This window comes from Photobacterium lutimaris (assembly GCF_003025555.1).
In the GTDB taxonomy this organism is placed as follows: domain Bacteria; phylum Pseudomonadota; class Gammaproteobacteria; order Enterobacterales; family Vibrionaceae; genus Photobacterium; species Photobacterium lutimaris.
In genome coordinates this window covers 173,014-288,356 of sequence record NZ_PYMH01000006.1, presented here as the reverse complement: position 1 = coordinate 288,356, position 115,343 = coordinate 173,014, and the positions used below count along the sequence as shown (strand labels likewise).

General features: G+C 49.2%; 102 protein-coding genes (1 of these 102 running past the window's edge). 40 read left to right on the top strand and 62 right to left on the bottom strand.

All coding sequences use genetic code 11. The annotated features are described in order from the left end of the window. The 6 genes in view from C9I99_RS14545 to C9I99_RS14520 are tightly spaced (at most 59 nt apart) and all read right to left on the bottom strand, a layout consistent with a single transcriptional unit that may run on beyond the window. On the bottom strand, positions 1-832 hold the 5' portion of the coding sequence (locus C9I99_RS14545; RefSeq protein WP_107349645.1) for a hypothetical protein. 344 nt of this gene lie to the left of the window's left edge; the window shows 832 of its 1,176 coding nt (coding positions 1-832); the start codon lies at positions 830-832; the stop codon falls past the left edge of the window. A gap of 59 nt (positions 833-891) precedes the next feature. Further along, complete coding sequence (locus C9I99_RS14540) at positions 892-1,575, bottom strand: ABC transporter ATP-binding protein (RefSeq protein ID WP_107349601.1); 684 nt, start codon at positions 1,573-1,575, stop codon at positions 892-894. A gap of 41 nt (positions 1,576-1,616) precedes the next feature. Further along, positions 1,617-2,873: an ABC transporter permease gene (locus tag C9I99_RS14535; protein WP_107349644.1), complete on the bottom strand. Its 1,257-nt coding sequence runs from the start codon at positions 2,871-2,873 to the stop codon at positions 1,617-1,619. A gap of 1 nt (position 2,874) precedes the next feature. Further along, positions 2,875-4,104, bottom strand: coding sequence for an ABC transporter permease (locus C9I99_RS14530; RefSeq protein WP_107349600.1), 1,230 nt, complete (start codon positions 4,102-4,104; stop codon positions 2,875-2,877). A gap of 23 nt (positions 4,105-4,127) precedes the next feature. Next, on the bottom strand, positions 4,128-4,877 hold the full coding sequence (locus C9I99_RS14525; protein WP_107349599.1) for an outer membrane lipoprotein-sorting protein: 750 nt from the start codon (positions 4,875-4,877) through the stop codon (positions 4,128-4,130). 26 nt (positions 4,878-4,903) lie between these two features. Beyond that, complete coding sequence (locus C9I99_RS14520; RefSeq protein ID WP_107349598.1) at positions 4,904-5,584, bottom strand: TetR/AcrR family transcriptional regulator; 681 nt, start codon at positions 5,582-5,584, stop codon at positions 4,904-4,906. A gap of 215 nt (positions 5,585-5,799) precedes the next feature. Between C9I99_RS14520 and C9I99_RS27020 the strand changes: the two genes are divergently transcribed. After that, positions 5,800-6,117, top strand: a complete 318-nt coding sequence (locus C9I99_RS27020) for a hypothetical protein (RefSeq protein WP_146151178.1) — start codon at positions 5,800-5,802, stop codon at positions 6,115-6,117. Between the two features lie 18 nt (positions 6,118-6,135). Next, positions 6,136-6,447 (top strand): hypothetical protein, encoded by a 312-nt coding sequence (locus tag C9I99_RS14510; RefSeq protein ID WP_107349596.1) that lies wholly within the window; start codon positions 6,136-6,138, stop codon positions 6,445-6,447. Positions 6,448-6,517: 70 nt separating this feature from the next. Here C9I99_RS14510 and ygjK read toward each other — a convergent pair whose 3' ends face one another. Both ygjK and udp read right to left on the bottom strand, forming a co-directional pair. Next, positions 6,518-9,091, bottom strand: coding sequence for an alpha-glucosidase (ygjK, locus tag C9I99_RS14505; protein ID WP_107349595.1), 2,574 nt, complete (start codon positions 9,089-9,091; stop codon positions 6,518-6,520). Positions 9,092-9,753: 662 nt separating this feature from the next. Beyond that, positions 9,754-10,521, bottom strand: a complete 768-nt coding sequence (gene udp, locus C9I99_RS14500) for a uridine phosphorylase (protein WP_107349594.1) — start codon at positions 10,519-10,521, stop codon at positions 9,754-9,756. A gap of 399 nt (positions 10,522-10,920) precedes the next feature. On the opposite strand from udp, the gene C9I99_RS14495 reads away from it, so the two are divergent. Next, the gene (locus tag C9I99_RS14495) at positions 10,921-11,544 is read left to right on the top strand and encodes a LysE family translocator (protein ID WP_107349593.1); all 624 of its coding nucleotides are present in this window, start codon (positions 10,921-10,923) and stop codon (positions 11,542-11,544) included. A 6-nt stretch (positions 11,545-11,550) separates the two neighbouring features. Here C9I99_RS14495 and C9I99_RS14490 read toward each other — a convergent pair whose 3' ends face one another. Beyond that, positions 11,551-12,318 carry a GNAT family N-acetyltransferase gene (locus C9I99_RS14490; RefSeq protein ID WP_338069663.1) on the bottom strand — a complete coding sequence of 256 codons (768 nt, stop codon included), beginning with the start codon at positions 12,316-12,318 and terminating at the stop codon, positions 11,551-11,553. Positions 12,319-12,379: 61 nt separating this feature from the next. After that, a complete protein-coding gene (locus C9I99_RS14485) occupies positions 12,380-12,823 on the bottom strand; it encodes a CopD family protein (RefSeq protein ID WP_107349592.1) in 444 nt (147 codons plus the stop codon). A 107-nt stretch (positions 12,824-12,930) separates the two neighbouring features. Between C9I99_RS14485 and C9I99_RS14480 the strand changes: the two genes are divergently transcribed. Next, positions 12,931-13,092, top strand: a complete 162-nt coding sequence (locus C9I99_RS14480; protein ID WP_107349591.1) for a CCGSCS motif protein — start codon at positions 12,931-12,933, stop codon at positions 13,090-13,092. A 61-nt stretch (positions 13,093-13,153) separates the two neighbouring features. Here C9I99_RS14480 and C9I99_RS14475 read toward each other — a convergent pair whose 3' ends face one another. The 6 genes from C9I99_RS14475 to C9I99_RS14450 all read right to left on the bottom strand — a co-directional run bounded on the left by C9I99_RS14475 (position 13,154) and on the right by C9I99_RS14450 (position 19,849). Then, positions 13,154-13,414 (bottom strand): hypothetical protein, encoded by a 261-nt coding sequence (locus tag C9I99_RS14475; RefSeq protein ID WP_107349590.1) that lies wholly within the window; start codon positions 13,412-13,414, stop codon positions 13,154-13,156. A 104-nt stretch (positions 13,415-13,518) separates the two neighbouring features. After that, positions 13,519-13,677 (bottom strand): hypothetical protein, encoded by a 159-nt coding sequence (locus C9I99_RS14470; protein WP_243734510.1) that lies wholly within the window; start codon positions 13,675-13,677, stop codon positions 13,519-13,521. A gap of 46 nt (positions 13,678-13,723) precedes the next feature. Then, positions 13,724-14,173, bottom strand: coding sequence for a methyltransferase family protein (locus C9I99_RS14465; RefSeq protein ID WP_107349589.1), 450 nt, complete (start codon positions 14,171-14,173; stop codon positions 13,724-13,726). A 41-nt stretch (positions 14,174-14,214) separates the two neighbouring features. Next, positions 14,215-14,907 carry an SDR family oxidoreductase gene (locus tag C9I99_RS14460; RefSeq protein WP_107349588.1) on the bottom strand — a complete coding sequence of 231 codons (693 nt, stop codon included), beginning with the start codon at positions 14,905-14,907 and terminating at the stop codon, positions 14,215-14,217. A 163-nt stretch (positions 14,908-15,070) separates the two neighbouring features. Continuing rightward, entirely contained in the window at positions 15,071-15,691 is a 621-nt protein-coding gene (locus tag C9I99_RS27705; RefSeq protein WP_425320612.1) for a methyl-accepting chemotaxis protein, read from the bottom strand. Between the two features lie 1,719 nt (positions 15,692-17,410). After that, positions 17,411-19,849: a zinc/cadmium/mercury/lead-transporting ATPase gene (locus tag C9I99_RS14450; protein WP_107349586.1), complete on the bottom strand. Its 2,439-nt coding sequence runs from the start codon at positions 19,847-19,849 to the stop codon at positions 17,411-17,413. 196 nt (positions 19,850-20,045) lie between these two features. On the opposite strand from C9I99_RS14450, the gene C9I99_RS14445 reads away from it, so the two are divergent. Further along, positions 20,046-20,327 (top strand): hypothetical protein, encoded by a 282-nt coding sequence (locus C9I99_RS14445; protein WP_107349585.1) that lies wholly within the window; start codon positions 20,046-20,048, stop codon positions 20,325-20,327. A 59-nt stretch (positions 20,328-20,386) separates the two neighbouring features. Here C9I99_RS14445 and C9I99_RS14440 read toward each other — a convergent pair whose 3' ends face one another. The 6 genes from C9I99_RS14440 to C9I99_RS14415 form a co-directional block, all read right to left on the bottom strand. Beyond that, the gene (locus C9I99_RS14440) at positions 20,387-20,860 is read right to left on the bottom strand and encodes a response regulator (RefSeq protein WP_107349584.1); all 474 of its coding nucleotides are present in this window, start codon (positions 20,858-20,860) and stop codon (positions 20,387-20,389) included. A 10-nt stretch (positions 20,861-20,870) separates the two neighbouring features. Continuing rightward, entirely contained in the window at positions 20,871-22,193 is a 1,323-nt protein-coding gene (locus tag C9I99_RS14435) for an ATP-binding protein (protein WP_107349583.1), read from the bottom strand. A gap of 10 nt (positions 22,194-22,203) precedes the next feature. After that, positions 22,204-23,619: an SLC13 family permease gene (locus C9I99_RS14430; protein WP_107349582.1), complete on the bottom strand. Its 1,416-nt coding sequence runs from the start codon at positions 23,617-23,619 to the stop codon at positions 22,204-22,206. 229 nt (positions 23,620-23,848) lie between these two features. Beyond that, positions 23,849-25,270, bottom strand: a complete 1,422-nt coding sequence (locus C9I99_RS14425; protein ID WP_420849241.1) for an MATE family efflux transporter — start codon at positions 25,268-25,270, stop codon at positions 23,849-23,851. Positions 25,271-25,477: 207 nt separating this feature from the next. Then, complete coding sequence (locus C9I99_RS14420; RefSeq protein ID WP_107349580.1) at positions 25,478-25,894, bottom strand: CBS domain-containing protein; 417 nt, start codon at positions 25,892-25,894, stop codon at positions 25,478-25,480. Between the two features lie 279 nt (positions 25,895-26,173). After that, positions 26,174-27,487, bottom strand: coding sequence for a DUF945 family protein (locus C9I99_RS14415; RefSeq protein WP_107349579.1), 1,314 nt, complete (start codon positions 27,485-27,487; stop codon positions 26,174-26,176). Positions 27,488-27,756: 269 nt separating this feature from the next. On the opposite strand from C9I99_RS14415, the gene C9I99_RS14410 reads away from it, so the two are divergent. From C9I99_RS14410 to C9I99_RS14395, 4 genes are all read left to right on the top strand, one after another. Next, positions 27,757-29,709, top strand: a complete 1,953-nt coding sequence (locus C9I99_RS14410; RefSeq protein ID WP_107349578.1) for an ATP-binding protein — start codon at positions 27,757-27,759, stop codon at positions 29,707-29,709. Beyond that, entirely contained in the window at positions 29,706-30,212 is a 507-nt protein-coding gene (locus C9I99_RS14405; protein WP_107349577.1) for a response regulator, read from the top strand. Before C9I99_RS14410 ends, C9I99_RS14405 begins: the two co-directional genes overlap by 4 nt. A 132-nt stretch (positions 30,213-30,344) precedes the next feature. Next, positions 30,345-31,334: a 2-hydroxyacid dehydrogenase gene (locus tag C9I99_RS14400; protein ID WP_107349576.1), complete on the top strand. Its 990-nt coding sequence runs from the start codon at positions 30,345-30,347 to the stop codon at positions 31,332-31,334. Between the two features lie 203 nt (positions 31,335-31,537). Next, positions 31,538-32,086 (top strand): hypothetical protein, encoded by a 549-nt coding sequence (locus tag C9I99_RS14395; RefSeq protein WP_107349575.1) that lies wholly within the window; start codon positions 31,538-31,540, stop codon positions 32,084-32,086. A gap of 83 nt (positions 32,087-32,169) precedes the next feature. Here C9I99_RS14395 and dsdC read toward each other — a convergent pair whose 3' ends face one another. Beyond that, complete coding sequence (gene dsdC, locus C9I99_RS14390; protein ID WP_107349574.1) at positions 32,170-33,072, bottom strand: DNA-binding transcriptional regulator DsdC; 903 nt, start codon at positions 33,070-33,072, stop codon at positions 32,170-32,172. Between the two features lie 145 nt (positions 33,073-33,217). Beyond that, positions 33,218-33,820, bottom strand: a complete 603-nt coding sequence (locus C9I99_RS14385) for a TfoX/Sxy family DNA transformation protein (protein WP_208113401.1) — start codon at positions 33,818-33,820, stop codon at positions 33,218-33,220. A gap of 277 nt (positions 33,821-34,097) precedes the next feature. Here C9I99_RS14385 and C9I99_RS14380 point away from each other — a divergent pair, with 277 nt between their 5' ends. The 3 genes from C9I99_RS14380 to C9I99_RS14370 all read left to right on the top strand — a co-directional run bounded on the left by C9I99_RS14380 (position 34,098) and on the right by C9I99_RS14370 (position 36,769). Next, the gene (locus C9I99_RS14380) at positions 34,098-34,679 is read left to right on the top strand and encodes an LON peptidase substrate-binding domain-containing protein (RefSeq protein WP_107349573.1); all 582 of its coding nucleotides are present in this window, start codon (positions 34,098-34,100) and stop codon (positions 34,677-34,679) included. 98 nt (positions 34,680-34,777) lie between these two features. After that, positions 34,778-35,701, top strand: a complete 924-nt coding sequence (locus C9I99_RS14375) for an HDOD domain-containing protein (RefSeq protein WP_107349572.1) — start codon at positions 34,778-34,780, stop codon at positions 35,699-35,701. A gap of 168 nt (positions 35,702-35,869) precedes the next feature. Then, positions 35,870-36,769 (top strand): LysO family transporter, encoded by a 900-nt coding sequence (locus C9I99_RS14370; RefSeq protein ID WP_107349571.1) that lies wholly within the window; start codon positions 35,870-35,872, stop codon positions 36,767-36,769. Between the two features lie 411 nt (positions 36,770-37,180). Here the strand turns inward: C9I99_RS14370 and ptsG are convergent, their stop codons facing one another. The 14 genes from ptsG to yceD form a co-directional block, all read right to left on the bottom strand. Continuing rightward, positions 37,181-38,611 carry a PTS glucose transporter subunit IIBC gene (ptsG, locus tag C9I99_RS14365; RefSeq protein WP_107349570.1) on the bottom strand — a complete coding sequence of 477 codons (1,431 nt, stop codon included), beginning with the start codon at positions 38,609-38,611 and terminating at the stop codon, positions 37,181-37,183. A gap of 454 nt (positions 38,612-39,065) precedes the next feature. Continuing rightward, a complete protein-coding gene (locus tag C9I99_RS14360) occupies positions 39,066-39,845 on the bottom strand; it encodes a TatD family hydrolase (protein ID WP_107349569.1) in 780 nt (259 codons plus the stop codon). Between the two features lie 51 nt (positions 39,846-39,896). Next, positions 39,897-40,874, bottom strand: a complete 978-nt coding sequence (holB, locus tag C9I99_RS14355; protein ID WP_107349568.1) for a DNA polymerase III subunit delta' — start codon at positions 40,872-40,874, stop codon at positions 39,897-39,899. A 1-nt stretch (position 40,875) separates the two neighbouring features. Then, positions 40,876-41,505, bottom strand: coding sequence for a dTMP kinase (tmk, locus tag C9I99_RS14350; RefSeq protein WP_107349567.1), 630 nt, complete (start codon positions 41,503-41,505; stop codon positions 40,876-40,878). Next, positions 41,505-42,518, bottom strand: a complete 1,014-nt coding sequence (gene mltG / locus C9I99_RS14345) for an endolytic transglycosylase MltG (protein WP_107349566.1) — start codon at positions 42,516-42,518, stop codon at positions 41,505-41,507. Before mltG ends, tmk begins: the two co-directional genes overlap by 1 nt. Next, entirely contained in the window at positions 42,512-43,321 is an 810-nt protein-coding gene (gene pabC, locus C9I99_RS14340) for an aminodeoxychorismate lyase (protein WP_107349565.1), read from the bottom strand. Before pabC ends, mltG begins: the two co-directional genes overlap by 7 nt. An 87-nt stretch (positions 43,322-43,408) precedes the next feature. Further along, the gene (gene fabF / locus C9I99_RS14335) at positions 43,409-44,647 is read right to left on the bottom strand and encodes a beta-ketoacyl-ACP synthase II (RefSeq protein ID WP_107349564.1); all 1,239 of its coding nucleotides are present in this window, start codon (positions 44,645-44,647) and stop codon (positions 43,409-43,411) included. Between the two features lie 88 nt (positions 44,648-44,735). Then, positions 44,736-44,972, bottom strand: a complete 237-nt coding sequence (gene acpP / locus C9I99_RS14330; RefSeq protein ID WP_016961388.1) for an acyl carrier protein — start codon at positions 44,970-44,972, stop codon at positions 44,736-44,738. A gap of 157 nt (positions 44,973-45,129) precedes the next feature. Then, entirely contained in the window at positions 45,130-45,864 is a 735-nt protein-coding gene (gene fabG, locus C9I99_RS14325) for a 3-oxoacyl-ACP reductase FabG (protein ID WP_107349563.1), read from the bottom strand. 25 nt (positions 45,865-45,889) lie between these two features. Then, positions 45,890-46,813: an ACP S-malonyltransferase gene (gene fabD, locus C9I99_RS14320; RefSeq protein WP_107349562.1), complete on the bottom strand. Its 924-nt coding sequence runs from the start codon at positions 46,811-46,813 to the stop codon at positions 45,890-45,892. Between the two features lie 96 nt (positions 46,814-46,909). Next, positions 46,910-47,866, bottom strand: coding sequence for a beta-ketoacyl-ACP synthase III (locus C9I99_RS14315; protein ID WP_107349561.1), 957 nt, complete (start codon positions 47,864-47,866; stop codon positions 46,910-46,912). A gap of 5 nt (positions 47,867-47,871) precedes the next feature. After that, positions 47,872-48,897, bottom strand: a complete 1,026-nt coding sequence (plsX, locus tag C9I99_RS14310) for a phosphate acyltransferase PlsX (RefSeq protein ID WP_107349560.1) — start codon at positions 48,895-48,897, stop codon at positions 47,872-47,874. Between the two features lie 9 nt (positions 48,898-48,906). Next, positions 48,907-49,077 (bottom strand): 50S ribosomal protein L32, encoded by a 171-nt coding sequence (gene rpmF / locus C9I99_RS14305; protein ID WP_107349559.1) that lies wholly within the window; start codon positions 49,075-49,077, stop codon positions 48,907-48,909. A 19-nt stretch (positions 49,078-49,096) separates the two neighbouring features. After that, positions 49,097-49,612 carry a 23S rRNA accumulation protein YceD gene (gene yceD / locus C9I99_RS14300; RefSeq protein WP_107349558.1) on the bottom strand — a complete coding sequence of 172 codons (516 nt, stop codon included), beginning with the start codon at positions 49,610-49,612 and terminating at the stop codon, positions 49,097-49,099. A 302-nt stretch (positions 49,613-49,914) separates the two neighbouring features. On the opposite strand from yceD, the gene C9I99_RS14295 reads away from it, so the two are divergent. Beyond that, the gene (locus C9I99_RS14295; protein WP_107349557.1) at positions 49,915-50,496 is read left to right on the top strand and encodes a Maf family protein; all 582 of its coding nucleotides are present in this window, start codon (positions 49,915-49,917) and stop codon (positions 50,494-50,496) included. Between the two features lie 71 nt (positions 50,497-50,567). On the opposite strand, the gene rluC is transcribed toward C9I99_RS14295, so the two are convergent. Beyond that, positions 50,568-51,518, bottom strand: coding sequence for a 23S rRNA pseudouridine(955/2504/2580) synthase RluC (gene rluC, locus C9I99_RS14290; RefSeq protein WP_107349556.1), 951 nt, complete (start codon positions 51,516-51,518; stop codon positions 50,568-50,570). Between the two features lie 438 nt (positions 51,519-51,956). Between rluC and rne the strand changes: the two genes are divergently transcribed. Beyond that, the gene (gene rne, locus C9I99_RS14285) at positions 51,957-55,370 is read left to right on the top strand and encodes a ribonuclease E (protein ID WP_107349641.1); all 3,414 of its coding nucleotides are present in this window, start codon (positions 51,957-51,959) and stop codon (positions 55,368-55,370) included. A gap of 279 nt (positions 55,371-55,649) precedes the next feature. Further along, positions 55,650-57,206 carry a SulP family inorganic anion transporter gene (locus C9I99_RS14280; protein WP_107349555.1) on the top strand — a complete coding sequence of 519 codons (1,557 nt, stop codon included), beginning with the start codon at positions 55,650-55,652 and terminating at the stop codon, positions 57,204-57,206. A gap of 98 nt (positions 57,207-57,304) precedes the next feature. On the opposite strand, the gene C9I99_RS14275 is transcribed toward C9I99_RS14280, so the two are convergent. Beyond that, complete coding sequence (locus C9I99_RS14275) at positions 57,305-57,757, bottom strand: low molecular weight protein-tyrosine-phosphatase (RefSeq protein ID WP_107349554.1); 453 nt, start codon at positions 57,755-57,757, stop codon at positions 57,305-57,307. Between the two features lie 216 nt (positions 57,758-57,973). On the opposite strand from C9I99_RS14275, the gene C9I99_RS14270 reads away from it, so the two are divergent. The 3 genes from C9I99_RS14270 to C9I99_RS14260 all read left to right on the top strand — a co-directional run bounded on the left by C9I99_RS14270 (position 57,974) and on the right by C9I99_RS14260 (position 59,994). Further along, a complete protein-coding gene (locus tag C9I99_RS14270) occupies positions 57,974-58,765 on the top strand; it encodes an adenosylcobinamide-GDP ribazoletransferase (RefSeq protein WP_107349553.1) in 792 nt (263 codons plus the stop codon). Between the two features lie 15 nt (positions 58,766-58,780). After that, complete coding sequence (gene cobO / locus C9I99_RS14265) at positions 58,781-59,386, top strand: cob(I)yrinic acid a,c-diamide adenosyltransferase (protein ID WP_107349552.1); 606 nt, start codon at positions 58,781-58,783, stop codon at positions 59,384-59,386. A 173-nt stretch (positions 59,387-59,559) separates the two neighbouring features. Further along, positions 59,560-59,994, top strand: coding sequence for a phosphate-starvation-inducible protein PsiE (locus tag C9I99_RS14260; protein WP_107349551.1), 435 nt, complete (start codon positions 59,560-59,562; stop codon positions 59,992-59,994). Between the two features lie 442 nt (positions 59,995-60,436). Here the strand turns inward: C9I99_RS14260 and C9I99_RS14250 are convergent, their stop codons facing one another. Both C9I99_RS14250 and C9I99_RS14245 read right to left on the bottom strand, forming a co-directional pair. Further along, positions 60,437-61,762: an anaerobic C4-dicarboxylate transporter gene (locus tag C9I99_RS14250; protein WP_107349549.1), complete on the bottom strand. Its 1,326-nt coding sequence runs from the start codon at positions 61,760-61,762 to the stop codon at positions 60,437-60,439. Between the two features lie 321 nt (positions 61,763-62,083). After that, positions 62,084-63,124, bottom strand: a complete 1,041-nt coding sequence (locus C9I99_RS14245) for a metal-dependent hydrolase (protein WP_107349640.1) — start codon at positions 63,122-63,124, stop codon at positions 62,084-62,086. A gap of 188 nt (positions 63,125-63,312) precedes the next feature. Between C9I99_RS14245 and C9I99_RS14240 the strand changes: the two genes are divergently transcribed. Beyond that, positions 63,313-63,765: a CBS domain-containing protein gene (locus C9I99_RS14240; RefSeq protein ID WP_107349548.1), complete on the top strand. Its 453-nt coding sequence runs from the start codon at positions 63,313-63,315 to the stop codon at positions 63,763-63,765. Positions 63,766-64,143: 378 nt separating this feature from the next. Here the strand turns inward: C9I99_RS14240 and C9I99_RS14235 are convergent, their stop codons facing one another. From C9I99_RS14235 to apbC, 3 genes are all read right to left on the bottom strand, one after another. Beyond that, complete coding sequence (locus C9I99_RS14235) at positions 64,144-66,291, bottom strand: AsmA family protein (RefSeq protein ID WP_107349639.1); 2,148 nt, start codon at positions 66,289-66,291, stop codon at positions 64,144-64,146. 193 nt (positions 66,292-66,484) lie between these two features. Beyond that, positions 66,485-67,129, bottom strand: a complete 645-nt coding sequence (udk, locus tag C9I99_RS14230; RefSeq protein ID WP_107349547.1) for a uridine kinase — start codon at positions 67,127-67,129, stop codon at positions 66,485-66,487. A gap of 206 nt (positions 67,130-67,335) precedes the next feature. Continuing rightward, positions 67,336-68,427, bottom strand: a complete 1,092-nt coding sequence (apbC, locus tag C9I99_RS14225) for an iron-sulfur cluster carrier protein ApbC (RefSeq protein ID WP_107349546.1) — start codon at positions 68,425-68,427, stop codon at positions 67,336-67,338. Between the two features lie 168 nt (positions 68,428-68,595). On the opposite strand from apbC, the gene metG reads away from it, so the two are divergent. From metG to C9I99_RS14175, 10 genes are all read left to right on the top strand, one after another. Continuing rightward, complete coding sequence (metG, locus tag C9I99_RS14220; protein WP_107349545.1) at positions 68,596-70,647, top strand: methionine--tRNA ligase; 2,052 nt, start codon at positions 68,596-68,598, stop codon at positions 70,645-70,647. Positions 70,648-71,224: 577 nt separating this feature from the next. Continuing rightward, positions 71,225-72,598: a V-type ATP synthase subunit B gene (locus tag C9I99_RS14215; RefSeq protein ID WP_107349638.1), complete on the top strand. Its 1,374-nt coding sequence runs from the start codon at positions 71,225-71,227 to the stop codon at positions 72,596-72,598. Positions 72,599-72,601: 3 nt separating this feature from the next. Next, entirely contained in the window at positions 72,602-73,225 is a 624-nt protein-coding gene (locus C9I99_RS14210) for a V-type ATP synthase subunit D (RefSeq protein WP_107349544.1), read from the top strand. After that, on the top strand, positions 73,222-75,027 hold the full coding sequence (locus C9I99_RS14205) for a V-type ATP synthase subunit I (RefSeq protein ID WP_107349543.1): 1,806 nt from the start codon (positions 73,222-73,224) through the stop codon (positions 75,025-75,027). The genes C9I99_RS14210 and C9I99_RS14205 overlap by 4 nt, the downstream gene beginning before the upstream one ends. Positions 75,028-75,030: 3 nt before the next feature. Next, entirely contained in the window at positions 75,031-75,480 is a 450-nt protein-coding gene (locus tag C9I99_RS14200) for an ATP synthase subunit C (protein WP_107349542.1), read from the top strand. A gap of 10 nt (positions 75,481-75,490) precedes the next feature. After that, positions 75,491-76,174, top strand: a complete 684-nt coding sequence (locus tag C9I99_RS14195; protein WP_107349541.1) for a hypothetical protein — start codon at positions 75,491-75,493, stop codon at positions 76,172-76,174. A gap of 46 nt (positions 76,175-76,220) precedes the next feature. Continuing rightward, positions 76,221-76,901 (top strand): DUF2764 family protein, encoded by a 681-nt coding sequence (locus C9I99_RS14190; protein WP_107349540.1) that lies wholly within the window; start codon positions 76,221-76,223, stop codon positions 76,899-76,901. A 20-nt stretch (positions 76,902-76,921) separates the two neighbouring features. Next, entirely contained in the window at positions 76,922-78,760 is a 1,839-nt protein-coding gene (locus C9I99_RS14185) for a V-type ATP synthase subunit A (RefSeq protein WP_107349539.1), read from the top strand. Between the two features lie 563 nt (positions 78,761-79,323). After that, the gene (locus C9I99_RS14180; protein ID WP_107349538.1) at positions 79,324-80,634 is read left to right on the top strand and encodes a dicarboxylate/amino acid:cation symporter; all 1,311 of its coding nucleotides are present in this window, start codon (positions 79,324-79,326) and stop codon (positions 80,632-80,634) included. A 241-nt stretch (positions 80,635-80,875) separates the two neighbouring features. Further along, the gene (locus C9I99_RS14175) at positions 80,876-81,727 is read left to right on the top strand and encodes a hypothetical protein (protein WP_107349537.1); all 852 of its coding nucleotides are present in this window, start codon (positions 80,876-80,878) and stop codon (positions 81,725-81,727) included. Between the two features lie 47 nt (positions 81,728-81,774). Here C9I99_RS14175 and C9I99_RS14170 read toward each other — a convergent pair whose 3' ends face one another. The 6 genes from C9I99_RS14170 to lrp all read right to left on the bottom strand — a co-directional run bounded on the left by C9I99_RS14170 (position 81,775) and on the right by lrp (position 91,264). After that, positions 81,775-83,148, bottom strand: coding sequence for a YjiH family protein (locus tag C9I99_RS14170; RefSeq protein ID WP_107349536.1), 1,374 nt, complete (start codon positions 83,146-83,148; stop codon positions 81,775-81,777). A 245-nt stretch (positions 83,149-83,393) separates the two neighbouring features. Further along, on the bottom strand, positions 83,394-84,701 hold the full coding sequence (serS, locus tag C9I99_RS14165; protein ID WP_107349535.1) for a serine--tRNA ligase: 1,308 nt from the start codon (positions 84,699-84,701) through the stop codon (positions 83,394-83,396). Positions 84,702-84,828: 127 nt separating this feature from the next. Beyond that, complete coding sequence (locus C9I99_RS14160; RefSeq protein ID WP_107349637.1) at positions 84,829-86,169, bottom strand: replication-associated recombination protein A; 1,341 nt, start codon at positions 86,167-86,169, stop codon at positions 84,829-84,831. Positions 86,170-86,277: 108 nt separating this feature from the next. After that, positions 86,278-86,892 carry an outer membrane lipoprotein periplasmic chaperone LolA gene (gene lolA / locus C9I99_RS14155; protein ID WP_420849242.1) on the bottom strand — a complete coding sequence of 205 codons (615 nt, stop codon included), beginning with the start codon at positions 86,890-86,892 and terminating at the stop codon, positions 86,278-86,280. 83 nt (positions 86,893-86,975) lie between these two features. After that, on the bottom strand, positions 86,976-90,368 hold the full coding sequence (locus C9I99_RS14150; protein WP_275937922.1) for a DNA translocase FtsK 4TM domain-containing protein: 3,393 nt from the start codon (positions 90,366-90,368) through the stop codon (positions 86,976-86,978). 401 nt (positions 90,369-90,769) lie between these two features. After that, the gene (gene lrp, locus C9I99_RS14140) at positions 90,770-91,264 is read right to left on the bottom strand and encodes a leucine-responsive transcriptional regulator Lrp (protein ID WP_036832575.1); all 495 of its coding nucleotides are present in this window, start codon (positions 91,262-91,264) and stop codon (positions 90,770-90,772) included. 156 nt (positions 91,265-91,420) lie between these two features. Here lrp and ald point away from each other — a divergent pair, with 156 nt between their 5' ends. The 4 genes from ald to cydC all read left to right on the top strand — a co-directional run bounded on the left by ald (position 91,421) and on the right by cydC (position 97,268). Next, positions 91,421-92,542 (top strand): alanine dehydrogenase, encoded by a 1,122-nt coding sequence (gene ald, locus C9I99_RS14135; RefSeq protein WP_107349531.1) that lies wholly within the window; start codon positions 91,421-91,423, stop codon positions 92,540-92,542. 197 nt (positions 92,543-92,739) lie between these two features. Beyond that, entirely contained in the window at positions 92,740-93,702 is a 963-nt protein-coding gene (gene trxB, locus C9I99_RS14130) for a thioredoxin-disulfide reductase (RefSeq protein WP_107349530.1), read from the top strand. A 79-nt stretch (positions 93,703-93,781) separates the two neighbouring features. After that, positions 93,782-95,554 (top strand): heme ABC transporter permease/ATP-binding protein CydD, encoded by a 1,773-nt coding sequence (gene cydD / locus C9I99_RS14125; protein ID WP_107349529.1) that lies wholly within the window; start codon positions 93,782-93,784, stop codon positions 95,552-95,554. Then, positions 95,547-97,268, top strand: a complete 1,722-nt coding sequence (gene cydC, locus C9I99_RS14120; protein ID WP_107349528.1) for a heme ABC transporter ATP-binding protein/permease CydC — start codon at positions 95,547-95,549, stop codon at positions 97,266-97,268. The genes cydD and cydC overlap by 8 nt, the downstream gene beginning before the upstream one ends. Before the next feature lie 71 nt (positions 97,269-97,339). On the opposite strand, the gene rimJ is transcribed toward cydC, so the two are convergent. Next, positions 97,340-97,921, bottom strand: coding sequence for a ribosomal protein S5-alanine N-acetyltransferase (rimJ, locus tag C9I99_RS14115; RefSeq protein ID WP_107349527.1), 582 nt, complete (start codon positions 97,919-97,921; stop codon positions 97,340-97,342). A 168-nt stretch (positions 97,922-98,089) separates the two neighbouring features. On the opposite strand from rimJ, the gene C9I99_RS14110 reads away from it, so the two are divergent. Continuing rightward, positions 98,090-98,569: a methylated-DNA--[protein]-cysteine S-methyltransferase gene (locus tag C9I99_RS14110; RefSeq protein WP_107349526.1), complete on the top strand. Its 480-nt coding sequence runs from the start codon at positions 98,090-98,092 to the stop codon at positions 98,567-98,569. Between the two features lie 180 nt (positions 98,570-98,749). On the opposite strand, the gene tyrR is transcribed toward C9I99_RS14110, so the two are convergent. The 6 genes from tyrR to pspA form a co-directional block, all read right to left on the bottom strand. Further along, positions 98,750-100,285, bottom strand: a complete 1,536-nt coding sequence (gene tyrR, locus C9I99_RS14105) for a transcriptional regulator TyrR (RefSeq protein WP_107349525.1) — start codon at positions 100,283-100,285, stop codon at positions 98,750-98,752. Between the two features lie 223 nt (positions 100,286-100,508). Next, positions 100,509-101,543 carry a YcjF family protein gene (locus tag C9I99_RS14100; RefSeq protein ID WP_107349524.1) on the bottom strand — a complete coding sequence of 345 codons (1,035 nt, stop codon included), beginning with the start codon at positions 101,541-101,543 and terminating at the stop codon, positions 100,509-100,511. Next, positions 101,540-102,937: a YcjX family GTP-binding protein gene (locus C9I99_RS14095; RefSeq protein ID WP_107349523.1), complete on the bottom strand. Its 1,398-nt coding sequence runs from the start codon at positions 102,935-102,937 to the stop codon at positions 101,540-101,542. Before C9I99_RS14095 ends, C9I99_RS14100 begins: the two co-directional genes overlap by 4 nt. 226 nt (positions 102,938-103,163) lie before the next feature. Beyond that, entirely contained in the window at positions 103,164-103,550 is a 387-nt protein-coding gene (gene pspC / locus C9I99_RS14090; RefSeq protein ID WP_107349522.1) for an envelope stress response membrane protein PspC, read from the bottom strand. Next, positions 103,547-103,777 carry an envelope stress response membrane protein PspB gene (gene pspB, locus C9I99_RS14085; RefSeq protein ID WP_107349521.1) on the bottom strand — a complete coding sequence of 77 codons (231 nt, stop codon included), beginning with the start codon at positions 103,775-103,777 and terminating at the stop codon, positions 103,547-103,549. The genes pspC and pspB overlap by 4 nt, the downstream gene beginning before the upstream one ends. Positions 103,778-103,867: 90 nt before the next feature. After that, positions 103,868-104,533, bottom strand: a complete 666-nt coding sequence (gene pspA / locus C9I99_RS14080; RefSeq protein ID WP_107349520.1) for a phage shock protein PspA — start codon at positions 104,531-104,533, stop codon at positions 103,868-103,870. Between the two features lie 281 nt (positions 104,534-104,814). Here pspA and pspF point away from each other — a divergent pair, with 281 nt between their 5' ends. The 6 genes from pspF (at position 104,815) to C9I99_RS14050 (ending at position 111,268) form a co-directional block, all read left to right on the top strand. After that, entirely contained in the window at positions 104,815-105,855 is a 1,041-nt protein-coding gene (gene pspF, locus C9I99_RS14075; RefSeq protein ID WP_107349519.1) for a phage shock protein operon transcriptional activator, read from the top strand. A gap of 127 nt (positions 105,856-105,982) precedes the next feature. Next, the gene (gene sapA, locus C9I99_RS14070; protein WP_107349636.1) at positions 105,983-107,608 is read left to right on the top strand and encodes an ABC transporter substrate-binding protein SapA; all 1,626 of its coding nucleotides are present in this window, start codon (positions 105,983-105,985) and stop codon (positions 107,606-107,608) included. A gap of 1 nt (position 107,609) precedes the next feature. After that, positions 107,610-108,572, top strand: coding sequence for an ABC transporter permease (locus tag C9I99_RS14065; RefSeq protein WP_107349518.1), 963 nt, complete (start codon positions 107,610-107,612; stop codon positions 108,570-108,572). Continuing rightward, the gene (sapC, locus tag C9I99_RS14060) at positions 108,559-109,446 is read left to right on the top strand and encodes a putrescine export ABC transporter permease SapC (protein ID WP_107349517.1); all 888 of its coding nucleotides are present in this window, start codon (positions 108,559-108,561) and stop codon (positions 109,444-109,446) included. Before C9I99_RS14065 ends, sapC begins: the two co-directional genes overlap by 14 nt. Then, positions 109,446-110,447: a peptide ABC transporter ATP-binding protein gene (locus C9I99_RS14055; protein ID WP_107349516.1), complete on the top strand. Its 1,002-nt coding sequence runs from the start codon at positions 109,446-109,448 to the stop codon at positions 110,445-110,447. Before sapC ends, C9I99_RS14055 begins: the two co-directional genes overlap by 1 nt. Then, positions 110,444-111,268 (top strand): peptide ABC transporter ATP-binding protein, encoded by an 825-nt coding sequence (locus C9I99_RS14050; RefSeq protein WP_107349515.1) that lies wholly within the window; start codon positions 110,444-110,446, stop codon positions 111,266-111,268. Before C9I99_RS14055 ends, C9I99_RS14050 begins: the two co-directional genes overlap by 4 nt. Before the next feature lie 89 nt (positions 111,269-111,357). Here C9I99_RS14050 and C9I99_RS14045 read toward each other — a convergent pair whose 3' ends face one another. The 4 genes from C9I99_RS14045 to C9I99_RS14030 all read right to left on the bottom strand — a co-directional run bounded on the left by C9I99_RS14045 (position 111,358) and on the right by C9I99_RS14030 (position 115,234). After that, positions 111,358-112,623, bottom strand: a complete 1,266-nt coding sequence (locus C9I99_RS14045; RefSeq protein WP_107349514.1) for an MgtC/SapB family protein — start codon at positions 112,621-112,623, stop codon at positions 111,358-111,360. A gap of 143 nt (positions 112,624-112,766) precedes the next feature. After that, entirely contained in the window at positions 112,767-113,462 is a 696-nt protein-coding gene (gene pyrF / locus C9I99_RS14040; RefSeq protein ID WP_107349513.1) for an orotidine-5'-phosphate decarboxylase, read from the bottom strand. Between the two features lie 311 nt (positions 113,463-113,773). Next, on the bottom strand, positions 113,774-114,943 hold the full coding sequence (lapB, locus tag C9I99_RS14035) for a lipopolysaccharide assembly protein LapB (protein ID WP_107349512.1): 1,170 nt from the start codon (positions 114,941-114,943) through the stop codon (positions 113,774-113,776). A 6-nt stretch (positions 114,944-114,949) separates the two neighbouring features. Beyond that, entirely contained in the window at positions 114,950-115,234 is a 285-nt protein-coding gene (locus C9I99_RS14030; protein ID WP_107349511.1) for a LapA family protein, read from the bottom strand. Between the last annotated feature and the right edge of the window lie 109 nt (positions 115,235-115,343).

Sequence of the window (115,343 nt, the reverse complement as noted above, 5' to 3'; positions counted from 1 at the left end):
GCTCGCCGCCAAAACTGTAATCGGTTTCAAGGGTTGCGACAGCAGTATGGACAAGCGACTGTCCCTGCCATTCATCCTTGTCAGGTTCGAACCAGCTAAACTCCCCCCTTACCCCTGCGCCTTCGATATCACCGGCAAAGCCTGCACCGACCACATTATCCAACAACGATTTTCCGACCAGCAGCTGATAGTCCCAACCGTTGTGATTAAACAAATAGCGCCCGGCATAACTGTTCAGATCGCTATCCGAGCGAGGGTTGACGACCACATCGACAGAACTGGCAAATCCTAGCTTACGGCTGACCATTACCGCATCGGACCCCGAACGCTCTTCATAGTCAAAATCGTAAATAGAGTAGGAGTTGAAAATATCATTCGGGTTCCACAGTGTCGCCATGGCCCAGTTGATCCGGAACCGCCCGCCACGTACCAGCCAATCATCATGCTGCCAATTGACATACAAACGGTCAAACTGGCTATTACCCACCACCCCTTTGTTGTCCAACCAATTTTTCGACAAATCCACATAACCGGTATCTATCGCAATCAAATCACCATAGCCGGGCAATTCAGCGGTATCACCAAACAATAAGCGGTTTCGCATACCTGCGTTAAACCGCAGCTGCTCATTGAAACGATATTCGAAATTAAAACGCTGATGGATTAAGTGATCGAGGCCATTGGAGCCAGTATCCGGCAATGTACCGGTTGCCATGTATTTCACGTATCCGTTGAGATCCCAGTCTTTTTCCGGCTCTAGCCCGGGGATCTGCGAATTTGCTGTGGAGGGGGCCAGCCCAGCCAGCACGAGAGCCGATGCGACGAGCAAAATTCTGGCATCTATAAACACGACCTCGCTCCTTTTGCAGAATCTTTGTTGTGTCCAACTCTTCACTGGCGGCGATCCTCTTTCAGCTGCCCGTCTTCAAAAACAATAACCCGCTTGGCTCGTTTAATTACCCTAGGATCATGGGTGGAGAAAATAAAGGTTGTCCCTTCTTTTTCATTGAGCTGCTGCATGATATCAAGCAGCTCTGCAGTACTTTTAGCATCAAGGTTGGCGGTCGGCTCATCGGCCATGACAAAACGCGGGCGAGGAGCCAGCGCCCTTGCCACCGCGACGCGCTGCTGCTGGCCACCGGAGAGTTTGCCCGGCCGTTTGTGCTGCTGAGTCGCCAACCCCACCTGCGCGAGAAGCTCGCCTGCCCGTTGGCGACATGTCGCTTCATCATGCCCTTGCAGTTGCATCACAAACTCAACATTCTCCAGAGCCGTAAGCACAGGCAGCAAGCTATAGTCTTGGAAAATAAACCCGATGTGATCACGACGAAACGCAATGAGCGTCTTTTCATCCAACTGGCAGATATCACAATCGTCGATATGCACACTCCCTGAACTTGGGCTATCAATCCCACCGATCATATTGAGCAATGTGGTCTTGCCCGAGCCCGACGGCCCCATGATTGCCACAAACTCTCCCTGCTCTACCGTCAAGTCCACGTTTTTCACCGCATGAACCGGAAAATCACTGTCGGGGTTGTAGGTTTTACATAACTGGCTTATTGAAATAGTCATCCGTTTCTCTCTATCCGCGCTGCTCTGTCAGAGCGTTTCTATTAATGCTTGTCCGACATCGCATCTACCGGGCGTTGCTTGAGAATTTGCCGTGCCGGGTAAAGCGCGGCAAGCAGGCTTGCCGCTACGACGGTGAAAAAGATCATCTGGTACTCGGTGAAGCTAACGTAAGGGTATAACAAGGTATCAACACCAAATGCCCCCAACCCTTCCGCCATGGCCCCGAGCGGGATCCCGGTGTACTGCAGCAAACTAATCAACAGAATACTGGCCAGCAAACCCAGTCCTGCCCCGGCAATCCCCAGCCACGCGGTTTCCAGCATGATCAATATAAAGACCCGGTGTTTTTGCATGCCTACCGCCATCAATACGCCAAACTCACGGGTGCGCTCAAATACCGACATCAGCATGATATTGACGATACCAAAGCCCATAGCAACAACGAATATGCCAAGCATAATGGCATTGCTCAGCCCTTGCTGATTGATAATCGAGGCCAGCATCGGCTGTACCTGCTGCCAGTCCCTGATGCGGTTTCCAATATCATTACTCGGGTTCTGATATATCGGGTTAGTCGTTGTCAATAGCGCTTCTTTCAGCCGTTTAGCTTGCACCATCGCCGCGTCGTCGCTATCGAGCAAAATAGCAACCTCGTGGGCACCTTCAATCCCCGCAAGGTCGGTTAAATCGGCCCGACGAACAAACACATTGCCATCATCGAAGCTGGTCGAGGGAGTCTTGAACATCCCCCTTACCCTGAACGCCGCCCCACTTACCTCGCCGGCCGCATCGGTAAAAGTCAGCACCACTTTGGATCCAATACGCAGCTTGAGACGAGACGCTATTTTCTCTGACACTAAGACAGGATTTCTCCCCTCTTCGCTTAGCCACTCACCTTGGGTGATATTCTCGGCCAGCGGGGTGACGGTTGATTCGGCCTCAAAATCGATGCCATTGATTCGGACACCACGATTACTGCGTGCCGACGCCACCATGCCATCGGCCACAAACCTTGCTGACCAGCCCTTTAGTCCAGGTAAAGTTACTATGGCTTTTTCCACATTGGTCAAATCAACAACCGTATTTTTGATATCGGGATCATCGAGATAACGCTGATTTTGGATTTGGATATGGCTGGTTTGCCAGGCAATGGCATTGTGGATCATGCTGCTGTACATACCAGAAAGGAAACCCATCATGGCGACCACACCCATCAGGCCAAATACCATGGCCCCCAGCATGATCCCGGTACGTAATTTATTACGCCAAAGGTTACGCCACGCCAGTTTGAACAACATATCAGTTCGCATGACTGCCCCCTTTCAATGCACTGACCACATCCAATCGGCGGATCCGCCACATCGGGTAAAGCAGGCAAATTGCCAATAACACCAACACAATGAAGATTTGGTCAAGCATCAACCAAGGATCCAGTGCCATCGGTAAAATGGGCTCCCAGCCCATTTCTAACACCAACTCCGCCGTTTCCCCCGTGAGCTCAATCGGGTTGAAATAGAACCACACCAAGATCGGCAGCGTGATCACCATACCGGCCACTATGCCCAAAATACCTATCATTACCGACTCGAGGCCAATCAACGCAACGATCTTGCGTTTGAGCATCCCGGTCGCCAACATGACGCCAAACTCACGCTGTCGCTCTAGGGTCATCATTAGCAAGGTCGCGAATAAGCCAAAGCCCACCACCCCGTAGAGCAAATACATAATGAAGATGCCGCCGGCCTTATCCATCAATATCTGCTGGGCCATCTCCGGCGCCAGATCCTGCCAATCCCTGACATTCACCTCACCTTTATAGTCATCATTTAACTGGTTGACTGTCATGGGTAATTGCGCCAGTGGTTTAACATCCATCACCCACGCCGTTACTTGCTCTCCTGTGCTGTACAGGGTTTGAGCCAACGCTATCGGCATATACACCAATTGGTTGTCGAGTTGAACCATAGGAAAGTCGAGGATCCCTTTGATCCGATACAAGCCTGCCGCAGTTTGCCCCCGGTATCCCTGCCCATACAAAATCAATTCATCACCGACACCCAACCCAAAGTAGCGAGCAACGCCTTCGCCAATCAGTACTTGCTGATCATCCGGTACCAGAAACTCGCCCTTCGTCAAACGGTTGGAAATACCGGAATAACGATCTTCTGCTATTGTGTCGACCCCAAGTACCATGACCCCTTTAGACTTATCCTCTGACGCGGCCAAGGCAAACGACTCGATACGCGGCAAGATACGACCGATAGTCGGATGAGACGACGCCGTATGGAGAAAAGCCTCATCCATCGGCAACAAGTCATCAATGCTGTGACTCTCTGCAAACGCAGGGTGCTGGAGCTGAATAAGGCCGGTGTAGAACCTTGCCGCATTTTCGATATTATTGGCGTAAGTACCTTCTTGCAGGCTGCGCATGAACAGCGACAATGCCAACGTCAGCGCCAAAGCGGATGCGGTTAAAATGGTCCGCCGCTTCTGCCGCCAGATATTACGCCAAGCCAATTTCTGTAACATGGTCCTTCCTTGTGATAATCACATTAGTCACGCAGGGCTTTCATTTGGCTTTGGGAGAAAAACTGCTCTTTGATTGGAAAATTAAACTGGGCCTGATGGGTAAGGATCTCAGTTTTGTTTCCCGGTTTATCCGCAGGGAGCATTTCCATTCGTGCGGCAACCTGACGCCCGCCCATCATCTTCACATCGTAGGTATTCATGGTATTGATAAGTTCATCGAACTCATCGTAAAACTCTACCTTACGTTGCAGGTAAGTCTTTTGTGAAACCCATAATCTCACCTTACTCCAAACGACAGGTGCGTTGGGCTTTGCTGTGGCATCAATTACCCAGCTCGGATCGTTATCGAACACTTCATTACCGACCATTCTATGGGTGTAGTCGACCACGATGGATGACTGGTTGATCAAATCATCGTTGGTGAAATCCGAGCCCATCCATGACTGGCCCAGCATCGAAGGGGCGATTTTAACAACTCGCTCAATACTCGGTAGCCAGTTCCACATCTCGCGATACCGCTTGAGAGAAGCACTGCCTTTGTCTTTGGCTGGAGCGGTGATCAACACCAGAGACAAGTCCTGTCCTTTTGTCCAGCTTTTCATGCTCATGGTGCGGGTCCAATCCGGACGGACGATTCTCATCGTTGCCTCGGAATAGCTTGAATCACCACGCATCTGTTGATCGGACTTAGTAATAATGGATGTCGCCGTCTCAGCCGCAACCCAAGCCGGGAAGTTCAGCAAGATAACCAGTAAAGCGGTAAGTAATCGCATCTCTAATCCTTTTATCAAACTGAATATTAATCGGTGAACCACGCATGTAGCAGTTCGCCATCAATTAAAGGCATACAGCCGGCTTCTGCACCAACCATTCGCTCTAGAACTAATTGTGTCGCTTCCACCTCTTCAACTACACCATCAAACAAATCTTGCATCTGCTCGGCTTGAAGCATTTTCCGGGTGAGCTCTTCAGAAAAGCCGTTAAGAACAGTTACCATTAATCTTGCCGTCACCGCAGGCGAAGGCACATCGAAGACATTTTCTTGATTGCCCTGAGTTAAAATCGTTTCATAATAACCGGCCAACAAGACACTGACTTTTTGCATGAAGTTATGCTTTAGCTGAAGGTTTTCATCCATATTGATGATTCTGACAAACCCCAACATGATCTCTTTCTGGCCAATTTCCCACTGGTTGGTTCGGCGCAACAAAAGAGTCCATTTGGTCAAAGCACTTAAACTGGGATCATCCACCAGCCCTCCAATCACCTGCCGATATTGCACCAGCATGTCATCGCTCCAGGCTTCCAGCACGGCTTGTTTGGAGTCGAAATGATGATAGAAAGCCCCTTTAGACACCCCTACATATTGGATAAGATCGTTAACCGAGGTGCTCGTATACCCCTTGGAGAAAAACAATTCATTGGCGGCCGAAATAAACTCGGCCCGCCGCTCTTGCGGCGATTTTACCACTCTGGCCATTGCGTACTCTCTACAGACCGACCGACGGTCGGTATGTATAAACTTTATGCCTTATCCAGAGATATCTCAAGTATTCAGGTCAAAGCTTGATACGGTGTTTTGTTACATCGTATTGACTCAACATCGTTTGCTTTATCTCACTTTGACCGCTGTACATTTCAGCCTTTAAACCGCTTCCTTTACATAGCTTTGCACTTCAACGGATCACGTTGACCTTGGCTGATTTACACTGCTGCAATGGCCTAACTTTTCTTATCACGATGAAACCGATCAGACCTAATTTAACCAACTATGATGTTACTCGCCTGCTTGAACGGCATCTTGCTGAAATAGAACAAAGAATGTGGCGCCGGATGATCATGATGTTCGTTCTCGTGGTGAGTATATTTTCTGGTGTGAATTATCACATCTATACTGATCTGAAGCAGCTATCTACCGACGCGATTCGCTACTCCATTGAAACCAAGCATCACCTTCTTTTGATTGAAAGTGTGATCAGCGAAGAGGGTGATAACGCAACAATGTCAGGGTAAGTTGTCTGAGAGGTTTACATGACATTCAAACAAGCAAGTATCGCAGCACTGATGCTGTCTGCCAGTTCGTTAGCCTTTGCCGATATCCGTATCATAGATACCCAAGCAGGCAGCTGGGTGAAAGTCACAGAAAATGGCAAACCTGCCGCTAACGCAAGGGTCAGTGTTAGCAATCCTGCCAACCGCGGTAAGGTGTATAAAACCAATGAGCACGGCGAAGTATTTATCCCCCTTCATACTCACAATTCAAGTGCACTGACTTATTCAGTGCTGACGGAAGAGTGGAATGAATACACCAGGCTAAGCCTGCATACGGACAGCTTCGATTGATGCCAATCAAGATAAATAAAAAGCCAGCTCGATTGAGCTGGCTTAATGTTAACCATCAAAAGGTTGATGATCAGTTTTTAAAGAATTCACGATATAGCATATACATATGGGCAGCACTCCATGAGAAGTTCGTTGCCCCCTGTACCGCGCCAGTTTCCGGGTTGTAGTTCTCACGAATCGCGCCGTCTTCAGTCATCCCTTCGGCATTGGCGAATAGTTCATTGGCCATATGCACAGCCTCGCTGCCATACCCATATTGCTCCATGGCACGTACACCGAAGTAGAATTGGTCTAGCCATACGCGACCACGCCAGTAGATATCAGCATGATAAGCAGGGTTGGTTTGCGATGCCGTCGGCAGCGAAATCCCCTCGCCGATATACTTTTCAGAGGTATTGAACTCATCTGGATTCATCATGGTTTGCACCACTTTATCGGCCAACTCCTGAGTCGCAGCACCATTGAATAACGGCCCCCAGCCTTCTGGGCCACGTCCACGCTCAACAATTGGCTCACCAGCACAGGCAATACCATTTTTCATCACAGGTACTGGCTTACCAGTTTGGTCCACATTCATGTGAATATCGTAGAAAAATTCAGTATCAGCATCGAACATACAGGTATTGATGTATTGCTTGATATCAGCGGCACCATCCAGGAATTCCTGACCACGCTGTTTGCCGGGAACATTGGCTGACACCAGGGTCGCCATTTGTGCCAAGTACTTGTTGTCAGAATACATGTACGACGCTTGGTCGACTGACTCCTGCAGCATCGAGAAACCAAGCAGTTCATCATTGCTGCCACGGTTTTCGGCAAAGCGGACTTCCCAATCTTTCTTCGCAATTTCGACATCGCCACCGTGTTCGGCATCAGCATAATCTTGAAGTTGCTCTGGCGAAATAAACCCAAAGCGAGCAGCATTATCCATGCCGGATTCCCAACCTGCCGCCTCTTGTGCACCAACGTGGAGCTCATCATAAATGACGTCATCAAGAATGGTATTGTAATTGTCCATTCCTTGAACTTTGTAGCTGTTACCGTCTTGCTCTATTACATCATCTTTAAATCTGATATTGAGATCTTCAGTCGTTGTCACCCACACATACATGTGGCCATCATCGGTATTATGCGCCGGATCCACTGCCGCACCATATTCCGGCACGCCATTGCCGTTATGGTCACGGTTCGTTAGCCACCAGTCATGGTAGGCCACCAGCTTAGGGTACATCTCATCAATCCACGCTTGGGCATCTGCAGGACGGTCGAATTCATGCTTCAGCGCGTTATAAACTTCCATCACCGACCAGGCCGCCAACGATGGTTTGGTGTTGCGCTCATTCCAGTTCTCAGAGCCCGCACCATCACGGCTTTCCGGTAAGGTATAGGTCACCACATCGAGCAAATAACCTTTATCCTGCGGTCTGATCGGATCGTCTTCCTGAACTTGGTATTCGAAAACTGTACGGATATTGTCCATCGCGACATCAGGGTTAAAGTGCGCCATGGCATAAGCTTGTTTCCACGTATCCCAAGGCCACGTCAGGTTACCGGAGAACCAACGAGCCGTTACCGATGGTGTGACCGTTGCTTGATGAACATCCCCGGCAGCTGATCGCCAGTTACCGTTCAAGGTCATAATGGCTTTTACGCCTACCCGTGCTTGCGCATCCGTGGCTTGGTCGTTCACCATGCCAGAAGACAAGTAACCTGCCCAACGCTCATCCGCCGCAATCATATAAGGCTGAGGGTTAGCGAGGATATCCGAAATTTTGGCTTTTTCTTTGCTGACTTCGTTGCTGTTATGCAAATGGGAATAAGTAGTGTAAATGCTGGCTGTGCCCTTTGCTGCTAGGGGCTGTTGCGCGACCGAGGCGAAGGAAATCTCATTAGGCATCACATGTGTTTGAGTACTGACAGAACGGGCAATGCGGAACTCGCTGTCATCGTCATTACGGATTGCCCAATTGCCTTTCATGTCACCAAAGGTGATGGTTAAGCCGTTATCTGTCGTGTGGATCTGACGGTTGTAGTCTGGGTACATCTGATCAACCGTTTGTGTTTCATAACCTTCGGTCGAGCGAGCTTTTTGCAACAGCTCACCATCCCACAACAGCTGCAGATCCATTTCTTGCGCTGTTAGGTTGGTCAATGTGGTTTCAACTAACGAGGTACGATCGGTGACAAACCGCAGCACCATTTGCACTTCAAGCTTGTCAGTCTTGAGGATCTGTACCAGCGCACCCGGTGTGCTATACACTTTGGCGTCCGCAGAAGATAAGTCAATGACCTCACCGCTGATGGTGTCTGTAATATGAAGTTTGTCGAAAGACTGACCTGACATGAAGTGAGCATATTCTTGAGTCACTTGCATGATACCGCCAAACGAGCCATAGCCTTGTTCATCGGCTGGCAACAAATGACCATGCCAAGCACCGTTGTCGACAAACGCGTTAAACTTCAAGTTACTGTATTGATCATAATCACGCAGGTATTCAGGTGAGCCACTGCGGTCAATCACATCAACGAAATCACTGGTTGGTAACCCTGCTACCTTTTCGGTCGTACTATTGCTGCTATTACACCCTGCCAATGCGAAGACAGAGCCCATCAACACGGCTAAACACGTTTTACGAAAAATCATTAAAAAATCCCCTAATGCCACCCGCCGCCGTGATCTGTTTGATTCTTGTGTTGGCTGACAGGCGCTATTTATTATTAAGACATAACAAGCTTGTTTATTTTCAACGGGGATAATAAAGAGTAAAAGTTTAAGTAAAACAGATCGCCGTCACAGGAAAATTTTTCAGTAAAATAATTAATCGAATCACGTTGAATAGCCATTCGTAATTCATTGAAAAACAATTCACAAACTCGTAAAAACTCGGGATCTGCATCACAGTTAAAATTTTACTAACTTTTCATTTTTTGAAAGCAAATCACTGTTAGCAATACAGTTTATTTGTTACTTAAATAAATGGATACTTAGGAAGGAATGTCGGCAAAGCTGGACTCAACATCACACAATACTGCTTGCTCGTTTTCATAAATAGTCGAAGCACCCTTTATTCGGGTAACAACCTCAACAACACTTCATTGCAAATGTAACTTGAACCTTGCTTATGTAACAGCGAAAGGCACAAGTCCAGCATTCAACATGAGCAAAATACAGACTGTATATTTATGCAGTCATCAATAGATGACAATCTGCACATCAGTCCTCGCCCTCCCGTAAAAAGGACATAAAAAAAAGCCAGCTCGATTGAGCTGGCTTCTCTATGATATTCGATTGAGTAATTTATACCATTACTCAGCAAGCATGCGGCGAGCAGCTTCAACTACAACCTTGATTGAGCGCGCTTCTGTTTCTTTCAACGTCGCGTGATCTGGTGTTTCTTTCTGAGTACGGTTGATAATAACGCCAGCAACACAACCCGCACGTAGACCAGAACTTGCACACATCGTTAGCAAGGTTGCTGATTCCATTTCGAAGTTCAGCACGCCCATTTCCTGCCACTCTTTCATTGAGCCTTGGAAACGACGAACAACGCGACCAGAGAATGTGTCGTAACGTTCTTGACCTGGGTAGAAAGTATCGCTTGATGCGGTCACGCCAGTGTGAACTTTAGCGCCATCGGCAACACACGCCGCTTTCATTGCAGTTGCTACATCGAAGTCAGCAACTGCAGGGAATTCCATTGGTGCAAAGTGCAGACTCGCGCCATCTAAGCGAACAGAGCCTGTAGATACGATCATATCACCTACGTTGATATGTGGCTGGATTGCACCAGTCGTACCGACACGAAGGAAAGTTCTAACACCTAGCTGTGCCAATTCTTCAACAGCGATAGACGTTGATGGACCACCGATACCAGTAGAACAAACAACAACAGATTTGCCATCCAGCTTCGCGCGGTACACCGTGTATTCACGAGAGCTTGCAAGAAACTCAGGGTTGTCCATTAGGTTAGCGATTTTTTCCACACGAGCAGGGTCACCTGGAATAATCGCTAGCTCTGCACCGTTAAGATCCGCTTTGTTTACACCCAAATGGAATACTGCGTTGTCAGACATAATCATATCCTTTCTATTCTATCGTTGCCGCCTGATAGGGAGTTTGAGGCCAGCGGCTGGTTAGTTTTGTTTATACCTAAATGATTTCAACAAGCCGTTTTTAACCGCTTAATCAATATATTGAAGTCACTTGGGTATAAACACATACTCATGAGAGAGTTCGTAAAGCACTTAGTTACGATAGCCGATAAAAAAAAGCTTTTGAGTGATCACAATCACACTAAAGGAAATTGCACCAATTTCACGTTGCACAAATAGGTGACTCAGATCACCAAAAAACGTTTGCTCGTGCGGTTTATCACACTATTTTTTCTTACTGAGTTATCCGATAATACCCGCTTATTTTCCTATTTCACCACACTGCCCCGTCAGTATAGTTAACTGCAAGGACGTTAATTAATGATCGACTTCGCCATATTGGCTGTTTTTATCCCTACTTTCTTTTTCGTCTCTGTGACACCAGGCATGTGCATGACCTTATCCATGACACTTGGCATGACTATAGGGGTTCGCAGGAGCTTGCCAATGATGTGGGGAGAGCTTATAGGAGTGGCGCTGGTTTCTATTGCTTCGGTGATTGGTGTTGCTGCCATTATGCTCAACTATCCTGCTGTGTTCTTATTCCTGAAATATGTCGGTGGCGGCTATCTATTCTGGCTGGGTATTCAGATGTGGTGCTCTCGGGGGAAATTGGCTATTCCAGATAACCTCGATAATGAGGTAGATACTTCACCAATCGGATTGGCTATTCAGGGCTTTGTTACTGCTATCGCTAATCCGAAAGGCTGGGCGTTTATGATTTCGTTACTGCCCCCTTTCATCAATACCGATAACGCCTTAGTACCGCAGCTATCGGTACTGATCACTATTATTTTGATCACTGAGTTCAGCTGCCTGCTACTCTATGCCAGTGGTGGCCGAACCTTGCGCCGGTTCCTACAACAACGCGGCAATGTACAGATGCTAAATCGTATTGCTGGCTCACTGATGATGGGCGTCGGGATCTGGTTGGCGGCAGGGTAACCCCGTTTAGGGCTGGAAAATGTAAGGCGTGGTTTTGGAAATAAGCACAAAGCCATGCTTTTCAACAATAGGTCGGCTCATCTCCGATGCATCGATAATGAGGTATTGTTTGCCTCGTGCCTTTGCTTCATTGATACGCTTATTGAGCAATAGCGAATAATGTCCTCTTCCTCTATATGCTGCTACGGTACTACCGCCCCAAATCCCAGCAAAAGGGCTATTGCCATTGAATACAATCCAAGCGGAAGTCACCGGCTTGCCGTTGTCATATACCACGTAGATTGATATATCATCGGGCGATTGGGTTTTCATGTTCAACAGGTGGGTATATTGCCAGTCATAGCTTCCGCCCCATACCTGCTCCTGCACGCTGACAGCATCCCTGATCCCTTTGGCGTCAAAGACCTCAACAAACAGGCTTTCATCAATCTTATTTTCAGATACCGTTGAGAGGTCTAATGCCATAAATGACTCGGTTTCTTGTTCTATAAAGCCACTTTGTATCAATAGCTCACCGATATTATGCGGTGAATCGGTACAATAGGTTTTCCACTCGAACGATTGGCCGTGTTCAATAAAATAAGCCTTCTCCCGCTCAATGACAGGTTTTGCATTTTCTTCTGTCACAGAGAAAAAGGAGACATAGCTGCCCTCAGGATTATCTGCGACAAATTTAACGATGTCGTCAGTCGCAATCACCGTACCGTCTATCGGCTTTATGATTTTTCTTTCATGCTCGTTATAAGCATGCATTACATCCATTGTATTCATCATGTCCTAACCTTAACTAACCCACTGAAATTATGTATTTCTATCTACCCTTCGTATTTGCTTATCATGCCAACCATCCAACACGGAAGGAGACACCGACCAGTACAAACAATACCGAGATCACTGTCACGGGAATAATATGCCAAGCCATATCCCATAAGTTAGCAGGGGACAGTTTTGGGATCACCCTGAACCTTGCATCCAGCGCAAAGAGTACGGTCGCTGCCAGCAAGAGTAACTTAGCCATGATTCCATGGGCTAGTGGAATACTGGTATCAAACCACAGCGTGATATCTGGCAACATGCGATAAGCCAGCATTAACCCCGTTACAACCTGAACGATTAACGCAGGCATACCGATTTTTTCATATACCTGCTCAAAATCCGTTAATTGCTGTGGGTTACGATTTTTTAACACCGACGGAAGGATCACCAGCGAAAGCACAATATGCCCACCAGTCCAAATAGTTGCAGAAATAATGTGTAATGAAAGTAACAAGCCAAACATGCTTTATCCCCAAATGATCATTGACAGTCATGATAAACCCATCATAACATGCATCCAAAATACAACTTAGTAAAGTTATCACCCAACAGCATCAGGAGAGAAGTCGAATGGCTATTTCATTTACCAAGATTTTTAAGAAAGACAACGAGAAAGCTGAAGATAAAAAACTTGTTGAACAACCTGCTTCAAGTGAAGCTCAGCAGGCTGAAGAGACTAAAACAGCGAAGAAGCACGGTGAACCCGGTTTTTGTTGCGGCTCTTGCTCGTAACCTTGCAATGTGAACAGGGGGTATTTCCTGCGATGCTCACATCAACAAAATGATACTCTGTTCACTTATCGGTTTTTCGTTTAAAGCCTGAATATAGCGCCGTCGCCTTGATTTTAGCGCCATCCTGGTAGGCGCTGAAAACATCGGTACTGTTATACCCGGAAAGATACAACCAACCGTGTATCAGTGACGTAAAAAAGGAAATAACAATAATAAAAATCGGAAGTATACCCAGCATATCTATCTGAAAAATCACCAAGCCGATAAGAAAAAACAGGCCTGAAATAATGGCAATCGATTTATTTCTGGAAGATGCTTTCATCTATGTTCACCTCAATTTAAATATACAATAGAAGCGTACACTTTTCCTTTTACACAGTTTAAGACGTCGTCAACAATTACCGCTAAAAAGCGTTCGGCTATTGTTTACCAGTATGACATCGCGATTTCCTGCTCACCTTCAGTAACGGCAATAAAATCCAAGCAACCGTATTTTTCGAAGGCCAATTCGCGCATTACAGCAACCATTTCGGCGTACTGGGAGTCCTGATTACCGGTTTTCGCCCTGAAAATAACTGCAAACATTCACATCTCATTGGATGTAAGTGTCTGTAAATCAATGTATATCCCGCTAAATCCAGCGCCGAACCTTCTGACAATACTGGCGATACTCTGTACCGAACAAATCTGCAAGCAAGCGCTCCTCCGGTAATATCTGAAATTTGGTCAGGTAACTGACAAACCCCAACACCACCAGCACAGCTAAAATAGCGGAGTCTACGATCAGCCCGATACCGAGTAGCGCAACAGACATAGCTAGGTACATCGGGTTTCTTGAGTAACCAAACACACCTGATGTCACCAAAGTATTCACATTATCAAAGCTGTAGGGGTTAACTGTCGTTTTGGCACGCTTGAACGTCATGGTGGCTAACAAAGCTATCGTCAATGCTGCAGCTACGAGTATGCTGCCAGCTAAGAAGCCTTCATTATCCAACCTGATCGGATACTCTGCCGGCAATAAAATGACCGCAGCGAAAATATTGAACAGCAATAAAGGGGGGACCTTTAACTCGAGCATGGCACTCTCCTTTTCCAATCATGAAATAACTTGGGTATATATTATATTTTGTGCCCTTTAGGCAACAACATGACTTTAGGCACCCTAACGTGACTAGGCTTTTCTAGCACGTCAATAATAGCATCTGCAATATCTTCGGGTTGAAGGGTATCAGATATATTGAGCAAATGTTTTGGGTGGACTTCCCATTCTGCATGCAAATTTGTCTGTACCAGGCCAGGCTCTATACAGGTAATTTGGACATTAGTACCCGCCAGTTCCATCCGCAAAGATTCAGCCAATGCCTCAAGGGCAAAATTACAGCCGGCATAAGCTCCGGAGTTTTCTCTGGTCTTGGTACCCAGCACACTGGAAGTAATGAATATATGGCCCTTGTTTTTCTCTTTAAAGTACTTAGCAAACGTATAGATAAGACGGAAACTGGACTCGACTTTCAATCGCGTCATTTCACAGACTTTATCTATATTTATGGTTTCAATCGGGCCAGACTCTATCACTCCCGCATTGACGAAAAGCAGATCGACATTGCCGTACTCAGCCATTGTTTGCTGAAATAACCGCTCCACCGCATCATCTTCAAGCAGATCGCAATTAACAGGGAGTAACTCTGGCCTTGCAAGATAGCTTTGACGGGCAGTTCGACCTGCCGCTACCACACACTCACCTCGCGCCAGCAGTCTGTGGGTAATTGCCTTGCCAATCCCGCTTGTTGCTCCTGTTACCACTGCGATCATGAATCCCTCTTTACAGTCACAATATCCACACTTTTAAAGCTAAGATAATTTCATCTGATTATAAGTCGGGCTATGAATATGCTAAAAGGTTTCGCGTCACTTCACAGTTTCCGGCAATAAGCCTTAAAAAAGGCACCCGTAGGTGCCTATTGTTCACTGTTATCTAGCTTGCCGAAGAGACTTCAAACCGATCAACGAGCTGGTGCAATCGAATAATCGAGTTTTTTACCAAGGTTGTTCGGCGCGTTAATTGCTGTGAGGACAGTTCCAGCGATGACATACTGCTCTGTGCTTTTTCTGCTGTGTCGTTGTGACGCTCACTGGTAGAGGCAATGACATTAATGGTTTGGAACATGGATTCCACCGCTTGCTGTAGCTTGTCACTGCGCTGGCTTGAGTCCAATATCATCGAGCTTTGCTCGACATTTTGCACGCCCTGCTCCATATAGCTGACCGCCGTTTTGGATTGGCCACGCAATTTACTTACCGTTTCACCAATATGGTTGGCTGCGGTTGATGTTTTGGTGGCAAGGTTTCTCACTTCATCAGCCACCACAGAGAACCCACGACCATGTTCGCCGGCTCTAGCCGCTTCGATAGCCGCATTCAAAGCCAACAAATTAGTTTGCTCGGTAATTTCAGAAATAAGCCGAACAACCCCTTCAATATGTTTCATCTCGTCGTTAATTTCATTCACGCTATTTGCGGATGCTTTAACGATATCTTTGATCTCTTGAGTATTGCTTACCGCTTGCTGATACTCTTCCTGTGCGGAATCGACCATATTTTGCATCAATTCTTGTAACTGCTGCGCTGATTGCTCTGCTTTATGGATTTCAGCTTGCTGATGGCGGGTCAATGTTAACAATGAATCAATAGAACCTGAGGTTTGAACGGTACAATCATCCACCACACTACAGCGGCGCAGCATTGAATTACTCACCTGTTCAACTTCACTGGAGGCAAAGATAATGCCGCCGACCACTCCCTCGAGGTTATCAATGAAGCTGTTGATCCATCGACCTAAATCACCCGTCTCGTCGGGATGAAATTGCAGGCTATCAAGCCTGCGCTTTAGATCCCCATCACCTTCCGCAATGGTTTTTATCACCCCTGTCATTTGCTCAAGCTGCCTTACCATAGGCATTGCGACCATATACTTGAACACGCCGTAGCCAATCAGCAGTGACATGACCATCATCAGGCCGAGAGCTGGGATCCCCAATGACATAAAGTGCGCGAGAAACAAAGGAGGCACAACGGTAAACAGCCAAATCAGTAAGTACTTATTACTCAATTTCTTGGCAAGGGAACGGTGACGGTAGACCTCTTCGAGATCGGCCTCGCACATCATCCCCCAGCGATCGGGAGAGCCACGAAGCTGGAATGTCACCCCTTTCCCTATCACCGGAATATGGCGATAGTCGGAATAACCTGGATATTCCACATACAGGTTTGCGCCCTTGGCAATTGTCTCCCTGACGCCTGGATGCAGCTTCTTGGTCGCCGGGTCGGTGAATACAATTTCAAACTCGGTATGTTTATCTATCTTGACCGCCCCCCAATCAGTCCCAATACCTGATTTCAGGTTCTCGCCATGAGAAAACGTACTGTCTTCAAAACGGGAACGAGAAAGGGCAATGCCCGGCTGAATTGACGGTTCGAACTTCGAATCAACCATGAAGATGTAGTTATCACCCGACTCACTATAGATATGCCCCGCTTCTCGCTGGATCAAATCTCCCAGCACGTCATTCGGAACGCGGCCACACAGGCAACCGATGAAAGTGCCAGACACTTCTATCGGCTGATAGAACATCAATGTGACTTCATCGTGGAAACTTGAACTTGAAGGGCCCGGATCCAACGTTTGCTTATCGATATAAGGCCCATGCAGAAATTGCTTTTCACGCCCTTGGGCCAAGGCGTCTTGTTGGCGATGAACTTGACCTGCATGAGAGGGAAAACTGCTTGCCGTGATCATGCCGTCGGCATTAACAATAAATAGTTCTGAAAAGTCATTATTTCGTTTTAGCAATTGTGCCAAAACACTAGGCTGCTCTTGTGTTGGTTTTGTCGCGAGGTAGAACATCGCATCTTGTAGGAAGTCCCACTGTGTTTCTGTCCAAGTATGGAGCAGCCTTACCCGCGTATTCGAAATACTGTCGAATGTATCTTCAAGGTAAGTGATCTTATCTCGGTTTAGCCAGCACGCTTTGCGCATCGCCAGCTTACCATTAGGGCCAAAGATTGGGAGCCAGTTCTTTTCTTGCTGTGAGAGCTGCATTGTATCCATCCATAAACATCATCCTATTGTTTTAAATGCAAAAAAAATACCAAACTCAACAGTTTGGTATTTTATGGTTTGATAGTGGATGATAGGGACAACACACTGAAATAAATGATAAAAAACTTATCACAACCACTCACAATCCAAATTGGTGCATCACATAGGGCTGATGCACCAATTTGGAGCTAATCGACTTAGACAAGCAAAGCGAGTCTATTCTTTATACTTGAACTTAAGCAGACGCAGTGCATTCAAGGTAACCAAGGCCGTTGCCCCACTGTCGGCCAGCACGGCAACCCAAAGCCCCGTCATGCCCAGCAAGGTGGTGACCAAGAAAACCCCTTTCAATCCCAGCGCCAGGAACACATTCTGCTTAATATTCGCCAGGGTTGCTTTCGACAGGGCGATCATCATTGGCAGCTCTGCGACACGGTTATGGGTCAACGCCGCATCGGCAGTTTCCAACGCCACGTCTGTCCCTCCGCCCATCGCAATACCAATCGAGGCCGTTTTCATTGCCGGTGCATCGTTGATACCGTCACCGACCATGGCGACATTGCTACGCTGGTTGGCCAACTCGACATGCTGTACCTTGTCTTCCGGAAGCAAACCCGCTTCGAACGCAATCCCAATTTCGCCAGCAATTGCGGCCGCAGCTCGCGGGTTATCACCGGTCAGCATCACAGAGTGAATCCCCATCTCCTTGAGCTTCTGTACCGCTTTGGCACTGTCTGCACGCAAGTTATCACGCCAAGCAATGAGCCCTACCGGTTGCAAGTTCCGAAGAGCAACGACTAAGGTTTTCCCCTCACCTTCAAGCGCAAAGGCTTGTTCAGCTTGTTGAACCGACAACGTCACATTTTCAGGTAGACGATCTGCCGCCAACAGCATCAGGATATCGCCATCAGTATTGCCCTGAATACCTCGGCCCGGTAACGCTTGGCGCTCTTGCGCTTCTTCGACCTGCAAGCCACGATCTTTGGCGGCATTGACCACAGCCTGTGCCAGTGGGTGGGCGGAGCCCATCTCTACCGCCGCTGACTGTCGAAGCAAGCGCGCTTCATCGTCATCCCAGCTGACAATATCTGTCATCACAGGTTTACCTTCGGTTAGGGTGCCGGTTTTATCAAAAGCAACGGTTTCAATTCTGCCCAGTTGCTCAAGTGCAGCCCCACCTTTAATCAGGGCACCACGACGTGTTGCCGCTGCCAAACCTGATGTAATTGCCGCCGGAATCGAAATCACCAACGCACATGGACAGGCAATCAAGAGTAACGTTAGGCCTTTGTACAGCCATTCATCCCAGTTTTGCCCGAATAACATCGGTGGCACAACAACCACCAAAGCAGCCAACACGATCATCGCTGGGGTATACCAGCGGCTAAACCGATCAACAAAGCGCTCAAGCGGTGCCTTGCGCGATTCCGCATCCTCAATCAGGTGTAAAATACGATCGATGGCATTCTCGCCTTGCGCTGAAGTAATACGCAGGCGTACCACTTTATCCGCCACCAATGCCCCCGCCATTACCTGCTCACCAGGCAAACGTTCTACCGGTACGGACTCACCGGTTAACGCACTTTCATCAAAACTCGCCGCCGCATCCAATAGCTCGACATCAGCGGGCAAACGGCCGCCCGGTGCCACTTCGATAATATCACCCTGCTGGAGCTCACTGGCCGACACTTGCTCTTTGCTCCCATCAGGCAAAATACGACTGGCTTTTTCCGGCACCAAAGCCATCAGCGACTTCACCCCACTGCGCGCTTTTGCTGAGGCATAGCCTTCAAGCTGCTCACCGATGAGGAACAACAGCAGTACCATGGCGGCTTCTGCCGTTTCACCCAAATACAGAGCACCAATGGCAGCCACGCTCATTAGGGTCTCGATGGAAAATGGTGACCCACTTTTTGCCAGCCTGATGGCCTTGCGAGCGATGGGCAGTAGCCCTACTAAGGTGGTCGCCGTAAATGCAGCTAACCCCATGGTTTCAGACTGCCGACTGATCAAAAATGAGATCAGCATCATCGCCGCAATCATCACTACAGGCAGATTATCCTTCAAGAAGCTTGCGGGTTTGTCTTGTTCTGATGCGCCACCTACACTGAAGAGAACAAAGCCTGTTTCACGGCTTTTCGCCACAACGTCATCAGATATCGTGGCAGATTGACAATTAACGACTAGCTTTTCAGTGGCAAACATCACTTTCGCGGAAGCAACACCATCAAGGCCGTTAATGGCCTTCTCTAATTTTTTGGCGCAACTTGGACAGTCCATACCGCCGATTTTCCAACTTAAGGTTGTACGGTGAGGGGCTGGAGAAACATCGTCGTTCGGAGTATCACAGCTCTGACTCTCTTCGCTCGCTGTACTGCAACAGCCACTAGAACGACAGCATGACGATTCGGCCGCTGCCTCTGCGGGAGTGATTTTATTAACTGAAGACCCAAGGGAGGCACCGGAAGCAGGGTCGTCATCGCCCGGCGATAATTCCGATTCTTGCGAGATTGATGTCGTTTGGCTTGTTTGGCAGCTGCTTGATGTGCAGCACGAATCGGGGCTGCTGTTTTCAACCACAACCGAAGGCTGACCTACACCGGCCGCTTTCACTGAATGAACATGTAACTTCTTATTATTGCATTGGGCACACATGGCCTTCTCCTTGTCTTTGTTATCTATGGTTTGCTCACCATGTCTATAACTATAAACCTTGGAGCTAAGTCTAAGGTCAAGAGACAACGCTCAGAAAATGGTTTCCAGGCACAGATTAAACCATCAATCGGCTATAGACATATCACCGTTATTTTTTATACCCTCCCCCCCTGTTTTCCCTATCCCCTGCACGACTATGGCCAAAAAACCCGATCGCCGCACGGCAATGCTTCAGATCATCGAACAAGTTAAGTTCGAGCTGCCACTTTATGACTCTGATACGTTCATCTGTGGCCCTGATAACAGCTGTATCGGTTGCCCAAAAAAATTGATGGAAATGTTGGAATCGGAGGTATCTTACTGGGAGTGCGCATTAGAACGAGGCGATTCGCCAGATTTCGACGATATTTCACGCTTTGGCAAAATGTGCCGGAACATCAAGCGCGGTTTGGTTAGAAACAATATTGTGGCGGCCTAGAAGGCTGTTTCAGATACAAAAAAAGCAGGCGATGCCTGCTTTTTGTTTCAATAACGTCCTTAGCTCAAACGCCTGAACACTACGCCATTATCAAGGATCTCCATCCATGGCTGATAATCTATCCCCATATCAAAGATATACTCGGTGATAAGGCTACGTGCTGTCGTCAACAAGCTATCAGCTTTCCACGGTTTTTCGAAATAGCTTTCGATACGGGCACGGTTAATCGCTACGATGGTGTCTTGATGTGTGGCCTGACCGGTCAGTAAGACTTTTTTGGTCTTGTGAAAACGGGCATCCTGCGAGATCTCTGTCAATAGCTCAACCCCAGTTTTACCTGGCATCACATGATCTGAGATCACTAGCGCAATGAACTCGCCTTCGGCATCCAACTCATCCATCAATTCAAGCGCTTCATCCGCCGACTCACAATCTTCGACATGAAAGAAGTCATTCAGTGGTGACAAATCTTTCAATACAGCGCTGAGTACTTCCCTCTGATCATCAACGCAGATGATATTTAGTTTTTCCATAACCATTCCCTTACGCGATTGGCAGTTTGATACGAAATTTTGTTTTTCCTGGGTCACTCTTCAGTGCAATGGTACCGCCATAACTGTTGACGATCCGTTGTACTATCGATAAGCCCAGCCCTAATCCGAATGACAACCCACCTTTTTTAGTTGTGAAGTTGGGTTGAAATACTTTGCGCCGTGTCGTTTCATCGATCATCGGCCCATTGTTGCTGATGGTGATCAACAAGCGATTTTTTGAATGCCGCGTAATGATCTCGATCTGCGGTTCGGCGGTATGCTCCATGGCATCACACGCATTCTTGATAATATTGACCCATACCTGCACCAGCTCAGTGGTACTGGCGGTAATGGTCGGCAGCACTGCCGGGCGCAATACCACATTGACCCGCCTTAAGTTGCTTTGCAGCAAAGCCAGTGACTTGTGGATGGTATCGTTAACATCAACCTCAGGCTGGCGTGCATTGTCTGTCCCGCCGAGCTGCTTCACCGAACGGACAATACTGGCAGCATGTTTCGAGGCCAACCGCATATCATGCAGATCCCGGCCGATATCCCAATATTGCAAAGCCTCATCGAGATTATCAAGCCAGTAAGCAGGCACCTCGCCCTCTGGCACCGCGCGGGCAAGCTGTCTGGCCTGCTCCCTTTCGAGACCAAGATCTTGCTGTAGCTGCTTGGCGCGTTTGCGGGCCTGAGCCGAGGTCGCGGCCTGACCCTCGCAAATACCGAGATCAAGAAACGGACTCACTTCCGGTTTGTTCTCTTCCAAAAAGCGGCAAATTCCCTGCTGCAGCCCTTCAGTTTTACTGCTCAAGACCCCGACCGCATTATTGAGCTCGTGAGCAATACCGGCAGCGAGCTGACCCAAGGTCGTCATCTGCTCGGCCGCATAAAGCTTTTGCAATGCTTTCTCTTTTTCGATCGCCTGCAATCCAGTCATCATCTGCCGCTGGGCCAATTCATGAACCATAACCGGCATAAACTGCTCAGCCAGAGAGCCGAACGTTTCCGGTTCAACTGCCTGGGTTTTGAGATCAATCCACGCGATTTCGCTGTCTTTTTCCGCGACCACCGTGGTCGAGGCCATCAATGTTTGGGCGAAGAAGCTATGAACACCAAAGAACATCCCTTGCTCGACCCTGAATACTTTCGCCGTCACATCAGCGTCGTTCTTGAGGTAACCGGACAACTCGCCTTTCTTCACCCAATACAGTTTATCGTTGTACCCATCTTGTACCAGTACCTGTGTCCCAGACTTGATCGCATCGGTCCGAGCTGGGTCACAGAAGTACACATCGATGATCCGCTGCATGGCTTTTGGTTGATGCATGGTGGCTCTCTTAAATATGGTCAATCAGGTGCAAAAGCCAGATCATGGCAAAGCTGAGCACCACACCGACAACCCCGATGATCACCCCGACACGGGCCATCTGGCTACTTTGCACATGGCCGGTTGCATGAGCAAGGGCATTGGGTGGAGTACTGATAGGCAGAGACATACCCAACGAAGCAGCAAACGTTACCACCAGAATCAAGGTAATTTCGCCACCCAACGGAACCAACGACACCATAGACGTACCCAACGCGGCCATAATTGGCATTAACAAGTTCGCCGTCGCGGTATGAGACATAAAGTTGGCCATTACCAGGCATAGCAACGCCGCTCCGCCCAGCACGATGTATGGCGAGAAACTATCGAACGGAATACTGTGCACCATTAGCCTAGCCAGCCCGGTTTGATCCAAAGCCAACCCAAGTGCAATACCCCCCGACACCAACCAAAGTACATCCCAAGATATCTTTTTGAGATCTTCTTTGTTGATAATGCCGGTCAGTGAGAACACAGCAACGGGGATCAGGGCAACCGTATAAGAATTCATGCCGTGGGACGAGCCCATTAACCAAAGAATGATTGTCAGGGCGAAAGTGACATAGACGGTGATCGCTTTCGGCGTCATCAAGAATTTACCCTTGATGGTCAACTCAATTTTTTCCTGCTTGGCAGGGTAAAGCGCATTGATCAGCACCCATGCAAAAACCAGCATCACTGCCACAAACGGTACCCCGAAGAACATCCACTCACCGAAAGTGATCAGGTTGTCGCCGGTCAGATATTTCAGTGCGATGGCATTCGGCGGAGTACCGATAGGGGTACCGATACCGCCAATGTTTGCTGCCACCGGAATACACAGAGCAAACGCAATTTTGCCTGGGTCCTTAGCGCCAAATAATGCAATAACTGGAGCCAGAATCGACAGCATCATTGCCGTCGTCGCCGTGTTCGACATGAACATGGAGAAAATCGCGGTGATCAACATCAAGCCGAACATAACGTATTTAGGCTGGGTACCAAAAGGCTTCAGCAGCACACGTGCCAAGTTGACATCAAGGCGGAATTTGGTTGCTGCCATGGCAAGAAAGAATCCCCCCAGGAACAGCATGATGATAGGACTGGCAAAGGTCGCCATAATATCGCTATAGCTTAGCAACTCACCAAAATGCGGCTGCCCTTCTGCCGAGCGGAACAGGTACAGCCCTTTATCGGAGAGCAGCATGAGTTCCAAAACGATGATAACGACGGAAGTTGCATAAATCGGTATCGGCTCCAACACCCAGCACAGGGCCGCCAGCAAAAAGATCGCGATGACACGCTGCTGGACGACGGTTAAGCCTTCAACAGGAAATGCTGATGCCGGCAGCATCAGGATGATGAGTGGGATAAGAACGGGTATGATCACCCTAAGATATTGACGCATGTTTAGATTATTCCCTTAAAAACACAAAATCTGGCGTCTGTCGCTGCCATTAAAGCAAGTCCATGGGTAGATAAAGCAGCAGAGACAGAATCACCGGTAACGCTTTCGCTACCAGTAAAAATATAGGATGGGTAATTGTGCGTCTAAAAGTGGGAAGTTTCACCGAAACAGATCAATAAACCAGTGAAATACAAACCTTTTTAAGGATTGACATTCACCAAAACCAACATCAACTCTTCGTTTCTGCCGCAAGCGTCTCTTCAATCACCTCTTCACGCCCCATGTAAGTCCGTGACGAGCAAAACGGAGTCAATGGCACACTTGGCTCGAGGATTTCTGGCTCTTCCCGTTTTTGTTCATGTTCAGCGGCCATTTTCCTGACCTGAATGACTACCAATATGCCGCTGATAATACCAAACACAATGGTGCCGGCGGCCTGACCGATCAAGACCCCCTCAGCGCCTCCAAGCTTACCTCCCAGCCAGACAAAAGGAATTGTCCCCAAGGTTGCCTTACCCATATTGAGTACTGTCGACCATGTCGGCCGATTGAGGTTATTGAAAGCCGCATTGGCGACAAACATGGCGCCGTTGAAAATGAAGGTAATCGCAATAAAGCTGCAAAATACCGACAGTATGCTGGCAGCGTCACCCTGCAAACTGAATGCGGCTATCAACCAATCTTGCGAAGACCACAGAATGATGGATACCAACACGCAGTAACCACTGACAAACAACAGAGCATCTGACAGTGAACGCAAAATACGATCCCAGCGCTCGGCACCAAAATTTTGGCCGATGATCGGGCCTATTGCGCCAGAGAGCGAAAAGACCAACGCAAAGCTCACCGGCATAATGCGTCCAATCACAGCGTACCCAGCGACAAAACTCTCGCCAAACTGAGCGATATTGCTGGTCACAATGGCATTACCTATCGGCGTCGCGGTATTGGTCAGGATCGCCGGTAAGGCAATCGCCGAGATCGGTAACAAAGAGGAAAAAAACGCAGAAAACGTGGGGCGGGAAATCAAGTCATGATGGACAATAATGGCGTGGAGGGAGAATAGCATCACCGCCAAGCGGGCAAATACTGATGCTATCGCCGCCCCTTCGACGCCCATCGAGAAACCAAAGATAAGCAAGGGGTCAAGCACGGCATTCACGCCGCCGCCAATTAATGTGGCGTACATCGACCGGCGGGCATCACCAATACCACGCAGCGCTGCGCCGGCCGACATGGAAATGGCGATCATCGGCGCGCTTGGCAGGAGAATGGTCAAATAATCCGTGGCAACGTCTGCCACCTTGCCCTGTGCCCCTATCATCGCTAGCAAAGCTTGAAGATTGGACAGCATACCGTAGACAAGGGCAGCACTGACCATGACGGCAAATATCATTACGTTGACCGTAACCAGGCGGGCTTTATCCCGTTGATTGGCCCCCAAGGCTCGGGATACCAAGGCGCCCATGGCAATAGAGGTGCCGATTGAAGCTGAGGTCGAGAAAAATATCAACGTGCCGGCAAAACCAATCGCTGCAGCTAACTCAACCTCGCCCAAGAGGCTGATAAAGAACATATCAAGCAAGTCGACCAAAAACAGTGCCATCAAGCCAACGGCACCGGTCCCAGACATCACTACGATATGTTTCATTGGGGTACCGGTAACGAACTTGGCCGCTTGCGGTTGTGGTTTGTGATCTTCTGTGGAGGAGCGAGGCGGCTTGGGCACTGGCTTTCCTTGCGCGTTATCAGGGATACCCCAACGATAGGCCATTAAGAAAGGCGCACATGGCGCCTTTCATTGAGTGGGCTGACAGCCCTCTGAACCCTGCATCTTGAGGTAACTTGGGTATAGCGATTAAACGGGGTGTTTAAAACAATCAACAATTTGGTTGCTGATCGCGGTCAATACATCGCGACGGGTAATAACCCCCGCCAAGCGGCCATTATCCACCACCGGATAGATTTTTGGCTTTTGCCCAGCCATCGTATCAGCCAGTTCAATAATCGAATCTTCAGGTGATACCGTCAACACTTCAGAACGCATACATTCTTCAACCGTATGGGTGTCCTGACAGTAATAGCCCACTTTAAGCAGTTTATGAATCATGTCCTGCTCGGACAAAAAGCCAACCACTTTGCGGGATTCATCAATAACCGGCCCACCGATCTGCTTGGATGAAAGTAACTTGTCCAAAGCCTTAGAAAGAGACATCTTTGGCTCGAATGTCACCGGACGTACATTCATATAATCCTTAACCTTCAACGATTCCATACATCCCCCTAATTCAGGCTAGTCCGGCAATCCACGACTCTGCTGACTGACCAGACCATCAATTTTTAGATTGGCCTCCCGCGCCGGGAGCACCTCCTTTTGATCTAAGTGTCGTCTATTTCCTTGAAATTACTAAATTGAAATAAGCAATTTTATCAATAGACAGAACCTATCATTACCCCAAACCGTATTGATACCGCCGTGCGCTGGGCACATAGAGCAAAAAAAAACCGCCGTAGGAAACGGCGGTTTTCTCGTGAGTGAGATAAGCTCGATAAATTACATGAACAGCATGAATAACATAGCAAAAGGCAGCTGATCACCATTTGAGAGGATCACCTTGTCGCCCATTATCTTCATATCTAGCAGATAATGGGTGGCATTGCGTTCCACTATCAAGCTCTGCTCCAACATATCAACACGCTCGCTCAGCAGCGGATCGGCTTCAACTAAGTCTACAGGCAAGCTAAGGTGAATATCCCCGCCGAGTTTCTCGGCAATCTGACCAATATTCTGGGAAATATTGCTGATACCCGGCTCGACAGCCATGTTCAAACGGCTAGTTACCTGCCCTTCCGGGGCCAAAACACTTAAATCACCAATAGAGAAGGTAAGCCCTTTGGCTACCAACGAGTCCAATGCTGCAGACACTTCCATTGCTTGCTGTTCAGTCAATGGCTCTTCCAAGTCATCGGTCATATCACCCAAAAGACTCAACGACGGATAATTAAGCTCAGAGAAAGCCATTTGGAAGTTGAAGTTTTGATATTCGCTGCCGTCCAACATGACCAGCTTACCCACCTGAATATGGTTTGAATTAGAAAGCTGGAGTTCCGGTTTTTCTTCTCCCGTAGGAGTGTCAGGCTGAATAAGCACATTCTCCATACCGACGGCAAGCTGCGCCACACTCAAGCTCTGGTCGGAATTTAAGTCGCTAAAGCGCACTTCATCAAGGGTCAGAGACTGTTCACCAATCCAGAACTGACCGTCGAGATAGCCTTTACCACCACCTATCAAGCCCTCAAGCACCATCTTTTCATGGGCTGTTGTGATGAGGTTCGCTGATGGAAGTTGATACTGAAATTCCCCTGCGCCTTTGGCATTCACCGTTCCTTGCATAACAAACGATGACAAAGCAACATGGGTTCCGTTAATTTCTTTCTCTTCGATAGGATTGATCTGGAACGTAAAATCAGTTTTACGCGTCATCGCAGTGTTGGTCGTAAACGTCATTGGCGCAATCCCCTCACCCCACAACGTTTTGACCATTGGCTTGAGCTCATCATCCACCAGCAACTCACTGCTTGAAGAAACGTTCATGAAGCCGTGACTAACGTGGTGCTTAATAAACCAAACGGTCGGTAAGCCTTCATCTTCAAAAAGAAATTTCAGCTCATCCTTTAGCTCAATTTTTGATACCGCCTCGGATGTTAAGTATCCGCGCGTATAGGTGTCATTGGACACGGCAAGATACGGATTTTCATACTGACCAAGCGTATCAAGGTAAATACGCTCGCCAATTTGCCCCGTGGCAAAAGGCCAGCACAGCGCCACAGCCACTGCACCGCCAACCGCACCGATTTTTCCTAGCATTATTTTTAGGTCCCAGATCTGAAGATGGAAAACTCAGTCTATCATAGCTTGCTGAACATTAAATTTATCAATATTCATTGATTTAAAGGGTCTTTTTATCAGAGCCCCAGCAAATTAGCCCACAATCACACCCTGAACAATCGGTCACAGCATTCTCACACGATTGCTAGATGGCTCTCAGTCAAGAGTGTTTGATTCTTATACACTTAAAAACAAAGTAGCTAATAATAACGACCACACAGCAGTATTTTGACGTGAAGGGTATAACGGTGAATAGTTTTGCGATTGTCTGTTTAGACGACGATCCGCTCGTCGTGGAAAAACTCAATCAGGATTTAGCGGCTTTTGCCGACCTGTTCGACATTTATAATGCCTATAGCATTAACGATGCCAATGAGGTGCTTACTGATATTGCAGCCAAAAATCAGCGAGTAGCGATGGTGATTTGTGACAACGAACTCGGCAATGACAGAGGTGTCAATTTTCTGGTTTCGCTCGACCAGTACCCAGCCAGCAAGCAGGCCCGCTCAGTGCTTCTCAACGATATGCCTCAGCTTGATGTTATCATGCAGGCGGTCAATGAAGGGCGTCTGCACTATTGCCTGACCAAACCCTGGAAGCCGCAAGAGCTCAAACAAGTACTAATAAAAGAGCTCACACATTTCGTCTTGAAGCATCCGGATGAAGACTGGCTCAAGTACAGCCAGCTGCTCGATCACCGCCGGATCCTCAATGCCCATATAGAACGACAGATGTCGCGTTTCCGCTCGGGGTTTATCCAGCATAGCCACACCCTCGACGATACCACCTTGGCCACCCAAGTCATCGATGCCCTGCACGATTTCTTTGCCAGCAACGATGAAACCCGCGCTTGCCGCAGCTATCGGGCCAACCATATCCTGACCCAGGAAGGCGAAGCCAATAACTTCCTCTGGTTCATCACCAGTGGTGAGGTCGCGCTCTATAAGAAAGATGAGCACGGGTGTCGCCATGAGGTGGTCAGGGCAGGCCCCGGCCACCTCGTCGGCGGCATGTCCTTCATCTCAGGGGAAACATCGTTTTCAACCGGCGTAACCCTGTGCGGTACCGATGTCATCAAGCTCGACAGGGAGCTGTTCAACAAAGTCATGAACTCACGAAGTGAGTTGCTCCCGCTGTTTACCAACCTGCTCATGCGCAACTTCAACCGCCGCCTGAAAGGAAGCATCCAAACTGAAATGCGGTTGCAACAAACTCTAAAATCATTAGATGAAGCCTATCACCAACTGATCGACAAAGAAAAAATGGCGATGCTCGGACAGTTAGTCGCAGGTGTGGCCCATGAACTGAACAACCCTGTTTCTGCCATCCTGCGCGGCAGCGACACCCTGAAGCAGACGATCGGTAGTATAACCAAAACCACACTCAGTCCTGAGAACCAAGATCGTGGTAATGACATCATGCAGCAGGCGATGCTATCAAGGCCACTGTCGACCTCAGAAGCGCGGCAACGTGCCAAGCAATTAACCGAGGTGCTCGGTAACAGGCAACTTGCTCGCAAGGCGGTACAGATGGGAATTGATGACAATGACCATATTCGTGACTGGCTACTCCCTCAAAAAGGCAAACTGCCAGAAGTGCTAGCTGAGTGGGAGAATTACTACCAGATGGGTAACTTCCTGCGCTCAATCAATGTCTGCGCCCAGCGGATTGCGGATCTGGTCAAGAGTCTGAAAAGCTATGCGCGGCAAGATGATGAGTCGGTACATTCGATCGACATCCATGAAGGGCTGGAAGATACCTTGGTGATCTTCGAAAACAAACTCAAACGCCACAAGCTGATTAAAGATTACAGCCCGCTTCCGCCATTGCATTGCCAACCTATCGCACTGCAGCAAGTCTGGACTAATCTGATCTCTAATGCTCTGGATGCCGTTGATGAACCAGGGCAAATACAAGTCACCACCCGGCAAGTTACCGTCGATGGGCCGACCAACCAAGCAATTGAAGTCGTGGTGGAGGACAATGGCAAAGGGATCCCACAAGAACAGCAAGACAAAATTTTCGAGCTTAATTTCACCACCAAGCGAGAAGGCAACTTCGGCCTTGGGATTGGATTGTCTGTCTGCCAGCAGATCATCCATCAACATAATGGCAGTATCAGGGTCGAATCCAAACCCGGCCTGTTTACCAGAATGATAGTTACTTTGCCTTTGGGCGAGGCACTTAAGGAGAGCCTATGAACAAATATCTAATCCTTTGCGTAGATGATGAGCGGGAAGTACTGGATAGCGTCATCAATGATCTGCGCTCGCTGGAAGAGCATTTCGTTATCGAAGCGGCAGAATCAGTCGACGAAGCAAAAGAAGTCCTCGCCGACACCATTGCCGATCATGTTCCGCTTGCGCTGATCCTGTGTGACCACATTATGCCCGGTGAAACAGGTATCGACTTCCTCATTGAGCTCAAGCACCAAGAGGAGTCTTCCAATGCCCGCAAGGTCCTGCTGACCGGACAAGCCGGCCTCGAGGAAACCGTGCAAGCGGTGAACAACGCCAGCCTGGATTACTACATCGCCAAGCCTTGGAACGGTGACCAACTCAAGCAGATCGTGATTGATCAGTTGACCACGTTTGTGATCGACAATGAATCGGACAATGCGCTGATGGCATGGATCCAGATCTTGGATGCCAATCGGATCATGGAAGCCCTAAGTCATCGCCGGCTATCGCTTTCCGACGTATAACCCTACAAACTCAATTGTCATACAAACCTTTTCGGGACAGGGCGAAAGTGTTATCTTTGTCACAAAACGACAAGATCAATTACACTACTCCAAAGCTTATGCCTAGGTAGAGTCAACCCGAAAAGGTGATCCATGAAAGTTGCAGTCTTCAGCACCAAAAAGTATGACCAAAATGCCTTCGAACTGATTAATCAGCACTATCAGCATCAGCTCGACTTCTATGATTTTCGCCTGACGCCGCAGACCGTCAAAATTGTCCAGGGCTATGATGCAGTCTGTGCGTTCGTCAACGACGATTTGAGCCGTCCGGTACTAGAGGCTCTGGCGCAAAACCAAGTCACATTGATCGCAATGCGCTGTGCCGGTTATGACAAGATCGACCTCGAAGCGGCAAAGTCACTGGGCATTCAAGTTGTTCGTGTTCCTGCCTACTCCCCGGAAGCCATTGCCGAACATACCCTCGGCCTGATGTTGAGCCTCAACCGCCGGATCCATCGCGCCTACCAGCGCACCCGCGATGCCAACTTTTCTCTAGAAGGCCTGACTGGTTTCAACTTCCATGGCAAGACCGTCGGGGTGATCGGCACGGGGAAAATCGGTATTGCAACAATCCGTATCCTCAAGGGGCTTGGTATGAATATTCTGGCCTATGACCCATACGAAAACCCGATTGCCATCGAATTGGGAGTGGAATACACCAGCTTGGAAGCGATATACCAACAAGCGGATGTCATCACTTTGCATTGCCCGATGACCGAAGAGAATTACCACATGCTCAATGCCGACGCGTTCGCCAAAATGCGTGATGGGGTGATGATCATCAACACCAGCCGCGGAGAGTTACTCAACTCAAAAGATGCCATAGAGGCACTGAAAAACAGTAAAATTGGCTCTTTAGGTATTGATGTCTACGAGAATGAAAAAGATCTGTTCTTTGAGGACAAATCTAACGATGTGATAAAAGATGATGTCTTCCGCCGCTTATCGGCTTGCCACAATGTTCTCTTCACCGGACACCAGGCCTTCCTGACCGAAGAAGCCTTGGGCAACATTGCGGATACCACGTTGAATAACATCAAGCAGTTCGAGCTAGAGCAACGTTCAGGCAATGAGCTATTTTAATGCGGCCATGGCAGGCTACGGCCTGCCTTTGATAGCCATAAAGAACGAATGAAAGTCGGCGGTCACAAAATATTACTAATTTTGTCGATTTTTACGCCTATTACCTCAATAACAAAGCTACGAACCGCCATAAACTTCTATGAACACTCGCTTTTGTCTATTAAAATAGTTCAATTATTTTTAGCCTATTGGACAAATTTGTCATGCGTAAAATTCTAATTGCTTCAGGTCTTGTCCTGGCATCAGTGACAGCAGCTCAGGCGAGTGCCCAACCGACTATGAGCAATTTCAGCTACGACTATGCTGAAGCGCGTATTGGTGTTAGCCCGCTGACTTACGGTGCTGGCTTCAGCACATCAATCCACCCAAATGCTCACGTCACGGGTACTATTGATACTGAGTTCGAAAGTGACTGGGATTCTTCTTTTGGTGTTGGTTTTCACGCTCCTGTGAATAACTGGGCAGATATCACGGGTGAATTGAAAGCGCGCTATGCTAAAAACAAAAGCTCTCTAAAAAGCTCTAGTGGTCAGTTTGGCGTAGAAGTGAACTTGGGTGTTCGCCAATGGTTGGGTCCACAGCTAGAAGTTGGCGGTACTATCGGTCACCTTAACATTGACGAGTACGAAGAAGTCATCGGCAGTGTCTACGGCCGCTTCCACGCAACAGAACTATTCTCTGTTGGCGTTACCGGTCGCTTCAACGAGCTTTACGGCGATCAAGTCATGCTGTCGACGCGATTCAAGTTCTAACCTTCTCAGGTAGAAACATGCAGATAACAAACGCCCTGCTCACGCAGGGCGTTTGTTATTGTAAGTGTTAGCGGTATACACGACTACTGCACTTCACCCAACCAATCAATAAACGCTTTTACCCGCGGTGACGTCGCCATCTCATTACGGCACACCAAGAAATAGTTTTGTGGAGAAGGTACCGGAAGCGTAAAAGGTGTCACCAAACGTCCGGATTCTAGTTGCTCGGCAATAAATGATGCCCGCCCAATAGCCACACCAATCCCCCGCTCTGCCGCCTGCAGCGCCAAGTCAGCCCGATCAAAGGTACAACCGGCCTCCGGTAGAACAACGCCATTCTGCTGCGCCCAGTATTGCCACTCATCATTTTTTCCTGCCCTTGCCCATGGTGCGGCATCATGCAGCAGCATACAGGACATTAATTTGGCGGGGTTACCGTATAAGCCGTGCTGCTCAGCATAGTCATGACTACAAACGGGTACCATGCTTTCGTCCATCAGCTTGACCACATGCAGCCCGGTGTATTTGCCGTTTCCAAAATAGATGGCACAATCAAAAGACTCCGTATGGAAGTCCACCAGCTCATTTCGGGTCCGTAAATGGAAACGGAGTGCCGGGTATTTTTCCAAGAAGCTACTAAGGCGTGGTAACAGCCAACGCTGGGCAAAGGTTGGTGGCACCGATACGTTGAGGTCACCACTGAGCTCAAGAGTACGCAAGTCTCTCAGTTCATTCGCTATATCACCAAAATTGAGTGCCAGAACTTCCTTTAATCGCTTGCCCTCATCGGTCAATGTAAGCTTTCTTGGCTGGCGGATAAACAGCTTAACGCCTAGAGACTCTTCCAGGTTTTTGATCTTATGACTGACCGCACTTTGCGTCAGGCATAATATCTCCGCCGCACGAGTAAAGCTCATCTGATCGGCTGCAATAAGAAAGCAGTGGAGCCCGGACAACACCGGTCCAGTCAAACGTGGTAGTCGCATATATCTTTAAACAACATGGAGTTATCTGGACATGATATACCTAAATGTAGTGAGATTCCTCCTCCAGAGCCTCTTATTGGTATATGGACAAAAGCCACTACTGTTTGAAGTGGCTTTTTTATCAAATCAAATTAACAGTTACCACTTATTCAACATCGCGTAATAAGCGCTGCTTCTGCTCCTCTTTCAGCAATGTCCAGTGGCAGCCATCAATAGCTCCGGCAAACATCCATAGCAGCTTTAGATCAAGATCCTTACCATGGCTCTGTCGGACTTTACGAAAAACCTCCACGGCTCCCAGCGAAACGAAACTACTAACATCTGGGACACCGGCTTTTTTCACCATCCGCTCCAACGTCAAGCGCATATTTGGTAGGTCCCTAATTCTCTTGCTTTTATCTGACATTTTATAACTTTTATCAGACGCCGAGATGGTAATTGATTCCTTGACCAGGCTCGAACAAGTCTCTGCATTTGTTTGGTAGATATGAGTAATGTCGTAATAGTTTACAACCGCAGTGGTGCTGCGTTTAATGTGCCTGAATTTTTCGCAACCGAGTAACGTAAAATGTTGGTCGAGATTACTCCCCCCCCGAAGGAATATAGCCTTATCGGTGATGATGGCGTACATCGCATTCTTGATGAAGATGCCTGTACCACCGAACATGGAACGTTTCTCAAACCCGCCAAATTCGCGTAAATAATTAAATATCTCTTCCTTGAACCCTAGCAAAATTTTATCTCCCATTAATCGTTAATGGCTTATTTTTCCTGAATCGCCGCACTATATAGCGTCATTAAATTGACTTTGACACAGCACAAAAATAATCTCCACATATGAAACAATGAACACTTAAAAGTGAGAAATCAAACATATTACGGAGCGAAAAATAAGCACATTGGGGCAAATTCGACCGTATTTTTTTATAGTGAAAGTTGAACGTACATCCCAAAATATACAGTAGACACTATCTTTATTCTTATCGTAGTCATGCACGCCTCGAGTATCCTTATTAGGCAACATCATGAATGAAATCGCCCTTTATCCATCAAGTGTCCATATACTGCCAGGTGGCAGGGCCTCATTGACTCTGATAGAAAATCGATTTATGAGAATGCTAAAGGAGGCGTTGGCTCAAGATCCTCCTTTTGCGGTGTGTATGATCAACGAATCAGAAGTCGATAACGAGCTAAAACACATTCCAGCCATTGCAACCCAATGCAACATCATCAACTTTGATCAGCTGGAATCCGGCTTATTATCTATAGTGGTAGAAGGGACTCAGAAAATACGTATCCATGATATTCACCTCGAGCATGACGGCTTGATGAAAGGGGACTGTACCCGATACCCAAACTGGGACAGTGAGCCGCTAAGGATCAAAGATAACGAACTGGTTGAAAAACTAAAATTCTTCTTTCACTCCATGCCGGAGATCGCAGCCCTATACCCATCGCCACACTGGGACGATATATCCTGGGTATGCCAACGCTGGATTGAAGTGCTTCCGCTTGAGGTGCACTACAAGCAGCTACTGATCACGCAGGATAATGCTAAGTTGACCATCCGCTTTCTGCATAAGCTTTTCAACTCGCCTGAAATTTAGCCAGATAAACATCCTGCAATGTATTTATGCCATCGCTACTATCTATCCCTTCCCAGTCCCGATAGAATAGTCGCGTCTAAACTTTTCGTAATGCAGTAATGACTCACGTATCTTTTTTTTGGCTAAGACCTGAAAACAACAAGATAATCAAGGGATTGGAGTCAGAGTTTTGCACTCTAGTTAAATCAGCCGTTCAAAAAAACCGGCTTATCCTTCCCCCTATCCCGTCTGTTCTTAGCAAGCTTCAACAGCTGTGCAATAACGATGAAACAACTGTTCGGGATGTTGCCGATCTGCTCATCGATGATCCCGGTATCACCGCTTATATTGTCAAAATATCAAACACTATGATGTTCAACCGTCGCAATGTGATTTGTCATGATATCTATAACGCAGTCAGTCGGTTAGGCATTTTTAGAGTCCGGGATATTATTACCGCGAAGGCCATCGAGGAGCTAAAGTTACGCTCTCGCTTCAGCAAGGAGTGTAACCAACTTCTCAAGCAGAGTGCCATACGCTCACGGCAACTGGCAGCCACCATGGCGTTGATCAGCCATGATCTTGCCAATCACGAAGAGTTTCCCAAGCAACTTGAGCCAGAAAAAGCATTACTGGCAGGGCTATTTGCCGATATAGGCCTATTTAGCCTGATCCATGAATACCAGTCCTACCTAGATAGCGGCAACTACCTCGATATCGATATCGCCAAATATGTCTTCCAGCACAGCTGCCAAGAAGCCAGCAAGGTTATCCTTAAGCACTGGGGCTTTGACGATGATTACCTTGAAGTTGCAACCAACCAATCTCTTTGTTACCCGGCAAGCAGCGACGATACCGGCTATCTTGATGTTGCACGCATGGCCCACCACCTTCTGATGTACAAAAGCAATGATGATGCGATTGGCGAACATCACGTAGAACTTGATCTTGCAGGTGCCGAAGTCATGTATGAACTAACAAATCTACCAGCTCAAGAATTCAACCTTCGCCTCAAGACCGTTATCACCAACAGCGGCCTGTAATTCCTCTACAACATGCTATACCAACACTAATTGGCTGAGAATGGATATTGACCCATTCTCAGCCAACCTGATAAGCTGCTGAAAAGAGTGATATTGATCACTTCTAACAACATAATAACGGGATTATGGATAATTCCGTCTGATGCTCCTCGACCAAAAAGGACCAATATGTTCTCTGGCATGCTTTATATTTTCCTGCCGCTGATTATCGGCTACTTAATCACAGTCAATAAGCCTGCAGTACTGGACTTTATCAATACCCAAACCAGCAGGTTAGTTCTGGTTATCCTAACCCTTATGGGACTCAGCTTAGCCGGCCTTGACAATATTGGACAAAATCTAAACCAGATCCTCACTTATACCCTGGTGTTCTTCTCGGTGATCAGTGCCTGCAATCTGCTCGCCCTGCCGCTACTAGACAAGCTGATGCCAACGGAAACAGAACATGGTCACCAAACATTACCCTTACGCGAAATGATTTTAGAATCAATGAAGCTCATCGTGGTGGTTGCTGGCGGATTAATTGTCGGCTTAGTCGCAGGTATTGAGTTGGGCTGGGTCGATCAAGCCAGCGAAGTGATTTTGTTGCTATTGCTATTCTTGATCGGTATCCAGCTCAGAAATAGCGGCATGACGCTGAAACAGATCCTGCTCAACAAGAAAGGGATCATTATCGCGCTAACAATTATTGCAACCTCCTTACTTGGAGGCTTGATTGCCGCGTGGCTGCTTGAGCTACCCTACAACCAAGGCTTGGCAATGGCTTCAGGCTTTGGCTGGTACTCACTGGCGGGTATCTTGATAGGTGACAACCTTGGCCCGGTCATGGGGGGCGCAGCCTTCCTCAATGAGCTACTGCGCGAACTGGTTGCCTTAAGTTTGATCCCGATGATGATCAACCGTTATCCGAGTACTGCTATTGGCTATGCCGGGGCAACCGCCATGGACTTCACCCTGCCGGTGATCCAGAACTGCGGCGGCATACGCTGTGTGCCAATCGCCATAGTAAGCGGGTTTATCCTCAGCCTATTGGTACCCATATTGATGCTGTTCTTTTTATCGTTGTAAGAGCGGCTATTGGCTATTGGCTATTGGCTATTGGCTATTGGCTATTGGCTATTGGCTATTGGCTATTGGCTATTGGCTATTGGCTATTGGCTAAAAGAGTTTAAGCAAAGCTATTTTTGCGTCAACTCATTCGGCTCCTTGATTAGCAAAATGAGGGTACCCTAATTTTAAGGTATCCTCTTTTACTCTTATCAATGCTTCATATAACACAGCCTATCCTTGCTCACCTATCTCCTAAACACTAGCCAATAACGATGTGCTTTAGGCTAAGCCCCTTCACTGCAAGCCTGTAGTTTAACGTCATCGCCGATCTCTTTACCACTAGCCCATAGCCTAGCGCCTCTCGCCAAGCTCTTAAAAACAAAAAGGGAGCCGAAGCTCCCTTTTGGATTGTTGAATCAGTAATTCGTATTAGTTGTTACGAATCCACTCATCCATGTCTGATTTCAGGTTGTCAGACTTAGTACCGAAGATAGCCTGAACACCGCCACCAGCTACAACCACACCGGCTGCGCCTAGCTTCTTCAAACGATCTTGGTCAACATTGTCAACGCTTGCTACAGCAACACGTAGACGAGTGATACATGCGTCAAGACCTGTGATGTTATCTTTACCACCGAAAGCCGTTACTAGGTCTTTCGCAAGCTCAGAACCTTCAGCAGCAGCACTATCGCCAGCTTCTTCTTCTTCACGACCAGGTGTTTTCAGGTCAAGCTTGGTGATTACAGTGCGGAATACTACGTAGTAGATTGCAGCGTAAATTAGACCAACACCAATCATTAGACCCATCTTCTGCGCGTTACCAGACAGAACTAGGAAGTCGATTAGACCGTGTGAGAAAGACGTGCCGTGTACAAAACCAAGAGTGTTTGCAACAACGTATGCAGAACCTGCTAGTAGAGCGTGGATTCCGTACAGTACTGGAGCAACGAATAGGAAAGCGAATTCGATTGGTTCAGTAATACCTGTTAGGAACGAAGTCAGTGCAGCAGAAACCATGATACCCATTACTTTTGCACGGTTTTCAGGCTTAGCACACTGAGCAATCGCGATAGCAGCCGCTGGAAGACCGAACATCTTGAACATGTAACCGCCTGCTAGCTGACCGAAGCCATTACCAGCAATACGAGATGCTTCATCAGCAACCAGGTAACAAGTTAGAACGCCGTTTTGTGTTTCGCCTGCAGCGTTAACACACGTACCCGCTTCGAAGAAGAAAGGTACGTTCCAAACGTGGTGTAGACCAAATGGGATTAGAGAACGCTCAACGATACCGTAGATACCGAATGCCACTGTTGGGTTCTGGTGAGCAGCCCAATCAGAGAATGCACCGATAGCAGCACCGATTGGTGGCCATACGATAGAAAGAATAATACCAAGACCGATAGCCGAGAAACCAGTGATGATAGGCACTGCACGCTTACCAGCAAAGAAGCCTAGATATTCTGGAAGTTGGATACGGAAGAAACGGTTAAATGCCCAAGCCGCAACACCACCGACTAGGATACCACCTAGTACACCAGTGTCGATTGACTCAACCCCCATCACACCAGCCATGACGCTTAGTGTTGCTGTCATGATGCCGTAACCAACGATTGCAGCAAGACCTGCAACACCGTCGTTGTTAGTAAAGCCTAGTGCTACACCAACAGCAAATAGAAGGGCCATTTGGCCGAAAACTGAACCACCAGCCTGTTCCATCAAGTTGGATACGATTTCTGGGATAAAGCCAAGGTTAGCTGCGCCAACGCCAAGTAGGATACCGGCAACCGGTAGTACTGATACTGGCAGCATCAGTGACTTACCGACTTTTTGCAGGTTCGCAAAAAGGTTCTTAAACATAATGTGCTCCTGAGTGAGTGTTTTATTTAGATTTTCAGTCTTTATCAGCGGCCTACCCCCGTAGCCATCTGCTGATGAGACCGTCATTTTTAATACGGGTTAAGTATAAAATGTGGTGTTAAATATAACTTGATGGTCGTCAAAATTACCAATACGTCATGAAATATAATTTCAAAACTCAATATAGATCACAGTTGAAATTTCGACTACTAAACACACTAAATAAATATAAATAACTGAAATAAAACAACAATACTCCCAAAAACAACACCTACAACAAACTGTAATTATCTTTCAGTAATGTAAGCTGTGTTACTTTACGTTACAAAGCTAATTATCAATTTTAATTAGTGTTTTTCGGGGTTATTTGCAGGTTTTGTTGATATTTTTTGAGAATAGAATAGATAAGAAACATAAAGTATAAAAAAAAGGAGCCTAGGCTCCTTTTTTATCCCTACCTTTGTTTCGCCTGCGAAAAAAGAGTAAAGAAGTTATTGGTGGTAACCCGTTCGACTTCTTCTACCGAGATACCTTTTAGCAAGCCGACATGTTCAGCAACTTCACGCACATAAGCAGGCTGATTTTGCTTACCACGGTAAGGAATGGGAGCTAGGTATGGTGAATCCGTTTCAACCAACAGGCGCTCTAGTGGCAACTGGCTAACCACATGCTTAAGCTCGGAGGCTTTGTTGAAAGTAACAATACCTGAGATAGAGATATAGAAACCCAACTCAATGGCCGCCTGAGCCATTTCTAGACTCTCAGTAAAGCAGTGCAGCACGCCACCGCACTTTTCAGCACCTTCTTCACGTAAGATCTGTAAGGTATCTTCACGCGCCATACGGGTATGAATAATAAGAGGCTTATTGAGTTCAACCGCCAAGCGCACATGTTGACGGAAAATTTCTTTTTGCTGCTCAGCAAGCTCCGGTTGATAGTGGTAGTCAAGGCCGGTCTCACCTATAGCGACGACACGCTCATGCTGGGCAAACTCTTTGAGCTTATCGAAATCGAAGCCTTCTTCAATATCCAGCGGATGGACACCGCATGATGCAAATACGTTGTCGTACGGCGCAATCATCTCCATCATGGCTGGGAAGCTTTTCAGCGTCACGCCTACCGACAGGCAGTAATCAATGCCTCGGGCTTTTGCCTTGGCCAACACATCATCAATCCCTGTATGAAGTTGCTCGTAATCCAATTTATCCAGGTGACAATGCGAATCAACTAGCACGTTTCTTTCCTCAGTATTCTATACATTAACGATACCTCTTACATTGAGGCACTATGGGTGGTTCATGAAGCCTGTCAGCCAATCTACAATCAAGAGCTCTGTATTCAGCCCCGGATGGCGTTCCAATTTCTGGTAGAGGTTGTTGGCCTGCCTAGTTTGCTCAAGCAAGATCATGGGTGTCATTACCCCGGCAGCCTGCTCAACCAAAGGCAGTGACTCACTGTGGACCAAGTGCGACGTCACGCCCTGCTGCCACTTCATGCAATCGACAAGGAAGTAGCTCAGCCATTTCAGGCTGTGGTGGCCTTCTTTGGTACATAGCCCTGCAACATCATACAAACCGAAAAAGGGCGGGCGCAAAAATTCAGCAAAGGACGCCAATAATTTTGCGTAACGGATATCTTGACCCTGCTCAATAAACTGCTGGGTCGCAATCGGTGCCGAGCCATTGAGCCTGACGGTTTCCAGCTTGATACTTTGCATCAGCTGCTTTTCCACCCAGCGTTTTGTTTCCTGCTCTTGCGGCATCGCCAAGCGCCATTTGTTACATCGACTATTGATAGTCGGCAACAAGTTATCCAGTGACGAAGCCAATAGGATAAATTGACAGCCAGACGGTGGCTCTTCCAAGGTTTTCAGCAACGCATTTGCCGCTGCCTCCCCCATGGCATCCGCACCATCAATCAAGATAATTCGCTCACCACCGAGTTGTGAGGTTTCAACAGCCCAGCGGTTACATTGTCTTACGGCATCAACCCCGATCTGCTTACCTTCTTGGGCTGGTGCAATAAGGTGAAAATCAGGGTGAGTACCCGCTTCAAACAGCTTGCAGCCATGGCAAATGCCACAAGGCTCGCCGCCCATCGCTGCTGCCCCGTTCCGGCACAATACAGTTTTGGATAGATGCCTTGCTAATGCTTCACGCCCGCTCCCATGCGGTGCGACAAGTAGAACTGCGTGATGCATCCGCCCCTGAGCCAACAACTGTTGCCAGCCTTGCCATACCTTTTGCTGCCACGGATAAAGCATGTTAAAGCTGCTCCAGCCAGTGTTTAACCGCTGCACGAATATCAGCCGTGACGGCTTCCAGCGACTGGCTGGCATCGATAATGACAACACTCGGATCAGCTTCGGACAACTCCAAGAAACGGGCACGGGCACGGTGGAAAAAATCGATGTTCATTTTTTCGATACGATCCAGCTCACCTCTACCGCGGGCGCGCTCAAGACCCAGCACTGGGTCAATGTCCATATAAAGGGTAAAATCAGGGCGGAAGTCACCCAGTACCGTATCGCGAAGGCGCTCCATAACGGTACGGTCAAACCCACGGCCACCACCTTGGTAGGCTTGGGAAGACATATCATGGCGGTCACCAACCACCCATTGACCTTGGCTCAAGGCGGGCTTAATGACATTTTCCACCAGTTGCGAGCGAGCGGCATAAAGCAGTAACAACTCAGCCATGTCAGTCAACGGTTCGTCAGGGTGACCTTCCTTAACCAAGGCACGCATTTGCTCGGCCAGCGGCGTACCACCCGGTTCGCGGGTCGAGGTAAACTCTTCGATACCCTGCTCGGCCAGTACTTGGGTCACTTGCTGAATGGCAGTACTTTTCCCTGCGCCTTCCAGCCCTTCAATTACGATAAATTTACCAGTCATTATTGTTGTCTTAGTATTCTTAAATATTCACGCACAGCACGGTTATGTTCTGTTAACGTTCTCGAGAATTTATGGCCACCTTTGCCATCAGCCACAAAGTAGTAATAGGTACTATCATCCGGATTTACGGCAGCTAGAACAGATGCCTTACTCGGCATCGCAATCGGTGTTGGCGGCAAACCGAAAATGGTATAGGTGTTGTAGGGGGTTGGCGTTTGCAGATCGCGTTTGCGGATCCGGCCTTCATATTTATCCCCCATCCCGTAGATCACGGTTGGGTCGGTCTGTAAACGCATCCCCTTATGCAGGCGATTCATAAACACCGAAGACACTAGTCCTCGCTCATCATCAACCGCGGTTTCTTTCTCGATGATCGACGCCATGATCAGCACTTCATAAGCATTCTTCAGTGGGACTTCTGTATCGCGCTCGTCCCAGGCAACACCCAACAAGCTCTGCATGTCACGGTACGCTCGGCGAAGAAGCTCAAGATCAGAGGTACCCGCCGTGTAATGGTACGTTTCTGGCAATAAAAAGCCTTCAAGCTTTTCGACATCAGCACCCAGCGCCTTAGCGATATCGGCTTCATTCATCCCTTCGGCTGCATGAGTCACATGCGGGGCCTGCTGCAGTTGAGCTAGCCAATCAACAAAACGTTCACCTTCAACCAAAGTGATGGCAAATTGGTGTTCACGGCCAGAAGCAACCAGCACCAACACGTCTTTTAGTGTCATTGCTGGGGTAATTTGATACGTACCTGACTTCAGGTTTGCCAACTGTGGTTCTAGCCTCGGGATCCAGCGCGTCCATGGTGACTCTGCCATGATGTCTTGTCTGGCCAACTGATTGAGCAATCCGCGGTATGATGTACCGGCTCTGACCGTCAATAAGACTTCTTGTTGGCTTTCCACTTGCCTATCAAGCGATGATTTCACTTGCTGATACGACCAACCCAGTCCACCGGCAGCCACCAGACCTAGCAAAATTACAGCAATCGCCAATTTCTTTAGCACGAATACAACCTCTTGTTCAGCTCACCCAGCAAGGTCCGCTGAGTGAATATTATTCCATTGATTTCATTTACTGGCACTAACGCCATGAGGGCATTAGTAATAAAGACTTCATCAGCACAAAGCAAGCTATCGAGCGGCGAATTGACAATTTCTAAACAATAATCCAGTTCGGTTACCAACTGTAATATATGCCGCCGCATCACCCCCTTTACCCCGGACAGTTTCAGGTTCGGGGTATATAATGTGTTGCCTCTTCGCCAAAAAATATTCGAGGCAATGGATTCCACCACATTGCCAGCCACATCCAGTACCACGGCATCCAACCACTGGTGCTGCTCGGCTTCCCGCTTGAGCAGCACTTGCTCAAGGCGGTTAAGATGCTTGTGTCCGGCCAACATTGGCGAATGCGACAAGCGTTGCTGGCAAACGCCCAGCGCAATACCGTCTTGCTGCCACTGCCGATAATGAGCGGGCCATGGAAACGCCGACACAATTACCTGCGTTTTATCACAGCCAGAAGCACTGTACCCTCTGCCACCACTTCCGCGGCTGATCAGCACCTTGAGCCCCCCTTTAACTGGATAATTTTCAGCAAGATCATTGACGGTTGCCACTAACTCATCCCAGTTCGGTGGGGCAATATCCAACAGCGAGAGCGTTTCCTTTAACCGTTCCAGGTGAAAAGGCCAAAGCCGGATCTCACCACTTTCTACTAGCATAGTCGTAAAACAACCATCGCCATATTGCATCGCCCTATCGGTCACCGCTATCTGACTGTCAGGTTTTCCGTTGATCAGGATCATCTTGCTTCCTGCTCGATATTTTCAAAAGAAAGATAAAAAAACGGCCCGGTGCATAACACCGGGCCGCTCTATGATAACAGGTTATCGTTAGATTTTCTTGAACAGCAATGAGCCGTTTGTACCACCGAAACCGAACGAGTTACACAGTGCGTACTCAAGATTCGCCTGACGCGCTTCACCTGGAACATAGTCCAGATCACAGCCTTCATCAGGGTTTTCAAGGTTGATTGTTGGCGGAACAACCTGATCAACGAGCGTCATTGCCGTGATGATTGCTTCAACAGAGCCAGCAGCACCCAGTAGGTGACCCGTCATAGACTTCGTCGAAGACACCATGACTTTCTCAGCAGCGGCACCCATCGCGCGCTTGATACCAAGGGTTTCAGCAACGTCACCCGCAGGTGTTGAGGTACCGTGGGCATTAATGTAGCCAATCTTATCAGCATTGATCCCCGCATCACGGATACATGCTTCCATTGCCAACGCACCACCAGATCCGTCAGCACTTGGTGATGTCATGTGGTAAGCATCGCCACTCATGCCAAAACCAACAAGCTCAGCATAGATTTTCGCACCACGTGCTTTTGCGTGCTCGTATTCTTCAAGCATCATCATACCGGCGCCATCGCCAAGTACGAAACCGTCACGGTCTTTGTCCCATGGGCGAGATGCACCCTGTGGATCATCGTTACGGGTAGAAAGTGCTTTGGCAGCCGCAAAGCCGCCCATACCTAGCGGTGTCGATGCTTTCTCTGCACCACCTGCTAGCATCGCATCGGCATCACCGTATGCGATCATACGTGCAGCATGACCAATGTTATGAAGGCCAGTTGTACACGCGGTAGAGATTGCGATGTTTGGACCACGTAGACCGTGCATGATCGACAGGTGGCCAGCAATCATATTTACAATTGTGGATGGAACAAAGAATGGGCTGATTTTACGCGGGCCCTTTTCCATCAAAGATTGATGGTTAGCTTCAATCAAGCCAAGACCACCAATACCAGAACCGATAGCAACACCCACTCGGGCTGCATTTTCTTCAGTTACTTCAATGCCAGAGTCTTTTAATGCTTGCACGCCTGCTGCAATGCCGTATTGGATGAACAAATCCATTTTACGGGCATCTTTCTTCGTCATGTATTCTTCACAGTTGAAGTCTTTGACCATACCAGCAAAACGAGTAGCGAATGCACTAGCATCAAAATGTTCAATAGTGCTGATACCGCTAGTACCGGCTAGAAGTGCTTTCCAAGATGATTCAACAGAATTACCTACCGGTGATAGCATACCCATGCCAGTAACAACTACGCGACGCTTAGACACGATTTATTTCTCCGGGAATTGAGGATAAAACAGATTTCATAAGAAAAAGTCAGGCGGTCATGGTGACCGCCTGGGGGGAGTTCTTTAATTACTCAGAAGCGCCAACAACGTAGTCGATTGCAGCTTGTACTGTAGTAATTTTTTCAGCTTCTTCGTCTGGAATCTCAGTGTCGAATTCTTCTTCAAGAGCCATTACTAGTTCAACTGTATCTAGAGAGTCAGCGCCTAGATCGTCAACGAAAGATGCTTCGTTCTTAACTTCAGCTTCGTCCACACCAAGTTGCTCAATGATGATTTTTTTTACGCGTTCTTCGATGTTGCTCATTAATCTATTTCCTTAAAACAAGAATTCGCTAATGCGATTTGCTGTAGTTTATTCAATACTGCAAAAGTTGCAATACTCAAGATGCTGGTCAAACCACGATTTTCAGTGAAAACTAGTTGAGTTTGACTTGCATCATCAAGTTATGCAACTTTTTTGATTAAATCATGTACATGCCGCCATTGACGTGCAATGTTTCACCGGTTACGTAACCAGCATCGTCAGAGGCTAGGAAAGCCACAGCAGCGGCAATTTCACGTGGATCGCCAAGACGGCCAGCTGGCACACCAGACAGTGTCGCGGCGCGCTGATCGTCTGTCAGCGCCTTGGTCATGTCCGTTTCAATGAACCCCGGAGCCACAGCGTTCACTGTGATACCACGGGAAGCCACTTCACGTGCCATCGACTTGGTAAAGCCAATCAGGCCCGCTTTAGCGGCTGCATAGTTAGTCTGGCCGGCGTTACCCATGGTACCCACAACCGAGCCGATGCTGATAATACGGCCATGACGTTTTTTCATCATCGCGCGCAATACCGCTTTCGACAGACGGAAGATAGACGTCAGGTTAGTGTCCATGATGTCCTGCCATTCGTCATCTTTCATACGCATTAACAAGTTATCACGGGTAATACCTGCGTTGTTGACCAAAATATCAACATCACCGAACTCTTCTTTGATCTGCTTAAGCACAGCTTCGATCGATTCCGGCGACGTGACATTCAGCGCCAGGCCTTTACCATTGTCACCCAGATAAGCGCTGATCGCTTCTGCGCCGCTCTCAGAGGTTGCAGTACCAATAACTTTTGCACCACGTTCAACCAGAATCTCGGCGATAGCACGGCCGATACCACGGCTTGCACCAGTTACCAGCGCAATTTTTCCTTCCAGGCTCATTGTTAATCCTCTTTGATGAAATGGGTTACTTGGCAGCGTCAAGGCTAGCGATATCGTTTACCGCTGCGCTGCTCACTGAACGATTAATTCGTTTTGTTAGGCCAGTCAATACTTTACCAGGGCCAAACTCAAGCAGAGATTCGATACCTTCAGCGGCCATACGCTCAACAGACTCAGTCCAGCGTACAGGGCTGTGCAACTGCTTAACCAGCGCATTCTTGATCGCGCCAGGATCCGTCTCAGTCGCCACATCAGCATTGTTGATAACAGGCAGTGCCGGCGCTGAGAAAGTAATGTTCTCCAGCGCTTCTGCCAGTTTATCAGCAGCAGGCTGCATCAGTGCACAGTGTGAAGGCACAGACACAGGCAATGGCATTGCACGCTTGGCGCCCGCTTCTTTACAAAGCACATTCGCACGCTCAACCGCTTCTTTGTTACCAGCGATAACAACTTGGCCTGGTGAGTTGAAGTTGACCGGTGAGCACACCTGATCTTGCGCGGCTTCAGCACATGCTTTGGCAATCGCGTCGTTGTCCAAACCGATAATGGCAGACATTGCGCCAACACCTGCTGGTACCGCTGCTTGCATCAGCTGACCACGCAGTTCAACCAGTTTAACCGCGTCTTTGAAATCGATAACACCGGCACATACTAGTGCGGAGTACTCACCTAGGCTGTGGCCTGCCACAACTTCAGGCTGAGCACCGCCAACTTCCTGCCAAACACGCCAGATAGCGACTGATGATGTCAAAAGCGCAGGCTGAGTGCGGTGCGTTTGGTTCAGGTCTTCAGCTGGGCCGTTTTGTACCAATGCCCACAGGTCATACCCTAATACTTCAGATGCCTCAGCAAAAGTTTGCTTAACCACATCGTACTGCTCAGCCAATTCAGCCAGCATACCTACGGTTTGAGAGCCTTGGCCCGGAAATACAATCGCGAACTTAGACATTCGAGAATCCTTATTCTATGTAACTGAACACTCAGTTTTGCTAAATCGGATGAGATGGTCCCGCCACCCCACCCAAACTAAATATAAAGAAGGTGCTTAGAACTTCACCAGCGCCGAACCCCAGGTGAAACCACCACCGAAGGCTTCGAGCAGCAATGTCTGACCACGCTGAATACGGCCATCACGCACTGCTTCGTCCAGCGCCGTTGGCACGGTTGCCGCCGAGGTATTACCGTGGCGGTCAAGGGTGACAACAACCTGATCCATCGACATCGACAGCTTCTTCGCTGTCGCTTTGATAATACGCAGGTTAGCTTGGTGCGGCACGAGCCAATCCAATTCGGACTTATCCATGTTGTTGGCAGCCAGGGTGTTTTTAACCAAGTTAGACAGTTGCGTTACCGCTACCTTGAACACTTCGTTACCTGCCATGTACAGCCATTTGTCATCGCTGAAGTCTTGACCATGCTCAGGCACACCCAGACTTAAAAGCCCACCGAAATGACCGTCCGCGTGAAGGTGGGTCGAGATAATACCCGGCTCTTCGCTAGCACCGATAACAACAGCACCAGCAGCATCACCAAACAAGATGATCGTCGAACGATCGTTGGGATCACAGCGGTGCGATAGCGCATCAGCACCAATCACCAGGACATTTTTTGCCATGCCGGTTTTGATATGTTGATCGGCAACACTCAACGCATAGACGAAACCAGAGCAAGCTGCAGCAATATCAAAAGCCGGGCAGCCTTTGATATCCAGCATGCCCTGAACCTGACAAGCCGCCGATGGGAACGCGTGGCTCGCACTGGTCGTCGCGACAATAATCAGGTCGATATCATCTTTATCAATGCCTGCCATCTCAATAGCATTCAATGAAGCCTGATACCCCATTACCGCGACAGTTTCGTCTTCGGCGGCAATGCGACGCTCTCGAATACCGGTACGAGCGACAATCCACTCATCGTTGGTTTCAACCAGTTGTTCTAAGTCGGCATTAGAACGTACTTGCTCCGGCAGATAGCTGCCAGTACCTAAAATTTTGCTATACATGAAGACTAATAATGCCTCTCGAGTAAGACTTCTTCCAAACGGTCACTGATTTTTGTCGGTATTTGCCGTTTGACCTCGTGTACCGCTTCACCAATCGCATTAGTAAAGGCGGTTGTATCAGCACTTCCGTGGCTTTTCACCACAATACCGCGCAATCCTAACAGACTCGCGCCGTTATACTGGTCGGGGTTCAACTGTTTCAGGCTGTTAAATAGGTCACTAAACAGCCATCTAGCAATCAATCGCTTCAGTGGATTGCCGTAAATAGCACCTTTAATCGCACCAATAAACAGATTGGCTACCCCTTCACTGGTTTTAAGGCTCACATTGCCTACAAAGCCATCACAGACAATGACATCCGCCTTACCACTGTAAAGTTGATCACCTTCGATATAACCGATGTAGTTGATATCCGGTGACTCAGCTAGCATTTCAGCACAGCGCTTAACGAGATCGTTACCTTTGATCTCCTCTTCACCGATATTGAGCAAGGCAACCCGTGGTGGCGTTACATGGCCCTGTTCAGCCAATACCGCTCCCATCACGGCAAACTGGAACAGGGTATCGGCATCGCATGATACATTAGCCCCTAAGTCTAGCAGCCAGGTTTTGGTCTCGTTCTGAGTTGGAATAGCAGAAACCAGTGCGGGACGATCCACGCCGGGTAATTGCTTGAGGATATAACGAGACAAAGCCATTAAGGCTCCGGTATTACCGGCGCTAACACAAGCATCGGCTGTACCTTCGGAAACGGCTTCCAGTGCTGCACGCATGGATGATCCCTGACTCCGGCGTAAAGCCTGAGAAGGACGGGTATCGTTTGCGATGACGTGCTCGCAATGGACAATGCGAAGACGAGAGTGATTCGTTTGATTCAGGAGGGATAGTTGGGTAGTGATCGCACTTTGATCACCAAATAATATGACTTTGAGCTCAGGGAATTGCAACAGTGCCTGCACGGAGGCAGGCACTGTTACTTGAGGACCGAAATCCCCACCCATTGCATCAAGTGCAACGGTTAGACCACTCAAGGCTCAACCTTACTTGTTGATAACCTTACGGCCACGGTAGAAACCGTCAGCTGTCATGTGGTGACGTAGGTGAGTTTCACCACTTGCAGAATCTACAGATACAGCTGCAGTTGTTAGTGCATCGTGTGAACGACGCATGCCACGTGCTGCACGTGATTTTTTGCTCTTTTGTACGGCCATTAACCCTACTCCTGTTAAATTACTTACTTAGATTTTTCAATACTGCAAACGGATTCGGACGCTCATCAGCAACGGGGATCTCACCAAAAGTCATGTTTCCGCTGGCTTTACAGTCAGCTTCCTCATGCATAGCGACTTGAGGTAACTCCAGAATCAATTCGTCTTCGACGATTTGAACCAGATTGATCTCACCGTTTTCGTCGACATCAGCCGGCTCATAAGCTTCCGGTAAATCGTCAGCTGCCTCTGGTTTGAGGAGCGGACTGTAACAGAACTCAACACGATATTCGTGTTTGAATCCTTCCTGACATCTCTGACAAGTCAGCATCACTTCAACATCTGCGCTACCGCGCATAAATGCGATTCGACGCTGGTCCAAGTCAAATGACAAGGTGACGTTTGCATCACGTGTTACGCTCTGCGTTGACTCGCTCAAACGCTCAAGTAGTTCGGCTTTGATGATGCCATCATAGTCGAGTTTTTTTTGAGCAGCGCGAACCGGGTCAACCGTAAGCGGCAATTTTACCTTTTGCATAGGGCGCGAATATTAGCCTTGTAATCAGTTTGAGTCAAAGGAAATGTGCGTGAATTAACAGCATTTAGCCAATTCGTATACTCAGTGTCAGATACAAGCACTGCAGCACTGCCACTTCCACCATTTTGTCTGTTATCTGCCTATCCACCAATAACTTGTACGGCAGTTAATATCAGCTCAAATAACACACAAAAACTGGCGAAAACCCAACCGATAGACCTGCTTCACCTACCATTATAACGTAGCCATCGCAAAGCAAGGTGCGTAGACTACCACAACCTAGCATTAACCCGGTAATAGTCATGCGCCAACCTTTACTCTTGGCTTCAACCTCCCCTTTTCGTCAATCGCTATTGCAAAAACTCGGCCTTCCTTTTACGACAGCCAAACCCGATACCGATGAAACACCGCTCCCCGGCGAACAAGCACAGCAGCTCGTCACCCGCTTAGCCCAGTCCAAAGCCATGGCATGTGCCGGTGAGCACAGCGAGCACCTCATTGTCGGCTCCGATCAGGTCTGTGTAATTGATGGCGCTATCATCGGCAAACCCCATACTGTTGAGAATGCCTGTCGCCAACTAAAGGCAGCCAGTGGTAAAACCATCACCTTTTATACCGGCCTGTGTCTACACAACGCCAAAACCGGCGAGAGCGAGGTGATTTGCGAACCCTTCCATGTCCACTTCCGCCAGCTCACTGATACTGAGATCCGCCATTATGTTGAACGCGAGCAGCCGCTCAACTGCGCTGGCAGTTTCATGTGTGAAGGACTAGGTATCGCCCTGTTTGAGCGTCTCGAAGGTCGCGATCCTAATACCCTTGTCGGCTTGCCACTGATTGCGCTGCGAGAGATGCTCGCCAAGCAAGGCATCAGCGTATTGTAAACGCAAAAAAACGGCAGGAAGTCCTGCCGTTTGTCTGTACCGAATAGACGCTATAAAAAGCCGCTGCTTTATTACAGTGGTTTACGCCTCAGCTTCTCGACTGCCTGCTGCAACTTGTGCTCCATCGGCGCACTGATATCCATCAACTCTTCGCTTTGCGGGTGGGTAAACTTGATGTTCGCCGCGTGCAGGAACAACCGGTTCAAACCTACCTTTTTGGTAAACGCATCAAAGCGCGGATCGCCATAGCGGTCATCCCATGCAATCGGGTGGCCGGTATATTGGCAGTGCACACGAATTTGGTGGGTACGGCCCGTTACCGGACTGGCCTGCACCAATGTCGCCTGGTCGAGGCGCTCAAGTACCTTGAAACGGGTATCACACGGCTTACCATTAGGGTTGACCCGTACGATACTGTTCACCTCATTCTTCAGAAGCGGGGCGGTCACTTTCTTGCAGCTCGCCTTCCACTCCCCCATCACCAAGGCAAAGTAGTACTTCTGCACCGTCTTATTGCGGAACTGCTCCTGTAGCTTGCGCAGCGCAGAACGTTTTTTTGCCACAAGCAGAATGCCTGACGTATCGCGGTCGATGCGGTGTACCAGTTCGAGGAAGCGAGCATCGGGGCGCAATGCACGCAACGCTTCGATTGCACCGAACTTCAGGCCACTGCCGCCGTGTACTGCCGTACCGGATGGCTTGTTGAGGATCAGCATGTGGTCATCTTCATAGATAATGCACGCTTCAAGCTCTGCCACTTTATCCAACTTGGTGCTGATCGGTGCTTGGTCTTCTTTTTCCGGTATCTTTACCGGAGGAACCCGAACCAGGTCACCGTCCTGCAATTTGTATTCTGGTTTTATACGTTTTTTGTTCACTCGCACTTCGCCTTTACGCAAAATGCGGTAAATCATACTTTTTGGTACATTTTTTAGCCGTGCACGGAGAAAGTTATCGATCCGCTGGCCTGCAAAGTCATCAGATATTTCGATGAAGTGCACTTTTGGTTTATCATCTTTCATGGGTTTCATTCTAACATGCATGCAAAGCAGATTGCCGCAAAAAAGTCACCCTGCTATCATTGGCGTGCACAGGTAGGAAAATTTGCCTACTTTGCCGACAGGGTGAACAGAATAACACCCGATTGATGACTATATATACCGCTCTGATGAAAAACGCAGCATGTGGCGTAAGACGTTTCATTCTTCGGAGTGTTTTTTTAGTGTCCTTTAGCAACGAAAAAATTACTGGTGTGACAGATACCGCCGTAACCATCGGTGAACCAGCTGTGCATTTTCAGATCTAAACATCTTGGTACAGTTGGATGATACGTGTTGCCACATAGCACCCCTGAATTCCAGCCGTGAGGTTGCATTTAAGATCAGACTTGGGGTCCGGCACCACCAGTAAAGACACGTAACTAAGTGCACTAGCACATGAAAAAAAACGAGTACAATATAATGAAAAGAATGTTGATTAACGCAACTCAGAAGGAAGAGTTGCGCGTCGCATTAGTTGACGGGCAGAAGCTGTTCGATCTTGATATCGAAAGTCCTGGCCACGAATCTAAAAAAGCAAATATCTACAAAGGACGCATCACACGCATCGAACCAAGTCTGGAAGCAGCGTTCGTTGACTATGGTGCTGAACGCCACGGTTTCCTCCCTCTTAAAGAAATCGCCCGTGACTATTTCCCTTCTGACTACTCTTACCAAGGCCGACCTAATATTAAGGAAGTGCTGAAAGAAGGTCAGGAAGTCATAGTTCAGGTTGATAAAGAAGAGCGAGGCAACAAAGGCGCCGCCCTTACGACTTTCATCTCTCTAGCAGGTAGCTACCTGGTACTGATGCCGAACAACCCACGAGCTGGCGGTATTTCCCGTCGTATCGAGGGTGAAGAACGTACACAGCTAAAAGCGGCACTTAGCACGCTGGAATTGCCTCAGGGCATGGGCCTAATTGTACGTACTGCCGGTGTTGGTAAATCAGCTGAAGATCTGGAATACGATCTTAACTACCTACTTAGCCACTGGGAGCGTGTAAAAGACGCTGCTGACTCGGCTGCTGCGCCTTTCCTTATCCACCAGGAAAGTAACGTCATCGCCCGAGCTATTCGTGACTACCTTCGCCGTGACATCGGTGAAATCGTTATCGACAGCAAAAAAATCTTTGACCGTGCCCGCGATCATATCCAACAGGTTCGTCCAGACTTCCTGTCACGGGTAAAACTCTACGAAAACAGTGAAACACCGCTGTTCAACCATTACCAGATCGAAAACCAGATTGAGTCAGCATTCCAGCGCGAAGTTCGTCTGCCTTCTGGTGGTTCTATTGTTATCGACCCGACTGAAGCACTGACGTCTATTGATATCAACTCTGCCCGTGCAACCAAGGGTGGTGATATCGAAGAAACAGCACTACAGACCAACCTTGAAGCCGCTGACGAAATCGCACGCCAGCTTCGCCTGCGTGACCTTGGCGGTCTCGTGGTTATCGATTTCATCGATATGACACCCGTTCGCCACCAGCGTGAAGTTGAAAACCGACTACGCGAAGCCGTCCGCATGGACCGTGCACGCGTTCAAATCGGTCGAATTTCTCGCTTTGGTCTATTGGAAATGTCGCGCCAGCGTCTAAGCCCATCACTAGCTGAAGCCAGCCACCATGTGTGTCCTCGCTGTACGGGTACAGGTGTCATTCGTGATAGCGAATCACTGTCACTTTCAATCCTTCGTCTTATTGAAGAAGAAGCGCTGAAAGACAACACCTCTCAGGTGTTGGCAATCGTGCCGGTGGCGATTGCCTCTTACTTGCTCAACGAGAAACGTCGTTCTGTACAGTACATTGAGAAATCTCACAATGTACGTGCGATCATCGTACCAAACGCCAGCATGGAAACACCGCATTTCGAAGTGGTCCGTGTCCGTTCTGGCGATGAGCATGATGCGCTGTCCTATAACCTACCAAGCGCACTGGAAGCATTGCGTGAGGCGGAAGCGTCTGAGTCTTCTGCACCGCAAGAGCGTGCAACGAAGAAACGTGAAGAACCTGTTCTGCAAGGCTTCAGCGCACCGACGCAAGCGCCTGCGACATCGAAAGCCAAGCCTCAGCCGGCTAAGAAAGCGGCGGCACCAGCTAAAGCTGTTGAAGAAAAACCAGGTTTCATCAGCCGTATCTTCTCTGCGATTGCAAGCTTCTTCTCAGGTCCTGAGCAGGAAGAGCAACCTAAAGAGAAGAAAGAAGCTAACAAGCGTAACCATCGTGACCGCAAGGACAACCGCCGTAACCAAGACAACCGTCGAGGTGAACGTCAGGAAGGCCGTCGTGGTGATCGCCAGCAAGATAACCGTCGTGGTGGCAAAGATAATCGCCGTGGTCGTCAGGATCGTCAAGAGACTGACAGCAACAAGCAGCAGCAGGTTGCTGAACAGCGTGAACAGCGCCAAGCTCGTCGTCGCAATGAAAAAGCAAAAGACAAGCCGGAGCAAAACGCTGAGAAGCCAACCCAGCAGCAACGTAAAGACAAAGATCAGAAACGTCAGCGTCGTGACCGTGATGATGCCCAGGCTCAAAAGCCTCGTCACGAGCACGATCAGGAACCAAAAGTCAAAGCAGAGAAGCCGGTTGTTGAAGAGCAGCGTCAGGATCAGGAAAAAACGGCTAAGGTGAAACAGCGTCGCCAGCGTCGTGACATGCGTAAGAAAGTGCGCATTACTGATAATGTTGAAGTGAAAGCCGTTGAGACAATGACTCAACCAGCAGAAACTGAAGCACCAGTTGCAAAGTCTGAGCTACAAGAGCTTGGTACTGCCATGGCTCATGAAGCAAAGGCCGTTACTGAGAATGGTAATGAGAAAAACGGTGAGCAAGAAGGCCAACGCCGTAACCGTCGCTCTCCACGCCACCTTCGTGCAAGCGGTCAGCGCCGCCGTCGTATCCGTGACACTCGCCCAGAGAAAGGTGAAGACATGGATAAAATGGTAACAGACGCTGTCGGTCATGCCGTTGTAGAAGCAACAGATACACTTAACGATATCGAAAATGTTGTTTCTATCGTCGAGAAGCCTAAAGCCATTGTCCGCCTAAAAAGCGGTGTCGCATCGCCTGAAATGGCAATGGGTAAAGTATGGCCTTCTGCAAGCAAGCCAGCCGTTGCCTCACTTGACGCGCCATCAGCAGACGTTGTTGAAGCAACTGAAACTGAAGCACCAGCTGTTGTTGCTGAGCAAACAACCGCTGAAACCGCTCCAGTATTGGGTGGTGTTGCAATGCCAGAGCTAGCAATGGGCAAAGCCTTCCCGCTACGCGCTGATGTTGCAGAGGAAACAACTGAGCAAGCGCCTGTTGTTGAAACGCCAGTTGTTGAAACGCCAGTTGTTGAAGCGCCAGTTGTTGAAACAGTTGCTGAAGTTGAAGAGACAGTTGTTGAAACGCCTGTTGCTGCTGAGACACAATCTGCAGAATCAGACGTAGCCGCGGCGATTGCTGCTGCTCAAGCTGCAATGCTGGGTATGCAGACTCAACAACCAGCTGAAGTTGAAGCGACTGAAGCAGCACCCGCTGTTGAGGTTACTAAGCCTGAAGCACCAGTGGAAGAGACTGAAACCAAAGCGCCAGAAGCTGTTATAACTCGCGCGGAAACAGTTGTTTCTAACGTTGAAGCTACAGCTCAGGTTTGTGCAACGTCTCCGAAAGGACTGCATGCAACAGCTGCGATGGCTAAAGCGCCAGCTCCAGCAGAAGCCGCTGAGCCGACTGTGGTTGCTATTGCACCACTTCGCGACGCACGCTTTGCTGCTCGCCAGGCCGGTAGCCAGACGGCAACCAACCACGCGACAGCAGGGGCAAAATCAACGATGCCAACCGCTGAGTAAGTTAACGCTTGCAATCTAACAAAAAAGCCATGCATAATTGCATGGCTTTTTTTTTGCCTTCCATTCAGCCCTTGAGGCTGCATTCCTTTGCAACTGCTTCTATTTTTCACTAATAACATCACTGACATCAAACTTTCTTACACTAAGTAACAAGCGCGATGAATAATCCAGCTTGAAAGTTGAACTGAATCACAGATTTCTGTAGGATCCGCGACTTTGTAGCGCCTTAGTCGCCTAGCGGCTCCAATCAACCACCATAGTCAGAACAAACCTATAAGCATGTTTGAATTCCCACAATTTTCGAGACAATCCGTCAAGAATGACGTTCTTTCGGGGCTAACTGTTGCCCTTGCCCTAATACCTGAAGCGGTTGCCTTTGCCTTCGTAGCAGGTGTTGACCCAATGGTTGGCTTGTACGCAGCCTTCATCGTCGGTTTGGTCACTGCCGTGCTTGGAGGGCGTCCGGGAATGATTTCTGGTGCTACCGGCGCAATGGCTGTTGTTATGGTCAGCCTAGTTGCCGAACACGGTATCCAATACCTATTTGCCGCTGTCATGCTTGCCGGTGTCTTGCAGATCCTTGCCGGTGTATTCAAGCTCGGTAAGTTTATTCGCATGGTACCGCACCCGGTAATGATTGGTTTTGTTAACGGCTTAGCTATCGTTATCTTCCTGGCGCAACTAGGCCAGTTCAAGGTGCCAGATGCTTCGGGCGCGCTACAGTGGATGCAAGGTACTCAGCTCTACATCATGCTGGGTCTTGTTGCCCTAACCATGTTCATTATCCACTTCCTGCCGAAGCTGACCAAAGCGGTACCATCTTCGCTAGTAGCGATTATCACGGTAACAGTACTGGTGCACGGTCTTGGCCTCGATACCCGTACCGTCATTGATTTCGTTCGCACCATGAGCGGTGATGTCAACGCGACGCTAGCAGGCTCGCTACCAACGTTCGCGATTCCTGAAGTGGGTTTCAACATGGAGACCCTGCGTATCATCCTGCCATACTCTTTGATTCTGGCAGCGGTTGGCCTGATTGAATCGCTACTGACGCTGACTGTTATTGATGAAATGACGGGTACCCGTGGTCAAGGTAACCGCGAATGTGTGGGCCAAGGTGTGGCAAACGTCACCTGTTCGGTATTCGGCGCTATGGGTGGCTGTGCGATGATCGGCCAATCAATGATTAACATCAATTCCGGTGGCCGTGGGCGCCTATCAGGCATCACCGGTGCTGTCGGCCTGCTGCTGTTCATCCTGTTCGGCTCGTCACTGATTGAAGTCATCCCGCTAGCAGCACTGGTTGGTGTGATGTTCATGGTCGTGATCGGCACGTTCGAGTGGGCAAGCTTCAAAATGGCGCGCAAAGTACCAAAACACGATTTCTTTGCCATCATTCTGGTTACCGGTGTCACGGTTGCATTCGACCTTGCCCTGGCGGTTATCGTCGGCGTGATTTACTCTGCGCTAGTCTTTGCCTGGAAACATGCCAAGCATATCTATGCCTCCAGTTACCTCGATGACAACGGCTCAAAAGTCTACGCGCTTGACGGTCCGCTATTCTTCGGCTCGGTGGCAAACTTCCTGGAACTGTTTGACGCTAAGAACGATCCTGCTGATGTGATCATTGATTTTGCCAAGTCACGCGTCGCTGACCACTCTGCGATCGAAGCCATTGATACCATCGCTGAACGTTACGCGACCCAAGGCAAGACCCTGCATATCCGTCACTTGAGCCCTGAGTGCCGCTCTCTGCTTAAGAAAGCGGGTAACTTGGTTGAGGTTAACATGATGGAAGACCCGACCTACAAAGTCGCAACCGATACCCTGGGTTAATCTGCTGTATTAACCACGTGCTCAATTAGCATAAGACATAAAACGCCCGCATCTATTTAAATAGATACGGGCGTTTTTTATAGAGGCAGTCACGGCATTTATAGCCTATCCAGTAATCCCTCAGAGGCATCCTCGACTAAATCAAGTACATAATCGAAGCCACGCTGGCCACCATAGTAAGGATCAGGGATTTCCACGACATCTGGCCGACCATATTCCAGAAACAGTGCCAGCTTACGATGCAAATGAGCCGGACAAGCACGCTTCAAGTCACGCAGGTTATCGTTATCAGCTGCCAATATGAGATCAAAGGCCTCGAAATCCCCTTCGGTGATTTGTCTAGCACGGATCCCATCGAAGCAATACCCGCGAGCCTCGCCAGCGGCTCTGGCGCGGTGATCCGGCTGTTCACCTTGATGAAAACCTATGGTTCCAGCCGAATCCACCTCAATATCAAGTTTACGCTCGACCACTTTAGCGCGCAGAACAGCCTCAGCCGTTGGCGAACGGCAGATATTGCCCATGCATACCACTAAAATCCGTTGTGTCATTATCACTCCTTAATCAGCTTGTATTGCTGAATTTGCTCGTAGCATATCATTTCATGAACATGTTCCTGCACACCTTTTGCGAATCGTAATCCCGCCCGCTGCGTGACAATTCAAAGCTCGGCTATCAACCAACGAAGATTCAAGCAATCACTGGTATATCTTCACAAGTTGAAGTAACGTAAATCTTTTCAGACTCTTACTGCAAGGTCGCTCACCATGACATTCCATTCTCAGGCGATTAAACAGCAGGTGCAGATATGCCTAATCGCACTCGCCTTCTTTACCCGTATTCCCATCCCTGCCGATACACCTTATTCTCCAGAGCTATTAAACAAAGCTAACCGCTATTTTGCCTTGATCGGGTTAGTTGTCGGTCTAGTAAGCGCCGCGAGTTTTTGGCTATCACAGCTCGTATTGCCGGTTTCTGTCGCTGTGATCATCGCTATGGCATCAAGCCTGCTGCTGACAGGTGCTTTCCATGAAGACGGTTTGGCCGATGTGTTTGATGGTTTTGGCGGCGGCTGGCAACCCGAGCAAAAACTCGAGATCATGAAGGACTCCCGGTTAGGTACCTATGGGGCCGCAGCACTATTTGTTGTACTTGCTATCAAATGGTCAAGCCTTAGCGCCTTGGCTGAGATCTCGCCGTCGTTGGCCGCGATGGCACTTTTTTGCCTCCATGGCTTGAGCCGTGCTGCCGCAGCAAGCCTCATCTTCAGCTACCCCTACGTTCGCCTTGATGAGGACAGCAAAGTCAAACCACTGGCCAACCAGCAAAGCCAACAGGATTTGTGGGTTTTAATTATTACCAGTTTGTTTATATTACTGTTATTACCACTGCCAATGGCACTATTGCTCACCATCGCCCTGCTACTGGTTCGCTATGCCTGCGGGCGCTGGTTTACCCATCAATTGGGGGGCTATACTGGAGATTGCCTTGGCGCATGCCAGCAACTTGCCGAGGTGGTTGGGTATCTCATTATTTTGGCAATGGTAGCCCCACAATAATAAATAAGGATCATCATGGTAGATCAAACCCAGAAAGACAGCCGCTACAAAGCACGCCAGCAAAAAGTCAAAGATGAAATTGATGCGCGTGTTGCATCGGCGCAAGAAGAAAAAGGGCTATTCCTGCTCATTACCGGCAATGGCAAGGGGAAATCCACCTCAGGGTTCGGCACTATTGCACGTGCTGTCGGCCACGGTCAACAATGCGGTGTCGGCCAGTTCATCAAAGGTACATGGGATTGCGGCGAGCGTGCGCTCCTTGAGCAGCACAATGTCGATTTTGCAGTAATGGCCACCGGTTTCACATGGGAAACCCAAAATAAAGCAGCGGATACCGCAGCAGCCCAAGCTACGTGGGCGGAATGTAAAAAAATGTTGGGAAGTGATCGCTATGATGTCGTCCTTCTAGATGAACTCACCTATATGGTGACCTATGGCTATGTCGAACTTGAAGAGGTGGTTGAGGCTATCACTAACCGGCCAAAAAACCAGTCTGTTATCGTTACCGGCCGAGGAGCACACCGGGAACTTATTGAAATAGCTGATACTGTTTCCGAAGTGCGCAATGTTAAGCATGCTTTTGAAAGTGGTGTAAAAGCCCGTAAAGGTGTTGACTGGTAAGCCGCAGAGAAGCAATCATCTATCCAAGTAGCCGCTCGAATAACGGCTGTGGCTACTCTCCGGTCTCGATCTTTGTCACATTTTTTACTTGACCCTTGGTGAGAATAAGCCAATATTTGGCTCATAACAGGTCTTTAATTCAAGACCAATTACAAGTCTTACAAGGGACACTAATGCCTTCACATTTACCAAAAAAATTCAGTGAGATATTCTTAAAGCTCTTCCATATTCTCGAAGCTATCTTGCTGGTCGGTATTACCTTGGCAACCTTGGTTGCCATGATCAATGAGTTCATTGTCATCTATACCAACCGTCAAATCGCACTGACTGATATTTTACTGATGTTTATTTACCTCGAAGTGCTGGCCATGGTTCAGCAGTTTGTCACCAATGGTAAAATACCGGTTCGCTACCCTATCTACATTGCGATTATGGCCATTGCCCGCTACATCACGCTAGGAATGAAAGAACTCGACGGCGCCTATATTGTCTGGCTGTCAGTCGCAGCCTTTATCCTGGCAGCAGCCACGCTCATTATCCGTGCCGGTCACCACTACTGGCCATATGAAGATGCAGAAGAGCCTGGCTATCGCAATTCACACGACTAAGTGGCCTTACGTTAGCATGTAAAAAGGGAGTGATGATTCACTCCCTTTTTAATATGGAATTATTCTTGATGCGATTGCGGCTTCTTAGGTTTGCCCAGCTTATTCTTGTAATAAGCCTCTGCTTTTTTGACGATTTTCGTATGCATTTTAGCCCTGAGAGACTCAAAGTCAGTTGACGTCAACACCCGTTTTAAACTGTTAATTGCTACCTCACAAATTATCTGTATTTTCTCACCCACCACGCACGGCTAATCACAACCATCAATCTTTAACCAGTGAAGATGCTTTTTAATCAATTATATACTCAAACAAACCGTTAATTGAACATTTTTTATACCAACCACCATAGCAGTTATAATGCAGGGCAACCTGAAGGGACAAAAAAGCCAGCAACCAAAGTTGCTGGCTTATCGCTCAGTGAAATTATTCTTGCCGAGTTGTTTTAAACGATAACTTGGGCGATGGTGTAACCAAAAGCACAAGCAGAAACCACCCCGATCAACCCCGGAACCATAAAGCTATGATTAAAGTACCATTTACCAATTTTGGTGGTACCGGTGACATCGAAATTACAGGTTGCGATATCTGACGGGTAGTTAGGAATAAAGAAATAGCCGTAGGTAGCGGGCATCAAACCAATCAGTAAAGCAGGATTCAAGCCCATTGCCATACCGACAGGTAACATCATACGCGCCGTTGCCGCCTGGCTATTTACCACCACAGATACAATGAACAAGGCCAAGGCGAACGTCCATGGGTAATCCTGTACCATTTCAGTAATACCGGTTTTAAATGATGGCATTGCATACTGGAAGTACGTATCACTCATCCAGGCAATACCGAAGATAGCGATCGCCGCAACCATACCTGACTTAAAGACCACACCTTCCGGGACCTTTTGTACATTGGTGCGAGTCACCAGCAAAATCAGGCCACCGAATGCCAACATCATCATCTGGATAATTACCGACATAGGGATCGCCTTGGCACTGTCACCAATGGTACGGATTTCAGGCACCATCGCGACCACGACAATCGACACTAATGCCAAAATAAATAACAGTACCGCGTGCTTAGCCGAGTTAGGCAATTTTTCATCCAGCGAAGTGGCTGTCGTATGAAGAATTTTATCTTTCCATAGCGGATCACGCAGACGACGCTGATATTCAAGATCTTCCGACAAGTCTGCACCTCGGCGTAAACTATACAGTGACAGCAGGAAGGTACCCAGTAACGTGGACGGTACGGTGACCATCAAAATGGTCAACAAGTGGATACTGTCCTGAACACCTGACAGTTGGGCGAGGTAGTACACCACAGCAGCTGAAATAGGGCTGGCAGTAATCGCGAGCTGGGAAGCCACGGAAGATGCAGCCATAGGACGCTCAGGACGGATCCCGTTCTTTAATGCCACATCACCGATAATTGGCATGATAGAGTAAACCGCATGGCCGGTACCCAACATAAAAGTCATCGTATAAGTCACTAACGGACCGAGGAACGTCACTCGCTTTGGGTTACTTCGCAGAATACGTTCGGCAACTTGCAGCATGTATTTCAGCCCACCTGCGGCTTCCAAAATAGATGCACAGGTGACAACCGCTAGAATGATCAACATGACCGTGATTGGCGGTGATGTCGGTGGCATCCTGAAAATAAAGACTTCAATCAGCAAGCCAAGACCAGATACCACACCCAAACCGATACCACCAAAGCGGCTACCAGCGTAGAGCACGAGAAGGAGGAATAAAAACTCCAAGTACAGCATATTCGCTATCTCCCTATATCGAAATTCAGCCCGCAAGGGCATTTAAATGAAATCGGGAGCATAATGTCAGTATGCAACTTGTAGCTATTTGATACTTATCAATTTCTACAAGTTCTTTTCTTCTCGTGAATTGAACTGTGAATAATAGCGTATAAACGCCGTACGCTAAGCGAACAATAGCTACAGAAATCGTACCAGTGACAAACTGGTTATTAACCTGAACGCTACATTCACCAACTAAAACCATGAAGAATCACTGAATAGGCAATGACTTATCGTAACGTTAAGGTACTTAGTTCAGCGATTACGTACTGAGTTATCCTATCGACTGGCCAGTGGCACAGCTTCCTGCGGACATTCAGATATGTGGCATAAGTTGGCATCAATATCTTGGCTGCCCAATAAGCGAAGCCATAAGTTCGGGATCTGGGCCAACCTCGCCTTTGCGCCTTCAACCCGTATAGGTTCGATAGCTGTCCATTCGTTGCTGTTGTCTGCCAAGGCAAACTGGAAGGCCAGCTGCTCACCTATTCCTAAGCGTAAGTCCGATGCCACCAACGCTGACTGGCGTTGTTCGTAGCGGATAAAACCACCGGTGAAATGTTCAAGCATCTGTTGATGCTCCGAAGCCAACCCTGCAGGCCAAGTGCCAAGTGGCTTTTGCAAAAAATCGATCTCAGTATCACCATCAATTACCGAGGATAAGCCTTCGAAGTAACTCTCCTCGTCTTGAACAACGATTCGCCAGAGAACAGTATTGAATGGGGTTGGGGTGATAAACACTGGCTGCCCTGCTAACGGAGTACCCGCTAACTGTTGCTCGACTCTGCTCTCAATCATATTCATCGCGGTTAATGACCAAGCGATATACAACGATGATACCGCTAATCCAACCGTACATAATTTAGCCATACGATCGCGCCACAACAGACTAGCCAGCAAGACCACCAGCAACGGAATAGTGTAAAGCGGGTCAATAATAAACAGGCTTGGAATAGCTATCGGTATATTGATAGGCCAAAACAGCTGAGTCCCATATGCCGTCAATGAGTCAAGCAGCGGATGGGTAACCAAACAAGCGGTCACCAGCAGCCAGAGATGACCGAAACTGAAACAGGTCGGCCGCCATTTCTGCCACAGCCAAGCCAGTAAGAGGGAGAATGGCATAAGCACAAACAATGAATGGCTGAACCCACGGTGCTTCACCATATCCGATACTGGGTCACCGTAGCTGAGCAATACATCGAGATCGGGCAGCGAGCCCAGTGCCGCTCCGGCCAACAAGACTTTTGGGGTACACTTCCTGCCAGCCACCGCACCGGCGACTGCCGCGCCCAGCGCCGCTTGTGTTACTGAATCCACAATCATTCCTTCTTCTTTTATAAGTCGACACCTTAGCAGAGCTATTAGTCACGACGCAACAAGTTACAAACTTGTTTAAGTTCGTCGCAAATTATGCAAAAAACCGGTTTTGCTCGCAGATCAAGCGCGCAATATTCGCTACGGTAATTCAGGCAACACCCATCAACTTTGAATAAAAGGAAGATGCAATGCCAACAAAAGTCTCTGAATACATGACCCGTAAAGTCATCACTACCTCACCTGATACAGGGCTGAGAGAAGCCTTCTTCTTGATGCGCGATGAAAATATCCGTCACTTACCCGTCGTGAATGATGAAGGAACGCTCGTCGGTATCGTAAGTGACAGAGAATTACGCCGTCCGGGCTGGGTTGATGAATCCCCAGAGATCGGCCATGAATACCATCTAACGGACGAATGGCATATCAGCGATGTCATGATCCGGGATATCGTGCATGTAAGAACCTACGATACGCTCACCAAAGCCATCGGCACCGTATTAGATTTTCATGTTGGGGCCGCACCGGTGCTGGACAAAACAGGACAACTGGTCGGTATGCTGTCGGCCATTGATTTATTGAAAGCCTTCCAGGATATTCTAGAAAACCAGAAGTCCTCGAAAAAGAATAAGCAGCTAGCGTAATCGCGAAAGTAAACACCTGAATAGCACCAAGCTAGAGGCAGCAGTGCGTTTAGCTTGGTCTTCGACTATTAGGTAGGGTTTTCTGTTCAAACTGGTCTATCTTTTCTGGTGACATTCTTTATTGAGAAAAGGCTATGTCATTAACAGTAACCAAGTCCTAATCTATCAGTAACAGAATTCAAAGAGTTGGTCAGTGGGTTATTACTGGCTTTTCCAGATTTGCACCTAGCCGTTGATGGCCAGGTTGTTGAACGGTGGGAGCAGTGGGATCAAATGGGCTTGCTCCAGCAGCTAGGTGCCGTCTAACTTGCCTATAAATGAAAGAAGGAGAGCAGCTGCTCTCCTTCTTAGTCACATTATCACCTGCGACATTAAGTGTTAATTAAACAGACCCTTCAGCAGCTTATCCGCTGCCTTCTTGATATTGTCGTCCTTGGCCTTATCACCCAACAACTTCTCCAGTCCGCGCTCGACTTCGCGCTGTGCCTTTTGCTCCAGCTCATTGTTTTGCTTGAGCAGCTGGGCAATATTGAGCGAGAACGCAGGCTCACTCCAGTTGCCTTTGACATCAATCGGCACGGTAAGATCAGCGACCTCATCAATCTCTTTACCCCCCTGCCCTTTACTGGTGGCAACCACGGAGGTATTCACTGCAAAGTCGATGGTTTCATTGACCAAGCTGGTCGAGCCGTTACCATTGATACGAATCAGTGGTGAGTCGATATCAAGATTGCTGGTTGAAGCAACACCTTTAGCCAGTTTGATGGTTGCAGTCATCGCCGAAAAATCGGTTTTCTTCTCTTCCTTAACGTATTCTGCTTTCTGGCCTTTAAGTGTCGCACGAGCTTCTCGGATCATTTCCGGTATATTGACACCATAAATAGCCCCATCGGCGAAACGGATGTCTATCGTACCAGCAATATTTTCACGCATACGCTTCTCGGCAAGCCCAGTACCCGATACATTCACCGAGATATCACCGGTACCCGCCAAGGTATCATTTTGTGCTACATCCACCAGCAAGGGTTGGATCTGTACACCTTTGATCTGCTTAGTCGCCTTGTAGGTCGGTAGTTGACCATTGGCATCAATCCTCGCCGTAGCATGGATACTGCCCTGATAAAGGTTGGCATCTAACCCACTAAGATCGAGAACACCATTTTTCACACTCAGCGCCAGCTTCACGTTACTCATGTGCGCATTGGCAGCTTTGAATTGATCAATAGCCACTTTACCAGCCAAATCGAGAGTCTTAAGCGCGCTAAGATCAGGCTCTTGGTTCTTTGCTTTACCACCCGCTGTATCTGGGCTCCCCACCTCAGAAGAGCCTGCTTCTCCGCTTTCCTGTGATGCAGTCGACTTCCCTTCTGCCGTGCCAAGAAATGCATCCAAATCAATCTTGTCAGACGACAAATCAAAGCGGATCACCGGAATATCAGCCGATTGAAAAGAGGCACTCCCCTTCAACGCCAACTCATCAACGGCGGCTTTCAAGGTCGCTAATTCAGCCAGTCCTTTCTCCAGGTTGTATTTCGCATCAGCTTCTAATCCAACCGTCATTTCAGGACGTGGCAAGCCGGCCCCTTTAAGCTCGGCATTCAGCTTGGCACCTTTCAAGCTAACGAGCTTGATCGCCTCATCAACCATCAACTGCGTAGAGCCTTGAGTAGTAAAACTCAGATCAGGTATTTCACCGTCAATAGCGAACTCAATCGTTGACCAGTCACCTAGCTTAAAGCGATCAAGCGAAATAGTAGCATTGCGGATATCATTAACCACATCTTTGGCACTTGCTGTTAACGATAGCGCTTTAATCTCGGCACCATCTAATTGCTCGGCAATCAGTAGCTTCGTTTGTCCCTCGGCACTGAAGCTCAGCTCTGCGGCGCTGCCTGCGATATTGAACTGGGCTGTCGTCCATTCGCCTGGGGCAAATTGGTCCAACGTAAAATCAAGTCGATCGATTTCCGTTTTACTACCCGCTTTATCATCAAGGATAAGCGCACTGGCATTGCTGATTTCAACCCCAGCCAAGCTGATCTGCCACGCTTGCTGTTCAGCTGCCGTTGTGGGTTCACTTACAGGTGGCTCTGCCGGCGCTTTGGCCGGCTCTTCAGCGGACTCGGTAGCTTCCTGACCTGATAAACCATCAAGGTTACTGACCCCGTTTTCGAGAGTCTGGATAAAGACCCGCCCGCCGAGCAAACTGACATTGCCAATTTCTAGCTGCTGGGAAAATAGCGGCATCACCGACACTGACAGTTCAGCTTGATCGAACTGGGCCAGATTCGGCTCGGCAAACCCTTGCGGGTTTTTGAATTCTGTCTTGCCGATATCAAATCCGATACTCGGGAAAAAGCGCCAGCTAATATCGCCTTCAATCACGAGATCACGCCCGGTCGCTTTTTTTACCTGCTCGGCAATCATTGGTTTGAACTGGTTCGGGTCAATCAACGCCACCAAGGCGGCGATACCGACAACGGCAACCACCGCAACAGCGAGCAAAGCCATTATTATTTTTTTCATTACATCCCCATCTTTCCATCCATGCTCATCAAACGAGCCTAGCGCCAAAGTTATCTGACCCCATTGTGGCATATAGTCCAACGACTTCAAGTGATTGAAGTCTATACCCAACACCCAGCCGCTATGTTTTTTTCAGGTAAAAAAATAGGCAGCGTAAGGCTGCCTATTGATAATCCATTGTCAGAACGAAACGTTAAGCACGTAGCAACTTGGCAATGTGTGCCTTCAGTACGTCGATCGCGATACGGTTCTTACCGCCGCGAGGAACAATAATGTCTGCGTATTGCTTGGACGGCTCAATGAACTGCATGAACATCGGGCGTACTGTTTTCTGGTACTGTTGAAGCACAGATTCCATCGTGCGGTCACGCTCAGCCACGTCGCGCTGTAGACGGCGAAGCAGACAGATATCAAGCGGCGTGTCCATGAAGACACTTGCGTGCATAATGTCACGTAGGCGTGGGTCCGTCAGCAGCAGGATACCTTCCAGAATGATCACCTTTTTAGGTGTCAGCGTGGTGGTTTCAGTCATACGCGTATGTTCGCTGTAACTGTACTGAGGAACTTCCACCGCTTCACCGCGGATCAACTGCTCAAGGTGATCACAAAGTAGGTCGTGATCCAAGGCATTTGGGTGGTCGTAGTTGGTCTTTACCCTTTCATCCATGCTTAGGTGGCTTTGATCGTTGTAATAGCAATCTTCCGTAATAACACCGATCTGATGATCGCCTACTTTTTCTTTTAGCTCTTTATAAACTGTGCTGGCAATCAGACTTTTACCGGATGCAGAGGCACCTGCAATACCGATAATAACGCATTGGTGAGAGTGTTCAGACATATCAGAATGCACCTGTAAAACAACGTGGCGTAGTGGACAAACCGTAATAAACAGACCATTACCCATCACTCACTGTGTTGGGAAATGGCTTAAATAGGCATAAATAAACCGCATGATTATAGGCAGATGTAAGGGCAGATGCCAGTAAAAAAGCGGCATCGGCCACGTTTGCTCAGAAACTCTGCAGCTTTGACAAAAGCAATGGTTTACATTGTACGAATTGTGATCTGTTCAGCCACCGGCGTACCTTGCCAATACAGACGGCTAGCAACAGAACCAGCCAGCTGAATATATGCCTGAGCTTGCTCTGAATCCGGTGATGCCGCCACCGTCGGCTTACCGTTATCGATGTCTTCACGGATTTTGATATGCAAAGGCAGTTGGGCCAAAAGCGGTATGGCATATTCCTGTGCCATGCGTTCAGCACCGCCGGTACCGAAGATCGGCTCGTGATGGCCACAATTACTACAAATGTGGTAACTCATGTTCTCAACCAGACCCAGCACCGGTACGTCGACCTTATTAAACATACTGACGCCCTTTATGGCATCAGCCAACGCCAAGTCTTGCGGGGTTGTTACGACAATCGCCCCGGTCACAGGAATTTGCTGGGCCAATGTCAATTGGATATCACCGGTACCTGGTGGCATATCAATCACCAAGTAGTCCAGATCCGGCCACCAGGTTTCGGCGATGATCTGGGATAAAGCCTTCGATGCCATTGGGCCACGCCAAATTGTCGCACTGTCTGCCGGCACCAAATAACCCACCGAGTTAGTAAACAAACCGCAGGACTCAATTGGCATCATCATCTTGCCATCCGGTGACTGCGGCTTTTCCTCCACCGTCCCCAGCATCATCGGTACCGACGGACCATAGATATCAGCATCCAGCAAGCCTACCTTGGCCCCTTGGGCCTGTAGCCCCAGAGCTAGGTTAACGGATGTCGTTGATTTACCTACCCCACCTTTGGCAGAGCTGACCACGATAATATTCTTCACCCCATTCAGTGGCTGTTTGTCACCTGAGGCCAACGGGGCGATACGGCATCCGATGTCAAATTTGATGTCGCTGGCAATATGGTGGAGCTGTTGCTGGGTGATGATCCACTGCGCTAAAAGTTCAGCCACTTGGCTAGCAGCAAACGGAAAGGTTACCGAAATTTTGCCGTCAGCCGACACCGATACCACATTCGTCGTCTCGGCCCATTCATCATGCAGCCAAGGGTGTTCAAACTGGTTCAACCAACGGCAAATATCTGCCACGCTTTCAAAACGGGTAATTGAGTCACGGCTCATGATCTTTTAGCGCTCCACATTTATTGTTTGTCTACATCCTAACACCGATGCCTATATAGCGCTCCATTTTACCGTGATTTACAGCAGATCCTCCTAGGCAAGGTGCTATCCATCAGGTAGTATTTACAGCTACGTTTTTATTACCCATCATGAGCGAAATAAGACATTATGGCTGCAAATCCAAGAAAAATTCTGGTGACCTGCGCCCTACCGTACGCTAACGGTTCTATCCACTTAGGCCACATGCTTGAGCATGTGCAAGCGGATATTTGGGTGCGCTATCAGCGCCTTCGCGGCAACGAAGTTCATTTCATCTGTGCAGACGATGCACACGGTACTCCAATCATGCTTAAGGCCCAGCAGATGGGTATGGATCCTGAGCAGATGATTGCCGAAGTGAGCAAAGAGCACCAGGCTGACTTTGCTGGCTTCGATATCAGCTTCGACAACTACCACAGCACACACTCAGAAGAGAACCGTGAGCTGGCGTCGTTCGTCTACACCCAGTTGAAAGACAATGGCTACATCACCAACCGTACGATTTCTCAGCTGTTTGACCCTGAGAAGGAAATGTTCCTGCCGGATCGTTTCGTAAAAGGTACCTGTCCTAAGTGTAAGTCCGACGATCAGTACGGTGACAACTGTGACAACTGTGGCGAAACCTACAGCCCAACAGAGTTGATCAACCCGAAATCTGCTGTATCTGGCGCCACACCAGTGATGAAAGATTCTGAGCACTTCTTCTTCGACCTGCCTCAGTTCGAAGACATGCTGAAATCATGGACCAAGTCTGGTGCCCTTCAGGATGAAACTGCCAATAAGATGCAGGAATGGTTTGAGTCTGGCCTTCAGCAGTGGGATATCTCACGTGACGCGCCTTACTTCGGCTTTGAGATCCCAGGCGAAACTGGCAAATACTTCTACGTATGGCTAGACGCACCTATCGGTTACATGGGCTCATTCAAGAACCTGTGTGATAAGCGTGACGATCTAAACTTTGACGAGTTCTGGAAAAAAGACAGCACTACAGAGCTTTACCACTTCATCGGTAAAGACATTGTTTACTTCCACAGCCTATTCTGGCCAGCCATGCTGGAAGGTGCCGGTTTCCGTAAGCCTGACAACGTATTCGTCCACGGCTACGTAACAGTAAACGGCGCGAAGATGTCTAAGTCTAAAGGTACCTTCATCAAAGCAGGTACTTACCTAGAGCACCTAGACCCAGAATGCCTACGCTACTACTACGCAGCGAAGCTGAACAGCCGTATTGATGACTTGGATCTTAACCTTGAAGATTTCACCCAGCGCGTTAACAGCGATGTGGTGAACAAGATTGTTAACCTAGCATCGCGTAACGCCGGTTTCATCGCCAAGCGTTTCGACGGCAAGCTGTCTGACAACTTCGCCGAGCCTGAGCTATACGCAGAGTTCGTTGCCGCAGCAGATCGTATTGCTGAGCTATACGAAACCCGTGAGTTTAGCCGTGCTATCCGTGAAATCACTGCGCTGGCTGACAAAGCCAACCAGTACGTTGACGAAAAAGCACCTTGGGTTGTAGCCAAGCAAGAAGGCAAAGATCAGGAACTACAGGAAATCTGCTCTGTCGGTATCAACCTGTTCCGCGTTCTGATGGCTTACCTGAAACCTGTTATGCCTCAGCTAGCTGAACGTACAGAAGGCTTCCTGAATGAGACACTGACTTGGGAAGGTATTGCCCAGCCACTGACTGGCCACGAAGTAACTAAGTTCAAGGCGCTGTTCAACCGTATTGATGCTAAGAAAGTTGAAGCCATGGTTGAATCTTCAAAAGAAGATGCAGCCGCTGAAATGGCAGCAAAAGAGAAAGCGGAAGCCGCGAAAACCGAGACTGAACTGAGCAAAGATCCGATTGCAGACGAAATCGAGTTCGATGACTTCGCTAAAGTCGATATGCGTATTGCCAAAATTATCTCTTGTGAAGCCGTACCTAAAGCAAACAAACTACTTAAGTTTCAGCTAGATATTGGCGGTGAAACCCGTCAGGTATTCTCTGGTATCAAGTCGGCTTACACGCCAGAAGAGCTAGTTGGCAAGCACACGGTCATGGTGGCTAACCTGAAGCCGCGCAAGATGAAGTTCGGTATGTCTGAAGGCATGATCCTCGCCGCAGGCCCGGGTGGTAAAGATCTGTGGATCTTGGAACCGCATGAAGGTGCCCAACCAGGCATGCGCGTCATGTAAGACGCAGTCTTAACGGACACAGCGAATAGAAACCAGTCCAAGTGGGCTGGTTTTTTTTGCCTGTCCCACTGGCAATTTGTTCAAAAATTCACCCAAAATGACTTTTTTACAGCCCACCAGTCATTAACATTTTTTACATATGTTAAAAGAGATAATAATGATGATATCTTATTTTCCAATTTTGAAAGTTGCCAAGGCGGTCGCAGAAATAAAATAAAAGCAAGATTGTAATCTTTTCCCCCCATCTCGCAATACAAAAATAAACCTATAAAATCATTGTGTTATAAAAACCCCCTATTCTTCACCGACCATCACCACAAACAACACCCATGGTAAATCCGATAAATACACTCGCATTTCCCGATGTGACGGAAATCATTTGTTACAATTAGACACCAACTGAAACAACACATTGATACCAAATGGGCTACATACGCATAACCTTAGGAGCTGTGCTTTAGATTAATCCTTGCCTTGGATGGGCAAGCAATTCAAAAGCGGGTCGAAGAATGAGCATGGGTTAGTGAACCCAAATCATTTAAACACTCATCCCCCAGGCAGTTATCAAGGTATTGTGATGCCACAGAGTCTATTACGTTACACCAACATACTCAGCATTGTTGGTGATTTGATCCGGGTAGAAGTACCCAACCTCTCCTCAAGCAATTCAAAGGCAAAGTACGGCGATCTTGCAATGATTGAGCAAAACGGTGAAAACTACTCGCTTGCTCAGATCATCAAAATCGACAATGAAGAAGTGTCCCTTCAGGTCTTTGCTGGCTGTAAGGGTCTATCAACCAACGCCGCCGTTTGCTTCCTTGACCAACCGATGCAGGTCACCTACTCACCCAACATCCTTGGCCGCATCTTTGACGGCGCCGGACAACCGATTGACCACGGCCCAGAGCTGGAGACCGATCCCAAGGTCGAAATCGATGGCCCCTCGGTTAACCCGGTTCGTCGAACACTCGCCTCCCGTATGGTGCGGACCAATGTCCCGATGATCGATGTTTTCAACACCTTAGTTGAATCACAGAAAATTCCGATTTTCTCGGTCGCCGGTGAACCTTACAACAAATTCCTTGCCCGTATCGCCATTCAGGCCGAAGCCGATGTGGTGGTATTTGCTGGTATGGGCCTGATTTATGATGACTACCATTTTTTCAAAACCCAATTTGAAGAAGCGGGTGTGTCATCACGTACCGTCATGTTCGTCAACCAAGCCTCGGATCCCACCGTTGAACGTTTGCTGGCACCGGACATGGCACTATCAGTCGCCGAGCATTTCGCTGTCGATGAGAGCAAGAAGGTACTGGTGCTTCTGACCGACATGACGTCCTACGCCGATGCAATGAAGGAAATTGGTGTCGCGATGGACAAGATCCCAGCCAACCGTGGTTATATGGGTGATCTGTACTCGCAGCTTGCCAAGCGATACGAAAAAGCGTGTGACTACAAGGGCGCAGGCTCTGTCACGCTACTGGCAGTGACCACTATGCCGGGTAACGACGTTACACACCCAGTACCGGATAACACCGGCTATATCACCGAGGGTCAGTTCTACCTTCATGAGGGTGTACTGGATCCATTCGGCTCCCTGTCCCGTCTTAAGCAGATGGTGGTAGGTAAAGAAACCCGTGAAGATCACAGCGCCATCATGAGTGTGATGATCCGTTTCTACTCCGATTCTGTGGAAGCCCAGCAGAAGCAAGCGATGGCATTTGAACTGTCAGAGTACGATAAAAAAACCCTGAAATTTGGCAAGTACTTCAAAGACAACTTCATGACACTGGATGTCGATATGAGCTTGGAAGATGCCTTGGATTTCAGCTGGAAGATCCTTGCTGAGTGTTTTGACCCGGAAGAAACCCTGATCAAAGACAGCTTGCTGGAAATGTACTGGCCTTTCCCAGAGCAGTTGGATCTGGAAGCAGAAACTACAGAGGGTTAACACATGGCAAAGGTAGCACTTAACAAAAGCTCGCTGAACAAACAAAAGCGGAGTTTGAAAACCTATAACCGCTACCTGCCTGCGTTGGAACTGAAACGTCAACAATTGATGCTGGAGCGGAAGAAAGCCGAGCAAGCCTTGGAGCAAGCCAAACAGCGTGTCGCCGAATTGCGTGCACAGGTTGAGGAAGCCATTCCCATGCTTGCTTGCAAAGAAATTAACGTCAACAACCTGGTCAAGGTCACCAACGTTAAGCTTGCCACCCAGAATATTGTTGGCTGCCGGGTCCCGATTATCGAATCGGTCGATGTCGCAGTGACCCCGTACAGTTATCTCGCCCGCCCACACTGGGTCGATAATGTGGTACGTCAACTGAAAGAAATGGTTCGCCTGCGTGTCGAACTGGCCGTGTGCCAGCAGCGCTACGAATTAATCAGTGACGCCACGCGTATTACCAGCCAGCGCGTAAACTTGTTCTCGAAGGTCCTGATCCCTGATACCCAAGATAGTATCAAGCGGATTGGTATCTACCTCTCAGATCAAGAGCGTGCTGCGGTGATGAACGCCAAGCTATCGAAACAAAAAGTGTTGGCGCAACATGAGAAAACGCAGGGAGGCCAATCATGAGTATCAAACAGTTAAAACGCTTAACGCTTGGCGGCCAAGCCTCTCGTCGGGATGAAATCCTGATGGCACTGCAAGCTCTGGGCTGCATGCACCTTATCCCGCTAAGTGAGGGTGATGGCGATAGCAACCATGCTATCGCCATGCAGCAACCCACCGACGCCAGCGAAGCCTTGGCATGGTTGAGCCGCGTTGAACGCAGACGCCGACCAGTCAGGGACAAGGATCTGGTTGATGTCGATGAATTGGTTGGACAAATTCTCGAGAACAAACTGCATATCCGCCAGCAGCAAGACAAGCGTGACTTACTCAAAGAGCGCCTGCAACTGTTACGCCCATGGGGGGAGTTTGAGCTTCCAGATATCTGCACAATCAATAATTTGCGATTCTGGTTTTACTTATTGCCACTGAAAAAACTTACTGCCATGGCAGAGGTCAATCTGCCTTGGCAAGAGGTACACCGTGATCAGAAAAACGCCTACGTGGTGATTGTGTCTGAGTCTGAGCCCGATCCGGCCTTGTTACCTGTCGAACGATCGCACATCGGTGGAAGCAGCCTTTCCCAAGTCGAAGAGTATCTCGAGATTGCCGAGCAACACCTTGAGGATTTACTGGCAGAACGCGAGGCGTTAACCCGCTGGATTTACCCGCTCAGCCAATCACTGGCTGCGAGTCAGGATCATGCCGAACTGCTGTTGGCCTCGTCAGGGGTACAGGATGAGGGCGAATTTTTCCTGATCCAAGGTTGGATGCCTGCCGATGCCCAAGATGCGGTTATCGAGCTGGCCAACGTTTATGGTTCCGCCGTGCTGTTTGAAGATCCCAGGGCCGATGACCAGCCACCGACCCTACTGGAAAACTCCGAGTTAACCGGTGGTGGCGCTGAGGCCATGGGCTTTTTCCAAACGCCTAACTACCGCGCATGGGATCCGGGCAACCTGGTGTTCTATTCATTCTCATTGTTCTTCGCCATGATCATGAATGATGCCATGTACAGTGCCATTCTCGGCCTGATCATCCTATTCTTCCGTGACAAGTTCGATGCCTCAGAAGAAGGCAAACGACTGAAGAATATGGGCCTGTTCATGTCTGGACTGGGCATTTTCTGGGGGGTACTCGCCGGCAGCTACTTTGGCATTGCACCCAGCGAAGGCAGTTTCTGGGACTTTTTCCACATCATCGACATGAACGATTATGGCGCCATGATGCGGCTTTCGGTCTTTATTGGTGTCATGCACCTGATCATTGCCAACACAATGACCGCCTACATCAACCGCTCGCAAAAACGTGCATTTGCACCACTTGGCTGGGCGGCCTTGATGTTCGGTGGCATGTTGCTCTGGTTTGGTGTTACCGGTGCCATATGGAGCTGGTTCGGTAAAGGTCTGGGCGGACTACTCATGCTAGGCGGTGCCGGTCTGGTCTGTGTTTACAGCAGTGACCGACCAATCAACAGCCGCAAAGATCTGGCCCTTCGCGTTCTCGATGGTGCCAAGGCGATTTACAACATCACCAGTGCCTTCGGTGACATCTTAAGCTACATGCGTTTATTTGCGCTGGGCTTGTCCGGTGCATCATTGGCGATGACATTTAACTCATTGGCAGGTCAAGTTGTTGAAGCCCAACCCGTTTCTGGGGTGCTCTTTGGCGGCCTGATCTTACTGCTTGGCCATATCCTGAACTTCGCGCTCTGTGTAATGAGCGGCGTAGTACACGGTATGCGTCTGAATGTAATTGAATTTGTTAACTGGGGCTTATCCGATGAAGGATACCCATTCAAAGCTTTTCGGAAGAAAGAGGATTAAAACATGGAACAATTTGTTATTGCACTTGGTTGGTTGGGCGCATTCGCTCCTGTTGCTATGGGTGCTATTGGTTCAGCAATTGGCTGTTCGATCGCTGGCCAGGCCGCATGTGGCGCCATGTTAGATGTCGAGTCTGGCTATGGTAAATACATTGGCCTTTCAGCGATGCCTTCCTCTCAGGTTATCTACGGTATCGTGATCATGTTCTCCCTGTCAGCGATTGGGGTTAACGCCGAGACAGCAGGCGGCCTATTCGGCGTCGGCCTGATGACCGGTTTTGCCTTGCTTTTCTCTGCTATCTACCAAGGACAAGCCGTTTCTGCAGCAATCAACGCGTCGAAGAACAAGCCTGAAGTCTTCGGCCTGTCTATCGCTCCAGCGGCCATTGTAGAAGGCTTCTCAGTATTTGCTTTCGTCTTTGCGCTAGTGATGGGTGCCAACATCGGCGCATAAGGAACAGACCATGCCAGTAGAAAATCATAATGCAACACCTGTTTCGACAGGGATCAAGCAACTGGTCGACACCCTTCGTCAAGAAGGTGTCGATGCCGGTAAAGAAGCCGCAGATAAAATCATTGCCGAGGCGCGTGAAGAGGCATCGACCATTGTCGCTGAAGCCCGTGACAAAGCAGGTCTTATTCTGGGTAATGCGCGTAAAGAAGCAGACTTCATCTCAACAGCAGGCAAGCAAGCTTTTGAAATGGCCAACCGTAATGCCATTTTAGAGCTAAAAGCCTTCTTGCAAGATGAGTTTGCCAAGCAGATCAAAGCAACAGTCGGCACCCAATTGACAGATGAAAAGCTACTTCAGCAAATGATTCTCGAAGTGGCTGGCCGCAACGCCATCAAATCCGATGAACCGGTTGAGGTTATCTTGCCAACCCGAGTGGTGGGGGTAAACGATCTCAGTGCCAACCCTGAAGAGCTCAAGGAAGGGACATTGATCCACTTTGCCGTAGCACAAGCCGCTGAAATGCTTCGTGAAGGAGTTACTTTCAATGTCAACGAAGATAACAAAAATGCCGTTGTGTTCCGCCTGAAAGATAAAGATATCGAAGTAGCACTGTCAGACGACACCGTCACCCAGATGATGCTTAACCACCTCCAACCGCGTTTCCGCGCGTTGTTGGAAGGTATCGTCAAATAAGTACAGAGGCAGGCTTGCCCTGCCTCTCCTTTAACAAGGAACGTATATGTCTGATAAAGCATATCATGGCCTGTTGACATCACTGCCGCATATCGACTCTCTGTTTAACAGTAAAATCACCCCGATTTCACGTTACCAGTTAGAGCGACGGTTAAGTGCCCTGTCATTTGATGAACGCAAGCACCTCAACATGATTGAGCAAATCATGCACTGGGATCGCACCAAGAATGATGCCGATGACGCTGAACTGATCAAGTTTGCTACCCGGGCGCGCAGTGAAGTGAAAAGCCAAGTGCTTCGTGACCTCATTGATTGGCGTTTAGATATGCGCAGTGTGGTTGCAGCACTTCGGCGCAAAAAAGCCGGTGAAAAAGCGCCCACCGGACCACGCTGGAGTTTTGGAACACGCTACGAGTTTATTCGCCGTAACTGGAGTGCACCCTACTTTAATCTGCATTTCACCTTCCCGTGGCTACCGGATGTCGCTCGGTACATGGAACACGACCAGAGCTTAGAGGTTGAAAAAGCCTTGCTCGAAGCCGTATGGGAGCAGCTTGATCGCATCAGCACCAAAGAGCGCTTTAGCTTCGAAGCCGTGGTGATTTACCTATTGCGCTGGAACCTGGTTTCTCGCTGGACGACTTACAGCAGTGAGATAGCCATCGAGCGATTCGACCAACTCGTGGAAAATGCACTGGGTGACTTTGCCAGTGATCTACCGCATTAATTTTGAAAACAGGTTGTTCAATGAGCACGGAATTAATCAATAAAACGCCGACTGCCCACGTTACGGCAGTCATTGGCGACACACTGACCATCCGCCTTAACGATGGCGATAAAGGCCAGTTAGTCAAAAACGAAGTGGTATATGTGCTGCCTAGCCGCAAGCAAACCGAGGGCCTTGATGAATTGCTAATGGCCGAAGTGCTGCGCGTGCGAGGCGACTCTGCCGATATTCAAGTTTACGAAGATACCCGCGGTGTTGCTGTGGGTGACAGTATTATCCAAACCGGAGAAATGCTAAGTGTCGATTTAGGGCCGGGGATCTTGGCCCAAATCTATGATGGTTTGCAGAACCCGCTTGAGCGCCTGGCACAAATCCATGGCAAATTCCTTAAACGCGGTGTTCAGGTTGATGCGCTAGATAAAGCCGATACCTGGGCCTTCACCGCCGTCGCCAAAAAAGGCGACAAGCTCCGCGCCGGCCAATCGCTGGGGACCGTTCAGGAAGGCCGCTTTACCCACCAAATTATGGTGCCCTTCTATATTAAGGGGGAAGTCGAGGTCACCTGGATCCAAGAAGGTAGCTTTACGATTGATACAGTTATTGCCCACATCACCGATAACCGTGGAAAAGAGCACAATCTTACCATGGTACAGAAATGGCCGGTGCGTCAGTCCATCGCCAATACCCTGACGAAAAACGGGGGCAAAACCCAGCGTAAATTCCCTAACGAACCGTTGGTCACCACCACCCGAACTATCGATACCTTTTTCCCAATTGCCCGAGGTGGAACCGGCTGTGTACCGGGACCATTTGGTTCAGGTAAAACCGTCCTTCAGCACGGGATCTCCCGTTATTGTGACGCCGATATCGTTATTGTGGTGGCCTGTGGTGAACGCGCCGGGGAAGTGGTAGAAACCATAGAGGAATTCCCTCACCTCCCCGATCCCAAGCATGGCGGTACCCTGATCGACCGTACCGTGATCATCTGCAATACCTCATCGATGCCGGTTGCTGCCCGTGAAGCCTCTATATATACCGGTTTAACCCTGGGTGAATATTACCGCCAAATGGGCTATAACGTACTGCTACTGGCCGACTCCACGTCCCGCTGGGCACAGGCCATGCGCGAAACCTCCAACCGATTGGAAGAGATCCCCGGTGAGGAAGGCTTCCCGGCTTATATGGACTCGGCTATCAAGGGGGTCTACGAGCGTTGTGGTGTCGTCGATAATGAAAACGGCACTGATGGCTCGCTGACCATGATTGGCTCGGTTTCCCCGGCTGGCGGTAACTTCGAAGAGCCAGTAACCCAATCGACGCTGGGTACCGTCAAGACCTTCCTCGGCCTGTCCTATGAACGTGCCTATAAGCGCTTCTATCCAGCTATCGACCCGCTAATTTCCTGGTCTCGCTATCTGGATCAGCTTGAAGGTTGGTACGCAGATAATCTTGGCCCCGAGTGGGTGCCGACGGTTAAAGAGATGAAAGCGCTACTCTCTACCGGAGACAGTATTGGCCAAATGATGCAGGTAACGGGTGAGGAAGGTATCTCGTTGGAGGACTACGTGGTTTACCAAAAAGCCTTGTTCCTCGATATGGTTTACCTGCAGCAAGATGCCTTTGATGAAGTCGACGCGTCATGCAGCTTCGAACGCCAGCAGTTTATCTTCGGCAAAGTCGTTAATGTCATTCGTACCAATTACGACTTCACTGACAAAGCTGAAGCACGTAAGTACTTTACATCCATGACTCGTTACTTCCGAAACTTCCATTACGCAAAAGACAATACTGCGGAGTATCACGACTATATTTCCCGTATTGATATGCTGCTGGAAGACACGGTTAACGCAACAGTATGATCATAATAAACAAATAGTTAAAACAAACGGCCAGCACACCTGCGATCAGATTGTGCTGGTCCGTTATACATAGAATGGTATGCCATCAATGCCCCCCTGGAAGATAAACATACACACCCCCTACCAATCGGATTTAAAACCTAGGGACGACCACCCAACCAGCATCATTCACCATTATCACCATAAACGGGCAGCAGTTTTAACCTTACCGTCACAGAATGTACGCTGCAGGTATATAACGCCATGAAATCCTGCAAAATAGAATGTTAACGGGTGCTTTTTCTGGCTCTTAAAATCAATGGTAAACTCGGCTAAACCTTAACGTACTGTCGCTCAAAACGACTTATTAGAACAAAAAACGGTCAGAAATCACCGAGCACGTTAAAATTCAGTTAATAAATATGTTTTCAGAATATCGTTCTGTCAGAAAAAGTGTGATCTGAAACATATCTTTGATTATTACACGGCATTTTACTTCGCTTTAACACGTGAACTACTGTTAACCTGCTCCGCGCTCTGATGAAAGATTTACAGAGTGAATAATTATAAGGAGTGTTTTATTCATGCAAGCACAAAAGAAAAAAATGTCCCTGACCGGCCGAGTCATTCTGGGTATGGTATTGGGCATTCTGACAGGATTCATTATTCGTTCGCTTTTTGCTGAATCATCTTTTGTCCACGAATATTTAGTCAATGGCCTGTTTGAGGTTGGCGGTGCTATTTTCATCGCGAGCTTGAAAATGCTAGTGGTGCCATTGGTATTTGTCTCTTTGGTATGCGGTACCAGTACCCTCAAAGACATCAGCACACTGGGTCGTTTAGGCGGTAAGACACTGGCGTTTTACCTCACCACCACTGCGATTGCTATTTCACTCGCCTTGATTATGGGTAACCTCTTCAAGCCAGGTGCTGGTGCTGACCTTTCTGCAGCGACTACATTTGCTTCCAAAGAAGCGCCATCACTAGGTCAGGTCATTATCGACATGTTCCCGACCAACCCAATCAGTTCGATGGCCCAAGGCAACACGCTGCAAATCATCGTATTTGCGATTCTGTTCGGTGTAGCTATCAGTGCTGCGGGTAAACCGGGTGAACGCATTGCCGGTATCTTTGCAGACCTTAATGAAGTGATCATGAAACTGGTTGCCCTGCTGATGAATATTGCCCCATTTGGTGTATTCTTCCTGATGGCAAAACTATTCACCGGCCTTGGTCTGGACGCTATCTTCAACCTACTTGGTTACTTCTTGGTCCTAACCGGGACCCTGCTGCTGCACGGCTTTGTCGTCTACGGTTCACTGTTTAAAATCTTCACGGGTCTAAGCCCGAAAGTGTTCTTGAAGAAAATGGAAGACGCGATCATGTTCGCCTTCTCAACCGCTTCTTCAAACGCAACGATTCCAGTGACCATGGAAACGGCAACCAAGCGTCTTGGCGTTAAAAACCGTATCGCCTCATTCACTGTACCGCTTGGTGCCACCATCAACATGGATGGTACGGCAATCATGCAAGGTGTCGCGACAGCATTCATTGCTCAGGCATTCAACATCGACCTAACCATGGGCGACTACATGGCGGTGATCGTTACCGCGACCTTGGCTTCTATCGGTACTGCTGGTGTACCGGGCGTTGGTCTTATCATGCTGGCTATGGTACTGAACCAAGTTGGCCTACCGGTTGAAGGTATCGCGCTTATCATGGGTGTTGACCGTCTACTAGATATGATCCGTACCGCTGTTAATATTACAGGCGATAGCTGTGTAACTTGTATCGTAGCCAAAACAGAAGGCGAAATGGATATCGACCGCTTCAACGACCCGCATGCGGGCGAGAAAGAAGAAGAGGTCCACCTACACCCTATCTCTAACTCGTAGTCACGCAATGACAATGAGATCGCTCTCCCCCTAATTCAAAGGCTCCCTTCGGGAGCCTTTTTTGCACCACTTCGAATCACACCTGCACCATTTTCACACTCGCCATAACGGTCTAATCAACAACAACACGTAACCACCTGAATAATAAAGGTTAAATATTTCCACCATCTGCTCCACGATGGAATAATGCTTGCAATGTTACTTATCATAATCAGACTTATGCGATTGGAAGGGAGACTGCATGCTTTATTTTATTCTTACCCTCTGTCTTATTGGCATAGCGCTTGGCGTTATCACTATCCGCTCCCGACAACAGCGGGATATTTTGCAAAGCCGCTTCAACCAAATCATCGGCCTACGTCAGTTAATCCACCTGCTGCGCTTCCATCGCCGCCAATCCCATCAGGCATTGAAAAGTACACCACTAATCACTCAAAACCTGAGTGAGTCCATTGCTATCAAGACCTTGACCCAGAGCCTGATCAACCAAGCGGAAACCACCAATAAACCGATGTATCGCATTCTCAATAAACAGCTCGATACTATTTTGAATGAGTGGCCCAAATATTCCGTTCAGCGTAATCAATCCACCCACGGAAAAGCGATTCGTCATGTGTTGTACCTCATTGACGATACCTTAACCCAGAGCCTTATCGACTCTGAAAAGGAAGCCATATTTAAAGACTATCAAGGTACTTGGCCTTTGATGCTCAATGCCATCGACAGTCTTAGCCGTTTTCGTTACGCAATAGAGAACTACAAGATGGGTAGTGATGTGATGGCAAGGGAGTTGGGGCTTCATGGCCAAATCCTAAAACGCAGAATGGCGCAGCTTCACCTACCTGACGATCCTGCTGTGCCCCCACTCATTATTGATAAGCTATTTTGCCAATACGAAAATATTGACTTGAATCGCCATGATAAAGAGCGGGTCAAGCATGAGCTTTATCAGTTTTCGTTGGAGGCCTCAGATACCTTGTTTCACCTGTTCGATTTGGTACTGGCCCATATCGGTCATGAACTATCGATTAAGCTGCCAGAGCTGGCAGTAAGAGAAGAGAATAAGGTGGTTCAAATGATTGCCCGGTACTGAGACCGGGCAATTGAAAGGTAGGAGCAGTAGGTAAAGTTATAAATTGACTAGAAAATCAGATGGGCAATCGCGACGATAATTGGCAATGTTACCAGCGTACGCAGGACAAAGATTGCCACCAACTCTAAGAAGTTAATTGGCACCTTACTGCTAAGGATCACCGAGCCTGTTTCTGACATAAAGATCAGCTGGGTAACAGACAGCGCGGCCACAACAAACTTGGTCATAGCTGCATCGATGCTCGAAGCGGCAATGATTGACGGCACATACATATCGGTGAAACCCACCAGCATTGTTTGTGCTGCGGCCTGTGCTTCAGGCACATTCAGTAATTCTAGCAGCGGCACAAATGGCGCACCAAGCACAGAGAATAATGGTGTGGTTTCTGCCACAACCAGACCCAAGGTACCGATAGCCATAACCACAGGCAGTACACCAATCACCATATCCAGCGCGTTATGAACCCCCTCTTTGGCGACCGAGCCAAGGCTCTTGACCTTGCTGGCTCTCTGTAGAGCCAAATCCATACCAAAGCTCATTGCCGATTGGCCTTCCGGTACCAACTCATCATCACGGTTTGGTGCGGTGCCATCAATGTACAAGTCTTTCTTGTATGATAGCGGTGGCAAGAACTGAATCACCATGGCAGCCACCACACCAGACAAGCAAATGGCTGCATAGAAAGGGACAAAATAGTTCTGCAAACCCACCTGAGTCAGCACCACCAGCGAAAACGAGATACCGACCGGCGAGAACATAGTGGCAACCACTGCCGCTTCACGGGCGGTGTATTTTTTCTGCTCGTACTGCTTGCTGGTCAGGATAACCCCTACCGTACCATCACCGAGCCAAGATGAAATACAGTCAATCGCTGCACGACCAGGCAGTCTGAATACCGGGCGCATGAACTTGCTAAGTAGTGTACCCAATAGCTCAAGCAGACCGAAGTTTAACAATAGGGGCAGCAATAATCCGGCAAAGATGAAGGTAACAAACAACGACGGCAGCAAATCATGCAGTACCAGCCCACCGGTATTTTCATTCCACAGCATTTCAGGGCCGATCTGGTGGAGGGCTACCAAGGTAAATACCGCACCTAAGCTGCGAATAACTAACCACGTTGGGTTCAAGACAAACAGGCGAGTTAGCAACGGAGATTGAGTCACAAAAGTAGGCTTTGCCACACTGGCCAATACTGAAATAAAAGCAGACAAACAGATAACCGCCGTTACCGCCGGAAGAATAGCTTCGCCGAGCAGCGCTTTGAAGCCTTTTGCCATAAGGGCTAGCGGGAAGGTAAAGTCACCGTTGACAGTCAACGGTGCTAAGAAAAAGAACAACCCCAGTATCGAGGGAATGGCGAACATCAGCACATTCCGGCTGGTCTTGTAGTTGTTTTGCGCTAAAAGGATATCTGTCATTCTACTGCTTCCTGAATGATTACACTTTCAATAAAAGTGCATAATTTCTCAATAACGCGATTATATCGAATATCCATTCTGACACAAGCATCAAGTGACAAATTAATCACATTTAACGCATAAAAAACCAAACCTATGTGTTGTAAGCAGCTCGTTCTGTCAATACTCTTTTTCTATGGCTATAAAAAAACCCAGCCATTGGCTGGGTTTTTGGTTATGTTCGACTTGAACGTCCGCGTAACAGATTAACCGATGTGAGTCGCGTTGTTCATGTACTTGCGAAGTAGCTCAGGAATACGGATACGACCATCAGCTTCCTGATTGTTCTCAAGGATAGCAACCATAGTACGACCAACCGCTAGGCCAGAACCGTTCAGGGTATGAACTAGCTCAGGCTTCTTCTCACCTTTACGGCGGAAGCGCGCTTGCATACGGCGAGCCTGGAAGTCACCGCAGTTAGAACAAGAAGAGATCTCACGGTAAGTTTCCTGTGCAGGAACCCATACTTCTAGGTCGTAGGTCTTCACAGCGCCGAAGCCCATGTCACCGGTACACAGGATCACCTTACGGTACGGCAGTTCAAGCAACTGGAGTACTTTCTCAGCGTGACCTGTTAGCTCTTCTAGCGCGTCCATGGAATCTTCTGGACGAGTGATCTGTACTAGCTCAACTTTGTCGAACTGGTGCATACGGATCAAACCGCGAGTATCACGACCGTAAGAACCGGCTTCTGAGCGGAAACAAGGTGTGTGCGCTGTCATTTTGACTGGCAGATCCGCTTCATCAGAAATCGTGTCACGCAGCATGTTGGTTACAGGAACCTCTGCTGTCGGGATCAAAGAAAGAGTACGAGGCTCTTCGTCGTTCACTTTCTCAGTCAGTGGCTGAGTGTGAAACAGATCGGCACCGAACTTAGGCAACTGGCCAGTACCGAATAGGCTATCAGAGTTCACTAGGTACGGAACGTACATCTCTGTGTAGCCGTGCTCGTCAGTGTGAAGGTTCAGCATAAACTGGGCAATCGCACGGTGTAGGCGAGCAAACTGGCCTTTCATCACGATGAAACGTGCACCAGACAGTTTAACCGCGCTTGCGAAATCAAGGCCGTCAGCCATTTCGCCTAGGTCAACGTGGTCTTTAACTTCAAAGTCGTATGACTGTGGCTGGCCCCAGCGAGAGATTTCAACGTTTTCGTTTTCATCTTTACCTGCAGGTACAGAATCGTCTGGCAGGTTAGGGATCGTTTGTACGATGGCATCTAGCTCAGCCTGAAGCGCAGCAAGTGCTTTTTTCGCGTCATCCAGCTCAGAGCCTAGGTTGCCAACTTCAGCCAGGATACGCTCAGCTTCTTCGTGATCGCCCTTCGCTTTCGCTTGACCAATGGACTTCGATCGGGAGTTACGCAGTGCCTGAAGCTCTTCAGTTTTGACCTGAAGTGACTTACGTTTTTCTTCTAGGGAACGTAGTAGCTCTACATCAAGAGTATAACCACGGCGCGCTAATTTTTCGGCTGTTGCGTCCAGCTCAGTTCGAAGTAATTTAGAATCTAGCATGCTAATCCTGTGCTCAAATGGCTCTAAAGTGCACATTATTTAGCCAAAGTGATGGCCAAATAATTTTTAATTCAGAAGGCGTTAGGCAACCTAACGCGGATCCCTAAACAATACCCAAAAAGCCCTATTATTGATAGCGCTTTGACGCGCTTTTTGCATCTAAAGAAGCAAGATAATCTAACTTTTCAGAAATTTTGGTCTCTAATCCCCGATTTGACGGCTGATAGTAGCGAGTGCCAGCTAACTCCTGTGGAAAATAACTCTCGCCTGCAGCATAAGCCCCCGGCTCATCATGGGCATAACGGTACTCCTGACCATACCCCATCTCTTTCATCAACTTGGTCGGTGCATTACGCAAGTGGTGCGGTACTTCATAGTCAGGATAATTAGCCGCATCCAACTTGGCTTGCTTAAAGGCGGTATACACCGCATTGCTTTTCGGCGCACACGCCAGGTATACGATCGCCTGGGCAATCGCGCGTTCGCCCTCATAGGCCCCCACCCGGGTAAAACAGTCCCAGGCCGAGACTGCTACCTGCATTGCACGCGGGTCGGCATTGCCGATATCTTCCGAGGCTATCGCTAACAGACGACGGGCAACATAAAGGGGATCGCACCCGGCCTGCAGCATTCGGGCAAACCAGTATAAGCCGCCATCCGGACTAGAGCCGCGAATCGACTTGTGCACGGCAGAAATCATGTCATACCACAGATCGCCCTTGTTATCGAAACGGGCTATCTTCTCGCCCGCCACTTCAGCCAACAGCGCGAGTGTGATCTGTTTGTTGCCCTGCTCGTCCTCATCCGCCATATCAATCAACTGCTCAAGGTAGTTCAGTGACATGCGGGCATCGCCCCCAACCAATTCGGCAAGGCGCTCTTTCACTTCATCGACAAAGATCAGATTGCTCTCCGACACGCCGCGCTCCTTGTCGACTAGAGCCTGCTCGATAACGTCGAGGATATCCTCGTTCTCCAGAGACTTAAGCTTGTAGACCCGGGCGCGTGACAACAGTGCGTTATTAAGTTCAAAGGACGGGTTTTCAGTCGTTGCGCCAATGAAGGTCACGGTGCCATCTTCGATATGGGGCAAGAAGGCATCCTGCTGGCTTTTATTAAAGCGATGGACCTCATCCACGAACAAGATTGTCCGGCGGCCAGCCATCTTGTTGTCGCGGGCTTTATCGATAGCCGCGCGGATATCTTTAACACCCGATGTCACAGCCGATACACGCTCAACTTCGGCATTGGCATAATGGGCAGCCACCTCGGCCAGTGTGGTTTTACCGGTCCCCGGCGGCCCCCACAAAATCATCGAGTGCAGGTGCCCGGCTTCCAGCGCACGCCTTAGGGGCTTGCCTTCAGCCAGAATATGTTTCTGGCCAATGTATTCCTGCACGGTTCGTGGGCGCATTCTGGCTGCCAGCGGACGAAAGTCCGACGAAAAATCCAGGCTGAAATTACTCAAAATCACCGCTCCTTAAACAAAATTAGGTGGTACTGCCGTACCACCTAAGTCAATCTGGTTCACTGTTTGCTATCGTCTAGGTGTATAACCTAGTCTATTCGCGTTCGCTTAATTGCGCTGGTCATCCAGCTCAACCCCTTGCGGCGGGGTAAAGGTGAACTGGCTCGAGGCTGGCGTTTTCTTCTGGAACTTGGTCAGTTTGAAGTTACTGCGCTGGCCATCTTGTTCAACGACAGAGAAACTACGCACCTCACCCGACAGGGCCACGGTCACAACAAACTGCCCCATCGAGGACGCACCGCTTTTTGGGGTCAGGGTAAAGGTATCAGCCGTTTGTGACACATTGTAATTCGCCCAATCCGAAGCGCTATTGCGGGTTAGCAATACAAATGGTGTTTGATCCGTTGCGTCATTAAGCCACATTGCTGTCACTTGCTCGATGAACGGGCTGTAGTACCACAATGTCTTACCGTCAGAGATCAAGATATTCTCATCTGGCGTTTCTGTGTTCCAACGGAATAGGTTTGGTCGTTTGATGGATACATCACCGGTACCTTCCACCAGCAGGCTACCCTCCGGGCTCACGACGGTCTGGGTAAAGTCAGCACTAAATGCATTCACTTTACCTAGACGAGTACTCAATTCCTGCTGCGGATTCGCCATTGCCTGACCGGCCAGCAACAAGGGGCTGGCGACCAACATACTCAAAAGCACTTTTTTAATCATTCTGTTAAACCTTTTCTGATGCCTGCTATTTGATCGTAGCAGGCATGGTAATGACGGGATGTCTTGTGTTTTATCAACAGCTAGTCACGGGGTGGAGGCGGCGGAGCCAAGACCTCACGGTTACCGTTATGGCCTGGTGCACTGACGATGCCATGGGCCTCAAGTTGCTCAACAATTCGGGCTGCACGATTGTAGCCAATCTTAAACCGGCGCTGGACACCGGAAACTGAACCGCGGCGCGATTCGGAAACAAATGCAGCCACTTCATCAAATAACTGGTCAAGATCATCTTCTCCAGCTACCGGAGTCTCTCCCGGTAATAGGCCCTCACTTCCTTGATCAGCTTCCAAGATCCCCTCGATATACTGTGGCTTACCGCGGGCTTTCCAGTCATTCACCACGTTATGAACGTCTTCATCCGAAGCAAACGCACCGTGAACACGGACGGGATGGTTACTCCCTGCTGGCAAGTACAGCATATCACCCATACCCAGCAACGACTCTGCGCCACCTTGGTCGAGAATTGTCCGCGAGTCCGTCTTGGTCGATACGGTAAAGGCCATACGGCTCGGGATATTGGCCTTGATAAGACCGGTTATCACGTCGACCGACGGACGCTGCGTCGCCAGTACCAAGTGGATCCCTGCCGCACGCGCTTTCTGAGCCAGTCGGGCAATCAATTCTTCGACCTTCTTACCGACCACCATCATCAGGTCGGCAAATTCATCGACGATGACAACAATGCTCGGCATTTTATCCAACAGCGGCGGATACTCGTCCATGCTATCGCCCGGCTTCCAAAGCGGATCATGGATGGGATGCCCAGCGGCAGCGGCTTCTTCCAGCTTGGCATTGAAGCCAGCCAGGTTACGCACACCACAGGCCGCCATCAACTTGTAACGGCGTTCCATCTCACCAACACACCAGCGCAAGGCATTGCCGGCATCTTTCATGTCTGTAACCACTTCGGTCAACAGGTGCGGAATCCCTTCGTAAATCGACAGTTCCAGCATTTTCGGGTCAATCATAATAAAGCGACAATCTTCCGGCTTGCACTTATACAGCAAGCTGACAATCATCACGTTCACCCCAACCGACTTACCCGAACCTGTGGTACCGGCAACCAGCAAGTGTGGCATCTTACACAGATCGGCTACCACGGCTTCACCAGCAATGTCGTACCCCAGTACAATCGGCAACGCGCCTTTCTTGTGTTGGAAGTTATCACTGGCGACAACCTCTGACATATACACCGTTTCTCGGTTCACATTCGGCAATTCGAGGCCGATATACGGCTTACCCGGGATCACTTCAACCACACGTACCGCAGATGCTGACAAGGCGCGCGCCAAGTCTTTGGCCAAACCGGAAATACGGCTGACTTTCACACCCGGTGCGAGATCAAGTTCATAGCGGGTGATCACAGGGCCAGGGTATACCCCAACCACCTTGGCTTTGATCTTATAATCAGCCAATTTCGATTCAACCAGCATTGCGGTCTGCTTGAGCTCTTCCTCGGTTGTCGACTGTACGTTTTGTTTCGGCGGAGCCAACAGATCAATGGTCGGCATCGGCGACGTCGGTTTGGGCAAATCCGCTTCGCGTTTCATCAAGAACGGGTTGTCCAAGCCTGCCGCTTGCGCTTGGGCTTTCTGGGCATCACGGATCTTCTTGAGGAACGCTTCTTCATCATTCAAACCTTCCCCAGTGCTGTTTCCGGTTTGATCATCGCTATCGACAGGGGCAATTTCACGCTCCGCCCGCTCTAGCTCTGACATACCATCCTGAACACCAATTTCGATATCATGCACTAACTCGATATCGTTTGGCACAGCGCTATTAGCCAGTACTTCTTGGCTATGTTCAACCACCGCAGTCTCCTCTTGTTGAGCTGGCTCATATACGCCAGCTTGAACAACATGAGGCTCTGTTGTAACAGGCTCAAGGTGAACCGATGATGAATTCTCTTCTGCCGCTGCCGGAATGAACTCATCATCATTAAACGGCATACCCACAGAAAGGGCAGGCTCTACCAGCGACGTTACTGCCGCAGCTTCAACCGCCGAATTTGTCACTGGCTCAAAAGCAGGAGCTGGCGCAGGCTCTCGTTCAGGCGCTGTCTGCTCTGCATTGATCCCAACGGAAGAAACCGAGCTTGACGCAACAGCGTTGTCTTGCGGCGTTAACTTGCCTTCATCGACATATACGGTGAAGTTCTCATCGATAGCCAGCTGTCTTTCAAGTTCGGCGATCGACATCCCTTTGGCTTGCTGGGTCGAATTAACCTCAACAACCTCATCTTCATTCAAAGCGGCGGACTGTAACGGTTCAGCCTGAGCAGCTGGCTCGCTATATAACGGCTGGGCTTGAACGGGTGTCGCTACATTCACCGCTTCTGCTGTTGGCTCTTGAACGACTGGCGCTTCGGCCATCACCTCTTCGACTGCAGTTCCTGTGTTCGCCTCAGCACCGGTTGCGACCACGCTTGCCGTCGCTGCTGTGGCAATCGCACTGTTAGCCTGGGCGTGAGACTGGGCTTGGGCCTGACGGTGACGCTCAGGCATCACAATTTTCGGTTCGCTAGTATTCAACAGCGGATCGGCTTGCTGGGTGGCGACATGCTGAGTGCCGTCCAGTAAAGGGTCACGCTGTGCCAACGGGTCAAAGCTGGGCTCCTGACGGGCAAAGCGATGCCGATCCTCAACCTGGGGCGGCGTTGTACTGCTACTTGAAGCCAGCAAAACATCGTCAGCATCAGGTTCTGACTCCGTTTGTTTCATCGCAAGTTGGCGGCCGAACTCAGTCTGGTGTTCATCCGGGATATCGGCAGCAAAAGGAGTCAGTGTCTCTGATTTATCAGAACGTACCTTGTTAAGCAGCCATGCCATAGCGCCAAGTACCGTCTCACCAATGGTATCGACAATAGTCAACCAAGAAATGCCGGTAAACAGGGTAAAGCCCACCGCCCAGGCAAACATCAGGACCAGTGTGGCACCCAACAAATTGAACATTGGCAGCGCCATATTCGACACGACATCGCCAATCACGCCGCCGGAGGAGAAATACCAGATATCATCGAAGTTAAGATCAGCAAGCCCGCAACTGGCAACAAAGATACACAATAGGCCAAGCAAGCGAGTACCATAAATCATGTAATCCAGCTTAAGAGGCTGCTGGCGCCTGCGGAACAATACCCAAGCCGCGAGAATGATCACCGCAGGAAGTGGGTAGGCAAGCGAACCAAATGCAAACAGCAAGGTGTCGGCAACCAGAGCGCCAAAAGCCCCAGCTTTGTTTTGCACCGGCCCTTCCCAAGCCGTTTGGGACCAAGAGGGATCGGCAGGATCAAAACTTAACAGCGCAACCATGATGAAAATCGCCGACAGGATGCCGATGATAAGAAAGCTTTCCAGTAAGCGCTGTCCCCCGGAAAGACGCATTTTAGGCTGCTTCTTGCCCTTTACTTTCCTCAAAAAAACACTCCGATGTAACAAATTGCTTGATGCCCAACCCATTCTGCCTTGGGCAGATACGTTGAATCTTTTTAACGGCTAGAACAAGGATGTTCCAACCCGGTGTTATTATTATGCCAATAGCTGGTAGCGTGTCAGGTGCCAGTAAAAATAGCGCCTTTTGGCCTAACGCATATCTTATACTAAATAGCGTCCAATTTTGCCATTTTGAATAGGTGAATATAGGAAGGGATAGCGAAGTTTTTACAGAAAGTGCTGAAAATACAAGCACCTTGAGTTAGCAATAACTAACCATTGCACTTTATCTAGGGTTGTATTAGCCCAGAAACAAATCAAGCGGCTGAACGCCGCTTGATTGATATACCCAAAGTGCTTGGATATAGCTCTTTCAACTGTGAAGCTTAACGTGTTTTGATCACAAGGTTGTTGGTCTGCTTCACTTCTTCCATCACCACGTAGGTACGGGTGTCGTTAACCCCAGGAAGGCGTAGCAGGGTTTCACCCAGCAACTTACGGTACGCAGACATATCAGATACGCGGGTCTTCAACAAGTAGTCGAAATCACCTGAGACCAAGTGACATTCTTGAATATCTTCTAGCTCTTGCACTGACTTGTTGAATTGTTCGAACACATCAGGTGCACCACGGTTTAACGTAATTTCAACGAAAACCAATAGGGAGGCATCAAGATACTGCGGGTTAAGAAGCGCGGTATAGCCACTGATGTAGCCCTGACGTTCTAGACGACGTACACGCTCAAGACATGGTGTTGGAGACAAGCCTACACGCTTGGATAACTCAACATTTGAAATGCGACCATCTTTTTGAAGTTCATTCAAAATGTTACGGTCAATACGATCCAATTCCTTGGATGGTTTTTTCTTGGTATCTACCATTTTTTATTCCACCTTCTTACTTCCTTGCAAAAAAATATACTACATCTTTCTATTTTTTAGAATCAAATACTCTGTTAGTCAAACTATACTGCCATTAGATCTGCATTTACATCCTTGTCAATAGCCAATCATTCTGGATGCCAAGGGAGGAGCAGCATGATTATTGGAGTTCCCAAAGAAATCAAAAATCACGAATACCGTGTTGGTCTAGTCACCAGCAGTGTCCGTGAGCTCACATCACTCGGCCATCAAGTCTTGGTCGAAACCCAAGCCGGTGTCGGAATCGGGCTGTCAGACGAAGACTATGTAAGCGCTGGCGCTACAATTATTTCTAACGCTAAAGAAGTTTTTACCAGATCAGAGATGATTGTCAAAGTAAAAGAGCCTCAAGCAGAAGAAAGAGCCATGCTGAATAAAGGGCAGATTTTATTCACGTATCTCCATCTTGCACCAGATTTTCCGCAAACAAAAGACCTGATTGACAGCAAAGCCATCTGTATTGCTTACGAAACCGTCACCGATTCCTCAGGCAAATTACCGCTCCTTGCCCCCATGTCTGAGGTGGCGGGCAGAATGTCTATCCAAGCAGGAGCCCAAACACTAGAGAATTCTAACGGTGGCCGCGGGTTGCTACTCAGTGGCGTTCCCGGTGTCGAACCAGCCAATGTGCTGATTTTAGGTGGTGGGGTCGTCGGCTCCAATGCCGCACGTATAGCGGTGGGAATGCGAGCCAATGTCACCCTGCTAGACCGCAATCTCGACACCCTAAGGGCACTAGATCGTGAATTCAAAGGAGCCGTGAAAGTCATCTACTCAACCACCGAGATCATCGACCGGCTGGTGCCGGAAGCCGACGTTATCATTGGTGCCGTGCTGATCCCCGGGGCCGCAGCCCCCAAGCTGATCACAGCCGATCACGTCAAGCATATGAAGACAGGTTCAGCGTTGGTTGATGTCGCTATTGACCAAGGAGGGTGCTTTGAAACCTCCCACCCGACCACCCATGCTGACCCCACCTATATCGTCGACGGTGTCGTGCATTATTGCGTGGCCAATATGCCGGGTGCAGTCGCAAGAACGTCTGCTTTTTCCCTGAATAACGCCACCCTGCCCTATGTAATAAAGCTCGCGAACCTCGGTTACAAAAAAGCGTTATTGGATGATCCCGGATTCCTTGCAGGAATGAATGTGATATACGGTAAAATAACGTGTAAAGAAGTCGCCGACAGTTTTAACTTGCATTATACCGATCCAACTGTCGCCATAAGCATGCATTAACCTTGGAAAACATATAGCTAATTAATATAGCTTATATCAAAACAATCTAAATAAGTTCCCCCCGGCTGCCGGGTGATTAGCTCGGCAGCGTGACTTTACCGAGAATTGACCGTGCGACAATCCCCTCTTTCCATAGCGCTTCAATTTACCTACAATCCCCTCACAAGATCAAAAATCTCATTCAGCCTGGAGAAGTAATGAGTAACGTAAGACATTGTAAACTGCTCATCCTCGGTTCTGGTCCTGCAGGCTATACGGCTGCAGTGTATGCCGCTCGTGCCAATCTCAACCCGGTAATGATCACGGGAATGCAGCAAGGTGGTCAGCTTACCACCACCACAGAAGTCGAAAACTGGCCAGGTGACGCTGAAGGCCTTACAGGTCCAGCGCTGATGGATCGCATGAAAGAACACGCTGAGCGGTTCGAAACAGAGATCATTTTTGATCACATTAACGAAACTGATTTTAGTCAGCGCCCTTTCCGCCTAAAAGGTGACAGCGGCGAGTACACCTGTGATGCATTAATCATCTCAACAGGTGCATCAGCCAAATACCTCGGCCTGGAGTCAGAGGAAACCTTCAAGGGCCGTGGTGTTTCAGCTTGTGCAACGTGTGACGGTTTCTTCTACCGTAACCAAAAGGTTGCCGTTGTCGGTGGCGGTAATACCGCTGTCGAAGAAGCTCTGTATCTGTCTAACATCGCTTCGGAAGTACACCTTATTCACCGCCGTGATTCTTTCCGATCGGAGAAGATCCTGATCAAGCGATTGATGGACAAGGTCGAGAACGGCAACATCATCCTCCACACAGATCGCGTACTGGATGAAGTGCTGGGCGACGAGATGGGCGTAACAGCCGTCCGTATCAAAGACACCCGATCAGAAGCGACGGAAACCCTCGACGTTATGGGTGCCTTCATTGCGATTGGCCACCAGCCAAATACCGGCATTTTTGAAGGCCAGCTCACAATGAACAACGGTTACATCAAAGTCCAGTCAGGAACTGAAGGTAACGCGACCCAAACCAGCGTAGAAGGCATTTTTGCCGCTGGTGATGTTATGGACCACACTTACCGTCAGGCCATCACATCAGCTGGAACCGGCTGTATGGCGGCACTGGATGCAGAACGTTACCTCGACGCGTTAGAAGAACAAAAATAATATTCACGGCCACCGCTCAAGGTGGCCTTTTTAGCCTTCACCTTTAAGCCTGCTCTCCTGAGCAGCGCAAGAATTTTATATGGATAAACAATTACAACGCGATTTAACCAAATGGTTGAAATCACAGAGTAAACTGGCGAAACGCTGGCTCATGCTCAGTGTCGGCCTGGGGTTCTTATCGGGGTTGCTACTCGTTGGTCAAGCAGCATTGCTTGCCCATATTTTGCACCAACTTATCATTGAACATACGGATAAATACCAACTGGTTTCAAACTTTGCAGGGCTCTTTGTCATTGTCGGGCTCAGGGCTGGCTGTAGCTGGGGGCGGGAAATTTTCGGCTACCGCTGCGGCGAACAGGTCCGGCTGCATATCCGTCAGCTGATCCTGCAACGCTTGCAGCAATTAGGTCCCGCCTACATTAAGGGCAAACCTGCCGGCGTCTGGGCTAGTCTGGTACTTGAGCAGGTGGAAGAGATGCAGGACTTCTTCTCCCGCTATATTCCGCAGATGTCGATTGCGGTATTGGTCCCTATGGTGATCTTGTTTGCTGTCTTCCCGCTCAACTGGGCAGCCGGCCTGATCTTTCTGATCACCGCGCCACTGGTACCCATGTTTATGGCCTTGGTCGGCTTAGGTGCTGCCGATGCCAACCGCCGTAACTTCAAAGCGCTACAACGCCTGTCCGGTCATTTCTATGACCGCTTGCAAGGCCTATCGACCCTACGCTTGTTCAACCGTGCCGAAGCTGAAGCTGAAAACCTGCATGCCGCTTCCCATGTGCTGCGCAAGCGCACCATGGAAGTCCTAAGAATGGCCTTCCTGTCATCGGCCGTACTGGAGTTCTTCTCAGCTATCTCGGTAGCAATTGTCGCGGTTTACTTTGGCTTCTCATTCATCGGCGAGCTGAATTTCGGTCACTACGGCGTACCAATCAGCCTGTTTACCGGCCTGTTCATCTTGGTACTGGCGCCGGAATTCTACCAACCACTGCGTGATCTGGGCACTTTCTACCATGCCAAGGCTCAGGCAATCGGGGCGGCCGAGTCCATTGTTGAGTTCCTCGACAGCGAAGTCGATGGTATGAGCCAAGGTCAAACCAACTTGGAGTCACCAGAAACTATCTCGATCACTGTCGAGCAACTGGAAGTTCTCAGCCCGCAAGGACAAGTCCTGGCAGGCCCTCTGAGCTTTACCATCAACGCCCATGAACACGTCGCGCTCATCGGCCCAAGTGGCGCGGGTAAAACCAGCCTACTTAATGCCCTACTGGGTTTCCTACCCTACCGCGGTAGCTTGAAAATCAATGGCACCGAGCTCAATGAACTCGATCACAGCCAATGGCGACAGACCATCAGCTGGGTCGGTCAAAATCCGCTCCTGCTGCACGGAACTGTTCGCGATAACATCACTCTGGGTAACCCATTGGCCACCGAAGAGCATATCAAGCAAGTCTCAGAGAAAGCCTATGCTGACGAGTTCATCCAGCGCCTAGAGCAAGGTTACCAACACCAGGTCGGTGATCGCTCGGGGGGATTGTCTGTCGGCCAAGCACAGCGTATTGCCGTGGCCCGTGCCATGCTGCAAAGTGGCGCTTTCTGGATTCTCGATGAGCCCACAGCGAGCCTAGACGCCAACTCTGAACACCTGGTATTGGAAAGCCTGAAACATGCAGTCAGCGGTCAAACGACCCTGATGGTAAGCCACCGTCTCGACCAACTGGCCGCGATGGACCGCGTACTGGTCATGGAAAACGGCAAATTGGTCCAAAATGGTCCTTTCGAACACATCCGCCAGCAAGGTCTGCTTGCTGAGATGCTAGCCCACACCAACAAGAGGGATCTCGATGCGTGATTTAATCCCTTACCTCAAGCTCTACCGTAAACACTGGTTTGGCCTAACACTTGGTATGCTGCTTGGGCTAGGAACCCTGCTGGCCGCGATGAGCCTGTTAACCCTCTCGGGTTGGTTTATTGCCGCGTCAGCCGTCGCGGGCCTGACTATTGCTCGTGAAACCTTCAACTACATGCTACCGGGTGCTGGTGTACGTGGATTCTCGATTGCCCGTACTGCGGGCCGCTGGGGTGAGCGAGTGGTCAGCCACAATGCGACCTTCAAGCTGCTGGCTGACTTACGCTTGTTCTTTTTCCGCAAGCTGACCCCCTTGATCCCGGGCCGCCAGACCAACCTGCGCGATGCCGACTTGCTCAACCGCTTGGTTGCCGATGTCGACGCGATGGACCACGTTTACCTGCGCTTGGTCAGCCCATTGCTGATCGGTGTTATTGGTTTACTGGCTATCACGGGTTTCCTCGCTTGGTTCGATGTCACTATCGGCCTGACCCTCGGTAGCATCTTACTCTCACTGATGCTGATCCTACCGGTTATCTTCTACCGCCTGGGTAAATCCAACGGTGAAACCCTGACGATGGCCAAAGCCAACTACCGGATAAAAACGCTGGACTGGATCCAAGGCAATGCCGAGCTGTTACTGTTCAATGCCGAAGATCGTTACTACCAAGCCGCTCTTAATGAGCAGCAAGATTTATTAGATGCACAGCGGAAAATGGCCAACCTTACCGGCCTTGCCAATGCCATCCTGATGGCGGCAACGGGCTGGACCTTGGTACTTATCACGTGGATCGCGGCTGATGGAATAGCCGGACAAGCTCCGGATCCATTTGTGGCCATGGTGGCCTTTGCCACAATGGCCAGCTTCGAGCTGATGATGCCTGTGGCTGGGGCATTCCAGTATTTGGGGCAAACCCTAACGTCTGCCCGTCGACTCAATGAGATCATTGAAGCGACACCAGATACCCCGTTTGATCCAAACGGTCACGCTGCAAAAGTTGAGGGGACGCTTGATCTCCAAAATATCAGCTATACCTATTACGGCAACGACGAGCCGGTCTTGAAAAATATCTCGTTGACCATCGGCAAAGGCGAGAAAGTCGCGCTGCTAGGCCGAACCGGTTGCGGTAAATCGACCCTGTTGCAGCTGATCACCCGTAACTGGGATCCGCAGCAAGGGCAAATCACCCTCGATGGTGTACCGCTGCCCCAATGGCAAGAAGCGCCGCTGCGCCAAGCCATTACGGTTGTTAGCCAGCGGGTTGATGTGTTCAACGGTTCGCTGCGCGAAAACCTGCTGCTCGCCAAGCCGCAAGGGACTGACGACGCATTATGCGACGTGCTAACTAAAGTTGGGCTGGACGCTTTGCTGGAAGGTAAAGGGTTAGATACTTGGCTCGGTGAAGGCGGACGCCAGATCTCGGGTGGTGAGCGACGCCGTATCGGTATTGCCCGTGCCCTGCTGCACGACGCGCCAATCCTATTGATGGATGAACCAACCGAAGGCCTTGACCGCCGTACTGAGCAACAGATCATGGCTTTGCTGCTGGAACACGCCAAAGACAAGACTGTGTTGTTCATTACCCACCGACTGGTTGGTTTGGAGCACATGGATCATATCTGTTTGATGGATGAAGGTGAAATCATCGAACAAGGCAAGCACCCTGCATTGCTGAGCGAGAATGGTCGATACGCCGAGCTTTGGCAGCGTATCTAATACCACATGCAATCATCCAAAACGAAAACGAGAGCCCGTTGGCTCTCGTTTTTTTTGGTTACAGGTTGCGTTTATACCGGCATCGTCCAATTTTCGTTAATACGGGCCGTCAAGATATGATCTTCCCACTTGCCGTTTATCAGGAGGTAATCTTTTGCTTCGCCTTCAATTTCAAAACCGCATTTTTCCAACACCGCAGCACTCTTGATATTGCGGGGCATGTAAGCCGCCATGATACGGTGAAAACATTGATCCTCGAACATCCAGCCATTAGCGGCAGTCAACGCTCTGCCCATTAGCCCCAGCCCTTGGCAGTCCTGATCCAGCGAATAGCCCACATGGCAAGCATGGAAAGGGTGACGGACAAGGTTGCTGTAATTCACGACACCACAGATCTCATCGCAGTCTTTTTGCTGGATAACAAAGTAGTAAGCCATTTTGTGCTTATGCAATTGCATAAGTTGCTCCAGCCGCCGCTGCCAGCCGGTTTCGGTAAAAAAGGCTTCTTCACGTAGCGGCTCCCAGGGCTGTAGGAAAGCCCGGTTACGCTGATAATAAGCAGTAATGGCCGCAACATCTTTAGGAGTCACAAGCCTAACCGTGGCATCACCAATATCGATTGATGTTGCCCGGCTGATAATCGAATGAAACAACAGCAGCTTATCCTTATGCTATACGTGATATTGAAACGTTAGCACAGCCCGTGGATGATGAATACACCTTCGCTATAAACTTATTTCATGACAAAGATTTGCCCGGATGTATGAACTATCATTGTGATAGCCGCGCCGCGTTTGACGCTAACCAACACAGTGAAGATTATGTATTACGACCACCTTGATACGGAATTGGGCAAAATATATTTATTGGCTGACGAGCAAGGACTCCGACAACTTACCATCGCCAGTGGCGGATTTGCCCCAGACAGCCATTGGGATCATAACCCGGATTTGATGGCGCCTTATATCACCCAGCTCGCTGAGTACCTCGGTGGAAAAAGAAAACAGTTTACCCTTCCCCTAGCCCCTCCGGGCACAGAATTCCAGCAACAGGTATGGCAAGCTATCTGCGAGATCCCCTATAACAGCCACCGCTCATACCAACAAATCGCCACCCACATTGAACATTCCACCGCTATTCAGGCTATCGGTATGGCCAAGAACGTCAACCCAATCCCGATTATCATCCCTTGCCACCGTGTCGCTACCGAAATCGAGGCTCAGCAAAGCTGTCGCTACGGGCAAGACTTTATCTGCCAGCTCAGAGAGCTTGAACAAGGGAAACTGACGTTGTTGAAGTAAGCCGGCTATGGGCTATGGGCTATGGGCTATGCAGGAATCTTAGAAAAGCTCATTCAGTTTTAAAATTATAGCTCTTCCTATCGCCTATAGCCGCTCTTGCCAAGGGCTGGATAAACAAAACGCCCGATGAAATTCATCGGGCGTTGGCATTAATGTAAGTCACCGTCGCTAATTGGGAACTTAATGCTTTCCAATCCCGTACTCACGCAGCTTATTGGCTACCGCAGTATGGGAAACCCCCAGTCTTTTCGCTAATTTACGTGTCGACGGATAGCTGCGGTACAAATTATTCAAGATACCCGACTCATAGCGCTTCATGATTTCGTCAAGCGAGCCATCGAGGATTTCCTCGCTGATCACTGTCGCTGATTCGTTTTCTGGCAGCTGAATATCATCGACGTTGATTTCCATCCCTTCGAGTTGGGTCATGGCACGGAACAGTACATTGCGCAGCTGACGGATATTACCCGGCCAGGCATATTGGCTAAGGTACTGGGCAACTTCGGCGGAAATCGCGGGTTTCGGCTGTTGTAGCTCTTGAGCAAACTGGCTCAGGAACAAATCGGCCAATGGAACAATATCCGCCGTTCTTTCACGCAGCGGAGGGACAGTCAATGCCAAGACATTCAGGCGATAGTACAAGTCTTCTCTGAATTTTCCGGTCGCGACAAGTTCTGGCAGTTTCTTCTGGGTCGAACAAATAACCCGGACATCTACCTTCATCTCCTGCTCTTCGCCAACACGACGGAACGTTCCGTCCTGCAGGAAGCGAAGCAATTTGATTTGCAGATGCTCTGACATCTCACCAACTTCGTACAGGAAAGCAATACCGCCATCGGCTTGCTCAAAGATCCCTTTCTTGCCCGGCTCGGTGGCGGTCGCCGCCATTCCGAACAACTCTGTTTCAGCGGCATTGTCTGGCATCGACATACAGTTGACGAGCAGGAACGGGTTATCGCGACGCAGTGAACGCTGGTGGCAGGCCCGTGCCAGCATCTCTTTACCGGTACCTGTTTCGCCCTGGATCAACAATGGTGCATCCAGCATAGCCAGCTTCTTCGACTGTGATACCAGCTGTTTAAAGCGCGAGGACTGGCCGACTAAGTGCTCAAAACCGTTGTCACCACTGAGCTGACGCATCGCCAATGGCATCTTGGCTTCCGAGAGGGATTTGAGCAGGATGACGGCACTGGCCAGTACCTGCTCTTCTGTTTCGTCGGTTACATAGACGGGCATGATTTCCATCATGTAGTCGAGGCCAGAAAGCACCACCAGTTCGCTCCGGCGACTGGCATTGTCTTTTTCCAACCAGTTGTGAATATTGAAGCCGACGAAAGTCTGGATATGTTCGCCGACAATCTCCTCACGAGGTTTGCCGAGCAAAACTTCTGCAGCGTCATTAGCAAGATCAATCTTACCCTGCAGGCTGATTGAGAAAAACGGATCAGGCAATGCTTCCAGTAATGCTTTCAGCTCTTTGTGTTCACGTTCGCTAGGCATGAACTGGATCTTTCTGACATCAGTCACCCCATCCAACTGGCGGATTTGTGACATCAACTGGCTAAACTGCTCGAATTCAATTTCGGGGCAATTTAGGTAAATGATCCCAACCCGGTCAATTTCGATGCCCCGTAAGTCAATCTGCCGGCTCGCAAGGATATCCAGCAACTCACGGGTCATGCCAAGTCGGTCTTCACAAAAGACTTGTAGCCTCATATTTATTATCTTCCAAGGTGTCAGGAATTGTTGACACTAGAAGTTTGCGCCTTCCCTGTAGTGGAGTCAAGTCATTGACGTTAGGAGCTGAGAGGTTGCGCACTATCAATCCATGACCGAGCTGATATCGGCTTGCTGAATAAGATATTGGCAGAGGGATTAGGAGAGAAAAAATAGAAAGAAGGCCACAAATGGGCCTTCTTTTTTGGTAACCACCTTGATCTTAGCGCTCTTTGTGGGTCAACTGGCTAAGCAGATCTTTACGGATTTCACTCAGCTTGGGTTGCTGCTCGGGTTGCCACGGCAGTGGACGCATCACGTTAATCGCCTTGAGCCCAAGCCTACCCGTCAACAGGCCAACACCGACTCCTTGCGCGACCCGAGTGGACATTCTGCCGGCCAGATCCATCGACAACATGTCCATACCGCTATCGGCAATCACTTCGCTGGCTCCCGCGATCGCCATATTCGCCAGCACCAATTTAACAAGCCTGATCCGTGACCAATACCCCAGCTCGACCCCATAGACTTTAGAAACTTGGTCAATCAACCGGAAATTCCGCCAAGCCACCAGCAGCATATCCGCCAGGGCCAACGGACTGACCGCAACCATCACCGCAGCTTCACTGGCATATTTCGCCACCAGCTTACGCGCCAGCTTGTCTTGCTGCCCCAGTACCATACGATCATAGAGTTGCATCACTTCACGGTCGTTATGGGTTGCCGCTAATGACTGCAGCCATTTGTCATAACCAGCATGCTCTTCCATCACCAGTCCCTGCTTGGCTAGCCGGGTACAAAACGCCTTGGCTTGGCCAATGCCATCCGCCTCGAGCAACGCCTGTGCCTGCTCTCGTTCACCCTGACGTTGCTTGAGACGGCGCAAGCTCAGTAATTCACGTCCCAGTGCCGTGATCCCCGCCCCGGCAAAACCGGCAACAATAACGCTCCACCCCAAGGCAAGCCAATCACCGCCCTGAAAAGCCGTTACGACATAATCAACCGTCTGCCACCCCACCATGGCGGCACCGCCAATTAACAACCCTTTGAGCCATCCAGATCGGCGCTTGGGCTTGCCTCGAAGGGCCCGGTCAAGTTCGGCTTCGACATCCGGTTGTTCGGGATCTGCGGCTTCAGGTAAAAAGCTCTTCTCCTGCTCGGCGAACTGCAGCTGTGACGTCAGCTCAACCTCTGCGGCATCCGTCTCTGGCTTTGCGGGTTCATCAAAAACAATTTTACTTTTCAACGGCTCACTCATCGCAGTTTGTCCCCCAGCAGGTATTCCATCGCCTTATCCATCCGGATATGTGGCAATGGCTCGTCGCTTTGCATTTCAAGCGGACGGAAATTAATAAAATCAAAGCCTGATTGCTGCCAGAAAGTATCGTTTGGCAAGCGACGCGGCACTTCACCAGGAAATAAGGTCTTGGCATCACCGTCAATGTGATGTCCCCTCAGCGCGGGCACCTGACGACCGTGATAATCGACAAAACCCGGCTCGGTAGCCTGAATCGACGACAGGCTGACACAATCCATTTTGATCCCTTCAAATGATGCGGTCTGCCATGCCTCATTGACAAGCTGCTGTAGCAAACTCACCAAGTTGGGGTGTTGCTCAGGTGTAACATGATCGGCTTTGGTTGCCGCAAACAGTACCTTATCGATTCGGGGTGAAAACAAACGCTTTAGCATTGAGCTTCGACCATAGCGGAAGCTCTGCATCAACTGGTCCAGCGCCTGGCGCATATCATTGAATGATTCAGGTCCGGCATTGAGCGGCTGCAAGCAGTCAACCAAGATGATCTGGCGGTCGAACTTGGAAAAATGCTCTTTATAGAACGCTTTCACCACGTGCTGCTGGTAGTAACGGTAGCGGCTTTTGAGCATACCGAGATTGGTCTCATCACCGGCATCCGCCCACTGCTGCTCGGTGATCTTTTCGAGCCAGACCATCGGGAAAAACTGCAATACCGGAGCGCCTGCAAGTTCACCCGGCAGGACAAACCGGCCCGGCTGTACCCAGTGCAATCCACCTTCGGCTTTGCACTTGTACAGATATTCGGTAAAACGCGCCGAGATCTGTTCAATCTGCATCTCGTCTGCTGGCGCCAAGGGGTCGAAGGACTCGGCCATCGCCAGCCAATCCGATGCCAACTCGGCACGCTTACCTTTGAGGATCTGGGTTTGCTGGCGCGACCACGCCATAAAATCCAGCTCCAGCAGCGGTAAATCCAGCAACCATTCACCGGGGTAATCAACAATATCCAAATACAATGTTGCCGTTTCTTGCAACAGCTTCATCGGCCCGCGCTGGGGCTTGTAACGTAGTGCCAAGCGGGTCTGGCTGACATCGCGCGTTGGCTCGGGCCAACTCGGTGGGGTCGACAGCAGTGCACCCATCCCTTCTTCATAGGCAAATTTCGGCACATGCATATCAACTTGCGGTACCCGCTTGGCCCCCAGCAACTGATCATCTCTTACGGCGGTGAATAAAGGTAACCGCGGGTTGGTGCTCACGTGCATAAGCTGATTAACCAGTGACGTAATGAAAGCGGTCTTGCCCGCCCGGGACAGCCCCGTCACCGCCAAACGGACATGGCGGTCTAAACTCCGGTTCACCAATTTGTTCAACTCATTGCTAAATCGATTCATAAACTTTCCTGACAATTTCACTCACAACACGATATCTATCAAGGTGCTGCAGGCGGTAAATGCAACCCCAGAAAACAATCACTCTGACTATAATTCCCAGCGGATTAACCTTTGATGAATAACCCCGTTAACCTTTGACTAGGTTGGTCGAGACGAGATTTGTTGGGGTCGGATCGACTGGAAAAAGAAAAGCAGGCCATTGCCTGCTTTTTAACTCTATCAATAACTACAAGTTGCGGAACTCTCGGTCGACTTTGAACGCCGACGAAGTGACATAAGCCTCCATATCGCGCAACTCATGCTCCATATTGTCGAGCTCATTCTCAACATTCTGTAAGATTTGGCCTGCTGGTTTTCCTGCTTGCCATGGTTTTTGCTTAACCTGATGCTCGCGGAAAATCGTCTGCTGTTGGATGCGCTCCTCGGGCATTTTGTCGAGGATCAGCCAAGCGGCAACATAGGCCAGGGTAACGATGAATCCCACCCCGAGTAAAAACGCTGACACAGTGAGGATCCTCACCAACCAGATTTCCATACCAAAGTATTCAGCAACACCGGCACAAACGCCACCTAGCTTGCCGTTTTTCGGGTCACGATAGAGGGTCTTATTCATGATTTGCGCCTCCACTGCGGGACTTCCGCGTCAAGAATTCGCTCCAAGGTCACAATCCGCTCTTGCATCTGCTCTGCGCGAGCCACCAGCTCCTGTAGTTTTTCCTGATCATCACCAGACAACCCTTCACTTACGTGCTTCTTGCTACGGTAGTGGAGGACCAACCACAGTGGGGCAACGAAGATCATGAATACGACTAACGGCCCAACAATAAACCCCATAGACATTATTTTTCTCCTTTTATTCGCGCAGATTCAATTCATTAGATTGTCACAAAAGCCGCTGCCATCATAACAACCAAATTCCGTTAAGGTGAATTACTCTTTGTCCTTGAGGTTGGCTTTCATGCGCTCAAGCTCTTTTTCGATTTCATCTTGCGCCTGCAGATCGGCAAACTCATCGTTCAGGTTCTTGCCACGGCCAATGCTGTAACTGTCGGCTTCTGCTTCCATCTCATCGATACGGCGCTCGTACTGCTCGAATTTCGACAACGCTTCATCAACTTTACCGGTATCCAATTGACGACGCACATCACGACGGGTATCAGCCGCTTTATGGCGCATCACCAAGGCTTGTTGGCGGGCGCGGGTCTCTTGCAGCTTACGCTCTAACTCCGCCACTTCCGTTGCAAGCTTCTCGATGGTCGCATCTACCAGCTTGTACTCCTCATGTAGTGTCAACGCGACATCGTTGAGCTTCTGCTTTTCAATCAACGCGGCACGTGCAAGATCTTCACGACCTTTCTGAATGGCTAGGCTGGCTTTATCCTGCCAATCACGGCTCTGGGCCTCAATCGCCTGAATACGGCGCAGAAGCTCTTTCTTGTCAGCCAATGCACGGGCGGATGACGTACGCACCTCAACCAACGTATCTTCCATTTCCTGAATGATAAGACGGATCATTTTCTGCGGATCTTCAGCCTTATCCAGCAGTGAGTTGACGTTGGCATTAACAATGTCGGCAAAGCGAGAAAAAATACCCATAATTACATCTCCTAAAATATATTAAGGTCCTGTGGTCCTGTGGTCCTGTGGTCCTGTGGTCCTGTAAGCAAGCTTTCATTCCCTGGTTAACCGTCAAATCAGAAGTTTCCAGTAATGATAATGTCCCCATCGGGCATTAGTACCATAGAACCGCTCTACCCTAGTTATATCAACAAGTGTGCCAAGTTTTAGTTTGTTATATATCAGTCACTTATATTTACACCCCTAGCACCGGCCTGCTAAGGTGTATTTAATTACGCCAACTATTAGCGAGATTAACCATGCGAAAGACAGATAACCTCATCGGCGAATCCGAGGCGTTCCTTACGGTGCTGGATCAAACCTCGCGCCTTGCGCCGCTTGATCGGCCAATCCTGATCATCGGCGAACGAGGAACCGGTAAAGAGCTTATCGCTCAGCGCCTGCATTATCTATCACGCCGGTGGGATCAACCTCTTGTCTCGCTAAACTGTGCCGCATTGGGTGAAGGCGTGATCGACTCCGAGCTTTTCGGCCACGAGGCTGGCTCATTTACTGGGGCCAAGGGGCGTCACCAAGGGCGGTTCGAACGGGCAGAGAATGGCACCTTGTTTCTGGACGAGCTGGCAACAGCACCGATGGGGGTACAAGAAAAACTGCTCAGGGTGATTGAATACGGTGAGTACGAACGTGTGGGTGGCAGCAAAACCTGCCAAGCCAATGTCCGGCTGGTCTGCGCCACCAATGAAAACCTGCCGCAACTGGCCGCTGAGGGTAAATTCCGTTCCGACTTGCTCGACCGCCTCGCCTTCGACATTATCCACTTGCCGCCTTTGCGCGAACGGCAAGAAGATATTTTGCCCCTTGCCGAATACTACGCCGTAAAAATGTGTCGGGAGCTCAACTTCAGCTTTTTCGCAGGATTCAGCCAGCAAGCCCAGCACCACCTGCAAACTTACCCCTGGCCTGGCAACATCCGTGAGCTCAAAAATGTCGTTGAACGCTCAGTGTTTCGCCATAACCTCGAAGATGAACCGGTCGAGACCATTATTGTTGACCCGTTCACTCCACCTTGGCAACAAAATGGGGCAAACGAAAGCAACAGTAAAAACCATACCGAGCCCAACTCTTCCACAGATGGCCAAGCAATCAGTCACAGCAACGAAACGGAGCAGTTACCCATTGATTTCCGCCAGTGGCAACACGACCAAGAGGTGGCCATTCTCCAACAGGCGCTTGAGCAAGCACAGTTTAATCAACGCAAAGCCGCTGACTTGCTCAGCTTAAGCTACCATCAACTGAGGGGGCTGCTACGCAAGTACCAGTTGGTCGGAAATGAGTAAAAGCACTTTCTTGTACACTTTCTGGCCATAAAGAACCCAGAAATAGCAGGTATTTTAGTGAGGTGACTTGGTGACAGACTGGGTTAATGGTAAATTTATAGTCTTGTTTCCAAAAAATTTCTTACCTATGAGCGCCTATACTCGTCTTTTGCTTGTGTGCGTCAGCCTTGCCGGCCTGATTGGCTGTAGTGATGACCCGCAGCAGGATAGCAATATTCGCAGCCGCGGCTTCGTCTATTGCGGACAAGATAAGCCAACAACCTTTAACCCACAGTTAATCGATGGTGGATTAACGGCTGATACCTTGGCTGCGCAACTTTTCGACCGTTTGTTACTCCTTGATCCTGTTAGTCACCAGCCCCTACCATCGCTCGCCGATGGCTGGAGTACCAGTGATGATGGTTTGGTCTATACCTTTACATTACGGGACGGCATTGAGTTTCAAACCACCGATTGGTTCAAACCTACCCGCCAGTTCAACGCTCAGGATGTGGTATTTAGCTTTAAGCGGGTCATTCAACCGGAACACCCTTTCCATGCGATCTCCGGCGGTCGTTATCCTTGGTTCGACAGCCAGGGATTTGCCAGCCTGATTGAGGATATTGAGGTTGTTGACCCACTGACAGTAAGGTTTACCCTAAGCCGGCCTGATAACGCCTTTTTGTCCAACTTGGCAACAACCTATGCCGTGATCCACTCACAGGAATATGCCGAGCAAACTCTGCACGCCGGCAAACCAGACCAACTGGACTCCTTGCCTGTTGGCACTGGGCCGTTTTACCTTGATAGCTACCAAGCCAATGATTTTGTTCGGCTAAACCGCCACGAAGGCTACTGGCAAGGTCAGGCCCTGATGGAACAAGTGGTCTTCGATATCGCCAGCCGTGGCACGGGCACACTGGCCAAGCTACTGAGCAACGAATGTGATGTACTGTCATCACCGGTAGCCAGCCAACTGCCCATCATCAGCGACGACGAAGATTTTAACCTCAATGCCCAAACGGGTATGAACGTGGCATTTTTGGCGCTCGATAGCAATCAGCCAGAACTCAGTGACATTCGGGTTCGCAGGGCAATCAACCATGCCATCAACCGTGAGAATCTGCTCAACTCGGTTTACTACGGTACCGGTACCAAAGCCCGCAGCCTGCTGCCGCCAATGTCCTGGGCTTACAACCATGGCAGCCAAGCGCTGGATTACGATCCGACAAAGGCACTTGCCTTGCTCAAAGAAGCCGGTTACGACAAAAACCTGACCCTTACCCTGTGGGTACCGCTTGAGCCGCGTCCGTATAATCCGAGTCCGCGCAAAACCGCAGAGTTAATCCAAGCCGATCTCAATGCTGTCGGGGTCAAGGTAGACATTATCACCCAAGATACCGTCAGCCGTTTTAGTGCTATTGACAAGTACAACAGTGATTTAATTTTAACGGGCTGGATTGCCGACAACGGCGATCCGGACAATTTCCTGCGTCCGCTGCTGTCTTGCGATGCCAAGAAAGCCGGCCTGAATGTGGCGAACTGGTGTAACCTCAGTTTTGATAACCTGCTTGAGCTGGCCTCTAGAACCCCTAAACTGAACCAGCGACTCAATTATTATCACCTCGCCCAAGATATCTTGGATACCGAGGTACCGATTGTCCCATTGGCCCATGGCGTCCATTTTCAGGTCCACCACAAGTCCCTTAAGGGGTTGCAAATGAGCCCGTTTGGTACCCGCTCCTTCTCGACAGTCTTCCGGAGCGAGATCTAATATGTTTATCTATACCATCCGTCGGCTAAACCTCTTTCTGATTACCCTGCTGATCCTGACCTTGATCGGCTACAGTATTTTGCGCCTAGACAATACGTCGCTATGGAGTACCCAGCCATTCTGGTCCGGCTGGGCGATTTACCTCGAGAATCTGATGGCCGGCCACTTAGGCATGAACCTCCAAGGCGAGCCAATTGTCGACGAAGTGATGGCAGTTTTCCCGGCGACGCTTGAACTGAGTTTCTTTGCTTTTGTGCTTTCGCTGATCATCGGTATCCCTGTCGGTACCCTTGCCGGTGTCAAACGCGGCAAATTCATTGACACGGCCATCTCTTCAATCACTCTCGTGGGTTACTCTATTCCACTTTTTTGGTTGGCGATGCTGCTTATCCTACTGTTTTCACTTGAATTAGGTTGGCTACCCGTTTCTGGTCGCTACAGTTTGCTGTACGAAATTGACCATGTCACCGGTATTGCGCTAATCGATGTGATGCTATCTGACAAGCCTTACCGTGCTGAAGCCCTGATGGATACCATCAGACACCTTGTGCTGCCCACGGTGGTATTGGCAATGGCACCAACTACCGAGGTGATCAGGCTAACCCGTGCATCGGTATCTGATGTCATGGATCAAAACTTCATCAAGGTTGCCCAGACCAAGGGCTTGTCGATGTTTGAGATCATTACCCGGCATGTACTGAGAAATGCCATTCCCCCTATCATCCCAAAACTGGGGATGCAATTCTCGACCATGATGACCTTCGCCATGCTGACCGAATCCATCTTCAACTGGCCGGGGATCGGCCGCTGGTTACTTGATGCCATTTCAACCCAAAACTACGTCGCTATCCAAGCCGGTGTGATCACCGTGGGTACCTTTATCCTGATTGCCAATATCCTGTCTGACTTGACCGGAGCCCTTGTCAATCCTCTCGTACGCAAGGAATGGTATGCTATCAAATAACATCTATCAGGAGACCAAGATCCCGACCCAGCGTGAGCGAGCCTGGCAAAACTTCAAAAATAATTCCTTGGCGATGTTTGGTCTGTGGTGCTTGGTTCTGCTGACCGTCATTACATTGCTGGCACCTTGGCTAACGCCCTATGACGCCTTCAGCCAGGTGGGTGAATTGCTCATGCCGCCATCGTGGGATACTGCCGGTAAAGTCGAATACTTCTTCGGCACCGATGATCTAGGCCGCGATATGCTCAGCCGTTTATTGCTCGGATCACGCCTGACATTTGGCTACGCCGTCTTGGTGGCAGTCGGTTCAGCTGTCATCGGAATTCTGATCGGCGTACTGGCCGGAATGACCCAGGGTTTAAAATCCAGCTTCCTCAACCACGTATTGGATACGGTACTATCGATCCCGTCCCTACTGCTGGCGATCATCGTTGTCGCTTACATGGGGCCAGGCGAGATCAATATCCTACTGGCTATTTGGCTGGCACTTATCCCGCGCTTTATCCGTGCGGTATATACTGCTGTACACAACGAGGTAGAAAAAGACTACATCTTGGCGGCACGTCTTGACGGTGCTAACAATTTCTACCTGCTATACAACTCTATTTTACCCAATATCCTGACCGTGCTGACCAACGAGTTCACCCGGGCAATTTCGATTGCTATTCTCGATATTGCCGCGCTGGGTTTTCTTGGTCTTGGCGCTCAGGCACCGATGCCGGAATGGGGGGCGATGCTCGGTGATTCCATTGAGCTGATCTATCTTGCTCCATGGACGGTGACCTTACCGGGGCTGGCCATTACATTCAGTGTATTGGTTGTAAACTTAGTAGGAGAAGGACTCCGCCAAGCCATTAATGCGGGGATTGACTGATGCCACTTTTAGATATTCGTAACCTGACCATTGAGATTGATACGCCGCAGGGCATGGTAAAAGCGGTTGACCGCATGAGCCTGACCATTAACGAGGGCGAGATCCGTGGCTTGGTCGGAGAGTCCGGCTCGGGGAAAAGCTTGGTTGCCAAAGCCATTGCCGGTGTGGCCAAGAGCAACTGGCGAGTCAGTGCCGACCGCCTACGTCTTGGTGATATTGACTTGCTGACCCTATCAGCGCGCGAGCGGCGTCGGGTCGTCGGCCGGGAAATCGCAATGATATTCCAGGAGCCATCATCGTGCCTTGACCCGTCTGAAAAAGTCGGTGAGCAATTGGAAGAGGCCATTCCTTCTGCATCGTTCAATGGCTATTTCTGGCAACGGTTCCACTGGCGTCAGAAACAGGCAATCGCCCTGCTGCACAAAGTCGGGATCAAAGATCACCGCCGTGTGATGCGGAGTTATCCTTACGAGCTGACCGATGGGGAATGCCAGAAGGTGATGATTGCCATGGCTATCGCCAACCGCCCTCGCCTGCTGATCGCCGATGAACCAACCAATGATCTGGATCCGATCACCCAGGCGCAGATTTTCCGCCTATTGAGCCGAATGAATCAATTGGGCAACACAACCATCTTGCTAGTCAGCCACGATCTGACTACCGTTACCCAATGGGCAGACCGGATCACTGTTATGTACTGTGGTCAGTCTGTTGAATCAGCCAACCGACAGCAGTTATTGGAATCACCACACCACCCTTATACCGAGGCACTGCTGCGGGCCATGCCAGATTTCAACCTCGATGAGCTTACTCACAAAAGTAAACTGGAGACCCTACCAGGCTCTATTCCCCCGCTTCAGCACCTACCGATTGGCTGCCGGCTGGGGCCACGCTGCCCACATGCCCAGCGTAAATGTGTCGAAGTACCGAAGCGTAGAAAGATCAAAAATCACAAGTTCAGCTGCCACTTTCCGCTGAACATGGAGAGCAATACAAAATGAGTGCGTTACTTGAAGTCGAGAACCTCAAAAAAGACTACCATTACCGCTCAGGCTTATTCCGCCGCCGTACTATAGAAGCGGTAAAACCGGTTTCCTTCAGCTTGGAAGCCGGGGAGACCATCGCCTTTATGGGGGAAAACGGCTCAGGCAAGTCCACGTTAGCGCGAATGCTCTCTGGGGTAGTGGAGCCTACCGAGGGAGTGATCCGTGTTAATGGCGAGCCGCTAACACACCGTGATTACCAGACCCGCTGCAAGCTGATCAGAATGATCTTCCAAGATCCCAATACCTCGCTGAATCCACGGATCCAGATCGGTAAAATCCTCGAAGGCCCGCTGAAACGAAACACCAACATGACACCGCAAGCCCGTGAGCGCCGGATCATGGAAACCCTGAAGCGAGTAGGCTTGCTACCTGAACACGCTTATTTTTATCCTCAAATGCTCGCAACCGGCCAAAAGCAGCGCGTATCACTGGCACGAGCCTTGATCCTGCAGCCTTGTGTCATTGTGGCTGACGAAGCGCTTAACGGACTAGATATGTCAATGCGCTCCCAGATCATCAACCTGCTGCTCGAGCTTCAGGAAGAAATGGGACTATCGTACATTTACGTCTCGCAGCACATGGGGGTGATCAAGCACTTCTCCGACAGGGTAATCGTAATGCAGCACGGTATGATTGTTGAAGAAGGCAAAACCAATGAAGTATTCGGCAACCCGCAGCACGCACTGACCCAGAAGTTGCTCGACAGCCACTTTTCCGCCCCTTCCCATGACCGAAGCAATCGTATCAGCCGGGCAACACCGAAAATCGAGTGCTGATACTGCACGGTCTAACAGGACTGGATTGGGCTATAACAAAAACGGGGACTTGGCCCGTTTTTGTTATTCTTTGCCCAATATCAGACCGGCTAGACCAATATGACGGCCAAGCCACCAAGTACCACCGAGCCTAGCACCGGCAGGGCGACATACTTTCGCAATCCCGGCTCACCGATAAACCATGCCATCCCCATTTTTACCAAGCTATTTACTGCCGCTGCGATAAAAATCCCCATAGACGCCGTGGCTAGCATCTGGCCATCGTTACTCTGACGGCCAAGCGCAAGGGTGATGGCGTCAACATCGGTGATCCCTGAAATCGCCGCCAGCGCCAAGGTACCAGTATTACCAAACCACTCCTGTAGCCCATTCGCCAACAAGATGATCAGTAGCAATATGAGCCCGAACCCCAGCGCTGAAGTCAGCGCCAGTGGATTCTGTTTCATCTCGGGGTTGGTCTGATTGTCGGCTTTGTTGCGTTGCCATATCCACCATGCAGGCAGATAGAAGCCGAGCATCATCACTAACATCGGCAGCCATAGCCAGCCTATCAGTTGCCGGTTAACAACGGAGCACACAAACAAAATACGAGGGAACATGGTACCGCAACTGAGCAAGATCCCACTTGCCAGCAACCCATTGAGCTGAGGTTGTTGTTTAGAGAGGTGGGAAAACTGCAATGTCAGTGCGGTCGACGAACTAAGCCCAGCAAACAGGCAAGTCAGCAAAATACCCTTTTGTGCCCCGCCGATCTTCATTGCAAAGTAGCCGACAAAGGAAATACCGGCGATCAATACCACCATCCACCAAATCTCGTACGGATTGATTGCCCCCCATGGCCCCATCGGCTCATTGGGCAGTAACGGCAACAATACAACAGAGATCAAAAGCAAACGTAGGGCGGCATCCAGCTCATACTCCTGCAGTCGTTGCAGGGCATGGTGCAACTCTTGTTTGTTATCAAGGATTATGGCGGTGATCACCGCAGCAGAGACCGCCAAGGTGGGTTCGCCAACAATCGCCAACGCCCCAAGCAGAAAAGTGATTAACGCGCCCACCAACCCGGTGATGCTGAGGTTGGTTTGCCATCTCAATCGCTGTGAGTAGGCAACCGTCAGCACGATAGTCAGCGCGACGAATGACAAGCCGAGGAACAATTCGGAAAAGTAATCGGCCAGCAGCCCGCAGATACCACCGAGCAGCCCCACTAGCGAATAGGTTCTTATGCCGGCTATTCGACTGCCCGCCGCTTCATTACGTTCAACCCAGCCGCGCTGAATGCCAATGATAGCACCGAGCAGCAAGGCGATGCCCAGCCGGATATAAGGAGAGGTTAAGGCTAAATCCGAGTCCATTACGCCACCCAATCAGATCATCTTGATCTAGTGTAGAATGTGTAATGGCAAGCAACTGTCTGCTCTATCACGAATTTTATATCGGTAAACGAAAAACAGGCCCTCATTGAGGACCTGTCTTTGCTCAGCTAACCTATCGTCGGTTAAGCGAGTGTCTTATTGATCTCGGCCAGTACCGCCGCAGGATCAGCCGCTTGGGTAATTGGTCGACCGATAACCAAGTAGTCAGAGCCAGCCTGTACCGCTTCAACCGGCGTCATGACACGGCGCTGATCGCCTGCTGCGCTACCTGCCGGGCGGATACCCGGTGTAACTAACTTAAACTCACTACCGAGTTCCGTTTTCAGCATGGTTGATTCATGGGCCGAGCACACTACCCCATCAAGGCCGCTGTTCTTCGTCAGGCGGGCAAGATTCAAAACATGGTCTTTTGGCTCAGCCATGATGCCGATGCCTTGCAGGTCAGAAGCCTCCATGCTGGTCAGTACCGTCACGCCGATAAGCAGCGGGCGATCGTTACCAAACGGTTCAAGAATTTCGCGCGACGCTGTCATCATACGCTCGCCACCGCTGGCATGGACATTGACCATCCACACACCTAAATCAGCTGCGGCAGCCACCGCGCGTGAACAGGTGTTTGGAATATCATGGAATTTCAAATCCAGAAATACAGAATGGCCCCGCTCATGAAGTTTTCGCACAAAGTCAGGGCCAAAAAAAGTAAACATCTCTTTGCCAACTTTCAATCGGCAACTTCCCGGTTCAATCCGGTCAACAAAGGCTAGTGCTTCGTCTTGGTTTGGGTAGTCGAGAGCGACAATTACTTTTGGATCTAACATGGCATCTCCTGCTTAGTCATAAGGTCAAACTAGCCCAGCTCGCTGAGCGCGCTCAGGATTGTACATCAAAATAGTTTTTTATCGAGCATTAATTGAAAATTAACACCAAGCACCCAAAAAACGCACTCAACCTGTTTAGCCAATCGTTTATTCAGCTCACTAAACTTTTTACGGCTAATTTACTGACATAAATTGACCACCAAAATATTAACCTTCTATATTTGGCCAATATAAGCTTACTTTTGTTACAAAAAAGCCCACTTGGATCTCAAGCAGGCTTTTTATAATAGTTTTAGCATGTAAATTTGAGCTTATTCACCATCCAGTCCTCGGATAGGTTTAATTGCCCCCCACCCTTTACAGGATGGACATTGCCAGTACAGGGAGTGGGTCGCAAAACCACACTGGCGGCAACGGTAGTGAGGCTTAATTTTAAGCTGCTCCCCCACCAGGCCACGTAGCGTGGTCAAGCTGTCTTTCGCCCTGCCGTCCTCGGCCTCGTCCAAATGATAGTCCATCAGCTGATAGAAGCCTTTCATGGTCGGGTTCTTCTGCAACTGACGAGTCATGAACGTTTGGGCCATGGTCGGGCCTTCTCGTTTAGCAATTTCATCAGCCAGCATCAGTTCGGCCGTTGACCCGGCTTTTTGCTCAACACAGTAGCGCAGGTACTTAAGCCAGCCAGATTCATTGTCCATCGCTTCATAGCACTGCAACAGTAGCGGCAGCGCCTCACCGATAAACTCAAGATCCTGTTCGGCAACACATTCCAGCTGCTTAGATGCCGCTTTAAACTCTTCTTCAGCTATCAAGATTTTAGCCAGCATAATGCTAGCCCTGACACAGGTCTTGTCCGCCGACAACGACTTTTTGATCAACTGCTTCGCTTTATCAGGATTTTGCGCGCTCATTTCAAGCATGGCCATTTCACACCAGTAGTGAGCAATATCGTGCTTGAGTTTACTCTTACCCATTTTAACCAGCTGGGTCGCAATATGGACGGCTTTATCCCATTCCCGGGTCTGTTGGTAGATAGTCAGAAGTTGTTGCAAAGCCCCTTTGCGATGATCAGGTTCGTCCAGCAGCTGTTCGAAGATTTTCTCGGCACGGTCAAAGAAACCAGCCGCCATATAATCTTGCGCCAGTTGCTGCAAAGCGAGATTGCGCTGATCGATGGTAAGGTTTGGACGGGCAATTAAGTTTTGGTGAATGCGAATCGCACGATCAACTTCACCCCGGCTTCGGAAAAGATTCCCCAAAGCCAGGTGTGTGTCAATGGTTTCGCTATCAACCTGAAGCAGCTCAATAAACACATCAACTGCTTTATCAGACTGATCCGACAACAACAAGTTTAAACCAGTCACGTACTGGCGTGACATGTGATGAGACTGTTCTTGTTGCTTGTTACTAGCGCTCCTGTTACCCATGTACCAGCCGTAAGCGGCTGCGATAGGCAATAGCAGGAACAACAGCTCTAACATTAAATGTTATTCCTTAACTGGCTCGGCTCGTAGCTGATCCAATTCTTGTTGCTGCTTTTGTACTTTCTTGCTCAGGCGGTTTTTGGTGAAACGGGTCTTGAGGTAAAGCAGGCCACAAATTAGCCAGCCGATCACAAACCCGGAACCGAAGGCAATACCCAGCAACGTCGAAAGCTGGAATTCTCCCTGGGCTAACAGAAAGTCAAAATTAACCAACTGCTGATTTTGGGCACCCAAGGCAAGGGTAACCAAGAAACACGCAGCCAGTAAGAGTACAGTCAGTATCTTCATCGTGAATCCTTCTCACTTGAACGAAATGGAGATGATACCTATCTGGTAAAGGCAATGCCCTAAACAGAAAACATCTGGTATAAACACAGAAGGGTATGGCCTGATTATG

Coding starts and splice junctions, on each gene's coding strand:
- C9I99_RS14540 (WP_107349601.1), bottom strand. CDS start 1,575: ATGACTATTTCAATAAGCCAGTTATGTAAAACCTACAACCCCGACAGT.
- C9I99_RS14535 (WP_107349644.1), bottom strand. CDS start 2,873: ATGTTGTTCAAACTGGCGTGGCGTAACCTTTGGCGTAATAAATTACGT.
- C9I99_RS14530 (WP_107349600.1), bottom strand. CDS start 4,104: ATGTTACAGAAATTGGCTTGGCGTAATATCTGGCGGCAGAAGCGGCGG.
- C9I99_RS14525 (WP_107349599.1), bottom strand. CDS start 4,877: ATGCGATTACTTACCGCTTTACTGGTTATCTTGCTGAACTTCCCGGCT.
- C9I99_RS14520 (WP_107349598.1), bottom strand. CDS start 5,584: ATGGCCAGAGTGGTAAAATCGCCGCAAGAGCGGCGGGCCGAGTTTATT.
- C9I99_RS14510 (WP_107349596.1), top strand. CDS start 6,136: ATGACATTCAAACAAGCAAGTATCGCAGCACTGATGCTGTCTGCCAGT.
- ygjK (WP_107349595.1), bottom strand. CDS start 9,091: ATGATTTTTCGTAAAACGTGTTTAGCCGTGTTGATGGGCTCTGTCTTC.
- udp (WP_107349594.1), bottom strand. CDS start 10,521: ATGTCTGACAACGCAGTATTCCATTTGGGTGTAAACAAAGCGGATCTT.
- C9I99_RS14495 (WP_107349593.1), top strand. CDS start 10,921: ATGATCGACTTCGCCATATTGGCTGTTTTTATCCCTACTTTCTTTTTC.
- C9I99_RS14490 (WP_338069663.1), bottom strand. CDS start 12,318: ATGATGAATACAATGGATGTAATGCATGCTTATAACGAGCATGAAAGA.
- C9I99_RS14485 (WP_107349592.1), bottom strand. CDS start 12,823: ATGTTTGGCTTGTTACTTTCATTACACATTATTTCTGCAACTATTTGG.
- C9I99_RS14480 (WP_107349591.1), top strand. CDS start 12,931: ATGGCTATTTCATTTACCAAGATTTTTAAGAAAGACAACGAGAAAGCT.
- C9I99_RS14475 (WP_107349590.1), bottom strand. CDS start 13,414: ATGAAAGCATCTTCCAGAAATAAATCGATTGCCATTATTTCAGGCCTG.
- C9I99_RS14470 (WP_243734510.1), bottom strand. CDS start 13,677: ATGTTTGCAGTTATTTTCAGGGCGAAAACCGGTAATCAGGACTCCCAG.
- C9I99_RS14465 (WP_107349589.1), bottom strand. CDS start 14,173: ATGCTCGAGTTAAAGGTCCCCCCTTTATTGCTGTTCAATATTTTCGCT.
- C9I99_RS14460 (WP_107349588.1), bottom strand. CDS start 14,907: ATGATCGCAGTGGTAACAGGAGCAACAAGCGGGATTGGCAAGGCAATT.
- C9I99_RS27705 (WP_425320612.1), bottom strand. CDS start 15,691: ATGGTCGATTCCGCACAGGAAGAGTATCAGCAAGCGGTAAGCAATACT.
- C9I99_RS14450 (WP_107349586.1), bottom strand. CDS start 19,849: ATGTGTGCCCAATGCAATAATAAGAAGTTACATGTTCATTCAGTGAAA.
- C9I99_RS14445 (WP_107349585.1), top strand. CDS start 20,046: ATGGCCAAAAAACCCGATCGCCGCACGGCAATGCTTCAGATCATCGAA.
- C9I99_RS14440 (WP_107349584.1), bottom strand. CDS start 20,860: ATGGAAAAACTAAATATCATCTGCGTTGATGATCAGAGGGAAGTACTC.
- C9I99_RS14435 (WP_107349583.1), bottom strand. CDS start 22,193: ATGCATCAACCAAAAGCCATGCAGCGGATCATCGATGTGTACTTCTGT.
- C9I99_RS14430 (WP_107349582.1), bottom strand. CDS start 23,619: ATGCGTCAATATCTTAGGGTGATCATACCCGTTCTTATCCCACTCATC.
- C9I99_RS14425 (WP_420849241.1), bottom strand. CDS start 25,270: ATGAAACATATCGTAGTGATGTCTGGGACCGGTGCCGTTGGCTTGATG.
- C9I99_RS14420 (WP_107349580.1), bottom strand. CDS start 25,894: ATGGAATCGTTGAAGGTTAAGGATTATATGAATGTACGTCCGGTGACA.
- C9I99_RS14415 (WP_107349579.1), bottom strand. CDS start 27,487: ATGCTAGGAAAAATCGGTGCGGTTGGCGGTGCAGTGGCTGTGGCGCTG.
- C9I99_RS14405 (WP_107349577.1), top strand. CDS start 29,706: ATGAACAAATATCTAATCCTTTGCGTAGATGATGAGCGGGAAGTACTG.
- C9I99_RS14400 (WP_107349576.1), top strand. CDS start 30,345: ATGAAAGTTGCAGTCTTCAGCACCAAAAAGTATGACCAAAATGCCTTC.
- C9I99_RS14395 (WP_107349575.1), top strand. CDS start 31,538: ATGCGTAAAATTCTAATTGCTTCAGGTCTTGTCCTGGCATCAGTGACA.
- dsdC (WP_107349574.1), bottom strand. CDS start 33,072: ATGCGACTACCACGTTTGACTGGACCGGTGTTGTCCGGGCTCCACTGC.
- C9I99_RS14385 (WP_208113401.1), bottom strand. CDS start 33,820: ATGGGAGATAAAATTTTGCTAGGGTTCAAGGAAGAGATATTTAATTAT.
- C9I99_RS14380 (WP_107349573.1), top strand. CDS start 34,098: ATGAATGAAATCGCCCTTTATCCATCAAGTGTCCATATACTGCCAGGT.
- C9I99_RS14375 (WP_107349572.1), top strand. CDS start 34,778: ATGACTCACGTATCTTTTTTTTGGCTAAGACCTGAAAACAACAAGATA.
- C9I99_RS14370 (WP_107349571.1), top strand. CDS start 35,870: ATGTTCTCTGGCATGCTTTATATTTTCCTGCCGCTGATTATCGGCTAC.
- ptsG (WP_107349570.1), bottom strand. CDS start 38,611: ATGTTTAAGAACCTTTTTGCGAACCTGCAAAAAGTCGGTAAGTCACTG.
- holB (WP_107349568.1), bottom strand. CDS start 40,874: ATGCTTTATCCGTGGCAGCAAAAGGTATGGCAAGGCTGGCAACAGTTG.
- tmk (WP_107349567.1), bottom strand. CDS start 41,505: ATGACTGGTAAATTTATCGTAATTGAAGGGCTGGAAGGCGCAGGGAAA.
- pabC (WP_107349565.1), bottom strand. CDS start 43,321: ATGATCCTGATCAACGGAAAACCTGACAGTCAGATAGCGGTGACCGAT.
- acpP (WP_016961388.1), bottom strand. CDS start 44,972: ATGAGCAACATCGAAGAACGCGTAAAAAAAATCATCATTGAGCAACTT.
- fabG (WP_107349563.1), bottom strand. CDS start 45,864: ATGAGCCTGGAAGGAAAAATTGCGCTGGTAACTGGTGCAAGCCGTGGT.
- fabD (WP_107349562.1), bottom strand. CDS start 46,813: ATGTCTAAGTTCGCGATTGTATTTCCGGGCCAAGGCTCTCAAACCGTA.
- C9I99_RS14315 (WP_107349561.1), bottom strand. CDS start 47,866: ATGTATAGCAAAATTTTAGGTACTGGCAGCTATCTGCCGGAGCAAGTA.
- rpmF (WP_107349559.1), bottom strand. CDS start 49,077: ATGGCCGTACAAAAGAGCAAAAAATCACGTGCAGCACGTGGCATGCGT.
- yceD (WP_107349558.1), bottom strand. CDS start 49,612: ATGCAAAAGGTAAAATTGCCGCTTACGGTTGACCCGGTTCGCGCTGCT.
- C9I99_RS14295 (WP_107349557.1), top strand. CDS start 49,915: ATGCGCCAACCTTTACTCTTGGCTTCAACCTCCCCTTTTCGTCAATCG.
- rluC (WP_107349556.1), bottom strand. CDS start 51,518: ATGAAAGATGATAAACCAAAAGTGCACTTCATCGAAATATCTGATGAC.
- rne (WP_107349641.1), top strand. CDS start 51,957: ATGAAAAGAATGTTGATTAACGCAACTCAGAAGGAAGAGTTGCGCGTC.
- C9I99_RS14280 (WP_107349555.1), top strand. CDS start 55,650: ATGTTTGAATTCCCACAATTTTCGAGACAATCCGTCAAGAATGACGTT.
- C9I99_RS14275 (WP_107349554.1), bottom strand. CDS start 57,757: ATGACACAACGGATTTTAGTGGTATGCATGGGCAATATCTGCCGTTCG.
- C9I99_RS14270 (WP_107349553.1), top strand. CDS start 57,974: ATGACATTCCATTCTCAGGCGATTAAACAGCAGGTGCAGATATGCCTA.
- cobO (WP_107349552.1), top strand. CDS start 58,781: ATGGTAGATCAAACCCAGAAAGACAGCCGCTACAAAGCACGCCAGCAA.
- C9I99_RS14260 (WP_107349551.1), top strand. CDS start 59,560: ATGCCTTCACATTTACCAAAAAAATTCAGTGAGATATTCTTAAAGCTC.
- C9I99_RS14250 (WP_107349549.1), bottom strand. CDS start 61,762: ATGCTGTACTTGGAGTTTTTATTCCTCCTTCTCGTGCTCTACGCTGGT.
- C9I99_RS14240 (WP_107349548.1), top strand. CDS start 63,313: ATGCCAACAAAAGTCTCTGAATACATGACCCGTAAAGTCATCACTACC.
- C9I99_RS14235 (WP_107349639.1), bottom strand. CDS start 66,291: ATGAAAAAAATAATAATGGCTTTGCTCGCTGTTGCGGTGGTTGCCGTT.
- udk (WP_107349547.1), bottom strand. CDS start 67,129: ATGTCTGAACACTCTCACCAATGCGTTATTATCGGTATTGCAGGTGCC.
- apbC (WP_107349546.1), bottom strand. CDS start 68,427: ATGAGCCGTGACTCAATTACCCGTTTTGAAAGCGTGGCAGATATTTGC.
- metG (WP_107349545.1), top strand. CDS start 68,596: ATGGCTGCAAATCCAAGAAAAATTCTGGTGACCTGCGCCCTACCGTAC.
- C9I99_RS14215 (WP_107349638.1), top strand. CDS start 71,225: ATGCCACAGAGTCTATTACGTTACACCAACATACTCAGCATTGTTGGT.
- C9I99_RS14210 (WP_107349544.1), top strand. CDS start 72,602: ATGGCAAAGGTAGCACTTAACAAAAGCTCGCTGAACAAACAAAAGCGG.
- C9I99_RS14205 (WP_107349543.1), top strand. CDS start 73,222: ATGAGTATCAAACAGTTAAAACGCTTAACGCTTGGCGGCCAAGCCTCT.
- C9I99_RS14200 (WP_107349542.1), top strand. CDS start 75,031: ATGGAACAATTTGTTATTGCACTTGGTTGGTTGGGCGCATTCGCTCCT.
- C9I99_RS14195 (WP_107349541.1), top strand. CDS start 75,491: ATGCCAGTAGAAAATCATAATGCAACACCTGTTTCGACAGGGATCAAG.
- C9I99_RS14190 (WP_107349540.1), top strand. CDS start 76,221: ATGTCTGATAAAGCATATCATGGCCTGTTGACATCACTGCCGCATATC.
- C9I99_RS14185 (WP_107349539.1), top strand. CDS start 76,922: ATGAGCACGGAATTAATCAATAAAACGCCGACTGCCCACGTTACGGCA.
- C9I99_RS14180 (WP_107349538.1), top strand. CDS start 79,324: ATGCAAGCACAAAAGAAAAAAATGTCCCTGACCGGCCGAGTCATTCTG.
- C9I99_RS14175 (WP_107349537.1), top strand. CDS start 80,876: ATGCTTTATTTTATTCTTACCCTCTGTCTTATTGGCATAGCGCTTGGC.
- C9I99_RS14170 (WP_107349536.1), bottom strand. CDS start 83,148: ATGACAGATATCCTTTTAGCGCAAAACAACTACAAGACCAGCCGGAAT.
- serS (WP_107349535.1), bottom strand. CDS start 84,701: ATGCTAGATTCTAAATTACTTCGAACTGAGCTGGACGCAACAGCCGAA.
- lrp (WP_036832575.1), bottom strand. CDS start 91,264: ATGGTAGATACCAAGAAAAAACCATCCAAGGAATTGGATCGTATTGAC.
- ald (WP_107349531.1), top strand. CDS start 91,421: ATGATTATTGGAGTTCCCAAAGAAATCAAAAATCACGAATACCGTGTT.
- trxB (WP_107349530.1), top strand. CDS start 92,740: ATGAGTAACGTAAGACATTGTAAACTGCTCATCCTCGGTTCTGGTCCT.
- cydD (WP_107349529.1), top strand. CDS start 93,782: ATGGATAAACAATTACAACGCGATTTAACCAAATGGTTGAAATCACAG.
- cydC (WP_107349528.1), top strand. CDS start 95,547: ATGCGTGATTTAATCCCTTACCTCAAGCTCTACCGTAAACACTGGTTT.
- C9I99_RS14110 (WP_107349526.1), top strand. CDS start 98,090: ATGTATTACGACCACCTTGATACGGAATTGGGCAAAATATATTTATTG.
- tyrR (WP_107349525.1), bottom strand. CDS start 100,285: ATGAGGCTACAAGTCTTTTGTGAAGACCGACTTGGCATGACCCGTGAG.
- C9I99_RS14100 (WP_107349524.1), bottom strand. CDS start 101,543: ATGAGTGAGCCGTTGAAAAGTAAAATTGTTTTTGATGAACCCGCAAAG.
- C9I99_RS14095 (WP_107349523.1), bottom strand. CDS start 102,937: ATGAATCGATTTAGCAATGAGTTGAACAAATTGGTGAACCGGAGTTTA.
- pspC (WP_107349522.1), bottom strand. CDS start 103,550: ATGAATAAGACCCTCTATCGTGACCCGAAAAACGGCAAGCTAGGTGGC.
- pspB (WP_107349521.1), bottom strand. CDS start 103,777: ATGTCTATGGGGTTTATTGTTGGGCCGTTAGTCGTATTCATGATCTTC.
- pspA (WP_107349520.1), bottom strand. CDS start 104,533: ATGGGTATTTTTTCTCGCTTTGCCGACATTGTTAATGCCAACGTCAAC.
- pspF (WP_107349519.1), top strand. CDS start 104,815: ATGCGAAAGACAGATAACCTCATCGGCGAATCCGAGGCGTTCCTTACG.
- sapA (WP_107349636.1), top strand. CDS start 105,983: ATGAGCGCCTATACTCGTCTTTTGCTTGTGTGCGTCAGCCTTGCCGGC.
- C9I99_RS14065 (WP_107349518.1), top strand. CDS start 107,610: ATGTTTATCTATACCATCCGTCGGCTAAACCTCTTTCTGATTACCCTG.
- sapC (WP_107349517.1), top strand. CDS start 108,559: ATGCTATCAAATAACATCTATCAGGAGACCAAGATCCCGACCCAGCGT.
- C9I99_RS14055 (WP_107349516.1), top strand. CDS start 109,446: ATGCCACTTTTAGATATTCGTAACCTGACCATTGAGATTGATACGCCG.
- C9I99_RS14050 (WP_107349515.1), top strand. CDS start 110,444: ATGAGTGCGTTACTTGAAGTCGAGAACCTCAAAAAAGACTACCATTAC.
- C9I99_RS14045 (WP_107349514.1), bottom strand. CDS start 112,623: ATGGACTCGGATTTAGCCTTAACCTCTCCTTATATCCGGCTGGGCATC.
- pyrF (WP_107349513.1), bottom strand. CDS start 113,462: ATGTTAGATCCAAAAGTAATTGTCGCTCTCGACTACCCAAACCAAGAC.
- lapB (WP_107349512.1), bottom strand. CDS start 114,943: ATGTTAGAGCTGTTGTTCCTGCTATTGCCTATCGCAGCCGCTTACGGC.
- C9I99_RS14030 (WP_107349511.1), bottom strand. CDS start 115,234: ATGAAGATACTGACTGTACTCTTACTGGCTGCGTGTTTCTTGGTTACC.